Below are 108,859 nucleotides of genomic sequence, written 5' to 3'. Positions count from 1 at the left end.
TGGCCAGACGGCACCCACAGGCCATGCGCCTGCCGGTAGTTGCCGTCCGCCGCTTCCTTTACCATCGGCCCCATCCTCAGACGAGATGCCGCATGTACATCTACCGATTGGTCCTGATCCTGGTGGTGGGGATCTACCTGTTCTCCCCCGCCATCATGGACTGGTGGATCGACGCCAATGGCGCCTGGTACCGCCCCTACCTGCTATGGCTGATCCTCATCGTCGTCACCCTCATCCTGCAGAGCCAGCGCGATGCCGACGAGCTTTGAACTCAGCCAGCTGATCCTGATCAGCGCCGGCTACCTGCTGCTGCTGTTCGGGGTGGCCTGGATCAGCGAGAAGGGCCTGATCCCGCGCCAGGTGATCCGCCACCCGCTGGTCTACACCCTGTCGCTCGGCGTCTACGCCAGCGCCTGGGCCTTCTACGGCACGGTCGGGCTGGCCTACCAGTACGGCTTCGGCTTCCTCGCCAGCTACCTGGGTGTCACCGGCGCCTTCCTCCTGGCGCCGGTGCTGCTCTACCCGATCCTGCGCATCACCCGCACCTACCAGCTGTCGTCGCTGGCCGACCTGTTCGCCTTCCGCTTCCGCAGCACCTGGGCCGGGGTACTGACCACGCTGTTCATGCTGGTCGGCCTGCTGCCGCTGCTGGCGCTGCAGATCCAGGCGGTGGCCGACTCCATCGGCATCCTTACCCGGGAACCGCTGCAGGACCGTTTCGCCCTCGGCTTCTGCGCCCTGATCACCCTGTTCACCATCCTCTTCGGCGCACGCCATATCGCCACCAGGGAAAAACATGAAGGCCTGGTCTTCGCCATCGCCTTCGAATCGGTGATCAAGCTCGGCGCGCTGGGCGGCATCGGCCTCTACGCGCTGTACGGCGTGTTCGGCGGCCCGGGCGAGCTGGAGCAGTGGCTGATGCAGAACCAGTCCGCCCTGAACGACCTGCACACGCCGCTGCAGGAAGGCCCCTGGCGCACCCTGCTGCTGGTGTTCTTCGCCTCGGCCATCGTCATGCCGCACATGTACCACATGACCTTCACCGAGAACCTCAACCCCCGCGCCATCGTCAGCGCCAGCTGGGGCCTGCCGCTGCTCCTGCTGCTGATGAGCCTGTCGGTGCCACTGATCCTCTGGGCCAGCCTGAAGATCGGCGCCACCACCAACCCCGAGTACTTCACCCTGGGCCTGGGCCTGGCCGTGGGCGACCGCAGCCTGGCGCTGCTGGCCTACGTCGGCGGCCTGTCGGCCTCCAGCGGACTGATCATCGTCAGCACCCTGGCGCTGTCCGGCATGGCGCTCAACCACCTGGTGCTGCCGCTGTACCAGCCGCCGGCCGAGGGCAACATCTACCGCTGGCTGAAGTGGACCCGGCGCGGCCTGATCATCGCCATCATCGCCGCCGCCTACGGCTTCTACCTGCTGCTCGGCGCCGAGCAGGACCTGGCCAACCTGGGCATCGTCGCCTTCGTCGCCACCCTGCAGTTCCTCCCCGGCGCCCTGTCGGTGCTGTACTGGCCGACCGCCAACCACCGCGGCTTCATCGCCGGCCTGCTGGCCGGCATCGGCGTGTGGGCGGTGAGCATGCTGATCCCGCTGGTGAGCAACCTGCAGGGGCTGCACCTGCCGTTCGTCGACGTGGTCTACGTGCTCGACGAGAACAGCTGGCACCTCGCCGCCGTCGGCTCGCTGGCGGCCAACGTGCTGGTGTTCACCCTGGTCTCGCTGTTCACCGAGGGCAGCGACGAGGAAAAAAGCGCCGCCGAGGCCTGCACCGTGGACAACGTGCGTCGCCCGCAACGACGCGAACTGCTGGCCGGCTCGCCGCAGGAATTCGCCGCCGAACTGGCCAAGCCGCTCGGCGCGGTGACCGCGCAGAAGGAAGTGGAGCGCGCCCTGCGCGACCTGCACCTGCCCTTCGACGAGCGCCGCCCCTACGCCCTGCGCCGCCTGCGCGACCGGGTCGAGGCCAACCTCTCGGGCCTGATGGGGCCGAGCGTGGCGCAGGACATGGTGGAAACCTTCCTGCCCTACAAGTCCGGCAGCGAGGCCTACGTCAGCGAGGACATCCACTTCATCGAAACCCGCCTGGAGGACTACCAGTCGCGCCTCACCGGCCTGGCCGCCGAGCTGGACGCCCTGCGCCGCTTCCACCGCCAGACCCTGCAGGAGCTGCCCATGGGCGTGTGCTCCCTGGCCAAGGACCAGGAAGTGCTGATGTGGAACCGGGCCATGGAAGAACTCACCGGCATCGCCGCCCAGCGCGTGGTCGGCTCGCGCCTGCTCAGCCTGGAGGAACCCTGGCGCGGCATGCTGCAGGGCTTCATCGAGCAGGACGAGGAACACCAGCACAAGCAGCACCTGGCGCTCGACGGCGAGGTGCGCTGGCTCAACCTGCACAAGGCGGCCATCGACGAGCCGCTGGCACCGGGCAACAGCGGCCTGGTGCTGCTGGTCGAGGACGTCACCGAGACCCGCGTGCTGGAGGACCAACTGGTGCACTCCGAACGCCTGGCCAGCATCGGCCGCCTGGCCGCCGGCGTGGCCCACGAGATCGGCAACCCGGTCACCGGCATCGCCTGCCTGGCGCAGAACCTGCGCGAGGAGCGCGAGGACGACGACGAGGTAGCCGAGCTGAGCACCCAGATCCTCGACCAGACCAAGCGCATCTCGCGCATCGTCCAGTCACTGATGAACTTCGCCCACGCCGGCGCCCAGCAGCACGCCGAGTACCCGGTGAGCCTGGCCGAGGTGGCCCAGGACGCCATCGGCCTGCTGTCGCTGAACCGCCACGGCACCGAGGTGCAGTTCTTCAACCTGTGCGACCCCGACCACCTGGCCAAGGGCGACCCGCAGCGCCTCGCCCAGGTGCTGATCAACCTGCTGTCCAACGCCCGCGACGCCTCGCCGGCGGGCGGCGCGATCCGGGTCTGCAGCGAGGCCAGCGAACAGAGCGTCGAGCTGATCGTCGAGGACGAGGGCACGGGCATTCCGCAGGCGATCATGGACCGCCTGTTCGAACCCTTCTTCACCACCAAGGACCCGGGCAAGGGCACCGGTTTGGGCCTCGCGCTGGTCTATTCGATCGTGGAAGAGCATTATGGACAGATCATCATAGACAGCCCGGCCGACCCCGAGCGCCAGCGCGGAACCCGATTCCGCGTTACCCTGCCGCGCTATGTCGAAGCGACGTCCGTAGCGACCTGAGTAGTGACCTGTGATCGTCGCGCGCCCGTACCACGGGCCTCGCCGATCCGGAGACCGTCGAGAGAACACAATGCCGCACATCCTCATCGTCGAAGACGAAACCATCATCCGCTCCGCCCTTCGCCGCCTGCTGGAACGCAACCAGTACCAGGTCAGCGAGGCCGGCTCGGTGCAGGAAGCCCAGGAGCGCTACAGCATCCCCACCTTCGACCTGGTGGTCAGCGACCTGCGCCTGCCCGGCGCCCCCGGCACCGAGCTGATCAAGCTGGCCGAGGGCACCCCGGTACTGATCATGACCAGCTACGCCAGCCTGCGCTCGGCCGTGGACTCGATGAAGATGGGCGCGGTGGACTACATCGCCAAGCCCTTCGACCACGACGAGATGCTCCAGGCCGTGGCGCGCATCCTGCGCGACAATCAAGAGGCCCGGCGCAACCCGCCCGGCGAGGCGCCGAGCAAGCCCGCCGGCAAGGCCAACGGCGCCGCCGCCGAGGGAGACATCGGCATCATCGGCTCCTGCGCCGCCATGCAGGACCTCTACGGCAAGATCCGCAAGGTCGCGCCCACCGACTCCAATGTACTGGTCCAGGGCGAGTCCGGCACCGGCAAGGAACTGGTCGCCCGCGCCCTGCACAACCTGTCCCGCCGCGCCAAGGCGCCGCTGATCTCGGTGAACTGCGCGGCGATTCCCGAGACCCTGATCGAATCCGAGCTGTTCGGCCACGAGAAAGGTGCCTTCACCGGCGCCAGTGCGGGCCGCGCCGGCCTGGTGGAAGCGGCCGACGGTGGCACCCTGTTCCTCGACGAGATCGGCGAATTGCCACTGGAAGCCCAGGCCCGCCTGCTGCGCGTGCTGCAGGAAGGCGAGATCCGCCGCGTCGGCTCGGTGCAGTCGCAGAAGGTCGACGTGCGCCTGATCGCCGCCACCCACCGCGACCTCAAGACCCTGGCCAAGACCGGCCAGTTCCGCGAGGACCTCTACTACCGCCTGCACGTCATCGCCCTCAAGCTGCCGCCGCTGCGCGAGCGCGGCGCCGACGTGCTGGAAATCGCCCAGGCGTTCCTCGTCCGCCAGTGCGAGCGCATGGGCCGCGAAGGACTGCGCTTCGCCCACGACGCCGAGCAGGCGATCCGCCACTACCCGTGGCCGGGCAACGTGCGCGAGCTGGAGAACGCCATCGAGCGCTCGGTGATTCTCTGCGAGGGCAACGAGATTTCCGCCGAGCTGCTGGGCATCGACATCGAGCTGGACGACCTCAACGACGACGACTTCGCCGAGGCGCCCTCCGCCCAGGCGGCGGCGAGCAACAACCACGAGCCCACCGAGGACCTGTCCCTGGAAGACTACTTCCAGCACTTCGTGCTGGAGCACCAGGACCACATGACCGAGACCGAGCTGGCGCGCAAGCTGGGTATCAGCCGCAAGTGCCTGTGGGAGCGTCGCCAGCGCCTGGGCATTCCGCGTCGCAAGTCGGGCGCGACAGCCGGCTGAGCGCGACAGAACCCCACGCGATTGGTTCCGCAGCTGTTACCCCACATCAACATCGCGTAACAAAAGCCGGGTTCATCGGTAACGATGACTCGGCTTTTTTCGGCCTGCTGTCCGGCCATGAAATCATCAAGTCATTGAAAATAAAGGATTTACAAAAACTGGCACGGCATCTGCTTTATCTCTGGCACAACAACAATAACAACGCTTGAAACCTCAACAATAAAAACAATACAGAACGGCTCCAGCCCAACAAGAACAACAACGCGGAGGCGCAGCTAACTGATTCTTTTGGAGAGGATTTGCCTTTGGGGTTCGCCCCACGACCAGGCTGAGAACAACAAAAACTGCACTAAAGCAGCGCCTGCACTGGTTGGATCACGGAAAGATCATGGCAGCATCAGCATCCAAAGCAATCCGTTTGCTCCTGGTACCCAGCTTGGGATACCTCAAACGGGCTTACAACAAGAACAACAGGCCCGGCATAACAATAAAAACAAAGCACGCACCATTTTGGGGGGGAGCTTCGGCTCCCCCAGTAGCTTCACCCCTCTCATCATCCCCAGCCTGCCTTTTCCATCCTTCTCCTTCCCGATGCTAGAATCCGCGCCAATCGTGCGGTTACCGGCATTTCCGGCCGCTTATCCCTGCAAACAGTGCCTCCCATGCTGAAAAAGCTGTTCAAGTCCCTTCGCTCGCCCCTCGCGCTGAAGCGCCAACCCCGTCCTCGCAGCACGCCGGAGATCCTCGGCCCGCGCCAGCACTCGCTGCAGCGCGGCCAGTTCAGCCGCAACGCGGTGAGCGTGGTCGACCGCCTGCAGAAGTCCGGCTACCAGGCCTACCTGGTCGGCGGCTGCGTGCGCGACCTGCTGATCGGCGTGCAGCCGAAGGACTTCGACGTCGCCACCAGCGCCACGCCGGAGCAGGTCCGCGCCGAGTTCCGCAACGCCCGGGTGATCGGCCGCCGCTTCAAGCTGGCCCACGTGCACTTCGGCCGCGAGATCATCGAGGTCGCCACCTTCCGCAGCAACCACCCGCAGGGCGACGACGAGGAAGACAGCCACCTGTCCGCGCGCAACGAGAGCGGCCGCATCCTGCGCGACAACGTCTACGGCAGCCAGGAGAGCGACGCCCAGCGCCGCGACTTCACCATCAACGCGCTGTACTTCGACGTCACCGGCGAGCGCGTGCTGGACTACGCCCACGGCGTGCACGACATCCGCAACCGCCTGATCCGCCTGATCGGCGATCCCGAGCAGCGCTACCTGGAAGACCCGGTGCGCATGCTGCGCGCCGTGCGCTTCGCCGCCAAGCTCGACTTCGAGATCGAGAAGCACAGCGCCGCGCCGATCCGCCGCCTGGCGCCCATGCTGCGCGACATTCCCGCCGCGCGCCTGTTCGAGGAAGTGCTCAAGCTGTTCCTCGCCGGCCGAGCGGAAAGGACGTTCGAGCTGCTGCTGGACTACGACCTGTTCGCCCCGCTGTTCCCGGCCAGCGCCAAGGCCCTGGAACGCAACCCGGAATACGCCGGCCGGTTGATCCGCCAGGCCCTGGCCAACACCGACGAGCGCATCGCCGTCGGCAAGCCGGTGACCCCCGCCTTCCTGTTCGCCGCCCTGCTGTGGCCGGCGCTGCCGGCGCGCGCCCTGCAACTGCAGGATCGCGGCATGCCGCCGATCCCCGCCATGCAGGAGGCGGCCCACGAGCTGATCCTCGAACAGTGCCGGCGCATCGCCGTGCCCAAGCGCTTCACCATCCCGATCCGCGAGATCTGGGACATGCAGGAACGCCTGCCGCGCCGCCAGGGCAAGCGCGCCGACCTGCTGCTGGAGAACCCGCGCTTCCGCGCCGGCTACGACTTCCTCCTGCTGCGCGAGGACGCCGGCGAGCAGACCGGCGGCCTCGGCGACTGGTGGACCGACTACCAGGACGCCACCGACAGCGAACGTCGCGCCATGATCCGCGCCCTCGGCAACCGCCAGGAAGATGCCGGCGAAGGCCCCGCCGCGCCGGCCGCGCGTAAGCGTCGCCGCGGCGGGCGCAACCGCCGTCGCGGCCCACGCAGCGACGGTCCGGCCGGAGAGTGATGGAACGGGTCTACCTCGGCCTCGGCAGCAACCTGGCCGAGCCGCTCCGGCAACTGCGCGACGCCCTGGCGGCCATCGCCGAACTGCCACACAGCCGGCTGGCCGCCGTCTCCTCCTTCTATGCCAGCGACCCGCTCGGCCCGCCGGACCAGCCGCGCTACGTCAACGCCGTGGCCGCGCTGGACACCGACCTGGCGCCACTGGAGCTGCTCGACGCCCTGCAGCGCATCGAGCGGGAACAAGGCCGCGTGCGCAAGGCCGAGCGCTGGGGTCCGCGCACGCTGGACCTGGACATCCTGCTGTTCGGCGAGCGCCTGCTCGCCGAGGAACGCCTGACCGTGCCCCACTACCACATGCACGCGCGCGCCTTCGTCCTCTACCCTTTGGCCGAGATCGCCCCCGCCGACCTCCAGCTGCCCGACGGCCGCTCCCTGCCGGCGCTGCTCGCCGTCTGCCCCTACGCAGGCCTGGAACGCCTCGCCGAACGCGCCCTGTAACCCGGGGCGCGCCGCCGCCCACGCGGGGCCGAGCGCAGCGGGTAACGCCGTAACAGCGCGGTAACACATGCGATTGACTTCACGCCCCCCCATCGGGACTATAGGCGTCCCGTTGCCCCGAGGCGGTGCATACAACACCGCTCCAAGAAGGCCGAGAAGGCGACACGAGCGCCGTAGTCCGGCCCGCTGATGAGGAAGCCTTGATGCCTGATACAACCGTGAGCACCCTGCTGGGCCTGAAGCAGAAAGGCGAGAAGATCGCGATGCTGACCGCCTATGACGCCACCCTGGCGCGGGCGGCCTGCGAGGCCGGCGTGGAGGTGCTGCTGGTGGGCGACTCCCTGGGCATGGTCCTGCAGGGCCACGACAGCACGCTGCCGGTCTCCCTGAACGACATGGCCTACCACACCGCGTCGGTCAAGCGCGGCAACCAGGGCGCGCTGATCCTCGCCGACCTGCCCTTCATGGCCTACGCCACCCTGGAACAGACCTTCGCCAGCAGCGCCGCGCTGATGCAGGCCGGTGCCCACATGATCAAGCTGGAAGGCGCCAGCTGGCTGGCCGAGCCGATCCGCCAGCTGGCCGAGCGCGGCGTGCCGGTGTGTGTCCACCTGGGCCTCACCCCGCAGGCGGTCAACGTGTTCGGCGGCTACAAGGTGCAGGGCCGCGGCGAAGCCGCCGCCCGCCAGCTGCGCGCCGACGCCATGGCGCTGGAACAGGCCGGCGCCGCCATGCTGCTGCTCGAATGCGTGCCCAGCGAGCTGGCCGCCGAGATCACCCAGGCGGTGAAGATTCCGGTCATCGGTATCGGCGCGGGCTCCGCCACTGACGGCCAGGTGCTGGTGATGCACGACATGCTCGGCCTGTCCCTGAGCGGCCGCGCGCCCAAGTTCGTGAAGAACTTCATGGAAGGCCAGCCGAGCATCCAGGCGGCCTTCTCCGCCTACGTGCGCGCGGTGAAGGACGTCAGCTTCCCCGCCGCGGAGCACGGATTCTCAGCATGAACACCGTCAAGACCGTTGTGGAACTGCGCGCCGCCGTGGCGCGGGCGCGCGGCGACGGCAAGCGCGTCGCCTTCGTGCCGACCATGGGCAACCTGCACGAGGGCCACGTCGCCCTGGTGGAGAAGGCCGGCCAGCGCGCCGACTTCGTAGTCGCCAGCATCTTCGTCAACCCGCTGCAGTTCGGCCCCAGCGAAGACCTGGCCAGGTACCCGCGCACCCTGGCCGCCGACCAGGAAAAACTGGTCGCCGCCGGCTGCCACCTGCTGTTCCACCCCGAGGTGGACGAGATGTACCCCCACGGCCAGGAAGGTCAGACCCGGGTCAGCGTGCCCGGCGTCTCCGAGGGCCTGTGCGGCGCCAGCCGGCCGGGCCACTTCGAGGGCGTCGCCACCGTCGTGACCAAGCTGTTCAACATGGTCCAGCCGGACATCGCCGTGTTCGGCGAGAAGGACTTCCAGCAACTGGCCGTGATCCGCACCCTGGTGCGCGACCTGAACATGCCGGTCCAGATCATCGGCGAACCGACCGTGCGCGCCGAGGACGGCCTGGCCCTGTCGTCACGCAACGGCTACCTGAGCGCCGAACAGCGCGCCCAGGCGCCCGCCCTGCACCGAACCTTGCGCCAATTGGCCGAGGCCATCCGCGGCGGCGAGCGCAACTTCGCCCAGCTGGTGGAGAGCGGTAAGGGCAGCCTGCTGAGCGCCGGCCTGCGCCCCGACTACCTGGAAATCCGCGAGTCCGTCGGCCTGCGTCCGGCCCGCGCCGAAGACACCCGGCTGGTCATCCTGGCGGCCGCCTTCCTCGGCACCACGCGCCTGATCGACAACCTGGCCTTCGAGCTGTAACCCGCATATCGCCTGGCCTTGAACCCCCGCGGGGGTTCGGGCACACTCTGCCGCCGCAGTATTCCGAGGGGGAAGTAGTCATGCACGCCATCATGCTCAAGGCCAAGCTGCACCGCGCCATCGTCACCCACGCGGTGCTCGACTACGAAGGCTCCTGCGCCATCGACGGCGAATGGCTGGACCTGGCCGGCATCCGCGAGTACGAGCAGATCCAGATCTACAACGTGGACAACGGCGAGCGCTTCACCACCTACGCCATCCGCGGCGAGGAAGGCTCGAAGATCATCTCGGTCAACGGCGCCGCCGCGCACAAGGCCGGCGTCGGCCACCGCGTCATCATCTGCGCCTACGCCCACTACAGCGAGGCCGAGCTGGCCAACTTCCAGCCCCGCGTCCTCTACATGGGCGCCGACGGCGAGCTGAGCCACACCAGCAACGCCATCCCCGTGCAGGTCGCCTGAACGAGTCGGCGACCGCTACACTCCAAGCCCGGAACCCTTCCGGGCTTTTTGTTGGTGCACCGCGCCCGCGTGCCGAGGCACGCAACGACAGGCGCGCACCACCCAGAGCCCTGAACCTCCAGATACCGGAACGCCGCACACAAAGGAAATTGCCACCCATGGCGTATTACCAGCACCCGCTCGACGTCACCACCCTGCCGGCCTGGCAGGCCCTGCGCCAGCATCGCCAGGCCATGCAGGACTTCAGCATGCGCGAGGCCTTCGCGGCCGACCCGAAACGCTTCGAGCGCTTCTCCATGAGCACCAGCGGCATCTTCCTCGACTACTCGAAGAACCTGCTCAGCGAGGAGACCCTGGGCCTGCTGGTCGACCTGGCTCGGGAAGCCGGCCTGCAGGACGCCATCGAGGCGCTGTTCAATGGCGAGCGGGTCAACGCCTCCGAGGGCCGCCCCGCCCTGCACACCGCCCTGCGCCGGCCGATCGGCGACTGCGTCAAGGTCGACGGCGTCAACGTGATGCCAGAAGTGCACCGCGTGCTCAACCAGATGACCGACATCGTCAGCCGCATCCACAGCAACCTGTGGCGCGGCTACAGCGAGAAGACCATCACCGACGTGGTCAACATCGGCATCGGCGGCTCGTTCCTCGGCCCGCAGCTGGTGTCCGAGGCGCTGCTGCCGTTCACCCAGCACGGCGTGCGCTGCCACTACCTGGCCAACATCGACGGCAGCGAATTCCACGAACTGTCCGCCAAGCTCAACGCCGAGACCACCCTGTTCATCGTCTCGTCGAAGTCCTTCGGCACCCTGGAGACCCTGAAGAACGCCCAGGCCGCGCGTTCCTGGTACCTGGCCCGCGGCGGCACCGAGGAGAAGCTGTACCGGCACTTCATCGCCGTCACCAGCAACCGGGACGCGGCCATCGACTTCGGCATCCGCGAGAAGAACATCTTCCCCATGTGGGACTGGGTCGGCGGGCGCTATTCGCTGTGGTCGGCCATCGGCCTGCCCATCGCCCTGGCCATCGGCATGTCCAACTTCAAGGAGCTGCTGTCCGGCGCCTACAGCATGGACACGCACTTCCGCAGCACCCCGTTCGAGAAGAACATGCCGGTGCTGCTGGCCCTGCTCGGCGTCTGGTACGGCAACTTCTGGGGCGCCCAGAGCCACGCCATCCTGCCCTACGACCACTACCTGCGGAACATCACCAAGCACCTGCAGCAGCTGGACATGGAGTCCAACGGCAAGAGCGTGCGCCAGGACGGCAGCCCGGTGAGCACCGAGACCGGCCCGGTGATCTGGGGCGGCGTCGGCTGCAACGGCCAGCACGCCTACCACCAGTTGCTGCACCAGGGCACCCCGCTGATCCCGGCGGACTTCATCGTGCCGGTGGTCAGCTACAACCCGGTGGCCGACCACCACCAGTGGCTCTACGCCAACTGCCTGTCGCAGAGCCAGGCGCTGATGCTCGGCAAGAGCCGCGCCGAGGCCGAGACCGAGCTGCGTGCCAAGGGCCTGGGCGAGGACGAGGTGCAGCGCCTGGCCGCGCACAAGGTGATCCCGGGCAACCGCCCGAGCAACACCCTGGTGCTGGAGCGCATCAGCCCCCGCCGCCTGGGCGCGCTGGTGGCGATGTACGAGCACAAGGTGTTCGTGCAGAGCGTCATCTGGGGCATCAACGCCTTCGACCAGTGGGGCGTGGAGCTGGGCAAGGATCTCGGCAAAGGCGTCTACCAGCGCCTCACCGGCTGGGACCAGCCGCCGGCCGAGGACCCCTCGACCCAGGGCCTGATCGACTTCTTCCGCGGCCGTCACCGCGGCTGAAGCGCGCCCGATAGTCGCTGGGCGCGATGCCCAGCGACTGCAGGAAGGCACGCCGCAGGTTGTACTCGCTGGCGAAGCCGGTCTGCTGCGCCACCCGCTTCAGCGAGGGCGCGCCGTTCTCCAACAGGCGACAGGCCCGTTCCAGGCGCAACTGCAACAGCAGGCGCGCCGGGGTCTGGCCCAGTTCGGCCTGGCAATGCCGATGCAGACTGCGCGGCGACAGCGACAGCGCCGCCGCCATCCGCTCGACATCCAGCGCCTCGTGCAGATGCTCGCGCAGCCACGTCACCAGGCCTTCGACCACGCCACCCGGCGCGGCCGCCTGGGCCAGCAGCTCGGCGCTGAACTGGCGCTGACCGCCGCTGCGGCGCAGATGCACCACCAGTCCCTTGGCCACCTGCAGCGCCAGTTCGCGGCCATGATCGGCCTCCAGCAGTGCCAGGCACAGGTCGATGCCGGAACTGACGCCGGCCGAACTGAACAGCCGATCCTCCTCGACGAACAGCGCATCCGCCTCGACCTGCACCCGTGGAAACAGCCGCTGCAGCAGCTCGGCATAGCGCCAGTGGGTGGCGGCGCGGCGCCCGTCGAGCAGCCCGGCCTGGGCCAGCAGGAAGGCGCCGGTGCACACCGAGCCGCAGCGCGCCATGCACGGCGCCACCCGTTTCAGCCATGCCGCCAGCAGGCCACGCCCCATGGCCTGATGCACACCGAGACCACCACTGACCAGCAGGGTGCACCCCTCCAGCATCTCCGCCACCGGCATCGGCTCGGTGTGCATGGCCAGGCCCGAGGACGACGCCACCAGGCCGCCCTCCAGCGAAATCAGGCGCAAGCGGTACAACGGCCGCCCCTGCAGATCGTTGGCCGCGGCGAACACCTCGGCAGGACCACTGACGTCGAGCAACTGGAAGCCGGGAAACACCAGCAACAGCACTTCGTGGGGCGATGACATGGCGCAGCTCTTGGAAGGGGTTGGCAGATTTTCATCCATGGTTGTCATTCACGCCAATATGTGCCGGCGCAGACTGCAACGCCAACGCCTTCCCCGTGGAGCCTCACCATGCGCCCTGCCCTGCTCGCCTTGCTCCTGCTGTTACCGCTGATCGCTCCGGCCGACGAGCGCCTGCCGCCCCACGAGCCTCGCTTCGGTCGCGAGCGCCCGCTGGTGGCGGTGGTCGGTGACAATCGCATGACCGAACTGGCCGACTACCTGGTGCCCTACGGCATTCTCGGTCGCGCCGGCGTAGCCGATCTGGTGGCGCTAGGCCGCGACTCCGGCCCCATCGAGATGATGCCGGCCCTGCGCATCCAGGCGCAGGCCAGCCTCTCCGAGTTCGACCGCGACCACCCCGAGGGCGCGGACTATCTGATAGTGCCCGCCGTGCACCACAGCGACGACCCGCGCCTGACCGCCTGGCTGGCCGAACAGGCGACCAAGGGGGCGACCCTGGTGGCCATCTGCGACGGTGTGTTGCTGCTCGGCCACGCCGGCCTGCTGCAGGGGCGACGCGCCACGGGCCACTGGTACTCGCGCGAGGACCGCGAGAAGGAGTTCCCCGATACCCGCTGGCAGGCCGACCGCCGCTACGTGGTGGACGGCCGCATCGTCAGCAGTGCCGGCATCAGCGCCGCCGTGCCATTGAGCCTGGCCCTGGTCGAGGCCATCGCCGGCACGCCGCGGGCCGAACGGCTGGCACGCGAACTGGGCGTGGACGACTGGTCGCCAGACCATGCCAGTGCGAACTTCGGTTTCACCACTGGCGACTACCTGACGGTGGCCGGCAACTGGCTGGCCTTCTGGCGGCACCAGCGCATCGGCCTGGTCGTCGCCGAAGGCTTCGACGAAGCGGCGCTGGCCCTGCGTGCCGACGCCTACGGCCGCACCTTCCGCAGCGAGGTGCTGGCCGTGGCGCCCGGCCCCGTGCGTGGCCGTGCGGGCCTGCTACTGTTGCCACGGCAGGCGAGCGTCGAACTGCTGCCGCCCGAGCCCGCCCCGCACGCAACGACGATGGCCAGCCTGGAACTGGCCCTGCGCGACATTGCCGAACGTTATGGAGCGGCGACCGAGCGCCTGGTGGTTCAACAGCTCGAGTACCCGCGCATGCCGCACTGAGGCGCCGGCACTTGAACCGGGCAGTTGCCTGGTCCACCCTGCTCGGCATTGCGGCTCAACAATAAGAAGGATTCCCGCCATGTTCGAGATCACTCGCCACCCCGTGCCCGACAGCGTGCGCCAGCGCGCCTTGCTCGACAACGACGCCTACCTGCGCCTGTACCGCCAGTCCATCGAACAGCCGGAAGCCTTCTGGAGCGAGCAGGCGCGGCAGTTCCTGCACTGGTTCGAGCCGTGGGGCCAGCTGCACCACAGCGACCTCACCAAGGGCGAGGCGCAGTGGTTCAAGGGCGGCAAGCTCAACGTCGCCTACAACTGCATCGACCGCCACCTGGCCACCCGCGGCGAAGACATCGCCATCATCTGGGAAGGCGACAATCCGGCCGAGTCCGCCCACATCACCTACAACAAGCTGCACCACAACGTCAGCCGCCTGGCCAACGTGCTGAAGAGCCGCGGCGTGAAGAAGGGCGACCGGGTGTGCATCTACATGCCCATGGTGCCGGAAGCCGCCTACGCCATGCTGGCCTGCGCGCGCATCGGCGCCATCCACTCGGTGGTGTTCGGTGGCTTCTCCCCGGACGCCCTGCGCGACCGCATCCTCGACGCCGACTGCCGCACCGTGATCACCGCCGACGAGGGCGTGCGCGGCGGCAAGTACATCCCTCTGAAGAACAACGTCGACAAGGCCCTACAGAGCTGCCCGGACGTCAGCACCGTGGTGGTGGTCGAGCGCACCCAGGGCGAGATCGACTGGGTGGAAGGCCGAGACCTCTGGTACCACCAGGCGCTGAAGGAGGCCGACGCCGACTGCCCGGCCGAACCGATGGACGCCGAGGACCCGATGTTCATCCTCTACACCTCGGGCAGCACCGGCAAACCCAAGGGCGTGCTGCACACCACCGGCGGCTACCTGCTGGGCGCGGCCATGACCCACAAGTACGTGTTCGACTACCACGACGGCGACATCTACTGGTGCACCGCCGACGTCGGCTGGGTCACCGGCCACAGCTACATCGTCTACGGCCCGCTGGCCAACGGCGCCACCACCCTGATGTTCGAAGGCGTGCCCAACTACCCGGACGCCTCGCGCTTCTGGCAGGTGATCGACAAGCACCAGGTGAACATCTTCTACACCGCGCCGACCGCCCTGCGCGCGCTGATGCGCGAGGGCGAGGCGCCGGTGCAGGCGACCGACCGCTCCAGCCTGCGCCTGCTCGGCACGGTGGGCGAGCCGATCAACCCCGAGGCCTGGGAGTGGTACTACAACGTGGTCGGCGACCGCCGCTGCCCGATCGTCGACACCTGGTGGCAGACCGAGACCGGCTCGATCCTGATCACCCCGCTGCCCGGCGCCACCGACCTCAAGCCCGGCTCGGCCACCCGCCCCTTCTTCGGCGTGCAGCCGGTGCTGCTCGACGAACAGGGCAAGGAGATCGACGGCCCCGGCGCCGGCGTGCTGGCGATCAAGGCCAGCTGGCCGAGCCAGATCCGCAGCGTGTACGGCGACCACCAGCGGATGATCGACACCTACTTCAAGCCCTACCCCGGCTACTACTTCACCGGCGACGGCGCGCGCCGCGACGAGGACGGCTACTGGTGGATCACCGGCCGGGTCGACGACGTGATCAACGTCTCCGGCCACCGCATCGGCACCGCCGAGGTGGAGAGCGCCCTGGTGCTGCACGACGCGGTGGCCGAGGCCGCGGTGGTCGGCTACCCGCACGACGTGAAGGGCCAGGGCATCTACGCCTTCGTCACCACCATGAAGGGGCTGGAACCCTCCGAGGAACTGAAGGCGGAACTGCTCTCGCTGGTCGGCAAGGAGATCGGCAGCTTCGCCAAGCCGGAGCTGATCCAGTGGGCGCCGGGCCTGCCCAAGACCCGTTCGGGCAAGATCATGCGGCGCATCCTGCGCAAGATCGCCTGCAACGAACTGGAAAACATGGGCGACACCTCGACCCTGGCCGACCCCAGCGTGGTCGACAGCCTGATCGAGCAGCGCCTGAACCGCTAGAGCTGCAAGCTGCAAGCTGCAAGCTGCAAGCTGCAAGCTGCAAGCGAGCCAGTATGAGAGCCGGATCGACTCGGTTAGGCTTTCGCTCTTACTTGCCGCTTGCGGCTTGCAACTTGAGGCTGCTCTCGTGGAATTCCTCCGCCGCCGCATCGAAGCCCAGGTCCTCGGCCTCAGCGGCATCGCCCTCGGCCAGATCGACTTCAGCCAGCCCCAGGGCGACCCCGGCCTGTTCGGCCCGGACGCCGTGTGCTGGCGGGTCCACGGCGACTTCACCAGCATGATGGTCGGCGGCATCTGCGCGCTGCTGATGCAGGCCCTGCACCCGCTGGCCCTGGCCGGGGTGTGGGACCACTCGAACTTCCGCGACGACCTGATCGGCCGCCTGCGCCGCACCGGCCAGTTCATCTCCGGCACCACCTTCGCCTCCCGGCACGATGCCGAATGGCTGATCGACAAGGTGCGCACCATCCACCTGCGCGTGGTCGGCACCGCTCCGGACGGCCGCCCCTATGCCGCCAGCGACCCGGCCCTGCTGACCTGGGTGCACGTGGCCGAAGTCTCCAGCTTCCTCGCCGCCCACCTGCGCTACCGCAATCCCGCGCTGAGCGAGGCGGACCAGGATCGCTACTACGCCGAAGTGGCGCTGATCGCCGAACGCCTGGGCGCCGAGGGCGTACCGCGCTCGCGCGCCGAGGTCGCCGCCTACCTCGAGGGCGTGCGCCCGCAACTGCTGTGCGACGAACGCTCGCGGGAAATCCTGCGCATCCTGCGCGGCGCACCGGCGCCCAGCGCGCTGGCCGTGCCGGTGGGCAAGCTGCTGATGCAGGCCGGTGTCGACCTGCTACCGGGCTGGGCCCAGGAGCTGCTCGGCGAACGGGTCGATCCGCTGCGCAGCCGGGCCATCCGCGCGGGCGTGAACGGCCTGGCGCCGACCCTGCGCTGGGCCGTGCGCGGCGGCGCGGTGCATCGGGCCCGCCAGCGCATGGGCCTGCCGCTGCGGGACTGACCAGTCGGTTCGCGCACTGGCCGGGGGCGAATCGGCTATGCCAACATAACGCCCCCGTCGCGCCCACCGCGCGCCCCGACTCCGAGGAACCCATCATGCAAGAAGTCGTCATCGTCGCCGCCACCCGCACCGCCATCGGCAGCTTCCAGGGTTCGCTGGCCGGCGTGCCCGCCGTCGAGCTGGGCGCCGCGGTGATCCGCCGCCTGCTGGAGCAGACCGGCCTGGACGGCGCCCAGGTCGACGAAGTGATCCTCGGCCACGTGCTGACCGCCGGCGCGGGCCAGAACCCCGCCCGCCAGGCCGCGATCCAGGCCGGCCTGCCCCACGCCGTGCCGGCGCTGACCCTGAACAAGGTCTGCGGCTCCGGCCTCAAGGCCCTGCACCTGGGCGCCCAGGCGATCCGCTGCGGCGACGCCGACGTGGTCATCGCCGGCGGCCAGGAGAGCATGAGCCTGGCGCCCTACGTCATGCCCGGCGCGCGCACCGGCCTGCGCATGGGCCACGCCCAGGTGATCGACAGCATGATCACCGACGGCCTGTGGGACGCCTTCAACGACTACCACATGGGCATCACCGCCGAAAACCTGGTGGACAAGTACGGCCTCAGCCGCGAGGAACAGGACGCTTTCTCCGCCGAGTCCCAGCGCAAGGCCCTGGCCGCCATCGAGTCGGGCCGCTTCCGTGACGAGATCACGCCGATCGCCATACCGCAGAAGAAAGGCGAGCCGAAGGTCTTCGACACCGACGAACAGCCGCGCACCGGCACCACCGCCGAGAGCCTGGCCAAGCTGCGCCCGGCCTTCCGCAAGGACGGCTGCGTCACCGCCGGCAACGCCTCCACCCTCAACGACGGCGCCGCCGCCGTGCTGCTGATGAGTGCAGACAAGGCCAAGGCGCTCGGTCTGCCGGTGCTGGCGAAGATCGCCGCCTACGCCAGCGCCGGGGTCGACCCGGCGATCATGGGCATCGGCCCGGTCTCGGCCACCCGCCGCTGCCTGGACAAGGCCGGCTGGCAACTGGCCGACCTCGACCTGATCGAGGCCAACGAGGCCTTCGCCGCCCAGGCCCTGTCGGTGGGCAAGGAACTGGGCTGGGACGCGGCCAAGGTCAACGTCAACGGCGGCGCCATCGCCCTCGGCCACCCCATCGGCGCCTCCGGCTGCCGCGTGCTGGTCACCCTGCTGCACGAGATGATCAAGCGCGACGCCAAGAAGGGCCTGGCCACCCTGTGCATCGGCGGCGGCCAGGGCGTGGCCCTCGCCCTCGAAAGGGCCTGACCGTAGGGCGGGTGAAACCCGCGCGTGCCCCTCGCGGGTTCCCCCGCCCTACCGACTCACCAACACCCAGAACGCGCCGGCCGAGAGCCGGCGTTTTTCTTGGTAGACTGCGCGCCCCTTCCGACCCGAGATGCCGCGCATGTCCTCCCTCGCTCAGGCGCTGCGCGCCGCCCTCGACGCCCGCCAGCCACTGCTGGCCGAGCTGCACCAGCAGCAGACCGACTGCTACCGCCTGTTCCACGGCAGCCAGGAAGGCGTCCCCGGCCTCACCGCCGACCGTTACGGCCCGCAGCTGATGGTGCAGAGCTTCCACCAGCCGCTGGAACGCGATGCGCTGCTCGATCTGCACACCACCATCAACGAACGCCTCGGCGCCGAGCTGCGCCTGGTCTACAACGACCGCTCCGGTGGCAACTCGCGGGTAGACCGCCGCGACCCGGTCTACCAGGCCACGCCCGAGGCGCTGGAAGACCTGATCGGCCGGGAATGGGGTCTCGACTACCGGGTGCGCGGCCGCCACCCCGGCCAGGACCCGCTGCTGTTCCTCGACCTGCGCGAGGCGCGGGGCTGGGTGAAGCGCAACAGTGCCGGCAGGAGCGTGCTCAATCTGTTCGCCTACACCTGCGGCGTCGGCCTCTGTGCCGCCGCCGGCGGTGCGCGCGAGGTCCTCAATCTGGACTTCGCCGAGGGCAACCTGGCGGTGGGCCGGGAGAACCTGGCACTCAATCCGGGGCTGGCGATGGACTTCGTGCAGTCCGACTACTTCCCGGCCATCCGCCAACTGGCCGGTCTCCCGGTGGCCACACGCCGCGGACACAAGCTGCCGAGCTATCCGCGCCTGGAGCAACGCCGCTTCGATCTGGTGCTGCTCGATCCGCCGGCCTGGGCCAAGAGCGCCTTCGGCACCGTCGACCTGCTGCGCGACTACCAGAGCCTGCTCAAGCCGGCGATCCTTGCCACCGCGGACGACGGCGTGCTGATCTGCTGCAACAACCTGGCGAAGGTGCCGATGGACGAATGGCGCCCCCAGGTGCTGCGCTGCGCCGAAAAGCTCGGCCGCCCGGTGCGCGAATGGGAGCAGCTCCGACCAGCCGCAGACTTCCCCTCGCACGATGGCCAGCCGCCGCTGAAGACCCTGGTCCTGCGCTTCTGAATCGACCGAGAGGGCACAGTGCTGGCCCACAAAGCCCGGTGGCCCATGCCATACTCCAGGCGTCTTGGCCCGGAAGATATGCAGCCCCATGCCCAAAGGATTGAAACGCGCCGCCTACGCCCTCGCCATCGCGCTCGGCCTCTACAGCCTGCTGGGCTTCCTCATCCTCCCGGGGATCGCCCTGCGCGTCGCCAACCAGCAACTCGACCAGCTGGCCACCGTGCCGGCGCGCCTGCAGCGCGTCGAACTCAACCCCTTCAGCCTGGAGCTGCAGCTCTGGGGCCTGCACATCGGCGAGGCCGACAAGCCGCAGCTTGCCTTCCAGCGCCTGTACGCCGACCTGCAGCTCGACAGCCTGTGGAGCGGCGCGCTGCACCTGGCCCGAGTGGAACTGGAGCGGGCCCACACCGAGGTGCTGTTCGCCAAGGACGGCACGCTCAACCTGACCCGCCTGTTCGAACTGCCGCCCAGCGAAGCGAAGCCCGAGCAGGAGCCGAGTGATCCCTTCCCCCTGCGCATCGGACGCATCGCGCTGATCGAGAACGGCCTGCACTTCGAGGACCTGCGCCCCAGCGAGCCGGTGGAGTTCGTCTACGACTCGCTCAACCTCGAACTGAAGAACCTCAGCACCCTGCCCGACGACAACGCCGACATGCAGATGGTCGCCACCGGCCCCTACGGCGGGCGCATCGACTGGCAGGGCCAGGTCAGCCTGACGCCGATCGCCTCCCGCGGCAGCCTCAAGGTCACCGACGGCAACATGAAGGGCTTCTGGCCCTACGTGCGCGACGCAGTGCCCCTGGCCCTGGAGAAGGGCACCCTGAGCCTGAGCGGCGACTACGTGCTGAACCTGGCCAAGGGCACCGAGCTGCAGTTGCAGAACGTCGCCATCAGCGTCGCGCCGTTCGCCATCAACGACCCTAGCGGCAAGCCGCTGGCCCGCCTGGAACGCCTGGACGTCAGCGAGGCCAGCCTGGACCTGGCCAAGCAGCAGGTGACGGTCGGCAAGGTGCGCAGCCAGAAGCTGGAAACCTGGGCCGCCCGCGAGGCGGACGGCCAGCTGGACTGGCAGAAGCTGTTCGCCGGCGAGGCCTCCGCCGACCAGGCCCCCGCCACCCCGCCTGCCACGGACAGCGAGGCGACCACCGAACCCGCAGCCGCCGTCGAGCCACAGGCCAACGCCCAGGCACCGGACGAGCCGGCCAAGCCCTGGCAGGTGCTGCTGCGCGACGTGCAGCTGCGCGACTACCAGATCCACCTGGCCGACCGCGCCGTCGGCCCCGACGAGGTCAAGCTCGACCTGGCCCCGCTCAACCTGGACATCCAGGACTTCGACAGCCTGGGCACCTCGCCCTTCGCCCTCAAGCTGGACACCGGGGTGAACAAGCGCGGCCGGATCGGGGCCGAGGGCCAGGTCCAGCTGCAGCCAACCAGCGCCAAGCTGCAGGTGGTCACCCGCGACATCGACCTGCGCCTGGCCCAGGTCTATATCGATCCCTTCGTGCGCCTGGAGCTGCGCAGCGGCTCGCTCGGCAGCGATCTGGCGGTGGAGCTGAAAAGCGTCGAGCCGCTGGCCTTCGGCGTCAGCGGACGGGCCGAGGTCAACCAGCTGCACACCCTGGACACCCTGAAGAACCGCGACTTCCTCAAGTGGCAGCAACTGGTGGTCGAGGGGCTGGACTACCGGCACGGCGAAGGCCTGGTGATCGGCAAGGTCGATCTGCAGCAGCCCTACGCCCGCTTCGTCATCAACGAAGACCTGACCACCAACGTCAACGACCTGATCATCGCCCAGCCCGCCGACCCCGAGGCCAAGCCGGCCGAGCCCGGCAAGCCGCTGCCGATCCGCATCGGCGGAATCGACATCCGCAACGGCTCGGCCAACTTCGCCGACTTCAGCCTGATGCCGAACTTCGCCACCGCCATCCAGCAGCTCGACGGCCGCATCGGCACCCTGGACAACCAGAGCCCGCAGGCGGCGAGCGTCGACGTCAAGGGCAAGGTCGACAAGTACGCACCGGTCAGCATCCAGGGCAAGCTGACCCCGTTCGACCCGATGAACAGCCTGGACATCGCCACCAGCTTCAAGAACGTCGAGCTGACCACCCTCACCCCTTATTCAGGCAAGTTCGCCGGCTACCGCATCCGCAAGGGGCGCCTGAACCTCGACCTGCACTACCGGATCGAGAAGGGCCAGCTCAACGCCGAGAACAAGCTGCTGCTGGAAGACCTGCAGCTGGGCGAGAAGGTCGACAGCAAGGACGCCGTGGACCTGCCGGTGCGCCTGGCGGTGGCCCTGCTCAAGGACACCAAGGGCAACATCGACATCCAGCTGCCGGTGCAGGGCAACCTCAACGACCCGCAGTTCAGCGTCATGCCCATCGTCTGGCAGACCCTGCGCAACCTGGTGCTGCGCGCGGCCCAGGCGCCCTTCAAGTTCATCGCCGGCCTGGTCGGCGGCAGCGACACCGACCTCAGCCAGGTCCAGTTCGCCGCCGGCAGCAGCGAGCTGGACGAGGCGGCGCAGAAGTCCCTGGACACCCTGGCCGCGGCGCTCAAGGAGCGCCCGGTGCTGCGCCTGGAGGTCGAGGGCGTGAGCGCCCAGGCCGGCGACGGACCGCTGCTGGCGGAGAAGCGCCTGGAGCTGGAATACCAGAACACCCAGTACAAGATCCTGCAGCGCGGCGGCGACACGGTGCCCGCCGAGCCCACCCTGCTGGTGGTCGACGAGGACGACAAGCCCGCGCTGCTGGAGGGCATCTACCGCGCCCGCCTGAAACAGCAGCCGCCGGCGGAGTGGCGCGAGTTGCCGGACGAGGAGCGTACGAAGAAAATGCGCGACGCCGTGCTGCAATCCTGGGTCGGCAGCGAGCTGCTGCTGCGCCGGCTGGGCCAGGCGCGGGCGGCCAGCATCAAGGACTATCTCGTGGAACGCGGCGGCCTGGAGGACCAGCGCATCTATCTGCTCGATGTCAGCCTGAACAAGGAAGACACTGGCGACCGCGTGTCCACGACCCTGCACCTGGGAAGCATGTGATGAAAAGGTACTTCTGGCTCACCGCCCTGACCCTGGCCTGCGGCCTCGCGCAAGCGGGCACGCTGCGCTGCGGCAGCAAGCTGGTCAACGAAGGCGACCGCGCCTTCGAGGTCGAGCGCAAGTGCGGCACGCCCGCCCACCGCGACCTGGTGGGCTACACCGGCGGCGTCTACGGCGACCGCGAACTGGTGATCGAGGAATGGGTCTACGGCCCCAACAACGGCATGCTCAGCATCCTCACCTTCCAGGGCAACCGCCTGGTGCGCATCGAAACCAAGCGCGCCGACTGACTCACTCTCAGGTATTCGACATGCTCTCCAGGCACACGCTGCCGATACTCTGCCTGCTCCTGGCCACCCAGGCCGAAGCCGGCTCCACGCTGCGCTGCGGCAGCAAGCTGATCAGCCTGGACGAGACCTCCAGCCAGGTGCAGGCCAAGTGCGGCGAGCCGGTCAGCCGCGACTTCCTCGGCTACCGCGAGGTGGTCGACGAATACGGCTTCGTCAGCGAAGTGGCACTGGAGGAATGGATCTACGGGCCGAAGAACGGCATGTACTACTTCCTGCGCCTGCAGGGCAATCGCCTGGTCAAGATCGAGAGCAGGCGCGGCAACTGATCGTCGCGGAACATCATGCAGCACACCATCACGCCCATCGGCTTCCTGCGCTCCTGCTTCAAGGAGAAGTTCGCCATTCCGCGCCAGCCCCAGCTGGCTCCGGCCGCCCGTGGCGTGCTGGAGCTGGTGCCGCCGTTCGACCGCGCCGAGGCCGTCGAAGGCCTGGAGCAGGTCAGCCACGTGTGGCTGCTGTTCCTCTTCCACCAGGCGCTGGAGGAAAAACCACGGCTGAAGGTGCGCCCGCCACGGCTGGGCGGCAACGCCTCGATGGGCGTGTTCGCCACCCGCGCCACCCACCGGCCCAACGGCATCGGCCAGTCCGTGGTGAAGCTGGAGAAAGTGGAACCCGGCCGCCTGTGGCTGTCCGGCATCGACCTGCTGGACGGCACGCCGGTGCTGGACATCAAGCCCTACGTGCCCTACGCCGACCAGGTGCCCGAGGCCGTCAACCGCATGGCCGACGCCCCGCCGCCCCGGGTAGTGCTGGAGTGGGACGACATGGCGCTGCGCCAGGCCCGCGACAACGCCCTGCGCCTGGGCCAGCCGCTGGTGGAGCTGATCGAGCAGTGCCTGGCCCAGGACCCGCGCCCCGCCTATCAGGTACCGGAACCGGAGCGGCGCTACGGCGTGCGGCTGTGGGACGTGCAGGTGCGCTGGCACTACCCGGAACCGGGTCGCATCCGCGTGCTGGAAGTGGTGCCGGGTTGAGGCCACTGCGAGCACTGAGGGACTGTTCATGCTCTCGCGAGAGCAGCAGGTAGGAGCGGCTTTAGCCGCGAACCGAGATGGCACAGAAAAGCTTCGCGGCTGAAGCCGCTCCCACACATCGGATCGTGAACAGGCTCTGAAACGACAAACCCGCCGGAAGGCGGGTTTGTCTTTGCAGCGATTGGCGCTTACTTCTCGACGAAGGCGCGCTCGATCAGGTAGTCGCCCGGCTCGCGCATGCGCGGGGAGATCTTCAGACCAAAGCTGTCGAGCACTTCGCTGGTCTCGTCGAGCATGCTCGGGCTGCCGCAGATCATGGCGCGGTCGTCCTGCGGGTTGATCGGCGGCAGGCCGATGTCCTGGAACAGCTTGCCGCTACGCATCAGGTCGGTCAGACGGCCCTGGTTCTCGAACGGCTCGCGGGTCACGGTCGGGTAATAGATCAGCTTGTTCTTCAGCGCGTCGCCGAAGAACTCGTTGTTCGGCAGATGCTCGGTGATGAACTCGCGGTAAGCGACTTCGTTCACGTAGCGCACGCCGTGGACCAGGATCACCTTCTCGAAGCGCTCGTAGGTTTCCGGGTCCTGGATCACGCTCATGAACGGCGCCAGGCCGGTGCCGGTGCTGAGCAGGTACAGGTGCTTGCCGGGGTTGAGGTCATCGAGCACCAGCGTGCCGGTGGGCTTCTTGCTGATGATGATCTCGTCGCCTTCCTTCAGGTGCTGCAGCTGCGAGGTCAGTGGGCCGTCCGGTACCTTGATGCTGAAGAACTCCAGGTTCTCTTCCCAGTTCGGGCTGGCGATGGAGTAGGCGCGCATCAGCGGGCGGCCGTTGGGCTGCATCAGGCCGATCATCACGAACTGGCCGTTCTCGAAGCGCAGGCCCGGGTCGCGGGTGCACTTGAAGCTGAACAGGGTGTCGTTCCAGTGATGCACACTGAGTACGCGTTCCGAGTTCATGTTGCTCATGCGGTAGGTCCTCAAAAGTCTCGGTAGTCAGATTGCCGGATAGCGCATCCGACCTGTTGAGTCAGGTCAATGGTTGGCGATTTCGCGGGCAATCCTCTGCCGGGGCCGGCAGCGTTGCGCGCCATTCTAGAGGCAGTCACAATATCTGTTAAGCGAATTATCAAGATAACGATTATTGGTTATATAGATATGCGATTCACTCTCAGACAGCTGGAAGTCTTCGTCGCCGTGGCCAAGCAGGAAAGCGTGTCGCGCGCGGCCGAATCCCTGGCCTTGTCCCAGTCGGCGGCGAGCACGTCGCTCAGCGAACTGGAGCGGCAATCCGACTGCCAGCTGTTCGACCGCGCCGGCAAGCGCCTCTCGCTCAATGCCCTCGGCCGCCAGTTGCTGCCCCAGGCCGTCGCCCTGCTCGACCAGGCCCGGGAAATGGAACTCCTGCTCAGCGGCAAGACCGGCTACGGCCTGCTCGAAGTGGGCGCCACTCTCACCGTCGGCAACTACCTGGCCACCCTGCTGATCGGCAACTTCATGCAGCGCCACCCGGAATGCCGCCTCAAGCTGCACGTGCAGAACACCGCCAACGTGGTGCAGCAGGTCGCCCACTACGAGCTGGACCTGGGCCTGATCGAGGGGGACTGCCAGCACCCGGACATCGAGGTGCAGCCCTGGGTGGAGGACGAACTGGTGGTCTTCTGCGCCCCCCGTCACCCACTGGCCGAGCGCGGCACGGCGACCCTGGAGGAGCTGAGCCGCGAAGCCTGGATTCTGCGCGAACAGGGATCGGGCACGCGGCTGACCTTCGACCAGGCGATGCGCCACCATCCGGCACAGCTCAACATCCGCCTGGAGCTGGAGCATACCGAGGCGATCAAACGCGCCGTGGAGTCGGGACTGGGCATCGGCTGCATCTCGCGCCTGGCGCTGCGCGACGCCTTCCGCCGTGGCAGCCTGGTACCGGTCGATACGCCGGCGCTGGACCTCACCCGCCAGTTCTACTTCATCTGGCACCGGCAGAAGTACCAGACCGCCGCCATGCGCGAGTTCCTCGACCTGTGCCGGGAGATGACGGCGGGCATCCGCCGCAGCGACGAGATCGTCCTGCCGACGATTGCCTGATAGACCTCAGTCAGGCCGACGCGGCCAGCGGGCGAAAGCTGAAGTAGCTGCGCAGCGCGGCGACCATCTCGACGTATTCGAGCGGCGGCGCGGCCAGGGAGAAACCCGAGTCGTAGGTGCCGGGGGTAATGTCCTCGCGGCTCCAGTGGCAGTTGGCAGCGAAGTCGACGTTATGGATGCGTCCGTCGCGGCCAGGAATCTTGAGACGCATGTCGAAGCGGGCGTTGACCAGCATGGGGTACTGGCTGATCAGCATGAGACCGTCCAGCGAGACGTTGCCGATGTAGCCCATGGGTTTGTCGGTGATGCGGTTGAACACCTTGAGGTAGTACGGCAGCTGGTGGCGTTCGATGCGGCGCTGGGTGTGCATGATGGCCAATCGCTATGGAAGGACCCCGAGTATGGCCGCTGAGCCGCCGCTCTACCAGACTCAGTCGCACCGCTCGGCGATGCGAGACGACAAACGGCTGCGCGCCTCGTCGATCTGCTCGGCGCTGGCATAGGTCCGGGTGCCGTCCGGGGCCGTGGAGAAATAGCGCTGGTCGCGCTGGATCCTTTCCAGGCGGCTGCGCAGCTCGGCGCACTCCTGGCGGCGCTCGGCGCGCGCCTCGGCGACCCGGCCATCGGCCACCGACTTCTCCTCGCGGCGGGCGTCGAAATATTTCCTGGAGCGCTCCTCGCGCTCGCGCGTGGCCTCGTCGCGTTCCACCACCTGGGGCTTCACCTCCACCTGCTGCGCGCCCTCGCCGCCTGGCCTCTCGCCGAAATGCACGCGGCCCTGGGCGTCGGTCCAGCGGTAGATTTCCGCGCCGGCGAAGCCGGGCAGAAGCAGGGCGATGAGGATCAGGTGACGCATGGGCTCCCTCCTGCGACGAGCGTGGCGCGGCCCTTCCTTCTGGCGCGACGCCGGCGTCACAGCGACGCGGGCGACGCCTTGGCCGGCGCGGGTGCCTGATGATGCCCGAGCTGTCGCAATGTCTCCAGCCTGGCATGCGCGCGATAGGCGTATTCGCTGGTGGGGTAGCGTCTGACGATGAATTCGTAGGTCTGCGCCGCGTCGACGAACAGGCTCTGCCGTTCCAGGCACTGGCCACGCAGCAGGGAGATTTCCGGCTGCAGGTAGCGCCGCGAGCGGCTGGTGCGCTCGGCCCGGCTCAGGTCGAGCAGCGCCTGCTCGCAATCGCCTTCGTTGTAGTGCCGGTAGGCCTGGTCCATGTGGCGGTCCAGGGAGATCCGGGTGCAGCCGGCCAGGGCGACCAGGGCCAGAATCAGAACAAGGGTTCGCATGATGAAAATCCTCCAGTGAGTAGTGTATCGGCCACCGACGCTTTTTCTGCAGAGCCAGGTAGTACAGGCGAACAATGACTACAGTGACTGGCCGTAGTAGCCTCCCCGCACGCTATGCCAACTGGAGTTACCGCATGACCCTGCGCCGCACCAAAATCGTCGCCACCCTCGGCCCGGCCAGCAGCTCCCCGGAGGTGCTGGAGCAGCTGATAGTCGCCGGCATCGACGTCGCCCGACTGAACTTTTCCCACGGCACGGCCGACGATCACAGGGCCCGCGCCACCCTGGTGCGCGAGCTGGCCGCCAGGCATGGCCGCCATGTGGCGCTGCTCGGCGACCTGCAGGGGCCGAAGATCCGCATCGCCAAGTTCGCCGACAAGCGCATCGAGCTCAAGGAAGGCGACCTGTTCCGCCTGTCGTCCACCCACTCGCGCACCGAAGGCAATCAGGAAGTGGTCGGCATCGACTACCCGGCGCTGATCCAGGATTGCGACGTCGGCGACGAGCTGCTGCTGGACGACGGCCGGGTGGTCATGCGCGTCGAGCTGAAGGGTGCCGAGGAGCTGCACTGTCGCGTCGAGATCGGCGGCCCGCTGTCGGACAACAAGGGCATCAACCGGCGCGGCGGCGGCCTCACCGCCCCGGCCCTGACCGAGAAGGACAAGGTCGACATCAAGCTGGCCGCCGAACTGGAACTGGACTACGTCGCCGTGTCCTTCCCGCGCGACGCCGCCGACATGGACTACGCCCGCAACCTGCTCACCGAGGCCGGCGGCAATGCCTGGCTGGTGGCCAAGATCGAGCGTGCCGAGGCCGTGGCGGACGATGCCACGCTGGACGGCCTGATCCGCGCCAGCGACGCGGTGATGGTGGCCCGCGGCGACCTCGCCGTGGAAATCGGCGACGCCGAACTGGTCGGCATCCAGAAGAAGATCATCGCCCACGCCCGCCGCTACAACAAAGCGGTGATCACCGCGACCCAGATGATGGAGTCGATGATCCACAGCCCGATGCCGACCCGCGCGGAAGTGTCCGACGTGGCCAACGCCGCGCTCGACTACACCGACGCGGTGATGCTATCCGCCGAGAGCGCCGCCGGCGAGTACCCGGTGGAGGCCGTGGAGGCCATGGCCCGGGTCTGCCTGGGCGCCGAGAAGCACCCGACCAGCCAGCGCTCCAGCCACCGCATCGGTCGCACCTTCGAGCGCTGCGACGAGAGCGTGGCCCTGGCCACCATGTACACCGCCAACCACTTCCCCGGGGTCAAGGCCATCATCAGCCTGACCGAGAGCGGCTACAGCCCGCTGATCATGTCGCGCATCCGCTCCTCGATCCCGATCTTCGCCTTCACCCCGCATCGTGAGGCCCAGGCGCGCGTGGCGCTGTTCCGCGGCGTCTACACGGTGCCGTTCGACCCCGCCGCCCTGCCGGCCAGCAAGGTCAGCCAGGCGGCGGTGGACGAGCTGCTCAAGCGTGGCGTGGTCCAGCCCGGCGACTGGGTCATCCTGACCAAGGGCGACAGCTACCACGGCACCGGCGGGACCAACACCATGAAGATCCTGCATGTGGGCGATCCCCTGGTGTGACCGACCAGCCGGCCCACCTTGGCCCGGCGAAAACGAAAAAGGCCGCTCCTCGCTGGAGCGGCCTTTTTCCGTCATGGGCAAATCGCAGGCAAAAAAAGGGGCGGTGTTAGCCGCCCACTCTTTCTTCCCTACTCCCTGAGAATCCTTTCATCATCCTGATGAACTGCGTCCCGCAGTGGTTCCCTGGTCGCCGTCCTGGCCCCCGCGCCTCATCCCTAGGCACGACCTCATAGTAGCGTTTCCTCACTGCCCGACAAGGCCACCGGGTGGAGGAAAACTTCCTCTCGCACTCGACGCATCCTTATAAAAATCAAATATTTTCAATCACTTACTAAAAATCATCAGATAAGAATGGCTCTCAACCAGCGCATTCAGACTGCAATCGCTTACAGCCCGTGTAAGCAATTACCTACACGCCCCTCGGATATGTCCGTGCTCGTAGGGTGCGCCGTGCGCACCGGGAGGTCATGAACTGGCTCGATGGTGCGCACGGCGCACCCTACCTGTTGGCCACGCGACCATGAAAAAGGCTATGTACCCGTTATGTGTTGGTGGTGCGATCCTGCTCTTGTGGGAGCGGCCTTGGCCGCGAAATTCGCGGATAAATCCGCTCCCACAAGGCGTGCAACAACTAACGGGGACATAGCCATGAAAAAGCCCGGCGCTTGGCCGGGCTCGGGGTACATCAGAAAGCGTTCGGACTACTGGAACAAGGCATCGCTGGAAAGGCCGTTCTTCTCGAGGATCTCCCGCAGGCGCTTGAGGGCCTCGACCTGGATCTGCCGCACCCGCTCGCGGGTCAGGCCGATCTCCTGGCCGACTTCCTCCAGCGTACAGCTCTCGTGGCCGCGCAGGCCGAAACGGCGCACCACCACCTCGCGCTGCTTGTCGGTCAGCTCGGACAGCCACTGGTCGATGCTCTCGGAGAGATCGTCGTCCTGCAGCAGTTCGCAGGGGTCGCTGGGCCGGTCATCGGTCAGGGTGTCGAGCAGGGTCTTGTCGGAGTCCGGGCCGAGGGACACGTCCACGGAGGTGACCCGCTCGTTCAGGCCGAGCATGCGCTTGACCTCGTCCACCGGCTTTTCGAGCAGGTTGGCGATCTCTTCCGCGGAAGGCTCGTGATCCAGCTTCTGGGTCAGCTCGCGGGCCGCGCGCAGGTAGACGTTCAGCTCCTTCACCACGTGGATCGGCAGACGTATCGTGCGGGTCTGGTTCATGATCGCCCGCTCGATAGTCTGCCGAATCCACCAGGTCGCATAGGTGGAGAAACGGAAACCACGCTCGGGGTCGAACTTCTCCACGGCGCGGATCAGGCCGAGGTTGCCTTCCTCGATCAGATCCAGCAGCGACAGACCGCGATTGACGTAGCGTCGAGCGATCTTCACCACCAGGCGCAGGTTGCTTTCGATCATGCGTTTGCGACCCGCAGGATCGCCCTTCTGCGCCAGGCGCGCGAAGTGCACTTCTTCCTGAGGAGTCAGCAGGGGGGAGAAACCGATTTCGTTGAGGTACAGCTGGGTCGCGTCGAGCGCCCGGGTGTAGTCGATGTACTTGTGCTGCTTGAGAGTCGTGCTCGAGTTCTTGGATTTGGCGCTGGCGAGGGACAGCTCGGCTTCCTCTGTCATTTCGTCCAGGACGATGCCGGGCTCCATCAGGAGAACCTCATCGTCGACGTCAAACTCCGGCGCTTCTTTACTGAGTGCCATTGTTGTTGTCCTGTGCTGAGTTCGACAACAAGCTCTGGCGGCGCCTGACCCAGTTTCACATCAGAGAGAACCGGCCCCCCAAGTCAGCCTCCTGGCCGACCTGCCGCCGATAACCGCGCACCTGATGAGTAGCTGGAAGACTCCCTGGCAACACCAAAGCCCGCTCCTCCTACGCATGGAGCAGGCTGGTCTGCAGAGTCAACGGCGAGGCAGATATTGCAGGGGGTCCACCGGTTTGCCCTGGCGGCGAATCTCAAAATGGAGCTTCACCCGGTCGGTGCCCGTGGATCCCATTTCGGCGATATGCTGTCCGACTTTGACCTGCTGTCCCTCCCGCACCAGCAGCCTGCGGTTATGTCCGTAGGCGCTTACGTAGGCATCGCTGTGCTTGATGATCACCAGTTCGCCGTAGCCCCGTAAACCACTTCCGGCGTACACGACGGCACCATCAGCCGCAGCCAAAACAGGCTGGCCCAATTCTCCAGCGATATCAATGCCTTTATTCAAACTCCCGTTTGAGGAGAACTTGCCGATCAGCACGCCGCTGGCGGGCCATGCCCAGCCGGTCGCGGAACGGGGCACCGTCTGCACCTTGCCGGGGGTGGCCGGCGTGGTGCTGGCCGTGGGCGGAGGCTGGCTCACCGGTGGCTGGGAAGGGGTTGGCGTCGCCACCGGCGGCGGGGTCTGCGCCGGTGGTTGCGGGGTGGAAGTCCTGGGTGGGGTGGACGGCGTGCTCACCACCGGCGGCTTGCTCGGCTGGGCCGCCACCGGCGCACTGCCCTGCTGGTCGAAGCGGATGCTCTGACCCGGGCGGATGGTGTAGGGGGCGGCGATGCCGTTGCGCGCCGCCAGGGCCTTCCAGTCCCAGCCGAAGCGGAAGGCGATCGAATAGAGGGTGTCGCCCGGCTGCACGATGTACTGGCCAGCGGTTGCCTGCGGCCGCGCCTGGCCGCCATGGGTGCGATCCACCACCTGCACGGGTGTGGAAGGCGAGCTGCCGCAGCCCGACAGTATCACCGCGAAGACCACCGCCCCGAGGCCATACCTCGCCGGGCGCTTGCGCCGCTGTCCGCTCGTGAGACTCAACCCCTGCTCCCTTTGCCGGTGATTCCTGAAATGAATGTGGTGCATTGTGCCGGATTTATCCGGCATCGCCAGCGTCCGGCGCGCGCGCTGTGATGCAGGAACGCCCCGCCGCTCAGGCCAGCGGGCCGTTGAGCAGCGGCACGAAACGCACCAGGTCGAGCACGTGGCGACTGTAGCCGTCCTCCTCGCGCACGATCAGCACCAGCTCCTGGGTCTCCCCGGCACCGACCGGGATGACCAGGCGCCCGCCGATGGCCAGCTGATCCAGCAGCGCCTGCGGCACTTCCGCGGCGGCCGCGGTGACCATGATGCCGTTGTACGGCCCCAGGGCGTTCCAGCCCTCCCAGCCGTCGCCCCAGCGGAACACCACGTTGCGCAGCTTGAGTTCGACCAGGCGCTCCTTGGCCCGGTCCTGCAGCGACTGGATGCGCTCCACCGAGAACACCCGCTCCACCAGTTGCGCCAGCACGGCGGTCTGGTAGCCAGAGCCGGTGCCGATCTCCAGCACCTTGTCCAGCGGGCCGCCTGCCAGCAGCAGCTCGGTCATGCGGCCGACGATATAGGGCTGGGAGATGGTCTGGTTGTGGCCGATGGGCAGCGCCGTGTCCTCGTAGGCACGATGGGCCAGGGCCTCGTCGACGAACAGGTGGCGCGGCGTGCGGCGGATGACTTCCAGCACGCGCGGGTTGGACAGGCCTTCCTCGTACAGCCGCTCGATCAGGCGCTCGCGGGTGCGCTGCGAGGTCATGCCGACGCCCTGGCGCTGCAGATGATCCTGGCCGCGCATCAGACCAGGCCCTCCAGCCAGCCGCCGAGACCGTCGAAGGCTTCGTGCAGGGTGCGGTCGAGCTGCAGCGGCGTGATCGACACGTAGCCCTGCAGCACGGCGTGGAAGTCGGTGCCAGGGCCGCCGTCCTCGGCGTCGCCGGACACGGAGATCCAGTAGCCCTCCTTGCCCCGCGGGTTGACCATCTTCACCGGCGCGGCGGCGCGGGCGCGGTGGCCCAGGCGGGTCAGCTGGATGCCGCGGATGCGGTCCAGAGGCAGGTTGGGCACGTTGACGTTGAGCACGGTGCGCGGCGGCAGGTCAAGCTGCTCATGCGCCTCCACCAGCTTGCGCGCGAAGTAGGCGGCGGTGGCCAGGTTGTCGGTGCGCCGCGAGACCAGCGAGAAGGCGAAGGCCGGCCGGGCCAGGAAACGCCCTTCGAGGGCGGCCGCCACGGTGCCGGAATAGAGCACGTCGTCGCCCAGATTGGCGCCCAGGTTGATGCCCGACACGACCATGTCCGGCACCTGCTCCAGCAGGCCGTTGAGGCCCAGGTGCACGCAATCGGTGGGCGTGCCGTTGAGGCCGATGTAGCCGTTGGGCATGGTCGCCGGATGCAGCGGGCGGTCCAGGGTCAGCGAGCTGCTGGCGCCGCTCTTGTCTTCGGTGGGGGCGACGATGGTGCATTCGGCATAGTCCTGCAGCGCGCCATGCAGCGCGGCGATGCCGGGAGCCATTACCCCATCGTCGTTGGAAATCAGAATTCGCATGGAGAGTCCGTCTGCCCTGCCGGCAGCAGATCGACCAGTTCGCGCACCACGACGGTGGCGAAGCAACCGGCCGGCAGGACGAATTGCAGTTGCACTATCTCAGGCTCGGGATAATGCCACGTCAGGTCGGCGATGGGGAGGCGCAGGATTCGCCGTTCGTGCGCCATGCCCGCCTTCGCCAGCCAGGCGGCCAGCGCCGAGTCGGCCTCGGCGATGCCCTGTTCCAGTGCCTGCGCGACGCCGCCGGCCGGCGACGGGCCTTCGCCCCACAGCGGGCCGGTCGGGTGCAGGTCGAGGATCGCCAGGCGCGGATCGTCGCACTCGCTTTCGCCGGCCATGAAGAAGCTGCGGCTGTCGGTGAAGGCCAGCAGGTCGCCGACCCGGGCCTGGTTCCAGCTGCCCTCCTCCACCCGAGCCGCCAGGGCGCGGTTGAACAGGAAGCTGCGCGCCGCCGAGAGCAGCCGCGAGCGCAGGTTGCGCTGCTCCGGCAGCTCCCCGCGTTCGGCGAAGGCGCGGGCATCGGCCACGTTGCCGCCCTGCCAGCCGAAGCGCTGCAGGCCGTAGTAGTTGGGCACGCCCTGCTCGCGGATGCGCTGCAGGCGCTGTTCCAGCGCCTCGCGGTCGGCCCGCAGGTCGGTCAGACGCAGGGTGAAACCGTTCGCCGCATGGGCGCCGCGCTGAAGTTTGCGCTTGTGCCGCACCTGTTTGAGGATGGCCAGGGTCTCGCCCTCGGCGGCACTTAAATCCGGATCGGCCTTGCCCGGCAGGTGCAGACTGAACCACTGGCGGGTCAGCGCCTGGCGATCCTTCAGCCCGGCATAGCTGATGTTGCGCTGCGACACGCCAGCCGCCCGCGCCAGGCGGCGCGCCGCTTCCTCGGTATTGAGGCCGCGCTTCTCCACCCACAGCCAGAGGTGCTCGCCCTCGCCGGCCAGGGGGATGTCCAGCACCTCGTCGACCTGGAAGTCCTCAGCGGTGGCCTTGAGCACGGCGCGGCCACAGGCCTCGCCATGGGCGTGCGGGCCCAGCAGTTGCAGTTCGGTCATGCCTTGATCAGCAGCGCCACGGCGTGAACCGCGATGCCCTCCTCGCGCCCGGTGAAGCCGAGCTTCTCGGTGGTGGTGGCCTTGACGTTGACCGCGTCCGGCTCCACCTGCAGGTCCTCGGCGATACGCGCGCGCATAGTCTCGATGTGCGGCGCCATCTTCGGCGCCTGAGCGATGATCGTGGCGTCGACGTTGCCAACCGCGTAGCCCTTGGCCCGGATCAGGCCGACCACGTGGCGCAGCAGCGCACGGCTGTCGGCGCCCTTGAAGGTCGGGTCGGTGTCCGGGAAGTGCTTGCCGATGTCGCCCAGGGCCGCCGCGCCGAGCAGCGCGTCGGACAGCGCGTGCAGCAGCACGTCGCCGTCGGAGTGGGCGACCAGCCCGAACCGGTGCGGGATGCGCACCCCGCCGAGGGTGATGAAATCGCCTTCGCCGAAACGATGGACGTCGTAGCCGTGACCGATGCGCATGATGGGAACGCCTTGCTGAAATTCGGCCGGATTCTAGCGCGAATGCGTCGCGACGCGCCGCAGCCGGACTTGTCCCCACCCTCGCGCCGCCCCTAGAATGATAAAAATTCTCATTTGAACCGAGACCCATGACCTCGCCCACTCCCGCCCTCCAGGCCCAGGTCGGCCGCCTCTACCAGGACCACCACCGCTGGCTGCGAGGCTGGCTGCAACCCAGGGTGGACTGCCGCCACCTGGCCGCCGACCTGGTGCAGGACGTGTTCGTGCGAGTGCTCAGCGCCGAGGACGCCTCCAGCAGGCTGAGCGAGGTGCGCGAGCCCAAGGGCTACCTGGCGACCATCGCCCGGCGCCTGATGATCGACCACTTCCGCCGCGTGCGACTCGAAAAGGCCTGGCTGCAGGCGCTGGCCGAGCGCCCCGAGGCGCAGGACATCTCCGAGGAGACCCGGGCCATTCTGCTGGAAACGCTGTGCGAGCTGGACGCCATGCTCGCCGGACTCGGCCCCAGGGTGCGCCAGGCCTTCCTGCTGTCGCAGCTGGAGGGCATGACCTACAAGCACATCGCCGAGCGCCTCGGCGTCTCGCTGATCACCGTCAACCGCTACATGGCCAGGGCCGTACAGCACTGCATGCTCTACCACCTGCAGCTGGACGCCTGACGTGCCGTCCCTCGACCCTCGCCAGCTCATGGCCCTGGAGCAGGCCGCCCAGTGGTACAGCCGCCTGGCCTGCGAGGACGTCACGCCCGAGGACCAGCTGGCCTGGCAGACCTGGCTGGACGCGGAGCCGCTCCACCGCTGGGCCTGGCAGCAGGCCGAACGCCTGCAATCGCGCCTGCGCGACATGCCGGGGCCGTTGGCCCGCCACGCCCTCGGCCTGGCCGACCGCAATCGCCGCGCCGTGCTCAAGACCCTCGCTCTGCTCGCCGGCACCGGCGCCCTGGGCTGGGTCGGCAGCCGCGCGGTCCACGAGCGGGCCTGGCTGGCGGACCGGCGCAGCGGCATCGGCGAGCGCACGGACACGCTGCTCGCCGACGGCTCGCGCCTGCAGCTCAACAGCGACAGCGCGGTGGACATCCGCTACAGCCCTCAACAACGTCTGCTGGTGCTGCGCCGGGGAGAGCTGCTGCTGACCACCCACCCCGACCCGCTGGGCCGCCCGCTCGCGGTACAGACCCCCGCCGGGTTGGTGCAGGCGCTGGGCACCCGTTTCTCGGTGAGGCTGGCCGACGACGGCGTGACGGTGGCGGTGTTCCACAGCCGGGTGCGGATCGTCCCCGAGCAGGGCTCGCCCGTGCTGCTCGAAGCCGGACAGCAGTGCCGCTTCGACGCCCGCGGCGCGGGCCGGGTCGAGCCGTTGGCAGCCGGCCACGACGCCTGGAGCAAGGGCCTGCTGGTGGCCAACGACCAGCGCCTGGACCGCTTCCTGGCCGAACTGTCGCGCCATCGCCCCGGCCTGCTGCGCTGCGATCCCTCGATCGCCGACCTGCGCATCAGCGGCACCTTCGCCCTCGACGACACCGACCAGGCCCTGCGTGCCCTGGCCGACAGCCTGCCGGTGCGGATCGAGCGGCGCACCCGCTACTGGGTCAGCGTGGTGCCGGTGGAAACATGAAAAATCATCTCGAATGATATTTCTTCGCGTTCTCGTACGACTTGGGGAGGTGGGCCCCATGCCCACCCGCCAACCAAACAGAGAACACGACCATGAGCATCCCCTTTCCCCTACACCCGCTGCGCGTCGGGCTGAGCCACGCGCTGCTCTGCTCCGCGCTCCTGCTGAGCGCCCCGCTGGCCGTCCAGGCCCAGGATGCCGACGCCCGCGAATACCACCTCGCCCAGGGCGACCTGGGCCAGGTGCTGACCCGCTTCGCCAGCGAGGCCGGCGTGGTGCTGTCGTTCGACCCGGCGCTGACCCGCGGCCAGTCCAGCGCCGGGCTCGACGGCCACTACGGCGTCGAGGAAGGCCTCGGCCTGCTGCTCTCCGGCAGCGGCCTGCAGGCCGTGCGGACCAGCGATGGCCGCTACCAGCTGATCCCTGCCGGTGACGGCAGCGGCGCGCTGGAGCTGGGCGCCACCAGCATCGTCAGCAACCAGCTCGGCACCATCACCGAGGACAGCGGCTCCTACACGCCGGGCACCATCGCCACGGCCACCCGCCTGGTGCTGACGCCACGCGAGACGCCGCAGTCGATCAGCGTGGTGACCCGCCAGCACATGGACGACTTCGCCCTGAACTCCATCGACCAGGTGATGGCCCACACCCCGGGCATCAGCATCGTCACCTTCGACAGCGAGCGAAATGTCTACTTCGCCCGCGGCTTCAGCATCGACAACTTCCAGTACGATGGCGTCCCGATGACCCGCAACTCGGCCTACTCGGCGGGCAACACGCTCAGCGACATGGCCATCTACGACCGCGTCGAGGTGCTCAAGGGCGCCACCGGCCTGCTCACCGGCAGCGGCGACCCGGGCGCGACCATCAACCTGATCCGCAAGAAACCCACCCACGACTTCCAGGGCCACCTGAGCCTGGGCGCCGGGCGCTGGGACACCTACCGCAGCGAGCTGGACGTTTCCGGCCCGCTGACCGAGACCGGCAACCTGCGCGGCCGGGCGGTGGCCGCCCACCAGAAGAAACACAGCGTGCGGGACAACTACAGCCGCGAAAGCACCATCTATTACGGCATCCTCGAGGCCGACCTCGGCGAGGACACCCTGCTGACCCTCGGTGCGGACTACCAGGACAACCTGCCGCAAGGTTCCACCTGGGGTGGCAACCCCATCTTCGACGCCAACGGCAACTTCAACGACCGTTCCCGCTCGTTCAGCAACGCCGCCGAGTGGAGCACCTGGGAGCAGTACACCCGCACAGTGTTCGCCACCCTCGAACACCATTTCGCCAACGGCTGGCTGGGCAAGCTGCAGCTCAACCACCAGATCAACGGCTACTACGCCACTCTGGGCTCGGCGGCCGCCGGCAATCCGGACCCGACCACCGGCACGGGCGCCAGCATGTGGACCGGCAAGTACACCGGCGAAACCGTCAGCGACGCCGTCGACGCCTACCTGTCCGGCCCCTTCCAGGCTTTCGGCCGGGAGCACGAGCTGGTCGTCGGCGGCAGCCTGGCGCGCCGCGAATGGGACGGCAAGGGCTACTGGGGCTACGCCTACGACGGCGAGGTGAGCGACTACTACGGGTGGAACGGCAAGGTGCCGGAGCCAGAATGGGGTGAACCATCAGGGATCAACGACGAGCTGATCCGCGAACGCGGCGCCTACCTCGCCACTCGCCTGAACCTGGCCGACGACCTGAAGGCGATCCTCGGCGTCCGGGTGTCCGACTACGAAGGCGAGGACATCCGCGAGAGCGGCGTGCCGGTGCCCTATGCCGGCCTGGTCTACGACCTGACCGACAACCTCTCGGCCTACGCCAGCTACACCAGCATCTTCAAGCCGCAGAGCATCCGCGACCTGGACTCCAGAACCCTCGACCCGCTGGAAGGCGACAGCTACGAGGCCGGCTTCAAGGCCGAGTTCTTCGATGGCCGCCTGAACGCCAGCCTGGCCTACTTCGAGATCAAGCAGGACAACTACGGCGAAGCGGTGGGCACGGTGCCCGGCACCGGCGAGGTCGCCTACCAGGCGGTCCAGGGCGTGAGGACCAAGGGCTACGAGGCGGAGATCTCCGGCAGGCTGGCGGAGGGCTGGAACCTGCAGGCCGGCTTCACCCACAAGATCGCCCGCCTCGACAGCGAGAAGATCTCCACCCTGGAGCCGGAAAACCAGTTCAGCGTCCAGACCACCTACCAGCTGCGTGGCGCGCTGTCGCCGGTCACCCTCGGCGGCGGCGCGCGCTGGCAGGACCGCACCTGGGGCTCGGTGTGGAACGCCCCGCTCGACCGTTACCAGGACTTCGGCCAGGACGACTTCTGGCTGCTCAACGTCATGGCCCGCTACCAGGTCAGCGACAACCTCTCGGCCACGCTCACCGTGGACAACCTGCTGGACGAGAAGTACGTGACCCTCATGGACTTCTACAGCACCTACTCCTGGGGCGAGCCGCGCAACGTGATGCTGACCACCCGCTACGACTTCTGAGTCGCCCGTGAGCGAGGGGCGCCAGTGGGGCCAAGCCTGTCAGCCAGGCGTCGGTAGGGTGTCGCGGGGCCGCCTGGTCATGCGCACCAAGAGCGTTCGGTGCGCAGGGCGCACCCTACGGCACCACACCTGACCTGATCGTTGGCGCCCCTCGTGGTTCAGCGGTTCAGCGCCTCGCCGTGATGGCGCAGGTGATCATCGATGAAGCTGGCGATGAAGTAGTAGCTGTGGTCGTAGCCCGGCTGCAGGCGCAGGGTCAGCGGATGATCCGCCGCCTTGGCCGCGGCCTGCAGCGCCTGGGGCTTGAGCTGGCCTTCGAGGAAGTCGTCACGGTCGCCCTGGTCGACCAGAAGCGGCAGCTTTTCCGTCGCCTCGGCAATCAGCGCGCAGGCATCCCACTCGCGCCAGCGCGAACGGTCGTCGCCCAGGTAGTGGGAGAACGCCTTTTCGCCCCAGGGGCAATTGAGCGGGTTGGTGATCGGCGAGAAGGCCGACACCGACCGGTATCGCCCCGGATTCTTCAGCGCGCAGATCAGCGCACCGTGGCCGCCCATGGAGTGGCCGGAGATACCTCGTTTGTCGGTAACCGGGAAATTGGCCTCGATCAGCGCCGGCAGCTCCTGCACCACGTAGTCGTACATGCGGTAGTGGCGCGCCCAGGGCTCCTGGGTGGCGTTGACGTAGAAGCCGGCGCCGAGGCCGAAGTCCCAGGCCTTGTCCGGGTCGTCCGGCACGCCCTCGCCGCGCGGGCTGGTGTCCGGCGCGACGATGATCAGGCCGAGTTCGGCGGCCAGCCGGTGCGCGCCGGCCTTCTGCATGAAGTTCTCGTCGGTGCAGGTCAGGCCGCTCAGCCAGTACAGCACCGGCAGCTTGGCGCCCTGCTCCGCCTGCGGCGGCAGGTACACGGCGAACACCATGTCGCAGTTGAGCGCGGTGGAACGGTGGCGGTAGCGCTTGTGCCAGCCGCCGAAGCTCTTGTTGCTGGAAACGATTTCGAGGGTCATGGCCCCACTCCGTAGGGTGCGCCGCGCGCACCGATGGATTTGTGGTGCGCACGACCTGGGCGGCCCCGCGCACCCTGCGAGCAATCCGCGCGGCCAGCGGGCCGCACGGTATTTCCTCAGTAATGGATGACGGTGCGGATGCTTTTGCCCTCGTGCATCAGGTCGAAGGCTTCGTTGATCTGCTCCAGGCCCATAGTGTGGGTGATGAAGGTGTCCAGCGGGATCTCGCCCTTCTGCGACTTCTCCACGTAGCTCGGCAGCTCGGTGCGGCCCTTCACCCCGCCGAAGGCGCTACCGCGCCAGACGCGGCCGGTCACCAGCTGGAACGGACGGGTGCTGATTTCCTGGCCAGCGCCGGCCACGCCGATGATCACGCTCTCGCCCCAACCCTTGTGGCAGCACTCCAGCGCCGCGCGCATCAGCTGCACGTTGCCGACGCACTCGAAGCTGTAGTCAACGCCGCCGTCGGTGAGTTCGACGATCACGTCCTGGATCGGCTTGTCATGGTCCTTCGGGTTGACGAAATCGGTCGCGCCCAGCTCGCGGGCCACGTCGAACTTGGCCGGGTTGATGTCGACGGCGATGATCCGCGAGGCCTTGGCCATCTTCGCGCCGATGATCGCCGCCAGGCCGATGCCGCCCAGGCCGAAGATGGCGACGGTGGCGCCCTCCTCCACCTTGGCGGTGTTGAGCACCGCGCCGATGCCGGTGGTGACGCCGCAGCCGAGCAGGCAGACCTTTTCCAGCGGCGCGTCCTTGGGGATCACGGCCAGGGAGATTTCCGGCAGCACGGTGTACTCGGAGAAGGTCGAGCAGCCCATGTAGTGGTAGATCGGCTCGCCGTTGTAGCTGAAGCGGCTGGTGCCGTCCGGCATCAGGCCCTTGCCCTGGGTGGCGCGCACCTTCTGGCACAGGTTGGTCTTGCCGGATTTGCAGAACTTGCACTCGCGGCATTCGGCCGTGTACAGCGGGATCACGTGGTCGCCGACCTTCACCGAAGTGACGCCCTCGCCGACGGCCTCGACGATACCGCCACCCTCGTGGCCGAGAATGGACGGGAACACACCCTCGGAGTCGGCGCCGGACAGGGTGTAGGCGTCGGTGTGGCAGACACCGGTGGCGACAATGCGCACCAGCACCTCGCCGGCCTTCGGCGGGGCGACGTCCACTTCGACGATCTGCAACGGCTGGTTGGGGCCGAACGCGACGGCGGCACGGGACTTGATCATGGACGTTCTCCAGCGGATGAAAAGTGCCGGAGAGTGTAGACCTCCGCGATTTACTGGATAATCCCAGGCAACAGCAAAACATTATTGCCAGACAGGGATAATCCATGAGCGGATGGGAAGGGCTGGACGAGTTCGTCGCCGTGGCCGAATGCGGCCGCTTCGCCGCCGCCGCGCAGCGCCTGGGGCTGTCCACCTCCCAGGTCAGCCGCCAGGTGGCGCGCCTCGAGGAGCGCCTGCAGACCCGCCTGTTCTACCGCAGCACGCGCAAGGTGGCGCTGACCGAGGCCGGGCAGACCTTCCTGCAGCACTGCCAGCGCCTGCAGGACGCCCGCGAGGAAGCCCTGCGCGCGGTCGGCGACCTGGCCGGCGAACCCAAGGGCCTGCTGCGCATGACCTGCGCGGTGGCCTACGGCGAGCGCTTCGTGGTGCCACTGGTCAACGACTTCATGGCCCGCCACCCGCAACTGCGGGTGGACATCGAACTGAGCAACCAGACCCTCGACCTGCTCCACGGCGGCCTGGACCTGGCCATCCGCCTCGGCCGCCTGCCCGACTCGCGCCTGGTCGCCACCCGCCTGGCGCCACGGGTCATGCACCTGTGCGCGGCACCCTCCTATCTGGAGCGCTACGGCCGGCCGCACTCGCTGTCCGAACTCGCGCGGCACAACTGCCTGATCGGCAGCAGCGAGCAATGGAGCTTCCAGCAGGACGGCCGCGAACTGAGCGTGCGGGTGCAGGGCAACTGGCGCTGCAACAGCGGCGAAGCGGTGCTCGACGCCGCCCTGCGCGGCTTCGGCCTGTGCCAGCTGCCGGACTACTACGTGCAGCCGCACCTGCGCAGCGGCGCGCTGGTCGACCTGCTGCCGCAGCAGCGCCCGCCACACACCGCCGTGTGGGCGATGTACCCGCAGCAGCGCCACCTCTCGCCCAAGGTGCGCCTGCTGGTGGAACTGTTGAAGGAAGGACTGGCGCAACGCCCCGAATACCGCGAGACCTAGGCTCTGTACGAAAAGTGCCTGCGCTCGGTGATGCCTCGTTAAAAACGGGTTCGGAATGCTCATTTACAGCTCGTAAACTCGCATGCGAGCCCAGTCCGCTTCCTCACCCGTTTTTGTGGGGGCGCCTAGCCCTCGCCTGACCTTCGCTCGACGACTTTTCGTACAGACCCTAGGCCGCACGCACCGGCGGCATCACGCCGGGGTCAGGCAGTCCGGCCCGTCGAAGGCCGGATCGTTGATCAGGGTCGCCAGTGCCCGCTCGCGCAGTGGCGGCTGCGGCGCGGCCAGCAGCGCCTGCAACTGCTCGACCGGGGTCTGCGGGTCGAGCCAGGCGCGGGTGGCGGTCTGGTCCAGCACGATGGGCCGGCGCAGATAGCTGGCCGGCGCGGTGATCATCGCCACGCTGAGGTAGGTCTGCCCCGCCGTCGGGTAAGCCTCCCAGACGCCGGCGAAGTACAGCAGCCCCTCGCTGCTCAACCAGTACGGGCGCTTGCGGTTGGCCTGGCCACGCCATTCATAGAAGCCGTTGGCCGGCAACAGGCAGCGGCGCTGGCGGAACGCCTCGCGAAACATCGGCTGCTCGGCCAGGGTCTCGGCGCGGGCATGGGCGGGCGCCTTCGACAGATCGTCGAGCCAGGCGGGGGTCAGCCCCCAGCGCCCGGCCGCGGCCTGCAGCTCGCCCTCGGGCTGGTGGATGAACAGCACCTGGGCGCCGGGCGCCAGGTTCCAGCGCTGGGGGAAACCCTCGGGAAAACCCGGCAGGCCGGAAATGGCCTGGGGCCAGCGAAACAGGGCGTAGCGTCCACTCATGGGCAGGGCAGTACCGACTGAACTAGCAAAGCAGCACGCCGGGGCAGCCCTCGGGCTCCTCGCCGGGCAACGGGGCGGCGGCATTGTACCCGGCGATCAGCCGCCGCGCGTGCTCGGCGTCCTCGTCCTCAACCACCAGCGCGAGCAGGCCCAGCGCCGGAAGCTCGCCCACCGCGCCGAGCAGATGGCGCCCGGCCAGGTGCGCTTCCACCCCCTCGCTGGCCAGCATGCCCAGCAACAGCTCCGCCTCCAGCAGGTCCTGCGGCTCGTAGATGCGTTGCATCACTCGTTCTCCCCACGCACGTCCAGCGACCACTCCACGCCATCGGTGCGCAGGTCGAACAGGATCGGCCGACAGCACACCGGGCAGTCCTCCACATACTCCTGATCCCCGGCCGACAGGTCGAGTACAGCCTCGGCCGTCTCCCAGCAGTAGGGGCACTGGTACAGCTGTGTTTCCAGCATCGCAGTCTCCATGTGGTTCGTCGTGGCGTCTGACAATCCCTTGTGGAACAGTAGCTTGTCGGAGGGCCGATAGCCCGTTGCCTGCAGGAATCGCTCGCTCATCGTTCTCATGGCGCTGGACGATGCGCTCGTCCCGGTGAATATCTCGTTTTCACTTGCCGCTTCACTGTCTGGGTTTCTCAAACCACTCAAACTATCGGCGTGCACGTGCAAGCCGCGGCAACCGTCGCCCCATCAACCAAACGCCACGCCCAGGGAGGGAGACTCGTCATGATTCAATGTGACAGCCTGAAGCAGCTGATCAACACGACAATCGCCGAGGGCGATGACATGAATTGCTGGATATATGTCAATCGCAAGCAATGGAACAGCGACCCTCACTCGGCCCGGTTCTTCTTCATCGACGAAGATGAGGTCGATGATATGCCGGACGACGAGGTGTACGAATGCAGGCACGGTGGGTATCTGCCCATCGCGCTACGCGACCTCGATCTGTACCCGTGGTTCGAGAGTGGGACTCTGGTCGGCGTTATCGAGAACGCATCCATCCCCAGGGAACCGAATCAGGAGGAGATCGAAAGATTCGTGCTCGCCGCGAACCATTACCGCGAATACGACGACTTCTATGACCACCCTGGAACTTCGGCTTGACCACTCCAACAGTGATACCGAACTCAAGCCATAGGACACACATGCACGACTGTCGCTTCCTGCTGGCGATACTCCTGCTGCTGATCCCATTCGGCAGCATGGCCCACGACTCGCCCGAACGTACCGTCCAGGACTTCTACGCCTGGGCAATTCACACCCCCTCGAACGACCCGGACAAGGAAGCGGCTCGGGTGCAACCGCTGCTGGGGCAGGAGCTGTTCACCGCCCTGGCAGCGCAACGCGCCTATGAAGAATCCTGTGCCCGCCTGGTGCCGGCGGACATGAAGCCCCACATGCTGGACCAGAGCCCCTTTTTCCTCTGGCCGGAAGGAGCCCAGTCCCTCCTGTCCACCCAGGCCAGCGTCGCGGGCGATACGGCCCGTGTCTCCGCCCGGCTCGCCTACGACGACTTTCACTGGACGGACACCGTCGTCCTTCGCCGCGAGAGCGATCGGTGGGTCATTCTCGATATCCGGTGGCAGGAGCGCTCGCTCACCGAGCGGCTCGTCGAGTTCGCGAGCTATCGCTGCGAGCCCTAGCCATTCGATCGAATCCGCCCCGCTTGAGGAGCCAGAAAATGAATGAGGCTGACCGCCCCTTCTCGATGAACGGCCTGCCATGGACATCTGCATCGATCGCAGAGGCTGGGTCACAGATAAGGCAAGGTGGCCACATTGGCTTCACCTTCGGCTTCGAGGCGCTGGAGCACCTCTTCGAACTGGATAGGCAGGTCTTTTCCAGGCGCCCGGACCTGGGGTTGCAGGTATGGACAGTCGCGGACAAAAAGAGCTACAGCGACGAAGAGTTGCAAGCACTGGCTTCGCTGCGCCATGTGCGCAAGCTGGAGATCAGCCTGGCCCAGGCCCGGGTCATCTCGCCTTTGATGCAACTGGACCTGGCGGCCCTGACACTCAAGGGCGGCAAATCCGTCAGCCTGGACTTTCTACCCGCCCTCAAGAACCTGAGCACCCTGGAGCTGTACGGCGACTTCTGCGGGCTGGAAGCCCTGGCCGACTGCCACAGCTTGCAAAGCCTCTATGCCGGTGGTTCGCGCATCGCGGCGGATGAACTGCTCGACTCACTGCCTGACCTGAGCGCACTGACACTGGACGGCTGCACTGCGCCCGGGAACCTCGCGGTCCTGAATCGCCGTGGCCTGAAAGCACTATTTCTGAGTTCTCTCAGGAAACTCGACACATTGGATGCCCTGGCAGATTTTTCAGGCCTTGAAGTCCTGAAAATCCATGGAGCACCGCATCTGCAGCAGCTGCCCAGCCTTGCAAACATGGCCGCCCTGAAGCATCTCGAACTGAAGCGTCTGAAAATCTGGGACAACCCGGAGGTGCTGCAGACCCTGCCCAGCCTGGAAACGCTGGTGCTCGAAGAGATCAATACCCACCTGCAGGCGGAGCGTTTTTCCTTCCTGCCCACGCTCCCTTGCCTGAGCAGGATCGATTTCAGAACCATCGACTGGGGCAAACGCCGCCGCGCCCAGCTGGAGGCGATCTTTCTGGCCGCCGGCAAAACCCACCTCATCGAACCCGATCCCGAGGCTGCGGGTGAGTGAAACAACGCCACCCTCCCATTCGACCTGCGCCCACTGGCGCGTGCCAATCGACTCGTCGCCAGGCACGAGGCATGCGGAACCCTCCGCCCGGAGGCGCGATTGGCCTTATAATCGCCGGCCTATTTGCCAGCCCGCCATGGGCATTCCGAGCAGCCTGACCACGAGAACATGATGGGCGAATTCGACTCGATCCGACCCTACGCCGACCACGAAGTCCCCGCCGTCCTGGCGCGCCTGTTGAGCGACGACACCTTCCTCGGCATCCTCACCCGTTTCCGCTTCCCGCTCCTGGCCGGGCCTTTCGGCTGGCTGCTCAAGCCCCTCATCGCCCATCGCCTGCGCCGCGAGACGGCGGGCATCGAATCGGTGGACGCCCTGCAGGCGCGCATCGAGCCCTACATCGACCGCACCGTGGAGCGCGCCACCGACGGCATCACCTTCGCCGGACTGGAGCAGTTGAAGGCGGGCGCGCCCTACCTGTTCATGGCCAACCACCGCGACATCGTGATGGACCCGGCCTTCGTCAACTACGCGGTGTTCCACGCCGAACTGCCGACTCCGCGCATCGCCATCGGCGACAACCTGCTGCAGCGCCCCTTCGTCAGCGACCTGATGCGCCTGAACAAGAGCTTCATCGTGCATCGCAACGTGGCGGGGCGGCGCGAGAAGCTGGCGGCCTTCCAGCTGCTGTCGGCCTACATCAACCACTCCATCCGCGAGGAAGGCCACTCGATCTGGATCGCCCAGGCCGAGGGCCGGGCCAAGGACGGCGACGACCGCACCGACTCGGCGATCCTCAAGATGTTCCACATGAGCCGCAAGGACGAGCCGTTCGCCGAGGCCCTGGCGGCGCTCAACCTGATCCCGGTGTCGATCAGCTACGAGTACGACCCCTGCGACCTGGCCAAGGCCCGCGAGCTGCAGATCCGCGCCACCACCGGCGGTTACGAGAAGGCCCCGGGCGAGGACGACGCCAGCATCGCGCTCGGCATCACCGGCTACAAGGGCCGCGTCCACGTGCAGTTCGGCGCGCCGGTGCGCGAGGGCTTCGAGGATGCCAAGCAGCTGGCAGCGCTGATGGACCGCCACATCCTCGGCGGCTACCGGTTGTTCCCGGTGCACTACCTGGCCTATGCCGAGTGGGAGGAACGCGACCCCGCGCTGCAGGTACCGACGGCCGAGCAGCAGTTCCCCGCCGCCGAGGTGGCCGCCGCGCGCGCCGAGTGGCAGCGGCGCATGGCCGCCTGCCCCGCCGAACAGCGTCCCTGGCTGATCCGCCAGTACGCCACGCCGGTGCGCAACCAGTACCGGGTCAGGGCCGGCCTGCCGCTCTGAATGGCGCCCACATGCGAAAACGGCAGCCCAGGGCTGCCGTTTTCGTTTGCGCGGGATGAATCAGAAGCCGGTGCTGAACCAGGACAGCGCCAGCGCGCCCGCCAGGGTGGCGCCGCCGAAGGCGTAGAAGAAACGGTTGATGCGCTGGGTGCGCTCGTCCAGCAGGCTGGCGTCGGCGTCCAGTTCGTCCAGCTCGGAGTCGGAGGCCAGACGCACGCCGGCACGCTGTTCGCGCAGCCGGGTGGCGAGCAGCAGCCAGCCGCCGGCCAGGGCGAAGAACAGGGCCAGACCGTTGAGCACTTGGGCGGGGTAAGTCGAAAACAGGTTCCAGAGGTACTGCAGAGACACGCGAATCACCTCAACGACGAAAACGATGCACCATCGACAGGAAAACACCGGCACCAGCAGCGGGCATGAGCGGCCCGGAGGCTCTGGCGCCAACCTTGCAGCCTTTCGTCGGCGCACCAGATCGAGGCGGTGTTTCGCTGGATCGGCGCCAGGGCGCGGCTACGGCGGGCGGCAGTCTACTGGAAGCGTGCGGGTTATAAGTTCCGTTTCCGACGAGCGACAGGGCTAATCGCGAATCTGTCTGAAAAACGTCACCAACCTGGCCTAGGGTTTGTCTCTCCACTTGTGACTCATCGGTCACTGACGTGACAGAGCAATATCCATAACAGCGGAGGACCCGCCATGCTGAACCCGCAACCGGTTGACCACGACTACCTCATCGACTCCCTGGACGAAGTGGAGGCGGTGGTGGACGAACTCTCCATCAACGTGCAGGACCACCACTGGCTGGTCTACTGCGCCCTGGGCGGCCACGAGCACTACGACCTGCCGGACATCGACGAGCGCACCGGCTTCAGCCTACCAGAGCTGTACGCCGAGGCGGCCTGAGCCCTGTAGGGTGCGCCGTGCGCACCGATGTACCGGCAACGAGTCGTGGCCCGGATGAAATCCGGGCGGTCTCTGTCGGTGCTCCGCCGTTCAGACGATGGCCGAGTGGCCTGCTGCTTCTGGCTTCGCCCCACTTGACTCGCTACGGTCGCCCTTCGCGCCAGCCTGCGGCTGTTGCTCCGCTTCGCTTCGTTGCTCTTGTTCGCGGACCACCACTCGGTCGCTCCTACAAAGCAGGATCGGTTACATGTTGGTGGCGCAATCCTGCTTCTGTGGGAGCGGCTGGGCGACATTCCGATTAGCCGCGAAATTCGCGGATAAATCCGCTCCCACAAGGTTGCAACAACCAGCCTGGGCATGGCCATAAAAAGGCAATGTCCCCGTCAGATGTTGTAGTGCCCTGATCCCTTCTGGCCCCCCGCCTGCGCGGGGATGACGAGGTAGGGGGATGGAATTGCTTCCGAAACCGTCATTCCCGCGCAGGCGGGACAGCAGCGAATCGCTGGACAGCGCTTGCGCCGGCCCGAAGGGGAATAATCCAGGGGCAGGCAGCCGCAGTGTTCAGATAGAGGGGCTTGCTCGCGCAACGCGTAGGGTGGGTTACGGCCTGTGGCCCAACAACCCTACGGGGGCTCCAGGCAGGCCGCTTCGTCTGCAACACGCAACGGGGATATAGCTTTTTTCGCTATGTCCTCGTTATGTGTTGGCGACGCAATCGCTTCTGTGGGAGCGGCTTCAGCCGCGAAATTCGCGGATAAATCCGCTCCCACAAGGTGTGCAGCAACCAGCCTGGACATGGCCATAAAAAAGCCCGGCATATGCCGGGCTTTTTTATGGGAGGCGCTTACTGCTGGCCGAGCATCTGGCCGATGGTCGGGTCCTTGAAGGCGCGGGTGAGCGCGTCGCTCAGCACGTCGGACACCAGCTTGGTGTTGGTCTCCTGGTTCGGCGCCATGCCGAAGCGCTGGTTCAGCGAGGCGCCGTAGCGGCCGCTGTAGCGGCGCGCGCTGTTCTGCACGTCGGCGCGGATGCTCGCGCTGATGTCGGCCTCGGTGACGTAGGAGCCTTCCTTCGGCGACTGGTACTTGAGGTCGGCCAGGGTCAGGGTCAGCTGCGGGGCGTTGTAGGCGTTGGGGCTGGGGGTGAAGCCCAGCAGGCGCACCGCCGCCTCGGCCTCGGCCTGCAGGCGCGGCAGGATGTCCTGGGACTGCACGCTGATGTTGCTGGTCTCCGGGTACAGGCCGCCGCGGGTGCCGAGCACCGGCGAGGCGCGACCGTCGACCACGCGCACCACCACCGGCTGGCCCTGGCCGACGGGCACCAGCGCCACCGTGAGCTTGGGCTGCGGACGCAGCTGCTGGGGGCTGTGGGCACAACCGACCAGCGCAACGCCGAGCGCGGCTACCAGACCGAACAGCAGATGTTTCTTCATGACGATCTCCAGAAAGGTGGCGGCGGAAAATGCGCGGCAGTATACCTGCCGCTCCGCTTGCGTCGACAGCTGTGTTTCTGACCTCCGCCGCAGCCGGGCGGTTCCTGTCACGGCCCTGTCACCTCGGCGTGCGATAAGGCTGCTGTCGCCCTGGAGGATTGCCCCATGATGAGTCTGTGGTCGCTGCTCATGCCACGCGCGCCGATGCGCCGCTTCGCCCTGCTGGATGCCTCGGGCACCTGCCGCGCCCTGCGCGAGGCCCGCGAGCTGCCGGGCGAACCGGGCTGGGTGGAGGTGCGCGAGCTGCGCGCCCAGTGGCTGGGCCAGGCGCTGCCGCTGGACGTGCTGGTCACCCCGCGCCGCGTCGGCACGCGCCCGAGCCCGGCGCTGGCCGCCTGAGGCCGGCAACGAAAAGGCTATGTCCCCGTTGCGTGCTGCAAGCAGCTAACCCGCCCTACACATCGCGCGGTCAAGCCCCTCTAGCTGAACGCTGTAGCTGCCTGCCTCTGGATTCCCGCCTGCGCGGGAATGACGAGGTAGAAGGTGGAGTTTCTAATTTCTTCCGAAACCGTCATCCCCGCGCATGCGGGGATCCAGAAGGGCTCAGAGCACTACAACACTAACGGGGGCATCGCCAACGAAAAAGCCGCCCGAGGGCGGCTTTTCATGGGGCAACACGCGGGTTGCACCCGCCCTACGCTCAGGCGAGCTGCAGGGCCTTGGAGCACTGCTCGGCGACCGAGCGATACAGCTCGGCATCGTCTTCCAGCGCCTTCTCGCGCGCCGGGAAGATTTCCGCGAGCCTTGCGGCCCATTCGCCCCTGGCCTTGTCGGCGAAGCAGCGCTCGATCAGGTTGAGCATGATCGACACGGTCACCGAGGCGCCCGGCGAGGCGCCGAGCAGCGCGGCGATGGAGCCGTCCTCGGCCGCCACCAGCTCGGTGCCGAACTGCAGGATGCCGCCCTTCTTGGCGTCCTTCTTGATGATCTGCACGCGCTGGCCGGCGATCTCCAGGCGCCAGTCCTCGGCCTTCACGTTCGGGTAGAACTTGCGCAGGGACTCCAGGCGCTGCTCCGGCGACTGCAGCACTTCCTTGATCAGGTAGCGGGTCAGGGCCATGTTGTCGCGGGCCACGGCCAGCATCGGGCCGATGTTGCTCGGACGCACCGACAGCGGCAGGTCGAGGAACGAGCCGAACTTGAGGAACTTGGTGGTGAAGCCGGCGTAGGGGCCGAACAGCAGCGAGGTCTTGCCGTCCACCACGCGGGTGTCCAGGTGCGGCACGGACATGGGCGGCGCGCCCACCTCGGCCTGGCTGTAGACCTTGGCCTGGTGCTGCTTGACCACCTCGGGGTTGTCGCAGCGCAGCCACTGGCCGCTCACCGGGAAGCCGCCGAAGCCCTTGCCTTCCGGGATGCCGGACATCTGCAGCAGCGGCAGCGCGCCGCCGCCGGCGCCGAGGAAGACGAAGCGCGCGCCGATTTCACGTTGCTCGCCGGTCTTGGTGTTCTTGATCTGGGCGGTCCAGCCCTCGCCGCTGCGCGCCAGGCCGGTGACCTTCTGGCTGTAGCTGAGGGTGGTGCCGCCCTGGACGGAGAGGAACTGCAGCAACTGGTTGGTCAGCGCGCCGAAGTTGACGTCGGTGCCGTTGCCGGCGCGGGTCGCGGCGATGCGTTCGGCCGGGTCGCGGCCTTCCATCATCAGCGGCATCCAGTCGGCCATGACGGCCTGGTCCTCGGTGTACTCCATGTTCTCGAAGGCATGATGCTGGCTGAGCAGTTCATGGCGCTTCTTGAGGAAACCGACATCCTTCTCGCCACGCACGAAGCTCATGTGCGGCACGGAATTGATGAAGCTGCGCGGCGAACCGAAGCCTTCCTTGCCGGCCAGGTGGGACCAGAACTGCCGGGAAACCTCGAACTGTGCGTTGATCTGCACGGCCTTCTTGATATCGATCGAACCGTCCGTCGCCTGCGGCGTGTAGTTCAGCTCGCAGAGGCCGGCGTGACCGGTACCGGCGTTGTTCCACGGGTTGGAACTCTCGATGGCGCCGGAGGAACGCAGCTCGGCGATCTCCAGCTTGAGACTCGGGTCCAGCTCCTTGAGCAGCACCGCCAGGGTGGCGCTCATGATGCCGGCGCCGACCAGCAGCACATCCACAGTTTCGTGATTGACTTGCGTCATTAACGCTTCTCCAAGATCTGCAGTACCAAGCCGCTGGCATCGGCCTTTTGAGCCACGCATCGGCGTCTAATCACTGACAGCCAGACAAGTGTCTGGAGCTTCGGAGGGCTCGTACCATGGCCGATGACTTGGCCTGATCGATGCCGAGCAACCTCGTCCGGCGTGGACTGCCTGTGGGCAGCCCGCGCGTTCAATTCTTCACTTCCCGCCCGCGCGCGACAGACGCGCCAGCCCAGCAGGGGCGCCGGGTCGAGAGTTTTCCGGCGCGCACGATACCACTATTGCCGCTCGCCCAGCCGCAAAAAATGCACGAACCTGGGGCAGACGGTCATTTTTCCTACGAAGGTCAGGCTTTTGCCGCCTTTATCGCGTCGATGTAGGGCTCGGCCAGGCGCTGGTCCTGGATCAGGGCGACGAAGTCGTTGCCCTTGGCATCCCGGGCGTCGAGGTCGTAACCTGCCTCCCTGAAGAAGGTCAGGAAACGCTCGAAGTCGTCGATGCGCAGGCTGCGGTAGGCCTTGACCAGCTTGTGCAGGGACGGCGGCGTGTCGTCGGCCGGCTCGACCGCGAGGAACAGCTTGATCGCGTCGTCGCCGATCTCTTCGCCAATCACCTGTTTCTTGTCTTTGCGCATCACGCTCTCCAGCTGGCGGGCATTACGGGGCCGGCAGTTTACCCCCGCCCGTGGCGCGGCTCAACGCGACTAAAGCAGCGCATCCAGCCGGGCAAGCCGGAGGCCTTCGTCCCTATAATGCGCACAGTCCCCGCTGGAGCCCCGCGATGTCTCTACCTCCGCTGTTCGCCGCCTGGCGCCAGGTCCTGGCCATCGGTTATTCCCGGCACGCCCTGCGCGGCGACCTGATCGCGGGGCTGACGGTCGGCATCATCGCCATCCCGCTGGCCATGGCCCTGGCCATCGCGGTGGGCGTGGCGCCGCAGCACGGCCTGTACACCGTGCTGGTGGCCGCGCCGCTGATCGCCCTGGCCGGCGGCTCGCGCTTCAACATTTCCGGCCCCACGGCGGCCTTCGTGGTGATCCTGCTGCCGATCAGCCAGCAATACGGCCTCGGCGGCCTGCTGCTGTGCACCATGCTCGCCGGGGCGATCCTCATCGCCCTCGGCCTGCTGCGCGCCGGCAAGCTGATCGAGTTCGTCCCCTACCCGGTGACCCTGGGTTTCACCGCCGGCATCGGCATCGTCATCGCCGTGCTGCAGATCAAGGACCTGCTCGGCCTGCAGCTGTCGGCCACGCCGCAGCACTTCCTCGACCAGTTGGAGCTGCTCGCCGAGGCGCTGCCCGACTTCCACCCCGGCGACGGCCTGACCGCCGCCGCCAGCCTGGCCACGCTGCTGATCTGGCCGAAGCTGGTGCCGAAGGTGCCCGGCCACCTGGCGGCGCTGGCGGTGGGCGTGCTGGTCGCCCAGCTGCTGGAGGCCGCCGGCCTGCCGGTGGCGACCCTGGGCGAGCGCTTCAGCTACACCCTGGACGGCGTCAGCCACCCCGGCATCCCGCCGTTCCTGCCCGACTTCGCCTGGCCCTGGCAGTTGCCGGGGCCGGACGGCCAGCCACTGGTGCTGTCCTTCGAGCTGATCCGCCAGTTGCTGGCGCCGGCCTTCGCCATCGCCATGCTCGGCGCCATCGAGTCGCTGCTGTGCGCCGTGGTGGCGGACGGCATGACCGGCAGCAAGCACGACCCCAACGGCGAGCTGCTCGGCCAGGGCCTGGGCAACCTGGTCGCGCCGCTGTTCGGCGGCATCACCGCCACGGCCGCCATCGCCCGTTCTGCCGCCAACGTCCGTGCCGGGGCCGTCTCGCCGCTCTCCGCGATCATCCATGCCGGCGTGGTGCTGCTGGCCATGCTGCTGCTCGCGCCGGTGTTCAGCCTGCTGCCGATGGCCTCGCTGGCCGCCCTGCTGCTGATGGTGGCGTGGAACATGAGCGAGCCGCACCACGTCATCCACACCCTGCGCATCGCGCCGCGCAGCGATGTGCTGGTGCTGCTGACCTGCCTGGTGCTGACCGTGCTGTTCGACATGGTGCTGGCGGTCGGCGTCGGCCTGCTGCTGGCCTGCGGCCTGTTCATCAAGCGCATGAGCGAGCTGACCGACGCCGGGCCGCTGCCGCGCCCGCAGCTGAGCCAGCTGGGAGAACTACCGGACTCGGTGCTGACCTACAGCATCCGCGGCCCGCTGTTCTTCGGCGCGGCGGAGAAGGCCCTGAGCGTGCTGCGCCGGTTCAACCCGGAAGTGAAGGTGGTGATCGTGGAGATGAGCGCGGTGCCGATGCTCGACATGACCGCCCTGGCAGCCCTGGAGAACGTGCTGCGCGACTACCACCGCCAGGGCGTCGGCCTGGTGCTCAGCGGCGCCTCGGCCAACCTGCGCCTGAAGCTGCGCCGGGCCGGCATCCACCGCGAGCCGGGGCGGCTCGCTTTCGCCCGCGACCTGCGCCAGGCGCGGGCCAAGGCGTTGAGCTGGCTGGAACCGGCGGCGGCCGAATAAGCGAACGCGGGTTTCACCCGCCCTACGGTAGGGCGGGTGAAACCCGCGTAGCGATTACAGCCCCTTGACCGCGAAGATGCCCGCCGCGTTGCGCCAGTAGCCCTTGTAGTCCATGCCGTAGCCGAAGATGAAGCGGTCCTCGCAGGACAGACCCACGTAGTCGGCCTTGAGGTCCGGGCGGGCCTTGCGGTCGTGGTCCTTGTCGATCAGCACGGCGGTGTGCACGTCGCTGGCGCCGGCGTGGCGGCAGAACTCGATGATCGCGGCCAGGGTGTGCCCCTCGTCGAGGATGTCGTCGATGATCAGCACTTCGCGGTCGATGAAGGAGATTTCCGGCTTGGCCTTCCAGAACAGCTCGCCGCCGGTGGTCTCGCTGCGGTAGCGGGTGGCGTGCAGGTAGGACAGCTCCAGCGGGAAGTTCAGCTTGGTCAGCAGCTTGCCGGCGAAGATCAGGCCGCCGTTCATCACGCAGAACACCACCGGGTTGCGCTCGGCCAGTTCCTCGCAGATGGCCGCGCCGACGCGCTCGATGGCCGCCTCGACCTCGGCCTCGCTGAAGAGGCAGTCGGCCTCGGCCATGATTTGACGGATGTGGGCGAGATCGGCGGGCATGGTGGCTCCGGGCAGAGAAAGGCAACTGGTTAAGAAATGGACATATCCACGTTAGCTGTCGCACACCTTGGGAGCGGATTTATCCGCGAACTTCGCGGCCAATCGGAATGCCGCCCAGCCGTTCCCACAAAAGCAGGATGCGCCACCAACACGTAACGGGACATAGCCTGAAAAATGGGCGGCAAAGGTACTCAGATGCCCGCCCGAGGGCAAGCCCGCCGGTGATTTTCTGACCGCTCGCCCAGGGGAGGCGGTAAACTGCGCGGCCTTGCACGCCGGAGGCTGCGGTGCGATCCACCGCCGCGACAATCGGTCCCCCGGTTGCGCCCGACTCCGGCACGAGCAGTGCTTTACTCTAGCCAGAAATCCTCGCCCCGGAGACCCCCGCATGCCCATCCGTGAGATCCGCCACCCGCTGATCCGCCACAAGATCGGTCTGATGCGCCGCGCCGACATCAGCACCAAGAACTTCCGCGAACTGGCCCAGGAAGTGGGCGCCCTGCTCACCTACGAGGCGACCAACGACCTGCCGCTGGAGAGCTACGAGATTCCGGGCTGGGCCGGGCCGGTGCAGGTGGAGAAGATCGCCGGCAAGAAGATCACCGTGGTACCGATCCTGCGCGCCGGCATCGGCATGCTCGACGGCGTGCTCAGCCTGATCCCCGGGGCCAAGGTCAGCGCCGTGGGCGTCGCCCGCAACGAGGAGACCCTGCAGGCCCACACCTACCTGGAGAAGCTGGCGCCCGAGATCGACGAACGCCTGGCTCTGATCATCGACCCGATGCTCGCCACCGGCGGCTCCATGGTCGCCACCATCGACCTGCTGAAGAAGGCCGGCTGCAAGGAAATCCGCGCCATGGTGCTGGTCGCCGCGCCGGAGGGCATCAAGGCGGTGGGCGACGCCCACCCGGACGTGACCATCTACACCGCCTCGATCGACCAGCAGCTCAACGAACACGGCTACATCATCCCCGGCCTGGGCGACGCCGGCGACAAGATCTTCGGCACCAAGCAGAAGGACGCTTGAGCATGAGCGAGTACAACGACCCGCTGCCACGGCAGATTCTCTCCGGCGCGCAGATGCTGTTCGTGGCGTTCGGCGCGCTGGTGCTCATGCCCCTGATCACCGGCATGGACCCGAACGTGGCGCTGTTCACCGCCGGCATCGGCACCCTCCTGTTCCAGCTGGCCACCGGGCGCCAGGTGCCGGTGTTCCTCGCCTCCAGCTTCGCCTTCATCGCCCCGATCATCGCCGCCAAGGGCGAGTTCGGCCTGCCGGCGGTGCTCGGCGGCGTGGTCGCCGCCGGCTTCGTCTACACCTTCCTCGGCCTGGCCGTGAAGCTCAAGGGCCCGGGCTTCATCGACCGCATCCTGCCGCCGGTGGTGATCGGCCCGGTGATCATCGCCATCGGCCTGGCCCTGTCGCCGGTGGCGGTGAACATGGCCATGGGCAAGACCGGCGACGGCGCCGCCGAACTGGTGCCCTACCAGACCGCCATGTTCATCTCCATGCCGGCGCTGGTCACCACCCTGCTGGTGGCCGTGCTCGGCCGCGGCCTGTTCCGCCTGGTGCCGATCCTCGCCGGCATCGCCGTGGGCTGCACCCTGGCGGCGATCTTCGGCGTGTTCGACACCGCCGGCATCGCCGCCGCTGCCTGGCTGGCCATGCCCAACTTCGTCGCCCCCGAGTTCCACCTCGGCGCCATCCTGTACATGGTGCCGGTGGCCCTGGCGCCGGCCATCGAGCACATCGGCGGGGTGATCGCCGTCGGCACCGTCACCGGCAAGGACTTCGTGCGCAAGCCGGGCCTGCACCGCACCCTGCTCGGCGACGGCCTGGCCACCTCGGCCGCCGGCCTGTTCGGCGGCCCGCCCAACACCACCTACGCCGAAGTGACCGGCGCGGTGATGCTGACCAAGAGCTTCAACCCCAAGGTGATGACCTGGGCGGCGGTGTTCGCCATCCTGCTGGCCTTCGTCGGCAAGTTCGGCGCCGCGCTGCAGGCCATTCCGGTGCCGGTGATGGGCGGCATCCTCTGCCTGCTGTTCGGCTCCATCGCGGTGGTCGGCCTGAACACCCTGATCCGCCACCAGGTGGACCTGTCCGAGGCGCGCAACCTGATCATCGTGTCGGTGACGCTGGTGTTCGGCATCGGCGGCATGGTGATCGGCGGCAAGGAGTTCGCCCTGTCCGGCATCTCGCTGTGCGCCATCAGCGCCCTGGCGCTGAACCTGCTGCTGCCGGGCGGCAGTGCCTGGCACAAGCATCCGCCGATCGATCCGGAGATCTGAGCGGCCGATGAGCAGCCCCAGCACTCGCGACGCGGGGCTGCTTCGTAGGGTACGCCGTGCGCACCGATGAACCGGTAACAGGTAGCCCGGATGAAATCCGGGGGCGGCGTTGGTCTGGTGCTTGGGTTTCCAGCCGATTTCTGTGTGCTTCGATGCTTCTGGTTTCGCCCACCCGGGCGACTCACTTTTCTTTGTTTGCGGATCGCCGCCCGGCGCAAAGAAAAGTAAGCCAAAGAAAGCACACCCCGACATCCGGCCCCGCCTGCGGCGGGGTTCCCTCCTTCCGGCGCCGCTCCGGTCACGAAGGGACGTCCCCGCCTGGGCGGCCCCGTCCTTCGTGACTCGCTCGGCGTCCTGCCTCGCGTCCCCCAGCCCAACACCTCCACTCGGCCTCCTGACGCGGACTCGAGCTCCGAGCTGCCTGAACGTTTTTATTGAATTGAATGAAAGCAACGCTTTCAGTAGCACGGATGCAATCCGGGATGGGCGGCGCCTTGTCCCGGATTTCATCCGGGCTACGAGGCTGCCGTAGGGTGCGCCATGCGCACCGGGGGCAATGTGCCGGCCTGTCGGTGTGCGCGGCGCACCCTACGGAGCGCGGCGCTCTACGGCGCCATCGGCCTGGCCTCGGGCCGTTCGGCGCGCTATGGTCGTCGGCCTTTTCCCTCGTTCCGGCCTCGTCCCATGCTCGATACCCTTGCCAGCGTCTTCGGCTTTTCCCACCTGCGGCCCGGCCAGGAGCGGGTGGTCGATGCCGTGCTCGCCGGGCGGTCGGCGGCGGCGATCTTTCCCACCGGTTCGGGCAAGTCGCTGTGCTACCAGTTGCCGGCGCTACGCTTGCCGCACCTGACCCTGGTGGTATCGCCGCTGCTGGCGCTGATGCAGGACCAGTTGGCCTTCCTCCACGCCCGTGGCATCAGCGCCGCCAGCATCGACTCGGCGCAGAGCCGCGAACAGGTCGCCGAGACCATGGCCAGGGCCAAGTCCGGCGAGTTGAAGATACTAATGATCTCGGTCGAGCGCCTGAAGAACGAGCGCTTCCGCCATTTCATCAGCCAGGTGCCAATCTCCCTGCTGGTGGTCGACGAGGCGCACTGCATCTCCGAGTGGGGCCACAACTTCCGCCCCGACTACCTCAAGCTGCCCGATTACCAGCGCCAGTTCGCCATCCCCCAGGTACTGCTGCTCACCGCCACGGCCACGCCGCCGGTGATCGCCGACATGCAGCGCAAGTTTGCTATTTCCGCAGATGATGTGGTCACCACCGGCTTCTACCGCGCCAACCTCAACCTGCTGGTGGAGCCGGTGGCCGGGCGCGACAAGCAGGGCCGCCTGGTCGAATGGCTGGGCGCCCGGGCCGGCCAGCCGAGCATCGTCTACGTCACCCAGCAGAAGACCGCCGAGCAGGTGGCCGAGCTGCTTGACCGGGGCGGCCTCGGCGCCTGCGCCTACCACGCCGGCATGCCGCATGAGGCGCGCGAGGCGATCCAGCGCCGCTTCATGGACGGCCAGGTCGACTGCATCGTCGCCACCATCGCCTTCGGCATGGGCATCGACAAGAGCGACATCCGCAACGTGGTGCACTTCGACCTGCCTAAGTCGATCGAGAACTACAGCCAGGAGATCGGCCGCGCCGGGCGCGACGGCCAGCCGTCCGACTGCCTGGTGCTGGCCAACCGCGACGGCCTCAACGTGCTGGAGAACTTCGTCTACGGCGACACGCCCGAGCCGGACGGCATCCGCCGGGTGCTCGACGAGCTGCTGGCCGGCGCGGCGGACGGCCAGTGGGAGCTGATGCTCAACCAGCTCTCCGAGCACAGCAACATCCGCCAGCTGCCGCTCAAGACCCTGCTGGTGCAGCTGGAACTGCGCGGCATCATCGCCCCGCGCTACGCCTACTTCGCCGAATACCGCTTCAAGTACCTGATCGAGCCGGAGGCGCTGCTGGACAAGTTCGAGGGCGAGCGGCGCCAGTTCGTCGAGGCCATCGTCGCCACCTCGGCGCGGGCGCGGACCTGGTGCACGGTGGACTTCGCCGCGCTGTACGACCGGCACCAGGCCGAGCGCGGGCGGGTGGTCAAGGCGCTGGACTTCTTCCAGGAACGCGGCTGGATCGAACTGGAAAGCAAGCAGATGACCGAGGTCTACGCCCTGCTCCGGCCGGACTTCGACCCGCAGCAACTGAGCGGCGAACTGCACGCCTACTTCCAGCAGCAGGAAGCCAGCGAGATCCGCCGCATCCAGGCCATGCTCGACCTGTTCGCCAGCGACCGCTGCCTGAGCCAGCGCCTGGCCGCCTACTTCGGCGATACCAACGCGCCGGCGCGCTGCGGGCACTGCTCGGTGTGCCAGGGCCGGGTCGCCCAATTGCCGCCGGCGCCGCCCCTGCGCCCGCTGGCCGAACTGGACCTGCAAGCCCTGTGCGCCGACTTCAGCCAGCGCCACGTGGAATACAGCGGCGCGGCGCCGAGCGGCGAATGCCTGACGCGCTTTCTCTGCGGCATCAGCGTGCCGCTGTTCACCAAGCTCAAGGCGCGGCAGATCGCCGGCTTCGCCGCGCTGGAGGCCTACCCCTACGCCGAGGTACGCGCGCGGCTCGCCCAGGGCTGACGCGAGGCCCGCCCCGGGTCAGCGCAGGCGCACCCGGTAGGCGCGGTCCGCATCGATCTCGCCGACCCCGCCCGGCGTGCCCAGCAGCAGCTCGTCGCCGTGCTGCACCACGCTGCTGAAGCTGGGCAGGTCGCTGTCGGGCGACGCCTGCAGGCTCTCCAGCACGCGCCCCTCGCCGTCGAAGCGGAACACGTGGGGGTAGCGGCTCGGCCTGGCCAGCAGCGCCGGCGGCAGGCGCGAGGCCACCTTGCGCAGGAACGGCCAGGGTGCCAGCGCGTCGAGCAGCGGCTTGCGCGGCGAGAAGAAGGAACACCAGTAGCTGCCGTCCGGCGCCAGCGACAGGTCGCCGGGGAAGCCCGGCAGGTCGTCCACCAGCACCTCGCGCTGGCCGGCGCGCTGGCCCACGAGCCACAGGCGGGTGACGCGGTAGGCGCCGGTCTCCGCCACCAGCAGGTAGGACTCGTCCGCGCTCAGCACCACGCCGTTGGCGAACTCCAGGCCGTCCAGCACGCGCTCGATGCGGCCGTCCGGGTGGCGCACGAACACGGCGCCGTCGCCGCCATGCTCCAGCAGCGCCCGCTTGTTGTCGGCCAGGCCCCAGCGGCTGGAGGCCTCGGTGAAGAACAGGCGGCCGTCGCGGGCGACGAACACGTCGTTGAGGAAGGTGAAACGCTGGCGCGCGTCGCTCTCCACCAGCACCCGCGCCCGGCCTTCGGGCGTCACCTGCCAGACCTTGGCGTTGGCCTCGTCGGCCGCGTACAGGCTGCCGTCCGGGCCGAAGTTCATGCCCACCGGGCGGCCGTCCAGGGCGACGAAGGTCTGCGCCTCCCGGCCGGCGTGCCAGCGCAGGATGCGGCCGTCGCCGATGCCGCTGTAGCGGCGCCCCTCGCCGTCCACCACCACCGTGTCCGGGCCGTCCAGGCCGGCCTGTTCCAGCACCGCGCCGTCCAGCCGGGCGTTCGGCGCCCACACGCCGGCGGCCGGCGGCAGCGCGCCGGGTTGCCAGGCCACCGGCTGCAACGGGGTGGGCCAGAACAGCAGGTAGCCGAAGCCGGCGAGCGCGATCAGCGACAACAGCTTGCGCATGGCGATGTTCCTTGTTGTTGGAATGCCCGCAGCCTAATCCAGGCCGGCGCGGGGCGAACGCTCCCGCCGCGCCAAAGCACTGTCTTTCCGCGCGCCTGGTTTGGTTACCGGATATTGCCCCGGCACCCACGGGCCGGCATGAGGGTCTATCACTGTCCGGACCGCCACCGACACGGGAGACCCTCGCCATGCCCACTCGCCGTCGCTTCCTCCAGCACACCACCGGCGTCGCCGCCCTGGCCGCCCTCGGCCCGCTGCTGCCCAACCTGTCGTGGGCCGCGGACAGCGGCGGCCTGCTGCGGCGCAGGATTCCCTCCAGCGGCGAGCTGCTGCCGGCGATCGGCCTGGGCACCTCGCGCACCCACGACGTACCGCTCGACGAGGCGCACCTGGCGCCGCTGCGCGAGGTCATGGCCACCCTGATCGGCGGCGGCGCCAGCCTGGTCGACACCGCGCCCAGCTACGGCCGCGCCGAGGCGGTGTGCGGCGCGCTGGCGGCCGGCGCGCGCGACCGGCTGTTCCTCGCCAGCAAGGTGTCCTCCAGCGGACGCGAGGCCGGACTGCGGCAGATCGAGGCCAGCTTCGCGGACCTCGGCACCGAACGGATCGACCTGCTGCAGGTGCACAACCTGCAGGACACCGAGACCCAGCCCAAGCTGCTGCGCGAGCTGAAGGAACAGGGCAAGGTGCGCTACATCGGCGTCACCCACTACCTCGACGCCGCCCACGAGCGCCTGCTGGAGGTGCTGCGCCGCGAGCCGCTGGACTTCGTCCAGTTCAACTACTCCATCGGCGAGCGCAACGCCGAGCGCGAGCTGCTGCCGTTCTGCGCCGACAAGGGCATCGCCGTGCTGATCAATCGGCCGTTCCAGCGCGCCGCCCTGTTCGACAAGGTGCGCGGCAAGGACCTGCCCGAGTGGGCCAGGGCGGAACTGGACGCCGGCTCCTGGGCCCAGCTGATGCTCAAGTACATCCTCGCCAACCCGGCGGTGACGGCGGTGATCCCCGCCACCTCCAAGGCCCGCTACATGGCCGACAACCTGCAGGCCGGCCATGGCCGCCTGCCGGACGAAGGGCAGCGGCGGCGCATCGTCGAGCTGTTCGCCTGAGCATGCGCCGGCGCCTGGCGCGGGCGATCAACGCCGAGGCCGGCGAGCTGGACGCCGCCCTGACCGGCTTCGCCCTGTTCTTCTGCCTGTTCTGCGGCTACTTCATGCTGCGCCCGATCCGCGAGTCGATGGGCATCCAGGCCGGCGTGGAGCACCTGCAGTGGCTGTTCACCGCCACCTTCGTCGCCATGCTGCTGGCGGTGCCGCTGTTCGCCTGGCTCAACTCGCGGGTGCCGCGCCGCCGCTTCGTCGACTGGGTATTCGGCTTCTTCACCCTCAACCTGCTGGCCTTCGCCGCGCTGTTCGCCGCCCTCGGCGACAGCGTGGGGCTGGCGCGCGCGTTCTACGTGTGGATCTCGGTGTACAACCTGTTCGTCGTGTCGCTGGCCTGGAGCCTGATGGCCGACGTGTTCGACAGCGCCCAGGCCCGGCGCCTGTTCGCCTTCATCGCCGCCGGCGCCAGCGTCGGCGGGTTGGCCGGGCCGGCGCTCAGCGCCCTGTTGATCGCCACGCTGGACGCCGCCGGGCTGACCCTGCTGGCTGCCGCGCTGCTGGTGGCGGCCCTGCTGCTCAAGCAGCGGCTGATGGCCTGGCGCGAGGTCGCCGGCGCTGGCCGCCCCGGCGCCGCGCCCAGCGAGAACCCGCGGCGGCCGGTGCCGGGCAACCCGTTCAGCGGCCTCACCCGGGTGCTGCGCTCGCCCTACCTGCTCGGCGTGTCGGCCTTCGTGATCCTGCTGGCGACGGTCAGCACCTTCCTCTATTTCGAGCAGGCGCGGCTGGTGGCCGAACTGTTCCCCGAGCGCGACGCCCAGGTGCGGGTGTTCGGCATCATCGACTTCGTGGTGCAGGCCGGCGCGCTGGCCTCGCAGCTATTCATCACCGGGCGGGTGGCCCAGCGCCTGGGCATCCGCGTGCTGCTGGCCGGGGTGCCGGCGCTGATGGCCCTGGGCTTCCTCGGCCTGGCCCTGGCGCCGACCTTCGCCGTGCTGGCGGCGCTGATGATCGTGCGGCGGATCGGCGAATACGCCTTCGTCCGCCCCGGCCGCGAGATGCTGTTCGCCCCGCTGGACGCGGAGACCAAGTACAAGGCGAAGAACTTCATCGACACCGTGGTCTATCGCGGCGGCGACGCGCTCAGCGGCTGGGCCAAGAGCCTGCTCGACACCCTCGGCCAGGGCGTCGCGCTGGTGGCGCTGGTGGGCGCGGCCTGCGCCGCGCTGTGGGGGCTGCTCGGCTGGTACCTCGGCAGCCGGGCGGACCGCGCCGCCCGCGAGGAGCGGCGCGACGGCCGTTAGGCGATCAGGTCGCGGGTCTGCTGGTAGGTGGTAATGGCCTCGATGGCCGTGCGCGTGGTCACCGTCTGCGCCGGGCCGAAGGTCAGCTGGCCGGCGTCGGCGCGCGGCAGGGCGAGGGCCTGCGGGTTCGACGGATCGCTACGTTCGGCGTTCAGGTCCTGATCGACCTGCCGCGCCTCCAGGAAGCGCTCCACCTGCTGCTGGCGCAGGCGGTCCTGCAGGTTGCTGATGGCCTCCTCGTTGGTCTGGCGCGCCTGCTCCGCGAGTTCCTCGCGCAGCGCCTCGCGGCGCTCTTCGGCCAGCTCCTGCTGGCGGGCGAAACGCTCGGCGGCCCGTTCGCGGGCCAGTTCGAGGCGGTCCTGCAGACGCTCGGATCGGGTGGGATCGAGTTCGCTGTCGGCGCGGTTGCGCACGGCGCCCACCGCGGTGCCGCTGTCGTCGATCGCGCGCAACGGGCGCGTTTGGTAAAGCGTGTCAGTTATCGGGCTGATGGCGATGGCCATAGGCTTCTCCCTGGTTTTCCGGCCTGGGAACCTCAGTCTATGGCGTCGCAGAGCCCTGCTTTAGGCGGATGAGGCATAAGGCGCCGACGCAGATGGTCTAGCACTTTTCCAGGCGTTTACGGTCTCCCATGCCCAAAGCGCGCCGGGCCGCTCGGCGGAATCGCCCGTCCCAGAGGCGTCGACGCCGCAGGCACCGTTGCGCTGGCGAAAGGGCCAATGCAACGGCGCGCCGCTTCGCCTGCGCGGCCGGCGCAGCGCGCAGAATGCGACGAACGGTCAGCCCCGGGCGTCGCCGAGCGAGCCGATCTGCTCGATCAGCCACTGCAGGGCCATGTCCCGGCGGCGCAGGTCGAGGCTGACGATCTCCAGCTGGAACGGCCCCAGCTCGAACGGCAGCGCGTGCAGGCTCAGCGGCAGCAGCCCGGCGAAGTAACGGGCCAGCCGCGTCGGCAGCACCGCCACCAGATCGCCGCTGGCGGCGATGTGCGCCGCCTGCAGGTAGTTGGGCGTGGTGTAGACGATCTCCCGGGTCAGGCCCTGCTCGCCGAGCCACTGCTCGACCATGCCGCGGGTCTGCCCGCCGTGCACCCACAGATGGCGCAGGCGCAGGAAGGTGTTCAGGTCCAGCCCGTCGCGCAGTTGCGGATGGTCGCGGTGGGCCACCAGCTGCAGGGTCTCGCTCATCCAGGGCACACCGCAGAAGCGCGGCGGCAGGGCCTCGAAGCGGCCTAGGGCGAGGTCGATCTCGCCCTTCTCCAGGGCCTCGCTCGGCAACCGAGGCGACAGGTGCTGCACGTCGATGCGGATGCCCGGCGCCTGCCCGGCCAGGTGCGCCAGCAGGCGCGGCATCAGCAGCATCTCGGCGTAGTCGGTGAGGGCGATGGTGAAACGCTGGCGGCTGCGCGCCGGCTCGAAGCGCTCGGCGCCGCTCAGGCTCTCCTCGATCTGGCGCAGCGCCGCGCGGATCGGCGCCTCCAGCTCCAGCGCCCGCGGCGTCGGCTGCATGGCCCGGCCGACGCGCACCAGCAGCGGGTCGTCGAGCAGATCGCGCAGGCGGTTCAGCGCGTTGCTCACCGCCGGCTGGCTCAGTGCCAGGCGCTCGGCGGCGCGCGACACGTTGCGCTCGCGCAGCAGCGCGTCGAGCACCCGCAGCAGGTTGAGATCGAAGGTCGATATATTCACGAGGAGAATTCAACTTATCACAAGTCAAAATTTCCCAAATAGTACCCGCGAACTTACTGTGCGTCAGTTGTGTTTTACGTGACCGAGGGAAGGCTATGAGTAACCAGTACAAGATCGAACAGGCCGCCGTGATCGGCGCGGGCACCATGGGCCGTGGCATCGTCATCAGCCTGGCCAACGCCGGCATCCCGGTGCTGTGGCTGGACAACAACCCGCAGATGGTCGAGGCCGGCCTGCAGATGGCCGAGGACACCTGGGCGCAGAACGTCGCCAAGGGCCGCATCAGCACCGGCGAGGCCAGCCTGCGCCGTTCGCGCATCCAGGCGGTGGCCGACTACGCCGCGCTGGCCGGGGTCGATCTGGTGATCGAGGCGGTGTACGAGAACCTCGAACTCAAGCAGGAGATCTTCCGCACCCTCGACCGCACCGTGAAGCAGGGCGCCATCCTCGCCAGCAACACCTCGGCGCTGAACATCGACGCTATCGCCGCCGTCACCCAGCGCCCGCAGGACGTGCTCGGCCTGCACTTCTTCAGCCCGGCGCACATCATGAAGCTGCTGGAGATCGTGCGCGGCGCCAACACCGCCCCGGCCGTGCTCGACGCCGCCCTGGCCCTCGGCCAGCGCATCGGCAAGGTCAGCGTGGTGGCCGGCAACTGCGACGGCTTCATCGGCAACCGCATGCTCCACACCTACGTGTTCGAGGCGCGCAGCATGCTCCTCGAAGGCGCCTATCCGCACCAGGTGGACACCGCCCTGCAGGGCTTCGGCTTCGCCATGGGCCCGTTCCGCATGTACGACGTGGTCGGCATCGACCTGGAATGGCGCGCCCGCGAACTGGCCGGCCAGGGCCAGGACGTGCCCCAGGTGCAGGTCGACAACCGCCTGTGCGAACTCGGCCGCTTCGGCCAGAAGTCCGGCAAGGGCTACTACACCTACGCGCCGGGCAGCCGCCAGGCCGAGCACGACCCGGAAGTGGACGCCCTGGTGCAGCGCGAGGCCGAGCGCCTCGGCTACGCGCGCCGCGCCATCGGCCCGGAGGAAATCCTCGAGCGCTGCCTGCTGGCCCTGGTCAACGAAGGCGCCAAGATTCTCGAAGAGAACATCGCCACTAACGCCCACGACATCGACCTGGTGTACCTCAACGGCTACGGCTTCCCGGCCGACAAGGGCGGGCCGATGGCCTGGGCCGACGCCCAGGGCGTGGCCGCCATCCGCCAGCGCCTGCTGGACCTGGCCGAGCGCCACGGCACCCACTGGCAGCCGGCCGCGCTGATCGAGCGCCTGGCCGCCGAAGGCAAGCGCTTCGCCGACGTGCAGGAGGGCCGCGCATGAGCTACCAGGCGCCCCTGCGCGACATGCGCTTCGTCCTCCACGAGCTGTTCGACGTGGCCGGCCACTGCGCGCGCCTGGGCAACGGCCTGGACCGCGAGCTGATCGACGGCGTGCTGGAAGAAGCCGCCGCCTTCACCGGCAACGAGATCGCCCCGCTCAACCGCAACAGCGACGAGGAAGGCTGCCAGCTGGTGGACGGCAAGGTCAGCACGCCCAAGGGCTTCCGCGCCGCCTACCAGCAGTACGTGGACAACGGCTGGGCGAGCATGACCGGGCCGGTCGACTTCGGCGGCCAGGGCTTCCCGCAGCTGGTGGCCTTCGCCTTCCACGAGATGCTGATGGGCGCCTCGCTGTCGTTCCGCGTCTACTCCGGCCTCACCGAGGGCGCGGTGCTGGCGCTGGACAAGCACGGCAGCGCCGAACTGAAGCACGCCTACCTGGGCAAGCTGGTCAGCGGCCAGTGGACCGGCACCATGTGCCTGACCGAGCCCCAGGCCGGCACCGACCTGGCCCTGCTGCGCACCCGCGCCGAGCCCCAGGCCGACGGCAGCTACCGGGTCAGCGGCAGCAAGATCTTCATCAGCGGCGGCGAGCAGGACCTGTCCGAGAACATCGTCCACCTGGTGCTGGCGCGCCTGCCGGACGCCCCGGCCGGCGTCAAGGGCATCAGCCTGCTGCTGGTGCCCAAGTTCGTCGCCAACGCCGACGGCACCCCGGGCGCGGCCAACGCCGTGAGCTGCGGCGCCATCGAACACAAGATGGGCATCAAGGGCGCCTCCACCTGCGTGATGAACTTCGACGGCGCCACCGGCTGGCTGGTCGGCGAGGCCAACCAGGGCCTGGCCTGCATGTTCACCATGATGAACGACGCGCGCTTCCAGGTCGGCCTGCAGGGCCTTGGCCTGGGCGAGGCGGCCTTCCAGGGCGCCCTGCGCTACGCCCGCGAGCGCCTGCAGTCGCGCGGCCTGGCCGGCGCTGTGGCGCCCGACAAGGCGGCCGACCCGATCATCGTTCACCCGGACGTACGGCGCATGCTGCTGACCCAGAAGACCCTGGTCGAAGGCTGCCGCATGCTCGCCGCCTACACCGCGCGCCAACTCGACCTGGAGCACGGCGCGGGCGAGCCGGCCGAGCGCAAGGCGGCGGCCAAGCGCGCCGCGCTGCTGATCCCTATCGTCAAGGCGTTCTTCACCGACATGGGCCAGGAATCCGCCAGCCACGGCGTGCAGGTGTACGGCGGCCACGGCTTCATCCGCGAGTGGGGCATGGAGCAACTGATGCGCGACAGCCGCATCACGCAACTCTATGAAGGCACCAACGGCATCCAGGCGCTCGACCTGATCCGCCGCAAGCTGCTCGGCGACGGCGGCGCGGAGCTGAACGCGCTGATCGACGAATTCGCCGCGCTCGCCGACACGGCGGCGGCGCACCCGGCCCTGGCCGAAGCGGCGGGCGTGGTGACGGCGCGCCTGGAGCAGTGGCGCGAACTGGCGACACAGGTGATCGCCAGCAGCCAGCGCGACGCCCAGGAAATCGGCGCCACCTCGGTGGACTTCCTGCAGTACTCGGCCTATGTGTTGCTGGCCGGCTTCTGGCTGCAGGCAGCCGCCACCGCCCAGCGCGCGCTGGACGCGGGCACCGGCGAGGCGGCCTTCTACCAGGCCAAGCTGCACAGCGCGACGTTCTACCTGCGCCGCGTGCTGCCGCGCGCCAGCAGCCACCGCAAGGCCCTGCTGGGCGGCGCGGACTGCCTGATGGCGATGCCGGAGGAGAGTTTCGCGTTCTGACCTGACCTGCCGCTCCCGTAGGGCGGGTGCAACCCGCGCGGGTTTCACCCGCCCTACCGGAGCGGCCCTGACAACCGAGAGACTTGTGGTGAAAAAAACAAAAACAGCCCTCTGCGTCCTCCTGCTGCTCGCCGCCCTGCTCGGCGGGCTGTACGCCTATTTCCTGTACGCCCCCAAGCCCGACGCACCGACGCTGAGCGCCAGCCTGCAACACGGGCAGATCGAGGTCGGCGGCCTGCCGCGCGACTACGCCTTCTATATCCCGGCCGGGCTGCCCGCCGGCGCGCCGCTGCTGTTCGTCCTGCACGGCTCGCTGCAGACCGTCGAGGACATCCGCACCTTCAGCGCCTATGAATTCGAGCGCCTGGCCGACGAGCACGGCTTCATCGTCGTCTACCCGCAAGGCTTCGAGCGCAACTGGAACGACTGCCGCGCCACCGCCGACTACCCGGCGCGCGCGCAGAACGTCGACGACGTAGGCCTCATCGCCGCGCTGATCCGGCGCTTCGCCGAGCAGCAGCGAGTCGACCCGGGCCGCGCCTTCCTCGCCGGCTACTCCAACGGCGGCCACCTGGGCCTGCGCATCGCCCTGGAGCAGCCGCGGCTGCTGGCCGGCGTCGCCGCCGTGGCGGCCAACCTGCCGACGCCGGACAACCTGGCCTGCCAGCCCGTCGACGGCGCCCCCCCGGTGCTGTTCATGAACGGCACCCGCGACCCGATCAACCCCTACAACGGCGGCCGCGTCACCCTGTTCGGCTTCGGCGACCGCGGCACCGTGCGCTCGGCCTTCGAGTCGGCGCGGTACTTCGCCGAGCGCGCCGGCCACGCCGCGAAGGACGTGCGCCGCGAAAGCGCCTGGCGCGACGCCGGCGAGCCCGCCCGCCGCGTCGACCTCGACCGCTGGCAGGCCGAGGGCCGCGCCGAGGTCACCCTGTACGGCGTGATCGGCGGCGGCCACCTGCTGCCCCAGGCCGGCTTCCGCGCCCCGCGCCTGCTCGGCCCCACCCTGTCCGGCTTCGACGGCCCGCGCGCCATCTGGGACTTCTTCGCCCGCCAGCGCCCGGCGCCGGTGCAGCCATGACCCTGTTCGGAGGAATCGCCATGCAACCCTTCAGTTTCGCCACCACCGCGCAGATTCTCTGCGAAGCCGGCGCCAGCGGCCGCCTCGCCGAACTGTGCCGCGAGCGCGGCGCGCGGCGGGTGATGCTGGTCACCGACCCGGGCATCACCCGCTTCGGCCTGCTCGACGGCGTGCTGCCCGGCTTCGCCGCGGCCGGCGTGGCCGTGGAAGTGTTCGACCAGGTCATCGCCGATCCGCCCGAGGCCATCGTGCTCAACGCCGTGGAGCGCGCCCGCGCGCTGGGCGCCGACCTGGTGGTCGGCTTCGGCGGCGGCAGCTCGATGGACGTGGCCAAGCTGGTCGCCCTGCTCGCCCACCCGCACGGCACGCAGTCGCTGCAGGACATCTACGGCGTGGGCAACGCGCGCGGCCAGCGCCTGCCGCTGATCCAGGTGCCGACCACCGCCGGCACCGGCTCGGAGGTGACCCCCATCTCCATCGTCACCACCGGCGAAACCACCAAGATGGGCGTGGTCTCGCCCCTGCTGCTGCCGGACCTGGCCCTGCTCGACGCCGAACTGACCCTCGGCCTGCCGCCGGCGGTGACCGCCGCCACCGGCATCGACGCCATGGTCCACGCCATCGAGGCCTACACCACCAGGCTGAAGAAGAACCCGCTGTCCGACCTGCTGGCCCGCGAGGCCCTGCGCCTGCTCGCCGCCAACCTGGACGAGGCGGTGCACAACGGCGGCAACCGCGAGGCGCGCCAGGCCATGCTGCTCGGCGCCTGCCTGGCCGGCCAGGCCTTCGCCAACGCGCCGGTGGCGGCGGTGCATGCCCTGGCCTACCCGCTGGGCGGGCACTTCCACATTCCCCACGGCCTGTCCAACGCCCTGGTGCTGCCGCACGTGCTGCGCTTCAACGCCCCGGCGGCCACGCTGCTGTACGCCGAGCTGGCGCCGCTGCTGCTCGGCGAGCGCTTCCGCGACGGCAGCAGCGAGCAGCGCTGCGCCGAGTTCATCAACGAACTGGCCGCGCTCAACCCGCGCTGCGGCCTGCCAAGCCGCCTGCGCGACGCCGGCGTGCCGCAGGACATGCTGGCGACCCTGGCCAGCGACGCGATGCTGCAGCAGCGCCTGCTGGTGAACAACCCACGCGAGGTGAGCGAGGCCGACGCCCTGGCCATCTACCAGGCCGCCTACTGACCCCACCGTAGGGCGGGTGCAACCCGCGCGCCGATGCACGACCGTCGCGGGTTTCACCCGCCCTACGCGGCTACCAGACCGCCTGCTGAGTAACTCCCTCTCCCAAAGGGGAGAGAGGTGGCCCCAGCCAATAGTCCGCAATACAGCCCACGAATCAAAGTTTCCCGCGCCGCCCCGAGGGCTTAGGGTTGAGCGCGACACGAGGACCGAGCATGAACCCACCGCAGCACCGCCGCGCCGACTACCTCCACTTCCAGCCGATCACCACCCGCTGGCACGACAACGACGTCTACGGCCACGTCAACAACGTCGTCTACTACGGTTTCTTCGACAGCGCGGTGAACACCTACCTGATCGAGATCGGCGGCCTGGACATCCACGACGGCCAGGTGGTCGGCTTCGTGGTCAGCTCGGCCTGCGACTACTTCGCCTCCATCGCCTTCCCCGAGCGCATCGAGGTCGGCCTGCGGGTCGGCAAGCTGGGCAACAGCTCGGTGCAGTACGAACTGGCCATCTTCAAGGAAGGCGAGGACGAGGCCTGCGCCGCCGGGCGTTTCGTCCACGTCTTCGTCGACCGCGCCAGCAACCGGCCGGTGCCGATTCCCGAAAACCTGCGCCAGGCGCTTGCCCGCCTGTTGCACTCCTGACACGACAACAACAGAGGATTCCGCCATGCAAGACGCCGTCATCGTTTCCACCGCCCGCACGCCGATCGCCAAGGCCTTCCGCGGCGCCTTCAACGACCTCAAGTCGCCGTCCATGGCTGCCGTCGCCCTGCGCGCCGCAGTCGAGCGCGCCGGCATCGAAGCCGCCGAGATCGAGGACGTGGTGATGGGCACCGCCATGCAGGGCGGCACCGCCTCCACCAACCTGGCGCGCCTGTCGCTGCTGGCCGCCGGCCTGCCGCTGTCGGTCAGCGGGCAGACCATCGACCGCCAGTGCGCCTCGGGCCTGATGGCCATCTCCATCGCCGCCAAGCAGATCATGGTCGACGGCATGGCCGTCACCGTCGGCGCCGGCCAGGAACAGATCAGCCTGGTGCAGAACACCCACATGAAGTGGACCGCCACCGACTACGACCCGGCCGTGGTGAAGATGGCCGAGCACGCCTACATGCCGATGCTGCAGACCGCCGAGCTGGTCGCCAAGCGCTACGGCATCAGCCGCGAAGAGCAGGACGCCTACTCCCTGCAATCGCAGCAGCGCACCGCCGCAGCCCAGGCCGCCGGTCTATTCGCCAACGAGATCGTCCCGGTCACCGCGCGCAAGAAGCTGGTCGACAAGGAGACCGGCGCGGTCAGCTACGAAGAGGTCACCCTGAGCCTGGACGAAGGCAACCGCCCGCAGACCGTGCTGGAAGACCTGACCAAGCTCAAGCCGGTGATCGAAGGCGGCTGCATCACCGCCGGCAACGCCAGCCAACTGTCCGACGGCGCCAGCGCCTGCGTGCTGATGAACGGTGCACTGGCCGCCCAGCGCGGCGTCAAGCCGCTGGGCCTGTACCGCGGCATCGCCGTGGCCGGCCTGGCCCCGGAGGAAATGGGCATCGGCCCGGTGTTCGCCGTGCCCAAGCTGCTCAAGCAGCACGGCCTGACCGTCGACGACATCGGCCTGTGGGAACTGAACGAGGCCTTCGCCTGCCAGGTGCTGTACAGCGCGCAGAAGCTCGGCATCGACCCGGCCAAGCTCAACGTCAACGGCGGCGCCATCTCCATCGGCCACCCCTACGGCATGAGCGGCGCGCGGATGGTCGGCCACGCCCTGCTGGAAGGTAAGCGCCGTGGCGTGAAGTATGTGGTGATCACCATGTGCGTCGGCGGCGGCATGGGGGCGGCGGGGCTGTTCGAGGTGCTGTAAGCCTCGGCTCTGTTGCTGAAAACGGAGGCTTCGGCCTCCGTTTTCGTTTTCCTATGGTGGCCTGGACGCCAGCACTTTCCTCGCTTGGGAGGGCGAAACAAAGACATCAACAAAGGCGCGGCAATCAGTTTGGGCACCAAAACAGCCAACACTGCAGCACCACTTGCCAGCCCGGTACCAGAACCGCTCTCCCGGAGACTTCGCGATGAGCCCGAAAAGACCATCCGAAGGTGGCCAGAAATGTACCGAATACTTCAGCGCACGCCCATGTTATGCAGGGCCTGGGGGCTGTAGTCGTAGACACGCTTCTCCTGGTTGTTCATGCCCAGGGCCAGGTAGCGGGATCTGGAAGCGGAGCTGGAGCAACGCCTGCACCAGGCCCAGGGCGCCCTGCTGGAAGGCCTGGCCCTGGGCCGGCGCATGGGCATGGCCGGGATGGAGTGGCACCCTCGGACCCAGGCCTGGCTGGGCGGGCTGCTCCGAATCGCCCTCGACGGTGCAAGCGGTGTTCAGGGCCAAGGAGCTGAGCCTGATCGGCTGACGTCGCGCGCGGGTGGCGGCTGGGCGAGCGGAAGAATATCGTCATGGGCGAACCGCCCTTGACCCGAATAGTCTGAAACCTTCGTCAAACCCCAGGACAATCACCCGCAAGGAGTTCCCATGCCCGCATTCAACCGCTTCGCCGCCCCGCTCGCCCTCGGCCTGAGCGCCGCCTTCGCCAGCCTGCCGGCCATGGCCGACGAGCCGCGCTACAACCAGGTATCCCTGCGCGCCGAGGTGAGCCAGGAAGTGGCCCACGACCGCATGTACGTGACCCTCTACACCGAGGCGCAGAGCGACGACCCGGCGGAGCTGGCCGCCGGCGTGACCAAGACCCTGAACGCCGCCCTCGACAAGGCGCGCAAGGTCCAGGGCGTCAAGGTCAGCCTGGGCAGCCGGCAGAGCTACCCGGTGTACGAGAAGGAAGGCAGCAAGATCAGCGCCTGGCGCGAGCGCGCCGAGCTGCGCCTGGAAAGCGCCGAGTTCGCCCGCCTGTCCCAGCTCTCCGCCGACCTGCTGGGCGAGCTGAAGATGGCCGACATGAGCTTCGCCGTCGCCGAGGACACCCGCAAATCCAGCGAGGACGGCCTGATCAAGAGCGCCGTGGAGGCCTTCAAGGCGCGCGCCCAGCTGGCCACCGAGGCGGTCGGCGGCAAGGGCTACAAGCTGGTCAGCCTGAACCTCAACAGCGGCGGCTTCCAGCCGATCATGCCGATGCGGGCGATGGCGATGGACAGCGGCAGCTTCAGCAAGAGCGAGGCCGCACCGCAGATCGAGGCCGGCACCAGCCGGGTGAGCATGAGCGCCGATGGGGTGATCGAGGTGCAACTGCCCTAGGTTCTGCACGAAAAGTCGTCGAGCGAAGGTCAGGCAAGGCCTGACCCGAGGAATGCTCTGAAACCGTCGTCATTCCCGCGCAGGCGGGAACCCAGAGGCCCGCAGCGCCTGGGCTCCCGCTTGCGCGGGAGTGACAGAGGGAGGCTTTTTCAGAGCTCGCGAGGTCGCAAGCAGTCTTTACAGGACCATCGCCCTGGCCAGCGGGTAAACTCCGTGCAGACGCAAGAGCCCGCTCACCCACAGAAGGATCGCTGATGCGCACTCTCCTGCTGCTCCTGGCCCTGGGCGCCGGCCTGCCGGCGTTCGCCCAGCAGTCCCTGGTGGTCTGCTCCGAGGCCAGCCCGGAAGGCTTCGACATCGTCCAGTACACCGCCGCCACCACCGCCGACGCCTCGGCGGAGACGGTGTACGAGCGCCTCGTCCAGTTCGCCCCCGGCAGCACCCGCATCGTCCCGGCCCTGGCCGAGAGCTGGGAGGTCGGCGAGGACGGCCTGACCTACACCTTCAACCTGCGCCGGGGCGTGAAATTCCACGAAACGCCCTGGTTCAAGCCGAGCCGCGAATTCAACGCCGACGACGTGCTGTGGAGCTTCCAGCGCCAGCGCGACCAGGACCACCCCTGGCACGCCCTGTCGCCACGCGGCTTCCCCTACTTCGAGGCCATGGGCTTCGCCGAGCTGATCGAGCGCATCGAGGCCCTCGACGAGCACCGCGTGCGCTTCACCCTGAAGCACCCGGAGGCGCCCTTCCTGGCCGACCTGGCCATGGGCTTCACCTCCATCTATTCCGCCGAGTACGCCGGGCAGCTGCTGGCAGCGAAGACCCCCGGCAAGCTCAACAGCCATCCGGTGGGCACCGGTCCCTTCGTGTTCGAGCGCTACGCCAAGGACGCCCAGGTGCGCTTCGCCGGCAACCCGCACTACTGGGGCGGCAAGCCGCCGCTGGAACGCCTGCTGCTGGCCATCACGCCCGATCCCAACACGCGCATCCAGCAGCTCAAGGCCGGCGCCTGCCAGGTCGCCGTGTTCCCCCGCCCCAGTGACGTGCCGGCCCTGCGCGAGAACAAGGACCTGCAGGTGCTGGAACTGGATTCGCTGCTGACCGCCTACGTCGCCCTCAACACCCGCCGCCCGCCGCTGGACGACGTGCGCGTGCGCCAGGCCATCAACCTGGCCTTCGACCGCCAGGCCTACCTGCGCGCCCAGTACGGCGAGGGCAACGCCAGCCTGGCGGCGGCGCCCTACCCGGCCACCCTGCTCGGCTATGACGAGCGCCTGCAGCCCTGGCCCAAGGACGTGGAGCGCGCCCGCAAGCTGATGGCCGAGGCCGGCCACGAGCAGGGGCTGAAGCTGTCGATCTGGACTCGCCCCGGCGGCGGGTCGACCAATCCCAACCCGGGCATCGGCGCGCAGATGCTGCAGGCCGACTTGGCCACCATCGGCATCCAGGCCGAGATCCGCGTGTTCGAGTGGGGCGAGCTGATCAAGCGCGCCAAGAACGGCGAGCACGACCTGGTGTTCATGGGCTGGGCCGGCGACAACGGCGACCCGGACAACTTCCTCACCCCGAACCTGTCCTGCGCCGCCGCCGAGAGCGGCGAGAACCAGGCCGGCTGGTGTCACAAGGAATTCGACCTGCTGGTGCGCGAGGCGCGCCGCGTGGCCGACCCCGACCGCCGCGCGGCGCTGTACCGCGAGGCGCTGGCGATCTTCCACGACCAGGCGCCGTGGATCGCCCTCGCCCACCCCAGGCAGTTCGCCGTGCTGCGCAAGGACGTCGAAGGCTTCGTGCTCAGCCCGCTGGGCTCCAACAACTTCGCCCATGTGCGGCGCAAGCAATGACTCTCCCCTCTCCCTTTGGGAGAGGGGCCGGGGGTGAGGGTATTCCAGGCGGCTCCGAACTGCTTATGACCCCCTCACCCCAACCCTTTCCCAAAGGGAGAGGGAGAAAAGCCCGCCCCCCGACCCTTTCGCGGGCCGGGCGCGAAAGCCACCACCTGACGACCCGGAGTACCACCACGCCATGCTGTCCTTCATCGCCCGGCGCCTGGGGCTGCTGATACCGACCTTCTTCGGCGTCACCCTGCTGACCTTCGCGCTGATCCGCCTGATTCCCGGCGACCCGGTGGAGGTGATGATGGGCGAGCGCCGGGTCGATCCCGCGGCGCATGCCGAGGCCATGCAGCGCCTGGGCCTGGACAAGCCGCTGCCGGCCCAGTACCTGGACTACATCGGCCAGCTGGCCCAAGGCGACCTGGGCGAGTCGCTGCGCACCCGCGAGGGCGTGTGGAGCGAATTCCTCACCCTGTTCCCGGCGACCCTGGAACTGGCCCTGGCCGCCCTGCTGTTCGCCGGCACCCTGGGGGTGGCCGCAGGCGTGATCGCCGCGCTCAAGCGCGGCTCGCTGTTCGACCACGGGGTGATGGGCATCTCGCTGACCGGCTACTCCATGCCGATCTTCTGGTGGGGCCTGCTGCTGATCATGTTCTTCTCGGTGTACCTGGGCTGGACGCCGGTGTCCGGGCGCCTCGACCTGCTCTACGACGTCGAGCCGGTCACCGGCTTCATGCTGATCGACAGCCTGCTCTCGGACGAGGAAGGCGCGTTCGGCGATGCCCTGATGCACCTGATCCTGCCCGCAGTGGTGCTGGGCACCATCCCCCTGGCGGTGATCGCCCGCATGACCCGCTCGGCCATGCTCGAAGTGCTGCGCGAGGACTACATCCGCACCGCCAGGGCCACGGGCCTGTCGCCGGCCCGCGTGGTGTTCGTCCACGGCCTGCGCAACGCGCTGATCCCGGTGCTGACCGTGTTCGGCCTGCAGGTCGGCAGCCTGCTGGGCGGCGCCGTGCTGACCGAGACCATCTTCTCCTGGCCGGGCATCGGCAAGTGGCTGATCGAGGCCATCGGCGCCCGCGACTACCCGGTGGTGCAGAACGGCATCCTGCTGATCGCCTGCCTGGTGATCCTGGTGAACTTCGTCGTGGACATCCTCTACGGCCTGGTCAACCCACGCATCCGCCACCAGCGATGAGAAATCCCGGATGAACATGCAGCACCTTTTCTTGTGGGAGCGGCCTTGGCCGCGAACAGAGTCGACACCAAAGCTTCGCGGCCAAGGCCGCTCCTGCATGAAGGCCGTGCGATGACTGCCAGCACCACGCCATCCGCCGCCGACCCAGCACTGCTCTACCCTTCGCCGCTGAAGGAGTTCTGGCAGGCGTTCTCGCGCAACAAGGGCGCCGTGTTCGGCCTCGGCTTCATGCTGCTGATCCTGTTCTGCGCGCTGTTCGCCCCCTGGGTGGCGCCCTTCGCCCCCGGCGAGCAGTTCCGCGACGCCCTGCTCACCCCGCCGGCCTGGCTGGAGGGCGGGCAGGCGCGCTTCCTGCTCGGCACCGACGAACTGGGCCGCGACCTGCTCTCGCGGCTGATCCACGGGGCCCGCCTGTCGCTGCTGATCGGCCTGGCCTCGGTGCTGCTGTCGCTGATTCCCGGCATCCTCCTCGGCCTCACCGCCGGCTTCTTCCCGCGCCTGCTCGGCCCCTCGATCATGCGCCTGATGGACATCATGCTGGCCCTGCCCGCGCTGCTGCTGGCGGTGGCCATCGTCGCCATCCTCGGCCCGGGGCTGGTCAACACGGTGATCGCCATCGCCATCGTCTCGCTGCCGTCCTACGTGCGCCTGACCCGCGCCGCGGTGCTGGGCGAGCTGAACCGCGACTACGTCACCGCCGCCAGGCTGGCCGGCGCCGGGCTGCCGCGCCTGATGTTCGTCACCGTGCTGCCCAACTGCATGGCGCCGCTGATCGTGCAGGCCACCCTGAGCTTCTCGTCGGCCATCCTCGACGCCGCCGCGCTGGGTTTCCTCGGCCTCGGCGTGCAGCCGCCGACGCCCGAGTGGGGCACCATGCTGGCCTCGGCCCGCGACTACATCGAGCGCGCCTGGTGGGTGGTCACCCTGCCGGGGCTGACCATCCTGCTCAGCGTGCTGGCGATCAACCTGATGGGCGACGGGCTGCGCGACGCGCTCGACCCGAAGCTCAAGAATGCCGTCTGAGGAGGCCCGCGTGCACGACGTCGATTCGGTGCGCACGGCGCACCCTACCCCACCCCGTAGGGTGCGCTGTGCGCACCGTCCCCACACGAAGGCCGACTCATGAGCCTGCTGGAAATCCGCAACCTGTCCGTGCGCTTCGGCGGCGCCGACGCCGTGCCGGTGGTGGACGGCCTGGACCTGTCCGTGGAGCGGGGCGAGGTGCTGGCCATCGTCGGCGAGTCCGGCTCCGGCAAGTCGGTGACCATGATGGCGCTGATGGGCCTGGTCGACGCCCCCGGCATCGTCCGCGCCGACCGCCTGCGCTTCGACGGCCACGACATGCTCGCCCTCAAGGGCCGGCAGCGGCGCAAGGTGGTCGGCAAGGACCTGGCCATGGTGTTCCAGGACCCGATGACGGCGCTCAACCCCAGCTACACAATCGGCTTCCAGATCGAGGAGGTGCTGCGCCAGCACCTCGGGCTGCGGGGCAAAGCCGCCCGTGCCCGTGCCCTGCAACTGCTGGAGCGGGTCGAGATTCCCGCCGCCGCCAGCCGGCTCGACGCCTACCCGCACCAGCTCTCCGGCGGCATGAGCCAGCGTGTGGCGATCGCCATGGCCATCGCCGCCGAGCCGCGGCTGCTGATCGCCGACGAACCGACCACGGCGCTGGACGTGACCATCCAGGCGCAGATCATGGCCCTGCTGCTCGACCTGCAGCTCAGCGAGGGCATGGGCCTGGTGCTGATCACCCACGACCTGGCGGTGGTCGCCGAGACCGCCCAGCGCGTCTGCGTGATGTACGCCGGGCAGGCGGTGGAGATCGGCCGGGTGCCGGCGCTGTTCGACGCCCCGACCCACCCCTACACCGAGGCGCTGCTGCAGGCCATTCCCGAGCACAACCTGGGCGCGGAACGCCTGGCCACCCTGCCCGGCATCGTGCCCGGCCGCTACGATCGCCCCGACGGCTGCCTGCTGTCGCCGCGCTGCCCCTACGCCCAGCCGCGCTGCCACGAACAGCGCCCGGCGCTGGAGCCCCACGCCCGCGGCGCGGTGCGCTGCTTCTACCCCCTCAACCTGTCCGCGGAGATGGCCTGATGAGCGTCGTACTCGAGGCCCGCGAGCTGACCCGCCACTACGAGGTGTCGCGCGGGCTGTTCCGGCCCACCGCGCTGGTGCGGGCGCTCAACGGAGTGTCCTTCGCCCTGACCGCCGGCAGGACCCTGGCGGTGGTCGGCGAGTCGGGCTGCGGCAAGTCGACCCTGGCCCGCGCCCTGACCCTGATCGAGGAGCCCAGCGCCGGCAGCCTGCGTATCGCCGGCCAGGAAGTGACCGGCGCCGACAAGGCCCGGCGCCGGCAACTGCGGCGCGACGTGCAGATGGTGTTCCAGAACCCCTACGCCTCGCTCAACCCGCGGCAGAAGATCGGCGACCAGCTGGCCGAGCCGCTGGCGATCAACACCCCGCTGTCCCGCGCCGAGCGCCGCGAGCGGGTACAGGCGATGATGCAGCAGGTCGGCCTGCGCCCTGAGCACTACCAGCGCTACCCGCACATGTTCTCCGGCGGCCAGCGCCAGCGCATCGCCCTGGCCCGGGCGATGATGCTGAACCCCAGGGTACTGGTGGCGGACGAGCCGACCTCGGCCCTGGACGTGTCGATCCAGGCCCAGGTGCTCAACCTGTTCATGGACCTGCAGGACCAGTTCGGCACCGGCTACGTGTTCATCTCCCACAACCTGGCGGTGGTGCGGCACATGGCCGACGACCTGCTGGTGATGTACCTCGGTCGCGCCGTCGAGACAGGCCCGGCCGGGCCTGTCTACGAACGGCCGCTGCACCCCTACACCCGCGCCCTGCTCTCGGCCACCCCGACCCTTCGCCCGAAACCGGACCACCCGCGGATCGCCATCGCCGGCGAACTGCCCAACCCGCTGGACCCGCCGCCCGGCTGTGCCTTCCACAAGCGCTGCCCCCACGCCACCGAGCGCTGCCAGGTGGAAGTGCCGGAGCTGCGCCCGGTCGACGGCCGCCAGGTGGCCTGCCACCACGCCGAGGACATCGCCTCCTGAGAGCCGGTCAGCGACCGAAGAAGCGATAGAAGTCGCGCAGCTCCGCCTGGGCCTCGGCGAGGTCGCCGCGGACGAAGCGCAGCGGGCCGTTGGGCGGGCGCTGGGCCAGGCGCCACAGGTCGCGGGGGTAGAGCCAGCCGAGGACCGGGTAGCCGCCCATGGTCTGGCGGTCGGCCTGCAAGATGATCGGCTGGCCGTCCGGCGGCACCTGGATGGCGCCGCGGCTCACGCCCTGGGACCACTGGCGGAGCGGCGGCGCCAGGGCCTCGCCCAGCAGGCGCGCGCCCATCCGGTCCGAACGCGGCGAGAGGCGCCAGGTGTGGGCGAAGAAGGCTTCCAGCTGCTCGGCGGCGAAGTTCGCCGCGTCGCCGCCGAGCAGCATCACGCGCAAGGGCGCCTCGGCATCCGGTCGGTAGACCCAGGGCACGCTGGCGGCGTGCGAGCGGACAGCGGTGGCGCAGGCCAGCAGGTCACCCTCGCGCAGGGCGTCGCCCCGGCCGTCCAGGCCACCGAGGCCCTCCCGCGCCTGGGTGGCGACGCTGCCCAGCACCGGGTCGGCGGCGAAGCCACCGGCCGCCGCCAGGTACAGGCGCTGGCCGCGGCGGGCGAAACCGATGCGCAGGCGCTGGCCGGGCTGCACGGCGAAGCGCGACCAGGCCGGCAGCGGCGCGCCGTCCAGCTCGGCCGGTGCATCGGCGCCGGTCAGCGCCAGCCAGGTGGCGACGCGGCACTCCAGCTCCACGTCGCCCAGCGCGATTTCCAGCAGCGGTGTGCCCCAGGCATTGTCCAGCAGGCGGTTGGCCCAGGCCGCCGCCTGCCAGTCCACGGGGCCGGCCGGCGACACGCCCAGGTGCTGCCAGCCGAAGCGACCGCCATCCTGCAGCAGGCTCAGCGGCCCCGGCCTGAGCACCCGCAGCCCGCTCACGCCCCGCACGCCCGCCGGTAGGCGGTCTCGTCGATCGGCTCGAAACGCACCCGGTCGCCCGGCGCCAGCGGACAGGGCGGCACCTGGGCGGCGTCGAACAGCGGCGTCGGGCACAGCCCGATCAAGTGCCAGCCGCCCGGGGATGCCTGCGGATACACCGCCGTCTGCCGCTCGGCGATGGCCAGGCTGCCGGCCGGCACCCGGGTACGGGGCGTGGCTAGGCGCGGCAGGGCCAGGCGCGGGTCCAGCCCGCCCAGGTAGGCGAAGCCGGGCGCGAAGCCAATGGCGCCCACCCGGTATTCGGCGCCGGCGTGCAACTCGATCACCCGCTCGACGGAGAGCCCGCAGGCGCGGGCCACCTCGGCCAGGTCCTCGCCCGCATACCAGACCGGCAGACGGTGCAGCCGCCCGCCCTCGGCAGCGGCCGGCTCGGCCAGCCAGGCCTCCAGCAGCGGCGCGACGCGCTCGCTCAGTTGCCGATGGTCGGTGCGCAACAGGTCGTAGTGCAGCAGCAGGTCGGTCCAGCCCGGCACCAGGTCGATCACCAGCCCGCCCAGTTCGCAGCGGATGCGTTCGGCCAGGCGGGCGATGCGCGGAGGCAGGAGCGGGTCAGGCCGCTCGGCCAGCACCAGCAGCAAAGCCTCGGCGCCGACCGGTTCGCAGCGGATCACAGGCCGTCCAGCCGGGCGCGCAGCCTGCGCAGCACGGCCAGCGACTCGGCGTTGTCGCCATGCACGCAGAGGCTGTCGGCGCGCAACCGCAGGGGCGCGCCGTCGATGTCCGGGAACGGCGCGCCGGCTGCGATGGCCAGGGCCTGGTCGAGAATCCGCTGGGGGTCGTGGTGCACCGCGCCGGACAGGCGGCGCGGCGCCAGCTGGCCGTCGGCCAGGTAGGCGCGGTCGGCGAAGGCCTCGAACAGCAGCGGCACCCCGGCAGCATCAGCCATGCGCCGCTCGCGGGCGTTGTCGGCCAGGGCCAGGGTCATCAGCGGCAGGCCGCGCCGGTAGTCGGCGCAGGCCCGCAGCACCGCCGCGAACTGGGCATCGTCGCGCACCAGGTCGTTGTACAGCGCGCCGTGCGGCTTGACGTAGGCGACCTCGGCACCGGCGCCGCGGCAGAAGGCGTCCAGCGCGCCGAGCTGGTACAGCACCAGCGCCGTGACTTCCTCCGGCGAACAGCTCAGGTGGCGGCGGCCGAAGCCCTGCAGGTCGGGGTAGGAAGGATGGGCGCCGATGGCCACGCCGTGCTGCACGGCCAGGGCCACGCTGCGCTGCATGATCAGTGGATCGCCGGCGTGGAAGCCGCAGGCCAGGTTGGCCTGGTCCACCAGCGGCATGGCGTGGGCGTCGTCGCCCATGCGCCAGGCGCCGTAGCTTTCACCCATGTCGCAGTTGAGCAGGATTGGTCGGGTCATGGGCCGAGCTTAAAGCCCCGCCCCCGCGACGGGAAGCGTCGCGGGGGACGGCGGCGTCAGTAGACGTCGCGGCGGTAGCGGCCTTCCTCGACCAGCGCCTGCACCGCGTCGGCGCCGAGCAGATCGTGCAGCACCGCGTCGACGCCGCCGGCCATGCCTTCCAGGCTGCCGCAGACGTACAGCGCGGCGCCGTCGGCCAGCCACTGGCGCAGTGTGTCGCCGTGCTGGCGCAGCAGGTCCTGCACGTAGACCTTCCCGGCCTGGTCGCGGGAGAAGGCCAGGTCGAGGCGCTGCAGCTCGCCACCCGCCAGCGCCGCGTCGAGTTCCGCGCCGCAGTAGTAGTCGTGGGCGCGGTTGCGCTCGCCGAACAGCAGCCAGTTGCGCGTCTGGCCGGCGAGAATGCGTGCGCGCAGCAGCGAGCGCAGGCCGGCCAGCCCGGTGCCGTTGCCGATCAGGATCAGCGGGCGGTCGTCGTCCGGCAGGTGGAAGCCACTGTTGCGGCGCAGCCGCGCCAGCACCTGGCCGCCCTCGGCGACGTATTCGGTGAGCCAGCCGGAGCCCAGCCCCAGGCTGCCGTCGCTGCGCCGCTCCTGGCGCACGATCAGCTCCAGCACGCCGTCGCTGGGCACGGAAGCGATGGAGTATTCCCGCGAGCCGAGCGGCACCAGGGCCTCGACCATCGCCTGGGCGTGCAGGCCGACCAGATGGGCGAAGCTCTCCGGCAACTGCCGGCCGGCCAGCGCCTCGGCCAGGCTCATGGCGAGGCCATCGATCTCGACCGGAACGGCGCCGTCCAGCTGATGGCTCTGCAGCCATTCGGCGACCCTGGCCTGCGGGTGGCGCGGCAGGATTTCCAGGATGTCGCCCGCCTTCCAGTCGCGCTGTGCCGGCGGCGCCAGACCGAGCAGGTAGGTCGGCGCGCCCTGGCTGCCCGGGTTGAGCAGCTCGCGGCGGTCCAGGGCCCAGCCGTCCCAGGGTGTCTCCGTGATCGTCAGCGGCGCCGCGCCGGTCAATTCGCCGAGCTGCTGTTGCCACTGCTGCAGCGCCAGGCTGTCGTTGCCGTCCACTTCGACCGAGTCGAACAGGCGGTGCGCGCCCTGGCGCGAGAGCCAGTCGCCGAGGCGGCGGGCGAAGCCGCAGAACTGCTGGTACTGGCGGTCGCCCAGGGCCAGTACCGCGTAGCTCAGCTGCTCCAGTGCCAGCGAGCCGTCGAGCACCTTGCGCTCGAAGCCGCGGGCGCTGTCCGGCGCCTCGCCGTCGCCAAAGGTGCTGACCACGAACAGCGCGCGCGTCGCCTGGCGCAGGCTGGCTTCATCCAGCTTCGCCAGGGGTTCGACCCGCACCGCCAGGCCGGCGGCCTGCAACTGGCCGGCGGTCTGCCAGGCGAGCTGTTCGGCGAAACCGCTCTGGCTGGCGAAACCGACCAGCCAGCCCTCGCCGCCCGCCGCCCCGCCCAGGGCGCCACGCGCCGCCCTGACCGCGCGCTTCTTGCGCCGGCGGTCGAGGTAGAGCAGCCAGCCGGTGACGAAGAACACCGGCATGGCGGCGCTCGCCAGCATCATCAGGATGCGTCCCGGCAGGCCGAAGTATTCACCGACGTGCAGGGCATAGACGCTGGCCAGCAGCTGGGCCTTGAAGCTCTTGTCGGTGAACAGCTCGTGGCGGGACACCTTGCCGCTGACCGGGTCGAGCTGGATCTGGTTAGACGCGCGCGGGTGCTGGGCGTCGTCCAGCAGGTAGGAGACGCTGATCGGCTGGCCCCCGGCCGGCGGCAGGCGCAGGTTCCAGGCCACCATGCCCGGGCCCGCGGTCTGCCGGACGCTCTGCCACACCGCGTCGTAGTCGACCACCAGCGGCGGCCCGGTGGGCGCCTCGGCGCCGCGTCCGCCCTGGCGCTGGCCACGGCCTTCGCCGCGCTGGCCCTCGCCGCGCTGCTGGCCGGACGGCGCGTCCGACAGCAGGCTGTTGAGGCCCGCGCGATACCAGTCGTAGGACCAGAACAGGCCGGTCAGCGCCGCGCAGAGGTAGAACAGCAGCACCCAGGTGCCGGCCACGGCGTGCAGGTCCCAGTTGAAGGCGCGGCCCTTCTTGGCCCAGTCGAAGGTCAGCCAGGTCCGCCAGCTCAGCGCCTTGCGCGGCCAGCGCAGATAGAGGCCGGACAGGCAGAAGAAGATCAGCGCCAGGGTGCTCGCGCCGGTCAGCTGCTTGCCCGTGTCGCCCATGGCGAGCCAGCGGTGCAGTTGCAGGACGAAGCGGAAGAAGCCCTGGCCGGAGGGCTCGCCGAGCAGTTCGCCGGTGTAGGGATCGAAGAAGCGCATCGGTCCGCGGCGCTCGCCCGGCGGCGGGGTGAAGAACACCCGCGCGGCGCTGCCGCTGTCGTTCTCCACCCACAGCCCGGACACCTTGTCGCCGCTGGCGGCCTCGATCTTCGCCACCAGCTCGCCGGGCGCCAGGGTGCCGCCCTCGCGCACCTCCACCTTCAGGGTGTCGGGGTTGAGGGCGCGCATGATCTCGCCCTCGAAGCTGTAGAGCGCGCCGGTCACCCCCATGATGGCGAGCACCAGACCGGCACTGATGCCGAGGAACCAGTGCAGCTGGAAAAGGACTTTCTTGAACACGATGAATACCTTGGACAACGGGCCGGGGCCCTTGGGTGGCGCAATTCTAGATAGGAAGCATTTCCAACTGGGCCGTGTTTACCCAGTCTTTACCTTGGCGATGTCCCGTTGGCACGCGGCACTTCCGTAGGAGCGAGCTCTGCTCGCGAAGCTTTGCCCACAAATGTTCGCGAGCAGAGCTCGCTCCTACAGGCAGCACATCGAGGGGACATTCCCGCGCGCCCTCCCGGATTGCATCCGGGCTACGGATTCCTCTGAATGCAAGAAGCCCGCGCAGGGCGCGGGCTTCAGCTTGCGGGGCGGGGTCAGAACGCCAGTTCGGTGGTGAACATCGCCGAGCGGGGTTGGCCGTAGCGGACGCGGGAGCCGCCGTTGTTGACGTCGAAGTAGTCCTCGTCGAACAGGTTGTAGACGTTCAGGCGCAGGTTGACGTTCTCGGTCAGCTGGTAGGCGGCCATGGCGTCGGCCACCCAGTACGACGGCACGTAGGCCAGCGAGGTGGTGGCGGCGTTGACGGCCGTGCCCGAGGTGATCAGGCGCTTCTGCTCGTCGATGTAGCGGGCGCCGCCGCCGAGGGTGAGCTTGCCCAGGGTGTAGGTGGTCCACAGGGTGCCGGTCCACTCGGGCGACCAGCGCACGCCGGTGGTCTCGGTGACCACGCCGCTGGTGGCGTTCACGCTCTGCTGGTCGAGCTGCTTGGTCTTCATGTGGGCCACGCCGGCGGTGATCTGCCAGTTGTCGGTGATCTGGCCGACCACGCCCAGTTCCACGCCGTCGACCCGGGTCTTGCCTTCCTGGACGCTCTGCAGGGTGATCTCGTCCTGGGTGACCTGGTTTTCGTTCTCGGTGCGGTAGGCCGCCAGGGTCAGGCTCAGCTGCTCGTCGAGCAGGTCCCATTTGGTGCCCAGCTCGACGTGACGGGTTTCCTGCGGGTCGGCCGAGGGGTTGTTGATGTTGCCGGCCGCGGAGCTGATGGTGAAGCTGTTGCCCGGCGGGGTCTGCGAGTCGGCGTAGGACAGGTAGATGCTGCCGTTGGGCAGCGGCTTGAAGACCACGCCGGCGTTCCAGGTCAGCAGCTGGTCGGAGACTTTCAGCTTGGCCACGGTGCCGTCGACGGCGCGGGTCTTGTAGTCGGTCTCGTAGTCTTCGTAGCGCAGGCCGCCGTTGACCGACCACTGCTCGTTCAGGTGCAGGGTGTCGAACACGTAGAGGGCCGCCGAGGTGGTCTCGCCAGCGTTGCGGGCGCCGGTCTTGAACGGCGAAGCCATCGGGTCGTGGGGGTTGGGGTCGTACAGGTTGGCCGCGGCGCTGGTCAGGCCGGTGACGGCGCCCGAGCGGGTCAGCTGCTCTTCCTTGCTGAACTCGATACCGGCGGACAGCGCGTTGCGCAGGCCGAAGGTGTCGAACTCGGTGGTCAGGTTGGTCTGGTTGGCGAGCACGTCGTTGGCCTGGTCGGCGTACTGGCGCGAGCGGGTGACGGTCCAGGTGCTGCGGTCGGCGGTGGCCGGCGCGGCGATGCTGAAGGCGCCGGTCAGCACGCGCTCGATGCTGGAGCGGCCCCAGCGCGACAGGTTGCGCACGGTAGTGACGTCGTTCAGGTCATGTTCGAGCTTGAGGGTGAACATGTCCGCCTGGGCGTCCTCGTAGTCGCTCGGCGAGCCGTAGAAGTTCTCCCGGTCGACCTTGGGCGCGGCGTCGAGCAGCGGGTTGGCGTTGTAGTAGCCGTCCATGCCGATGGCCGGGATGCCGCCGTCCGGCACGTTCTCCTGGCGCAGATGGTAGGAGTACAGGTAGACGCGGGTGTCGCCGTCGAGGCCGAAGGCGATGGAGGGCGCGATGCCGAAGTTGGTGTTCTCCACGTAGTCGCGCTCGTCGACGCCGCCATCGCGGCGCGCCAGGTTCAGGCGCACGGCGGAGCCGTCGCCGATCCGCTGGTTGATGTCGGCGGTGACGGCCTTCTTGTCGGCGGTGCCGTAGCCGAGGGTGCCGTTGATGCTGTTCTCCAGCGACGGAAGCTTGGACACCATGTTGATGTAGCCGGAGGCCGAGCCACGACCGCTGTCGGTGCCGGACGGGCCCTTGACCACTTCGACCTGCTCGGTGTTGAACACGTCGCGGGTGATCGCGCCCAGGTCGCGCACGCCGTCGACGAAGGTGGAGTTCTGGGTGGAGAAGCCGCGCATCATGAAGGTGTCGCCGAGGGCGGTGTTGCCGTTCTCGCCCATCTGCAGGGTGATGCCGGGGGTGTTGCGCAATGCTTCCACCAGGGTGGTGGCGCCCTGTTCGCGCATCACTTCCTTATTGATGACCTGGATGGTCTTGGGCGTGTCGAGCAGGGGCTCGGTCATCTTGGCGTTGGCGCTCTTGGTGACGCGGTACTGGCCCTCGGCCTTCGAGGTGATGCTGGTGGCCGGCAGGTTGATGTCCTTCACTTCCTCGGCCTGAACGCTCAGGCTCATGGCCGGTACCGCGGCGACTACCAGTGCTGCCAGTTGTCTGTTGTTCCGATGCTTACGGCTGCGAATCGTCATTTCATCCCTCCCCATTTATAAGAAGCCAATCGGGTCCCGGTGGGTCCCGCGGCATGCAAGGCGACGGAATGCTAATTACTTGCATTAAGCACAACAATACATTTACGAAATATTTACAGTCGCGACACAATCTCATTAACACTCGATCGTTCCAGCAGCCGTGAAAGGACTCGCCGGATAGGCGCCAAAGCCGCGTCACGCCTGGGCCGGGGCAAGATTCGCCAGGCAACCGGAAGCCCCGCCCCGAACGGACGGCCTGTGTAAAGGAAAGTGTTAGGAATGCGTGCTGGAAGACGCCCTTGCGGCGCCCGACGCGGAGAAAGGCGGCACCGCGAGCGCCCCGTTCGGGGCGACTCGCGGACTGCCGGGGTCACTCAGAGATAGAAGGCCTTCAGCGGCGGGAAGCCGTTGAATTCCACCGCGCTGTAGCTGGTGGTGTAGGCGCCGGTGGACAGCCAGTACAGGCGGTCGCCGCTGGAGAGGTTGAGCGGCAGGCCGTACTTGTAGTTCTCGTACATGATGTCGGCGCTGTCGCAGGTCGGGCCGGCGATGATCACTTCTTCCATCTCGCCCTTGCGCTCGGTCCAGATCGGGAACTTGATGGCCTCGTCCATGGTTTCGATCAGGCCGCTGAACTTGCCCACGTCGGTGTACACCCAACGCTCGACCGCGGTGCGCGACTTGCGGGCGATCAGCACCACTTCCGAGACCAGGAAGCCGGCGTTGGCGATCAGCGAACGCCCCGGCTCGAGGATGATCTCCGGCAGTTCGTCGCCGAAGTCTTCCTTGAGGAAGCGGGTGATCTCCTCGGCGTAGGTCTCCAGGTCGTTGGTGCGCTGGATGTAGTTGGCCGGGAAGCCGCCGCCCATGTTGATCATCTGCAGGGTGATGCCGTCCTCTTCCTTGAGGCGCTCGAAGATCACCTTGACCTTGGCGATGGCGGCGTCCCACACGTCGATGTCGCGCTGCTGCGAGCCGACGTGGAAGGAGATGCCGTAGGGCACCAGGCCCAGCTGCTTGGCCAGGATCAGCAGGTCCAGGGCCATGTCCGGGTTGCAGCCGAACTTGCGCGACAGCGGCCAGTCGGCCGAGGTGGAACCCTCGGTGAGGATGCGCACGTAGATCTTCGAGCCCGGCGCGGCCTTGGCGATGTTGCGCAGGTCCGCCTCCGAGTCGGTGGCGAACAGGCGCACGCCCTTCTCGAAGAAGTAGCGGATGTCACGGGCCTTCTTGATGGTGTTGCCGTAGCTGATGCGCTCCGGGCCGACGCCGGCGCTCATGACCTTGTCCAGCTCGTAGATCGAGGCGATGTCGAAATTGGAACCCTTGTCGCGCAGCAGCTCGGTGATCTCGATGGCCGGGTTGGCCTTCACCGCGTAGTAGATCTTGGCGAAGGGGAAGCAGGACACCAGCTGATCGTAGGAATTGGCGATGGTCTGCTTGTCGATCACCACGAAGGGGGTTTCCTGGTGATCGGCGAACGCCTTCATGCGCTTGAAGGTTTCGGGTGCGAAATAGTCTTCGACCTTGATCGACATGCTCGGGACTCCAAATGGCAAAACGTTATCGGAAAGAGGGAGTGGCTCTGTTTTTCGAGCCGCGAACGCCTGATCAGTTTCCCCACTTTGGTTCGCCTACTTCCCAAGGCATGTCGCCGAGTCGCCGCAGTCGCAGCACCGGAGGCGCTCGCAGAATCATCATGGCCAGGCGCTTCGCCGCAGGCAGTAGACCGGCTACGGCAAGGCGGAGCAACAACGCCAGGGTGGTTCTGCAAGAGCCTCCGACTCTCTCGTCGTCAGTACTTGAGCCGGATGGATCGTTTCCAGCATGAGCGTTCGGGCGCGAACTTTAGGACCAAGATTCCGTGTTAGCAATCAAAAGTTGCCGCCGTTTTGCACCCGGTTGTCGCGTGTGTGAATGATTGTTTTCGATACGCAACGAAGCGTCAGAAATGCTGCACAAAAAAGCCCGCCGAGCGGGGCTCGGCGGGCCTTTAGCGCTATACACCCACCAAAGGTGGCGGACTGCTTCGTAGGGTGCGCCGTGCGCACCTTCGGCCGGCAACTCCGCGTAGCCCGGATGAAATCCGGGATTGCGCGACACCTCTGCTCGGCCTCCTGACGGGGACTCAGGTTCCGAGCTGCCTGATGGCTTTTCCTAGTGCTACGCGGACCGGGCTCCACTCCTATTAGCGAGTGGCCCGCTTCCTGGATCAGATGCGCCAGGCTACCCCCAGGCGCAGCTCGCGCCCCGGTTCGTTGGAGCCGCGCACGCCCTCGTAGTCGGGGATGTGCTCGAAGTCCTCGTTGCTGGCGTGGTCCAGGTATTCCTTGTCGAACAGGTTCTTCAGGGTCAGCGTCAGAGTCAGGCGGTCGTCGCCCAGGGCCAGCCACTCGGCGTACAGGTCATGCACGCCGTAGCCGGGCTTCTCCACGGTGCCGACGCCGGTGTGCAGCGCGTCGATGGATTCGACGAAGCGGCCCTGCCAGCCGAACGACAGGGTGTCGCTGGCGCGGTAGTCGGCGAAGGCGGTCCAGGTGTCGCCCAGGCTGGTGCCAAGGCCGTTGTACTCGTAGACGTTGAGGCGCTCGCCGTCCACCCGGGCGTCGTTGTGGTGGTAGCTCAGCCCCAGGCTCAGGCGCTGCCAGTGGTAGGCGCCCTGCAGCAGCACGCCCTTGCTCTTCAGGTCGCCGACGTTGACGTACAGGTTGGGCCTGCCCAGCGGGTCGGCGATGGCGTCCTCGATGCGGGTGACGTAGCCCTTGGCGGACAGTTCCAGGCCGCCGTCGCGGTACTCGAAGCCCAGCTCGGAGGTCCGCGCCTTCTCGGCCTTGAGGCGCGGGTCGTTGCCGGACGAATCCAGCTTGAACGCGTCGCGCACCTGCGGGCCGCGCAGGGCGTGGGCGTGGCCGGCGAGCAGGGCCAGTTCCGGGGTCAGCTCGTAGCGCAGGCTGAGGTTGGGGCTGACGCCCTCCTCGTCGAAGCGCTGGCCGTCGCGGTCGTCCAGCTTGTAGCGGTCGTAGCGCAGGCCGGCGCCGAGCAGCAGGCGCTCGGTGACCTGGTAGGCGTCCTGCAGGTAGAAGCCGGTGACACTGCCGTCCTCACCGTCCAGCGAGCGGTCGCCGGCCGGGCCGAGGGTGCCGCGGTCGTCGCGGTAGTCGACGCCGTAGGTCAGGCTGTGGGCGCCGATGTGGCTGGTGTTGCGCAGGTCGAAGCCGTCGCTGCGGGTGCTGCCGTAGTACAGGCCCCAGCGGCCGTCCTGCTGCAGCTCGGTCTCGGTGTGGTAGGCGGTCAGCTCGACGTCCAGCAGCGGATTGTCCTGGGGCCGGAAGCCGTAGTTGAGGGTCCAGGTCTCACGCTCGGTGCGCAGCGGATAGAGCGGGTTGAAGCCGCTGACGATCCACTGCGGACGCTGGGTGCGCTCGCCCTCGTCGTGGCGCTCCTCGTAGCTCAGGCGCAGGGTCTGCGCCTCGCTCAGCTTGCCGACCAGCTTGGCGTAGCCGAGCTTCTGCCGGGCGCCGGTGCCGAGCACGTCGTGGTTGCCGCCGTCCTCGTAGTCGTTCTGGTCCTGATAGCTGGCCAGGGCCAGGGCGGACCAGTCCTCGCTGAAGCGGCCGAACACGCTGGCGCTGGTCTTGTAGCCCTCGCCGTTGCTGAAATAGCCGCCCTTGAGCAGCGCGCCGGCCTGCTCACCCTCGCGCAGCAGGTCGTCCGGGTCCTTGGTCACGAAGCGGATGGCGCCGCCCAGGGCGCCGGGACCGGCGGTGGCGTCGCCGGTGCCGGCCTGCACCTCGGCGCGCTTGAGCAGCTCCGGCTCGATGCCGATGCGGCCGGTGTGGTGGAAGGTCTGCCCGGCCTGCTGGGCGCCGTCGATGCTGATGTTCAGCATCGTGTCCTCGATGCCGCGCAGGTACAGCTTCTGCGCCACGCCGGCGCCGCCACCGACCGAGATTTCGGGGTTGGACTCGAACACGTCCTGCAGGTCGTTGGCCTGGAAGCGCTCCAGCTGCTCGGCCTCGACCGTCTCGGCGCGGTCGGTCTGGCCGGTGACGGCGGTGGCGGCCAGCTCCAGCGCCGGGTCTGTGGCGGCCTGGGCCATGCCGGCGGCGAGCACGGCGCTGGCCAGCAGGGAGAGGCGGAAGGGGCGGTACGGCATGGGGTTACCCTCGGCTTCGATGTGAATATTTCTCAACTGAGAAATGTTCGCCTCAAGCCGAGCGGCGAGGAAAACACTTTTACAACTGTTACGCACGCGGCAGGCGCAGCTCCAGTTGCAACCCGCCGCCGTCCAGGTTGCGCGCCAGGATGCGCCCGCCGGTGGCCTGCACCTGGCGCTCGGCCAGCGCCAGGCCCAGGCCGAAGCCGGCGCGCTCGCCGGAGGCGCGGAAGAACGGCCTGAAGATGCGCTCCAGCCACGGCTCGGGCACGCCCGGCCCCTGGTCGGCGACCGTCAGCCGGTAGGCGTCGCCGGCCTCGGCCAGCGCCACCCTCACCTCGCCGCCCGGCGGCGTGTGGTCCAGGGCGTTGCGCACCACGTTCTCGATGGCCTGGCCGAGGGCGCGGTGGCTGCTGCCGGCCAGCATGGCCTCGCCGGGAAGCTCGGCGACCAGGCGCCGGTCGGGGAACTCGAAGCGCGCGTCGTCGAGGATGCTGTCGACCAGGGCGGTGAGGTCGAGGGTCTCGTCGCGCAGCTCCGGGCGCTCGTTCTCCAGCCAGCCGAGGGTCAGGGCGTCCTCCACCAGGCGGCGCATCTCGCCGCACTCGCCGCGGATGCGTTCCAGCAGGCGACGGTTGCCCGGCTCCTGCTCGGCCAGGCTGACCGCCATCTCGATCCGCGTCAGCGGCGTGCGCAGCTCGTGGGACATGTCCGCGAGGCGCTGGCGCTGGTCGATGATCAACTGGCCGGTGCGCTCGGCCATGGCGTCGAAGGTCCCCGCCAGGCTGGCCAGTTCGTCGTTGCGCGAACCCAGCAGCGAGCGCACGCGCACGCCGTAGCCGCCGTCGGCGAACTGGCGGGTGGCCTGCTCCAGCCGGCCCAGCGGCTGCATCAGGTGGCGATAGAGCAGCCAGCACACGCCGACCAGCGTGGCCAGCGGCACCACGAACTGCAGCAGCAGCCAGACATAATGCCAGTACAGGCCGGGGCGCATGCGCTGCGGCAGGATGATCAGGAAGTGGGTCCTGCCGTCGGCGAACGGCAGGTCCATGATCGGGTTTTCCGGGAAGTACAGGTGAATCTTCCACGCCACGTCGCGGCCCAGGCTGAAGCCCTCGTGGAAGCGCTCGTTGAGCACGCCCGCCAGCGGCCGCACCTCGGACTCGACCACCGCCGCCCAGGTCTGCTCCTGCTGTTGCAGAGTCTCCAGCCAGCGCGCCAGGGCATCGTGGTCGCCGGCCTGGTACAGCGCCTCGGCCTGGGCGCCGTAGTGCTTGAGCGTGCGCTGGTGCTCGGGGTCGATGAAACTCATGCGCTCCTCGGTCTGCCAGGCCAGCCTGGCGATCAGCCAGAACAGCAGCACGCTGCCAAGGGCGATCACGATGCACAGCTTCCAGAACAGTTGGCGCTTCATGCGAAGACGTACCCGCGGCCGTGCAGGGTCTGCAGGCGGTCGGCGGCCAGCCCGGCCTCGGCCAGGCGCCGGCGGATGCGGCTGACGTGCATGTCCAGGCCACGGTCGTAGCTGCTGTATTCGCGCTCCAGCACCACGCGGTAGAGGTAGGGCTTGCTCAGCGCCTCGCCGCGCTGGCTGACCAGCTGCCACAGCAGGCGGAACTGGATCGGCGTCAGCGCCAGCTCGCGCTCGCCGACCCGCGCCTGCAGGGCGTGGCGGTCCAGGTGCAGATCGTCCACCCGCAGGTCGCCGGGCTGCGCGCCTCTGCCCGCCTCGGCCGGGCGGGTACGGCGCAGCACCGCGTCGATGCGCAGCTGCAGTTCGGTGATGTTGAACGGCTTGGGCAGGTAGTCGTCGGCGCCGTGGCGCAGGCCGCGGATGCGCTCCTCCTCCGCGCCGCAGGCGGTGAGCATGATCACCGGCGTCTGCTGCTGCTCGCGCAGGCGGCGCAGCACCACCAGGCCGCTGATGTCCGGCAGCAGCACGTCCAGCAGCACCAGGTCCGGCGGCTCGTCCAGCGCCATGGCCAGCCCGGCCTCGCCCAGGTGGCTGCAGCGGGTGGCGTAGCCCTGGCCGCGCAGCAGCTCGCCGAGCTGGGCGCACAGGGTGGTGTCGTCCTCGATGATGAGGATGCGGGCCAGGTGGCTGGTCATGAGGGAACGTCCGGAATCTAAGGAGAACGATTCTCATGCAGAAGCGGGCAAACTGCAAAGCATCCGGTGCCCGCCGAAAGCATCGCGGCCGAGAAGGCGCTCCCTCCTTCCCGAGCCGCCAGCAGGGAAACCGAGGGGCAGTCCCCGGGCTTTCCTCGATACGACTGGCTTCGGCGCCGTCGCAGCCCTACCTACTGCCGAACACCCTGCGGCGCTCGCCCGAGCGAGATGGCGACCACGGCAGCCACCAATGCCGCGCCTGCGACCAGGGTTGCGGCCGAGCCCCAGCCATACGCCTGTATCGCACTGCCGATGGCGATGGGACCGACGATCTGGCCCAGGTTGTTGCCCTGGATGATCAGGCCGAGCACGACGGGCACGAGGCCCGCCGTGGGTGCCGCGATCGGCGCGGTGGACAGCAGCGCCGCGGGGATCAGCCCGCCCACGGCCGAGAAGACCACACAGAGCATGAAGGTGGCGGTGTCCGGCAGCACCGGCAGGAAGATGCCGAGGCTGGCGAGGCCCATCGTCAGGCTAGCGCCCGCGAGAAGGGTGGACCGCGCCGTGCCGCGCGACAGCAGAACGCCCGCGGCCAGGTTGCCGAGGATATTCGCTGCCGTCGCGAGCGCGCTCAACAGGCCGGCGCTCCTGTGCGTCACCTCCATGCGCTCCATGAGCAGCACGGGCAGAAAGCTGAACAACGCGAAGAACATCAGGCTGTAGAGCGCGAACATGGCCGCGAGCAGCACGGGCTTCCTGGCCCTGAAGACATTAAGAGCAGCCGTGTTCAGGCTTCGCCACGACCAACGCTGCCACGCACCGGTGAGCGGAATCACGAGAGGCACCAGCAGGCAGACCAGCAGGGCCAGCCCGCCGCTGGTCCACCAGATCGCCCGCCAGGTCCCGAACAACGGTCCCGCGAGCATGGCGACCGCCATGCCCACCGGCATGAAGCAGCTCCAGAGGGCGAAGGCGAAATCGCGATGGGAGGGCCCGGTCACCTGGGCCAGGATCGACGGCGCCGCGACCGTGATCAGGAGAAAACCCGCGCCCTCGATCACCCTCGACAGCAGGAGCGTCGGCAGGGACGCGGCCACGGCGCCAAGTGCCGCGCCGAGGATCGCCGTGAGCAGACCCAGGATCAGGATGCGCCGGCCGCCAAAGCTCGCGACCAGGGCACCGGTGGGTATGCCGCCGACCAGTCCGAGCACGGCGAAGATTCCCGTCAGCCAGCCGATGCCCGCCAGACCGATGCCCAGGTCCGCCTGCAGCATGGGCGCCGCGATCACGGCCTTGCCCACCTGCAGCGCCGCCACGACGCCGGCGCCGACGATCAGCGCTACGCTGGCCCAGCGGGTCGACGTGGCTTGCGCTGCGTGCGCCGCGCCGGCCATCACGCCGCCTCTTGCCTGCGCCCGGCGACCAGCGCGCGGGCGATCCCGGCGACATGCCGGCCCTGGAAACGGGCGCCAGCCAGCTCGTTGTCACTCGGCTGGCGATCGCCGCCAGCACCGTCGTCGGCGAGCGTCGAGGCTCCATAGGGGCTGCCGCCGGTGACTTCGTCCATCCGCAGCTGACCCTTGAAGCTGTAGGGCAGGCCGACCACCAGCATGCCGAGGTGCAGGAGCACGGTGTGCGTGGACTGGATAGTGGTCTCCTGACCGCCATGCTGGCTGCCGGTCGAGGTGAAGACGCTGCCCACCTTGCCGACGAACCTGTCTTCGGACCACAGCCTGCCGGTCTGATCGAGGAAGTTCTTCATCTGTGACGCCATGTTCCCGTAGCGGGTCGGCGTGCCGATGATGATCGCGTCGTAGTCGGCAAGCTCGGCGACGGTGGCGACCGGGGCCTTCTGGTCGGCCTTGTAGCCCGCGCGCTTCGCGGCCGCTTCCGGTACGAGTTCGGGAACGCGCTTCATATCCACCGATGCCCCCGCTTGGCGCGCGCCTTCCGCGACCGCGGCAGCCATCGCCTCGATATGGCCATAGGAGGAGTAATAGAGCACCAGGACCTTGGTCATTGGGATTGCCTCGCAAGTTGTGATGGGGTGCGCCAAGAGTGCTTCATCTGGCTGTTCGGCATAAGCGATATAATCTTCATCAAGTCGATCAATTGAGGTGAACATGCTGGATGCACTGACTCTCGACCAGATGCGGACCTTCGTGACCGTCGCCGACGCCGGCAGTTTTCGCGCCGCCGCCAGCAAGCTGTACCGGGTGCAGTCGGGCGTGAGCGTGGCGATCGGCAATCTGGAGGCACAGCTCGGCGTCCTGCTGTTCGACCGCTCCGGGCATCGGCCGGTGTTGACGGCGGAAGGCAGGGTGCTGCTCGGCAATGCCCGCGACATCCTGCTGCGCGTCGATGCGATGCGGGCCAAGGCGCGCGGACTGGGCGACGGCCTGGAGTTGGAACTGCCGCTTGCCGTCGACACGCTGTTTCCGATCCAGCAGGTCGGCGTGGCGATCGCCCGGATGCGGTCCATCTACCCCTCGGTCACGGTCCGGGTCGTGGTCGAGCCCCTCGGCGGCCCGCTGCAGGCGCTCAAGGAAAAGCGCTGCACGCTCTCGATCATGGTGGGCGAGGACTTCCGAGACCCGCGCATCACCTTCGAGGCCCTGTCCTCTGTCTCGCAGGTCGTGGTGGTGGCCGCCGGGCATCCGCTGGCCAGGCAGGAGGCCGGCCAGCCGATCGGGGTCATGGAACTGGCCGATCACCTCCAGATCGTGCTCTCCGATCCCTCCCGCGTCTCCGAGGGCCGCGACTTCGGCGTGATCTCGCCGCAGACCTGCCGGGTGAACACCCAGGATGCCAAGCACGCCCTAATCCTGGCGGGCGTCGGCTGGGGGCGGCTGCCGCTGTGGCTGGTGAGGCGCGATCTGGACGAAGGCCGGCTGCTGCGGCTGAGGACCCACTCGCTGGGACGCGAGGGCGAATCCGTATCGGAGGCTTACCTGGCCCATCGCCTCGACGAACCGATGGGTCCCGCCGCCCGCGCGCTGGCCGAGGCGCTGGTGGCACTCAACGCATAGCGCCCTCGCAACGACACGGCGAACCCTGGCGATCGGGTGCCGGCATGATGGCTTCCGGGGAGCGAGCCGAACGCGTTCGGGTAAAAAGCGGAGGCCAGGGGCGAGCCCCTGCCCCCCGCGAAAATCAACTGCGCACGAACGCGAGCAGATCGTTGTTGATGGTGTCGGCGTTGACCGTCGGCATGCCGTGGGAGAAGCCCGGGTAGATCTTCAGGGTGCTGTTGCCGAGCAGCTTCGCGGACAGAACGCCGGCGTTCTCGTGGGGGACGATCTGGTCGTCGTCGCCGTGCATCACCAGCACGGGGATGGTGATGCGCTTGAGGTCGTCGGTGAAGTCGGTCTGGGAGAAGGCGACGATGCCGTCGTAGTGAGCCTTGGCGCCACCCATCATGCCCTGCCGCCACCAGTTCCAGATGATCCCTTCCGATGGCTTGGCGCCCGGGCGGTTGTAGCCGTAGAACGGCCCCGCCGGAATGTCGTGGTAGAACTGCGCACGGTTGGCGGCGAGCTGGGCCTGGAGGTCGTCGAACACCTGCTTCGGCAGGCCGCCCGGGTTGCTCTCGGTCTTCACCATCAGCGGTGGCACCGCGCTGATGATCACCGCCTTGGGCACGGGGTCCTCCGGGTGGCGCACGATGTAGCGGACCACTTCGCCGCCGCCAGTGGAGTGGCCGACGTGGATGGCCTTCTGTGCGCCCAGGTGCTCGACGACCGCGGCGACATCGTCGGCGTAGTGGTCCATGTCGTGGCCGTCCCAGACCTGGCTGGAGCGCCCGTGGCCGCGGCGATCGTGAGCGATAACCCGGAACCCCTGCGCCAGGAAGAAGAGCATCTGCGCATCCCAGTCGTCGGCGCTGAGCGGCCAGCCGTGGTGGAAGTAGATCGCCTGGGCGTCGCGTGGGCCCCAGTCCTTGTAGAAGATCTCAACCCCGTCCTGCGTTGTGACGTATCCCATAGTCGTTTCTCCTATGTGATGTGGAGACAAACGATCGACAGCGTTCTGCCTGATCGTGTTTCGCTCATGGTCCGAGCGGTCGCTCCTGCGCTGGGTCTGGATGGGAACGCCGCAGAAGGCATCGCTGCCCGCCCCGCCCATCCGCCACGGCCCCGGCGATCCGCTCCGGGCTTCCCGAAGCGCTTTCGTGCTTGGCCGCGTTTCGACTGTAGGTTTAAAGTAAACTTTAATGTCAACGCCTTTCGAGAGTGTGGGATATGAAAATCGGAGAACTGGCGAAGCTCAGCGGCCTGACGGCTTCGCGCATCCGCTTCTACGAGTCGAGCGGCCTGATCAGGTCGGTGGAGCGCAAGGCGAACGGCTACCGCGATTACGGCCCCGAGGCGGTGTGGATTCTGGAGATCATCGCCGGCGCGCAGAACGCCGGCTTCTCGCTGGAGGAGATCCGCAACCTGCTGCCGGTCAGTTCCGATGCCTGGCGGCATGACGAGCTGCTGGAGAGCCTCAAGCGCAAGGTGGGCGAGATCGAAATGCTGCAGAAGCGCCTGGAGCAGAACAAGGCGCAACTGCTGATCGTCATCGAAGGCATCGAGACCAAGCCCGAGGGAATGCGCTGCGCCGACAACACGCAACGGCTGCTGAACCGCTTTCGCGAAGACGGGCAGGAGGAAAAGGCGACGAGCGAAAGCTCGACCCTGGTCTGAAGCGCGATCAGGTCAGGCCATCATGGCCTGACCTGCTTCCTCGAATCCGTGCGGACTCAATCGCGTTCCAGCATGGCCTTCAGGGGCTCCGGAGAATACAGAGCGCTCTGGAATGCCGGCACATACTCGTACTTCATCATTTTCCCCAGATCCAGGGACTCGATGTAGGCGGACAGGCTGCCGTCGTTCAGGGTGAGCTTCACCGCCTCCTCGCTCGAACTCGACGCATGGCTCTGCTGGCGCGAAATCGCATAGCCGTAGGCCAGTTCGCCGTCGTGGCCGATGTTGGTGAAGCTGTTGGTGACCATCTCGATCTCGTCCGAGAGGTCGTCGAGCTTCTCGCCCTCGAAGGTGACGTCGACCTTCCCCGTCTCCTTGTCGATGATCTCGAAGACGACCGACTTGTCGGTCTCGCGGTAGTTGATCTCGGTCAGCCACTTCGGCAGGTTGTAGCCGACCACGCCCCGCACTTCGGCCAGCTCCGTGTTCACCGGCAGCTTGAGCACGTAGCCCCAGAAGTCCTTGGACATGGCCTGGCCGACCAGGGTGACGGGCCCCAGGTTGGAGTTGCCGGGCTTGTTGGTGACGATCGACAGCGCGATCTCGTTGTAGCTGTCGTTGTCGCAGTATTCGTAGGCGTAGGCGGTGAACGCCACCAGGCCCCGGCCCGGCCACACCTGAAGCGGCTGGACCTGCTCCAGGACCTCGGCGGGCATGAGTTCCCTCAGCCTGTCGATGTCCGCCGTGAACACCGCCGTCACCCGGTTGTTCTTGTAGTAGAAGTTGGGCGAATACGACTCGAAGCCCATGTCGACCTTGGTCTTCTTCAGTTCCCGGAACCAGCTCAGGTCGATGTCCGGAGCCTCGGCGGCGATCACCGACAGCGGCGGGTTCGACTCATAGCGGTCGTACAGCCCGCCCGCCACCACACTCACTTCACGGCCGCCGAGGTTGGTCCTGCCGTCGAGCTGGGCGGCCTCGAGGGAGCCTTCCGCCCATGAGGAGGCTGCAAAGGCACTCAGCAGCACGCCCGTGATCACCGCAATATTTCCGAGTTTCATTCTCTGTCTCCGCTTGCGCTATGGCTGATATGCGAGCAGAAACCAGGTTGTCTGCGTCGCCCTGGCACACCCGTGAGAGGCCAGCTGCGCGCACCCTAACGTTGAACTGAACTTCAAGGTCAAGCGTATGCCTGGGGCTTTATTCATTGCGATTCGTGTCAGCGATGAACGACCGGGAACGACACACCCGGAGCGCCCGTGCCGGCTCAGGGGACGCCATTGACATTGAATTTAACTTCAAGGTTACCGTCCGGCACCTACCCGGGCGGGCAGCGGCACGCCCTTGGCCATGCAGGAGCCTCCCATGGAAAAGCAGATGAACTGGATGATCTACGGCGCGTACGGCTACACCGGCGAGCTGATCGCCCGCGAAGCGGTGCGGCGCGGCTACCGGCCGGTGCTGGCCGGCCGCAGTCGCGCCAAGGTCGAGGCGCTGGCCGGCGAACTCGGCCTCGAAGCGCGCCACTTCGACCTCGGCGACGCGGCGCGGCTGGACGCGCAGCTCGCGGGCTGCGAACTGGTGATGCACTGCGCCGGCCCCTTCTCCACCACCGCGGCGCCGATGATGGAGGCCTGCCTGCGCGCCCGCGCCCATTACCTGGACATCACCGGCGAAATCCCGGTGTTCGAGCACGCCCAGACGCTGAACGAGCTTGCGCGCTCCGCCGGCGTGGTGGTCTGCCCGGGCGTGGGATTCGACGTGATCCCCACCGACTGCGTGGCCGCCGCGCTCAAGGCCGCCCTGCCCGATGCGCCCCATCTGGCGCTGGGCTTCGACACCCGCTCCAGCATGTCGCCCGGCACCGCCAAGACTTCCATCGAGGGGCTGGCGCAGGGCGGCAAGGTGCGCCGCGACGGCAGGATCGTCCAGGTGCCGCTGGCCTACCGGGTGCGCCGCATCGACTTCGGCGACGGCGAGAAGCCTGCCATGACCATTCCGTGGGGCGATGTCTCCACCGCCTACCACACCACCGGCATCCCCAACATCGAGGTGTTCGTGCCCGGCTCCCCGGGCATGATCCGCGGCGCCAGGTTCGCCAACCTGATCCGCCCGCTGCTGGGGCTGCCCTGGGTACAGCGGCAGCTGAAGGCCCGCATCGGCAGGAAGGTCACCGGGCCGGACGACGGCAAGCGCGCCGGGTCGGGCACCTGGGTCTGGGGCGAGGCGCGCAATGCCCGTGGCGAGCGCAAGGTGGCCCGGCTGCGCACGGTCAATGTCTACAGCCTGACCGTCACCGGTGCGCTGGCGGTGATCGGCTACCTGATGCAGATGCGGCCGGCCGGCGGCGCCTACACCCCGGCCAGGCTGCTGGGCCCCGACCTGGTGACCAGCCTGCCCGGGTCGGGCGAACTGCGCATCGAGTGAGGCACGCCCCGGCGCGTGGATGCCGCCGTCCGGGCCGCGAAGAAGCCCTTGACATTCAAGTAAACTTTAATCTTAAGGTCGCACCACCATCACACGAGGTAGTGCTTCATGGGCGTTTTCGACGAGTTGACCCTCCCCAACGGCTCGCGCATGCCGAACCGTATCGCCAAGGCCGCCATGGAAGAGAACATGGCCGACGACGACCAGGCGCCATCCGAAAAGCTGATGCGCCTGTACCAGGCCTGGGCCGATGGCGGTGCCGGGCTGATCATCACCGGCAACGTGATGGTCGACGGCCGCGCCATGACCGGCCCCGGCGGCGTGGTGCTGGAAGATGACAGGCAGCTGGAGAAGTTCAAGCGCTGGGCCCGGATCGGCCGCTCCAAAGGCGCGCAGTTCTGGCTGCAGATCAACCACCCCGGCCGCCAGATGCAGGCCAACCTCGGGCAGAAGACCTGGGCGCCCTCGGCCATCCCGCTGGACCTGGGCATGATGTCGAAGCACTTCAACACCCCCTATGCGATGACGCCGGAAGTCATCCATGAGGTGATCCGCCGCTTCGCCCGCACCGCCCGGCTCGGCGAACTGGCCGGCTTCACCGGCGTGGAGATCCACGCGGCCCACGGCTACCTGCTGAGCCAGTTCCTGTCGCCCCTGACCAACCGGCGGACGGACGAGTGGGGCGGAGCCCTGGAGAACCGGGCGCGCCTGCTGCTGGAGATCGTCAAAGCCGTACGGGCCGAGGTTTCCCCCGGGTTCTCGGTGGCCGTCAAGCTCAACTCCGCGGATTTCCAGCGCGGCGGCTTCAGCGCCGAGGACGCCGAGCAGGTGGTACGGCTGCTCAATGGCCAGGGCGTCGATCTGGTCGAGCTGTCGGGCGGCAGCTACGAGGCGCCGGCCATGCAGGGCGAGGCCCGCGACGGCCGCACCCTGGCGCGGGAGGCCTACTTCCTGGAGTTCGCCCGCGATATCCAGAGGGTCGCGACGATGCCGGTGATGGTCACGGGCGGCATCCGCCGCCGGCCGGTGGCCGAACAGGTGATCGACAGCGGCGTCGCCATGGTCGGCATCGGCACGGCCCTGGCCATCGACCCGGACCTGCCGCGCGACTGGCGCCAGGGCAAGGACAGCGCTCCGCAGCTGCCGCCCATCACCTGGAAGAACAAGACCCTGGCCTCCCTGGCCAACATGGCGGTGGTCAAGTTCCAGCTGCGCAAGCTCAGCCTGGACAAGACACCCAATCCCGGGGTGTCGCCGCTGCGCGCGCTGATCATGCAGCAGCTGGCCAACGCCTCGCGTACCCGCCAGTACCGACGCTGGATGGCCCGGCGCACGCGCTGACGGCCGCGGCGCACGCCGGCTCGCCTGCCCCGCCACAGCGGGGCCGGGCAGTGTGAGCCGGCACACAGGCTGGCCGCCGGGCCGGCCGGCACGGGGCGTTTCGGCTTGTCCGATGCGGGTGCGGGAAGCGATGATGCCCGCCCCGTTTTTCAGGAGCCCGCCGATGCTCAACCTCGTCGCCGCCTTCATCAGCCTGACCACCCTGCTCACCTACGTGAACTACCGGTTCATCAGGCTGCCCCCGACCATCGGCGTGATGGCCACCGCGCTGGTCTTCTCGGCCCTGCTGCAGGTGGTCAGCCTGGCCGGCTTCCCGGTGCTGGAGCTGGAGATGCAGCGGCTGATCCGCGACATCGACTTCTCCGAAATCCTCATGACCTGGTTCCTCCCGGCCCTGCTGTTCGCCGGCGCGCTGCACGTCAACCTCAACGACCTGCGCAGCTACAAGTGGCCGATCGGCCTGCTGGCCACCTTCGGCGTGCTGCTGGCGACCGCCATCATCGGCGGCCTGGCCTGGTTCATCTTCGACCTGATGGGCTGGCAGATTCCCCTGCTCTACTGCCTGCTGTTCGGCGCGCTGATCTCGCCGACCGACCCCATCGCGGTGATGGGCATCCTCAAGTCCGCCGGCGCGCCCAAGCCGCTGGCGACCACCATCGTCGGCGAGTCGCTGTTCAACGACGGCACCGCCGTGGTGGTGTTCAGCATCCTCCTGGCGATCCTGCTCAGCGGCCACACGCCGACCTTCGGCGAGGTGAGCTGGATGTTCGCCAAGGAGGCCATCGGCGGCGTGCTGTTCGGCATGGCCATCGGTGGCGCGACCCTGTTGATGATGCGCGGCATCGACCAGTACCAGGTGGAGGTGATGCTGACCATCGCCCTGGTGTTCGGCGGCGCGGCGCTGGCCAGGGCGCTGCACGTGTCCGGCCCGATCGCCATGGTGGTGGCCGGCCTGATCATCGGCAACTACGGCCGCCAGCACATCATGTCCGACGAGACCCGGCGCTACATCGACAAGTTCTGGGAGCTGATCGACGAAATCCTCAACGCCCTGCTGTTCGCCCTGATCGGCCTGGAGCTGCTGCTGTTGCCGTTCTCCTGGCTGCACATCGGCGCGGCCTGCCTGCTCGGCGCCGCCGTGCTCGCCTCGCGCCTGGTCACCGTGGCACCGCCGATCTTCCTGCTGCGCCGGCTCGGCCACCCGGCGCCGCTGGGCACCATCCGCATCCTGGCCTGGGGCGGCCTGCGCGGCGGCGTCTCGGTGGCGCTGGCGCTGTCCCTGCCGCTGGGCCCGGAGCGCGACCTGCTGCTGACCCTGACCTACATCGTGGTGCTGGTGTCGATCCTGCTGCAGGGCCTGTCCATCGGGCCGCTGGTCAAGCACATCTACAAGGGCCATACACCGCCACCGGCACAATCCGAATAGCAGGCTCAGGGGGAGACTTCCTAGAATTTCAGTGCCAACCGCAATCGGCCGAAGGGCAGACCCGGGATACGGGTCTGCCAATCAACAAAAACAAGAAAGAGGCCTCCGATGTCAGCACTGAGAAACCTCCGCATCAGTACCCGGGTGACCCTGCTGGTCAGCGCCATGGCCATGCTTCTGGTGATCCTGAGCCTGTGGTTCAGCAGCGTGCTGCAGCGGAGCCTGTACCAGGAAAAGATGGCGGGCGTGGCGACGGCGCTCAATACCGCCTCCAACATCCTGGAGCACTACGAGCGGCAGGTCCGGCTCGGGCAGATAAGCCTCACCGAGGCCAAGCAGCAGGCTGCCGAGGTGATCGGCACCATCCGTTACCTGGGCGACCACTACCTGTGGGTGACCAACCTCGATCACGTGGTGGTGATGCACCCCACCTCCCCCAACCTGAACGGCAGGGAGGTCTTCGACTTCAAGGACGCCGAAGGCCGGCTGTTCGTCCGCGACATCATCAGCGGCGTCAGGGAACACGGCAGCACCCTCGTCGAATATTCCTTCCCGCGCCCGGGCTCGACCGTGGCCGAGCACAAGGTTTCGGAGGCCCGCCTGTTCGCGCCCTGGGGCTGGGTGCTGGTCAGCGGTCTCCACCCGCAGGACGTCCGGGACATCGTCAACCAGGTGCTGGTCGGCCCGGCCATCGCCGCCGGCCTGGCCCTGGCGGCCATCGGCCTCCTCGCCTGGCTGTTCGCCAGCAGCATCGTGCGGCCATTGGCCGACACCGCGGGCGCGCTGGCCGGCGCCACCCGGGGCGTGACCGACCTGAGCCTGCGCCTGCCGGTCACGGGTGACGACGAGCTGACCCGGATGTCCGAGAGCTTCAACCACCTGATGCAGGCCGCGCACCAGATAACCTGCGGCATGGCCGAGGCCAGCAACCACGTCTCGGCGACCAGCGACAGGCTTGAGGCGATCACGTCCCAGGCCAGGCAGGGCATGGAGAACCAGCAAGGCGAGACGGACAGCCTGGCGACCGCCATGAGCCAGATGGTGGCGACGGTGCAGGAGGTGGCCCAGAACACCTCGACGGCCGCCACCGCCACGCAGACGGCCGAACAGCAGGCCATCCATGGGCACGAAGTCGTGAAGGCGACGATCGGCTCGATCCAGGACCTCACCCGCGCGCTGGCCGGCAGCGCCTCCGTCGTCGAGCAACTGGCGGGGGACTCCGCCAGGGTCGAGAGGGTGCTGGATGTCATCACGTCGATCGCCGAACAGACCAACCTGCTGGCCCTCAACGCCGCCATCGAGGCGGCCAGGGCCGGCGAGCATGGCCGGGGCTTCGCCGTGGTGGCCGACGAGGTGCGCACCCTGGCCATGCGCACCCAGGCATCGACCCTGGAGATCAAGGAAATCATCGAGCGCGTGCAGCATGGCGCGCGCCGGGCGACCGAGCAGCTCTCGGCCAACGTCGACGCCGCGGAACGGCCGGTACAGGACTCGGCCCGCGCCGGCCAGGCGCTGGAGCAGATCATCGATTCGGTGACGACCGTCAACCAGATGACCCTGCAGATCGCCAGCGCGGCGGAGCAGCAGGCGGCCACCGCGGAAGAGATCAACCGCAGCATCACCCGCATCCACGATGCGACCATCGTCGGCGTCGACGCGCTGCAGCAGACCCGCCAATCCTGCACCGAGCTGCTCGAACTCTCCCACCGCCTGCACGGCCAGGTCGACAAGCTGAAGGTCTGAAACGCGGCATCGTCGATGGGCGGCGCCGTGGGGATGGCCCTACCGGTTCAGTCCCGCTCCGCGGGCAGCCCGAGGCAGTTGGCAGACACGGTCAGCAGTTCGTCCCTGAGCTTGTCGTGGAAGAAGTGCGGATCGAACAGGATCGAACGGTGGATCAGCGACTCGACGATGCATTCGACGACATACAGCGCCTGGCGCACATCGGGCCGGGGCACCGCCTGCCCGCACTCATGCAGATGCTCTTCCAGCACGCTGATCAGCGCGCCGGAGACGCGCTCGAAGTGATGCGGCTTGCTGAGCCTGCCCAGGTGCTCGATCAGCACCCGCTGCAGAGGAATGTTCATCGCGTAGCTTTCGTGGATCGAGTCGACGAAAACCGCCAGCGCGGTCATCACCTCGCAATCCTGCGATGCCCGCAGCCGCTGCTCGACATGCTCCAGCATCCGATCGCAGTGGCGCTTGATCAGGCAGGCCAGCAAGGCGTCCTTGTTGGAGAAATACTCGTACAGCGAACCGACGCTGACACCCGCCAGCTCGGCGATCCGGGTGGTGCTGGTCTTCTCGAATCCATCGCGGGCGAACAGGATGGCGGCGGCTTCCAGAATGGCATCGACGGTCATCATCGAACTATGCTGCCGGGGCGTGCGGCGCGACCTGGGGTCAGGCCGGGGACGGCTGAAAGTCATGAAAATACCCGCATGGTTCTTCTTGTTGTTCGGCCGGCGGCAACCGCCATCGCCCTTGCGGCGCCACCTTACCCGGCGGGGAAAAACAGAGATTGTAATTTTTGATGATCCACTCCCAGATGGCGGCAAAACAGCCGCAGATGGCTACTGGCCACCAGCCACGTGGGGTACATTCCAGACACGACCGCTTCCGCCAGGACAGTCAACGCAGATGCATGCCTATCACCGCCACCTCAAAGACGCGCTCATGTATCCCTGGAGCAAGCGCACCCTGTTCCTCGGACCGCTGCCCGCGCTGGTCCAGGTGGCCTACGGTGCCGCCACCCTGGTGGTCAGCCTGGGCGACGCGATCTGCTTCAGCGCCGGCAAGCGCGTCGTGCGCTGCCACAGCTTCGTGATTCCGGCAGGGTTGTGCGTGACGATCGACGCCCGCAGCGAGGTGGTCGCCATCTGCCACCTGGATGTCCTGGGAGAGGACTACCTGCGCATCAGCGGCTGCCTGCGGGACGAGTCCGAGGGTGTCGGTATCGAGCTGCGCGACGAAGCGGACTTCAGGGACCAGTTCAGCTCCCTGTACAACCAGCCGGCCGGCTCCGACGATGCCTATCGGCGCCTGGATCGCCTGCTCGAATACGGCTACGCGAACGGTGATGCCGCCTCGGCCATTGATGGGCGTATCAGCCACGTGGTCGCGCGCATCAGGCAGAGCTTTCAGGAGAACCTGCCCGTGGCGGCGCTGGCCGAGATGACGGAACTGTCGGTGCCCAGGCTGGTGCAGTTGTTCAAGCTGCAGACGGGCGTGCCCATTCGCCGCTTCCGTCTCTGGCACCGGATGTACGAGTCCGTGATCTCGATCGGGCGGGGCGAGAACTTCACGGAGGCGGCGCTGAACGCGGGATTCTCCGACCTGCCCCACTACAGCAACTATTTCTGCTCCATGTGGGGCCTGCCGCCCAGTCGCCTGTTCGGCAAGGGCATGCATGCGAGGATCTTCCTGCCGTCCGGGCACGACGCCGCCTGAGCGCTGTCGCTGAAACGACAAGGCCGGCCCTGTCGCCAGGGCCGGCCTTGTCACGGTGCCTCAGTACGGCTGGTAGCAGACGATCATCCAGGTGGCCAGCAGGCCGCACAGCAGCGAGCCGGTGTAGACATTGCCCGTGCGTCGGTAGCAGTAGGTCGACACCACGCTGGTCACGGCGAACAGCGGCAGGTAGCCGTTGCCCAGGATGACCATCAGGGTGTCGTAGCCCACCTCGCCGATGTAGGGCTGGCCGGTGAGATACAGGGACCCCATCTGCGCGGCGATGACCAGTACCGCCCCCAGGGCATTCACCACGAACAGCGCCAGCGTCCAGAACAGATTGTTGCGCAGGTCGCTGCCGAAATCCTTCAGGCGCAGCCAGCCGAACGCCAGCAGGTTGTTGACGAAGAAGATCGCGGTGAAGGGGATGACATAGACGAGCGCGGTGACCAAGCGATGGGGCTCCATCGGCCTGATCAGCAGCATCCACCAGCGTACGTCCACGTGCCAGAAGCCGTAGACCCAGGCCAGGAGCGCATAGCCGCCCGCCACCGTGATCGCCGCCAGCGCCAGCGCCCTGGCCAGGTAGCGCCAGCTGAACGCCATGGCCGTGGGATGGGTGGACAGCCCGTAGCTCAGCAATGTCTCGCCACGCTTGCGGCCGACCAGGAAGTGCCAGAGGACGAACAGGCCGAGGAACCCCGCCTGGATCGCACCGAAATAGACGATCGAGGTATTGGCGAACATCAGGGGGAAGGTCTCGCTGACGCCCAGGTGATGCATCGCCCACATCTGCAGCGGTACCAGCAGCAGCGCCACCGCCGTGACCACGAGCACCGAGCAGGCGAGGTACACCAGCGGCGACTGCGCCTTCCGGGCGCTGGCCGGCTGGACGATGGCCGCGAACGGCGCCGTCGCCAGCAGCCGGATCAGCAGGCCCAGCATGAACAGGATCAGGCCGACATAGGCCACCAGGCTGGCGGCCTCCTTGTAGGGCCACACCTGGTCCAGCGGGTCCATTGCCAACGGGGCCGGCGAAGACAGCTGGAACATGCGCAGGACGTTGGCGATGGCCGTACCGGACTGGTGTACCCCCGCATGGGTCTCGGCCGACTGGGTGGCGATGCGCCCCGTGCCATTGGCGAAGTCGCCATAGGCCCGGCCCAGCACGACCCGCTCCTCCGTGCCGAACGGTCCCTTCAGCCAGTGGCTGTCGACGAAGTCGGCCGCCCTCTTGCGGTCGAAGTAGTTGATCCCCACGAACTCGTCGTACTTGCCGAACTCGACGCCGAAGTTGAAGCCCGCATCCATCGGGATGGTCGGCGCGCCGAGCATGAACCCGGCCTCGTGGCCCCCCTGGGACGATCCCGCCGCCACCACGGTCCTGGCCATGCCACGGTTTTCCAGGGCTGCGGTGATCACCGACCAGCCGCCCATGGAATGCCCGAGCAGGCCGACGTTGTTGCGGTCGACGAATGGCAGGCCATGGACATAGCGCAGCATATCGCCGACGCCCCTGCTGCCGTCCCCGGGAATGACCTGCGAGCCGCCATGGCCGGACAGGTCGGGAGCCAGCACCACGTAGCCCCGCCTGGCGAACTCGAGGCTGAAATTGGTCATGACCTCCTTCTGGTTCACATAGCCGTGGGCGATCACCACCGCCGGTGCCGGCGCGCGATCACTGACACCCTTGGGAATGAACATCAGCGCGCTGAGGCGGGCGCCGTTCTTGCCGGCGATCACCACATCGACGACCTCTATCGCGCCGTTGCCCGACTGGAGGCGCGAAGCGGCGAAGCTGCCCAGCAGCACGAGCAGCAAGCCCAATACGAGTAGCCTGGAATTCTTCATGATCGGTTTTCACCCAATGACATCGTGACGTTTCTTCACCTGCCGCGGCCGGTGGCCGGGTCAGAAGGCGTGCGTGAACTGGACGCTGAAACGGTTATCGATCTTCGGGCCTTCCTTGACGCGAACGTCCTGCAGGTATTGCACGTGCAGGAACTGGTTGGGGGCCAGGGCGAAACGCGAGGTCAGCTGCACGGACGTGGAGTCGAGGCGGCGATCCCAGGTCGCCCCGGACACCTCGGTCGCGCCGCCACGGAAGTGGAACGCGTCCAGAGACACCAGCAACGACGGGTTCACGTCATAGCTGAAGTGGGTTTCCACGGCGTAAAGCGGTTTGCGCTTCAGGGTGCCGCCGTTCCCGCCGAGGTCATTGTTGCGCGAATAGAACTCCACCGAGGGAATCACCTCGGCGCGGAAATCGCCGAAGCCCTTGACCAGTCCCACCTGGGCCTTGAACGCCCACTGATTGCGCCCCAGGTTGACGATATTGTCCCCGTCGTATTCGCCCAGCGGCGCAGTCACCCAGCCACTGACGCCAAACCAGGTCTTCGAGGCCTCGTCATGGATCGGCCAGAACCCCACCAGGAAACTGGGGTCCGCCAGCCCCGAGCTGCGCTTGTACTGCGCATCGACGGCGGCGACGGCATCGCCACTGGCGCTGGCGCGGCCAAACGGAATGATGGCCTCATAGACGGCCGGCATGCCGAACAGGGTCGAGTAATAGACCGGCAGCAACACGTTGATGTTGCTGCTCAGGTCGAAGTCATCCGACACCTTGTGGCCGCGCGAATACAGCTCGTTGCCGGTACCGTAAGTATGCAGGAACTGTATTGCCGCCGTGCCGTCCGGCAACGGGATGTAGTCCCTGGCCTGAACCGCGTACGCGCCCACCGAGTGGGTCATGGACAATACACATGCCGCCAGACAAGTACCTGTGAGCGAGGACCTGGAAATCGCCATTGTCATATCTGCCTTTCTTGTTATTTAGCGTTGGCTGGGCTGCTTAGCTGAGCGTGACGGAACCCCGAACGCCCCTCGGCGGTGCCTGGCTCAAAATGCTACGGAGGCCACCTGCCACCCGCTATTCGGGTCCGCAGCCGCCCTGCGATGGCGATGAAACGGGGCTTCACGAAGCGTCCGGGATGGTCCGTTCAGATATGGGCTGGCGCCTTGGGGGCGGAGGGGCACCGAGCGAAC

General features: G+C 68.1%; 95 protein-coding genes. 55 read left to right on the top strand and 40 right to left on the bottom strand.

Annotated elements, in window-relative coordinates; translation table 11 throughout:
- Positions 1 to 92: 92 nt before the first annotated feature.
- The 9 genes from N7640_RS15245 (at position 93) to pgi (ending at position 11,413) form a co-directional block, all read left to right on the top strand.
- The gene (locus N7640_RS15245) at positions 93 to 269 is read left to right on the top strand and encodes a hypothetical protein (RefSeq protein ID WP_192318065.1); all 177 of its coding nucleotides are present in this window, start codon (positions 93 to 95) and stop codon (positions 267 to 269) included.
- The gene (locus N7640_RS15240; RefSeq protein ID WP_220812199.1) at positions 253 to 3,207 is read left to right on the top strand and encodes an ATP-binding protein; all 2,955 of its coding nucleotides are present in this window, start codon (positions 253 to 255) and stop codon (positions 3,205 to 3,207) included. Before N7640_RS15245 ends, N7640_RS15240 begins: the two co-directional genes overlap by 17 nt.
- Before the next feature lie 70 nt (positions 3,208 to 3,277).
- Positions 3,278 to 4,699 (top strand): sigma-54 dependent transcriptional regulator, encoded by a 1,422-nt coding sequence (locus N7640_RS15235; protein WP_220812197.1) that lies wholly within the window; start codon positions 3,278 to 3,280, stop codon positions 4,697 to 4,699.
- A 662-nt stretch (positions 4,700 to 5,361) separates the two neighbouring features.
- Entirely contained in the window at positions 5,362 to 6,783 is a 1,422-nt protein-coding gene (locus tag N7640_RS15230) for a polynucleotide adenylyltransferase PcnB (RefSeq protein ID WP_279902659.1), read from the top strand.
- Complete coding sequence (folK, locus tag N7640_RS15225; RefSeq protein WP_279902660.1) at positions 6,783 to 7,280, top strand: 2-amino-4-hydroxy-6-hydroxymethyldihydropteridine diphosphokinase; 498 nt, start codon at positions 6,783 to 6,785, stop codon at positions 7,278 to 7,280. The genes N7640_RS15230 and folK overlap by 1 nt, the downstream gene beginning before the upstream one ends.
- Positions 7,281 to 7,483: 203 nt before the next feature.
- Positions 7,484 to 8,284, top strand: coding sequence for a 3-methyl-2-oxobutanoate hydroxymethyltransferase (gene panB, locus N7640_RS15220; RefSeq protein WP_279902661.1), 801 nt, complete (start codon positions 7,484 to 7,486; stop codon positions 8,282 to 8,284).
- On the top strand, positions 8,281 to 9,129 hold the full coding sequence (panC, locus tag N7640_RS15215; protein WP_279902662.1) for a pantoate--beta-alanine ligase: 849 nt from the start codon (positions 8,281 to 8,283) through the stop codon (positions 9,127 to 9,129). Before panB ends, panC begins: the two co-directional genes overlap by 4 nt.
- Positions 9,130 to 9,209: 80 nt before the next feature.
- Positions 9,210 to 9,590, top strand: a complete 381-nt coding sequence (gene panD / locus N7640_RS15210) for an aspartate 1-decarboxylase (RefSeq protein WP_279902663.1) — start codon at positions 9,210 to 9,212, stop codon at positions 9,588 to 9,590.
- A 158-nt stretch (positions 9,591 to 9,748) separates the two neighbouring features.
- A complete protein-coding gene (gene pgi / locus N7640_RS15205; RefSeq protein ID WP_279902664.1) occupies positions 9,749 to 11,413 on the top strand; it encodes a glucose-6-phosphate isomerase in 1,665 nt (554 codons plus the stop codon).
- Here the strand turns inward: pgi and N7640_RS15200 are convergent.
- Entirely contained in the window at positions 11,331 to 12,368 is a 1,038-nt protein-coding gene (locus tag N7640_RS15200; protein WP_279902665.1) for a helix-turn-helix domain-containing protein, read from the bottom strand. The genes pgi and N7640_RS15200 overlap by 83 nt on opposite strands.
- 108 nt (positions 12,369 to 12,476) lie before the next feature.
- Here N7640_RS15200 and N7640_RS15195 point away from each other — a divergent pair, with 108 nt between their 5' ends.
- The 9 genes from N7640_RS15195 (at position 12,477) to tsaA (ending at position 23,343) form a co-directional block, all read left to right on the top strand.
- Positions 12,477 to 13,529 (top strand): DJ-1/PfpI family protein, encoded by a 1,053-nt coding sequence (locus tag N7640_RS15195; protein ID WP_279902666.1) that lies wholly within the window; start codon positions 12,477 to 12,479, stop codon positions 13,527 to 13,529.
- A 79-nt stretch (positions 13,530 to 13,608) separates the two neighbouring features.
- Complete coding sequence (acs, locus tag N7640_RS15190; RefSeq protein WP_279902667.1) at positions 13,609 to 15,546, top strand: acetate--CoA ligase; 1,938 nt, start codon at positions 13,609 to 13,611, stop codon at positions 15,544 to 15,546.
- A 127-nt stretch (positions 15,547 to 15,673) separates the two neighbouring features.
- A complete protein-coding gene (locus N7640_RS15185) occupies positions 15,674 to 16,552 on the top strand; it encodes an oxygenase MpaB family protein (RefSeq protein WP_279902668.1) in 879 nt (292 codons plus the stop codon).
- 95 nt (positions 16,553 to 16,647) lie between these two features.
- Positions 16,648 to 17,829: an acetyl-CoA C-acetyltransferase gene (locus tag N7640_RS15180; RefSeq protein ID WP_279902669.1), complete on the top strand. Its 1,182-nt coding sequence runs from the start codon at positions 16,648 to 16,650 to the stop codon at positions 17,827 to 17,829.
- A gap of 139 nt (positions 17,830 to 17,968) precedes the next feature.
- Positions 17,969 to 18,982: a class I SAM-dependent methyltransferase gene (locus N7640_RS15175; RefSeq protein WP_279902670.1), complete on the top strand. Its 1,014-nt coding sequence runs from the start codon at positions 17,969 to 17,971 to the stop codon at positions 18,980 to 18,982.
- An 88-nt stretch (positions 18,983 to 19,070) separates the two neighbouring features.
- Positions 19,071 to 22,019 (top strand): DUF748 domain-containing protein, encoded by a 2,949-nt coding sequence (locus N7640_RS15170; RefSeq protein ID WP_279902671.1) that lies wholly within the window; start codon positions 19,071 to 19,073, stop codon positions 22,017 to 22,019.
- Positions 22,019 to 22,309 (top strand): DUF2845 domain-containing protein, encoded by a 291-nt coding sequence (locus tag N7640_RS15165; RefSeq protein ID WP_279902672.1) that lies wholly within the window; start codon positions 22,019 to 22,021, stop codon positions 22,307 to 22,309. The genes N7640_RS15170 and N7640_RS15165 overlap by 1 nt, the downstream gene beginning before the upstream one ends.
- Before the next feature lie 20 nt (positions 22,310 to 22,329).
- Positions 22,330 to 22,635, top strand: a complete 306-nt coding sequence (locus N7640_RS15160; protein WP_279902673.1) for a DUF2845 domain-containing protein — start codon at positions 22,330 to 22,332, stop codon at positions 22,633 to 22,635.
- Between the two features lie 15 nt (positions 22,636 to 22,650).
- Positions 22,651 to 23,343: a tRNA (N6-threonylcarbamoyladenosine(37)-N6)-methyltransferase TrmO gene (gene tsaA, locus N7640_RS15155; protein ID WP_279902674.1), complete on the top strand. Its 693-nt coding sequence runs from the start codon at positions 22,651 to 22,653 to the stop codon at positions 23,341 to 23,343.
- A gap of 188 nt (positions 23,344 to 23,531) precedes the next feature.
- Here tsaA and fpr read toward each other — a convergent pair whose 3' ends face one another.
- Positions 23,532 to 24,311 (bottom strand): ferredoxin-NADP reductase, encoded by a 780-nt coding sequence (gene fpr / locus N7640_RS15150; RefSeq protein ID WP_220812160.1) that lies wholly within the window; start codon positions 24,309 to 24,311, stop codon positions 23,532 to 23,534.
- A 189-nt stretch (positions 24,312 to 24,500) separates the two neighbouring features.
- On the opposite strand from fpr, the gene N7640_RS15145 reads away from it, so the two are divergent.
- Complete coding sequence (locus N7640_RS15145) at positions 24,501 to 25,427, top strand: LysR family transcriptional regulator (RefSeq protein ID WP_220812158.1); 927 nt, start codon at positions 24,501 to 24,503, stop codon at positions 25,425 to 25,427.
- 10 nt (positions 25,428 to 25,437) lie between these two features.
- On the opposite strand, the gene N7640_RS15140 is transcribed toward N7640_RS15145, so the two are convergent.
- From N7640_RS15140 to N7640_RS15130, 3 genes are read right to left on the bottom strand one after another with little or no spacing between them, the layout of a single operon-like run.
- Positions 25,438 to 25,797 (bottom strand): PilZ domain-containing protein, encoded by a 360-nt coding sequence (locus tag N7640_RS15140; protein ID WP_220812156.1) that lies wholly within the window; start codon positions 25,795 to 25,797, stop codon positions 25,438 to 25,440.
- Positions 25,798 to 25,857: 60 nt separating this feature from the next.
- Entirely contained in the window at positions 25,858 to 26,283 is a 426-nt protein-coding gene (locus tag N7640_RS15135; RefSeq protein WP_279902675.1) for a DUF4124 domain-containing protein, read from the bottom strand.
- Positions 26,284 to 26,339: 56 nt separating this feature from the next.
- Positions 26,340 to 26,714 (bottom strand): tetratricopeptide repeat protein, encoded by a 375-nt coding sequence (locus tag N7640_RS15130; RefSeq protein ID WP_279902676.1) that lies wholly within the window; start codon positions 26,712 to 26,714, stop codon positions 26,340 to 26,342.
- A 134-nt stretch (positions 26,715 to 26,848) separates the two neighbouring features.
- On the opposite strand from N7640_RS15130, the gene pyk reads away from it, so the two are divergent.
- Positions 26,849 to 28,300, top strand: coding sequence for a pyruvate kinase (pyk, locus tag N7640_RS15125; RefSeq protein WP_279902677.1), 1,452 nt, complete (start codon positions 26,849 to 26,851; stop codon positions 28,298 to 28,300).
- Positions 28,301 to 29,001: 701 nt separating this feature from the next.
- Here pyk and rpoS read toward each other — a convergent pair.
- The 6 genes from rpoS to ispF all read right to left on the bottom strand — a co-directional run bounded on the left by rpoS (position 29,002) and on the right by ispF (position 34,144).
- Positions 29,002 to 30,006: an RNA polymerase sigma factor RpoS gene (rpoS, locus tag N7640_RS15120; protein ID WP_220812149.1), complete on the bottom strand. Its 1,005-nt coding sequence runs from the start codon at positions 30,004 to 30,006 to the stop codon at positions 29,002 to 29,004.
- A 198-nt stretch (positions 30,007 to 30,204) separates the two neighbouring features.
- Positions 30,205 to 31,158, bottom strand: coding sequence for a peptidoglycan DD-metalloendopeptidase family protein (locus N7640_RS15115; RefSeq protein WP_279902678.1), 954 nt, complete (start codon positions 31,156 to 31,158; stop codon positions 30,205 to 30,207).
- Positions 31,159 to 31,204: 46 nt separating this feature from the next.
- Positions 31,205 to 31,840 carry a protein-L-isoaspartate(D-aspartate) O-methyltransferase gene (locus N7640_RS15110; RefSeq protein ID WP_220812298.1) on the bottom strand — a complete coding sequence of 212 codons (636 nt, stop codon included), beginning with the start codon at positions 31,838 to 31,840 and terminating at the stop codon, positions 31,205 to 31,207.
- Positions 31,841 to 31,878: 38 nt separating this feature from the next.
- On the bottom strand, positions 31,879 to 32,628 hold the full coding sequence (surE, locus tag N7640_RS15105) for a 5'/3'-nucleotidase SurE (protein WP_279902679.1): 750 nt from the start codon (positions 32,626 to 32,628) through the stop codon (positions 31,879 to 31,881).
- Entirely contained in the window at positions 32,616 to 33,674 is a 1,059-nt protein-coding gene (gene truD, locus N7640_RS15100; protein WP_279902680.1) for a tRNA pseudouridine(13) synthase TruD, read from the bottom strand. Before truD ends, surE begins: the two co-directional genes overlap by 13 nt.
- Entirely contained in the window at positions 33,671 to 34,144 is a 474-nt protein-coding gene (gene ispF, locus N7640_RS15095) for a 2-C-methyl-D-erythritol 2,4-cyclodiphosphate synthase (RefSeq protein ID WP_279902681.1), read from the bottom strand. Before ispF ends, truD begins: the two co-directional genes overlap by 4 nt.
- Before the next feature lie 128 nt (positions 34,145 to 34,272).
- Between ispF and N7640_RS15090 the strand changes: the two genes are divergently transcribed.
- The 3 genes from N7640_RS15090 (at position 34,273) to N7640_RS15080 (ending at position 38,244) form a co-directional block, all read left to right on the top strand.
- Positions 34,273 to 34,803 (top strand): sigma-70 family RNA polymerase sigma factor, encoded by a 531-nt coding sequence (locus tag N7640_RS15090; RefSeq protein WP_220812142.1) that lies wholly within the window; start codon positions 34,273 to 34,275, stop codon positions 34,801 to 34,803.
- Position 34,804: 1 nt separating this feature from the next.
- Positions 34,805 to 35,758, top strand: coding sequence for a FecR domain-containing protein (locus tag N7640_RS15085; RefSeq protein ID WP_279902682.1), 954 nt, complete (start codon positions 34,805 to 34,807; stop codon positions 35,756 to 35,758).
- Between the two features lie 92 nt (positions 35,759 to 35,850).
- Positions 35,851 to 38,244: a TonB-dependent siderophore receptor gene (locus N7640_RS15080; RefSeq protein WP_279902683.1), complete on the top strand. Its 2,394-nt coding sequence runs from the start codon at positions 35,851 to 35,853 to the stop codon at positions 38,242 to 38,244.
- A gap of 158 nt (positions 38,245 to 38,402) precedes the next feature.
- On the opposite strand, the gene fghA is transcribed toward N7640_RS15080, so the two are convergent.
- Together fghA and N7640_RS15070 are read right to left on the bottom strand one after the other, a co-directional pair.
- Entirely contained in the window at positions 38,403 to 39,248 is an 846-nt protein-coding gene (gene fghA, locus N7640_RS15075; RefSeq protein WP_279902684.1) for an S-formylglutathione hydrolase, read from the bottom strand.
- Positions 39,249 to 39,364: 116 nt separating this feature from the next.
- Positions 39,365 to 40,477 carry an S-(hydroxymethyl)glutathione dehydrogenase/class III alcohol dehydrogenase gene (locus N7640_RS15070; RefSeq protein WP_279902685.1) on the bottom strand — a complete coding sequence of 371 codons (1,113 nt, stop codon included), beginning with the start codon at positions 40,475 to 40,477 and terminating at the stop codon, positions 39,365 to 39,367.
- A gap of 104 nt (positions 40,478 to 40,581) precedes the next feature.
- Between N7640_RS15070 and N7640_RS15065 the strand changes: the two genes are divergently transcribed.
- On the top strand, positions 40,582 to 41,475 hold the full coding sequence (locus N7640_RS15065) for a LysR family transcriptional regulator (RefSeq protein WP_279902686.1): 894 nt from the start codon (positions 40,582 to 40,584) through the stop codon (positions 41,473 to 41,475).
- A gap of 192 nt (positions 41,476 to 41,667) precedes the next feature.
- On the opposite strand, the gene N7640_RS15060 is transcribed toward N7640_RS15065, so the two are convergent.
- Genes N7640_RS15060 through N7640_RS15050 form a run of 3 tightly spaced genes read right to left on the bottom strand, consistent with a single transcriptional unit; the run spans position 41,668 to position 42,750 of the window.
- Positions 41,668 to 42,285: an SOS response-associated peptidase gene (locus tag N7640_RS15060; RefSeq protein WP_279902687.1), complete on the bottom strand. Its 618-nt coding sequence runs from the start codon at positions 42,283 to 42,285 to the stop codon at positions 41,668 to 41,670.
- A 22-nt stretch (positions 42,286 to 42,307) separates the two neighbouring features.
- Positions 42,308 to 42,568: a DUF2007 domain-containing protein gene (locus N7640_RS15055; protein WP_220812132.1), complete on the bottom strand. Its 261-nt coding sequence runs from the start codon at positions 42,566 to 42,568 to the stop codon at positions 42,308 to 42,310.
- Positions 42,568 to 42,750 (bottom strand): CPXCG motif-containing cysteine-rich protein, encoded by a 183-nt coding sequence (locus tag N7640_RS15050; RefSeq protein WP_220812130.1) that lies wholly within the window; start codon positions 42,748 to 42,750, stop codon positions 42,568 to 42,570. The genes N7640_RS15055 and N7640_RS15050 overlap by 1 nt, the downstream gene beginning before the upstream one ends.
- A gap of 270 nt (positions 42,751 to 43,020) precedes the next feature.
- Here N7640_RS15050 and N7640_RS15045 point away from each other — a divergent pair, with 270 nt between their 5' ends.
- The 4 genes from N7640_RS15045 (at position 43,021) to N7640_RS15030 (ending at position 46,303) form a co-directional block, all read left to right on the top strand.
- Positions 43,021 to 43,401 carry a hypothetical protein gene (locus tag N7640_RS15045; RefSeq protein WP_279902688.1) on the top strand — a complete coding sequence of 127 codons (381 nt, stop codon included), beginning with the start codon at positions 43,021 to 43,023 and terminating at the stop codon, positions 43,399 to 43,401.
- Between the two features lie 41 nt (positions 43,402 to 43,442).
- Positions 43,443 to 43,940, top strand: a complete 498-nt coding sequence (locus N7640_RS15040; RefSeq protein ID WP_279902689.1) for a DUF3828 domain-containing protein — start codon at positions 43,443 to 43,445, stop codon at positions 43,938 to 43,940.
- Positions 43,941 to 43,978: 38 nt separating this feature from the next.
- Positions 43,979 to 44,968: a hypothetical protein gene (locus tag N7640_RS15035; RefSeq protein ID WP_279902690.1), complete on the top strand. Its 990-nt coding sequence runs from the start codon at positions 43,979 to 43,981 to the stop codon at positions 44,966 to 44,968.
- 168 nt (positions 44,969 to 45,136) lie between these two features.
- The gene (locus tag N7640_RS15030; protein ID WP_279902691.1) at positions 45,137 to 46,303 is read left to right on the top strand and encodes a 1-acyl-sn-glycerol-3-phosphate acyltransferase; all 1,167 of its coding nucleotides are present in this window, start codon (positions 45,137 to 45,139) and stop codon (positions 46,301 to 46,303) included.
- 60 nt (positions 46,304 to 46,363) lie between these two features.
- On the opposite strand, the gene N7640_RS15025 is transcribed toward N7640_RS15030, so the two are convergent.
- Positions 46,364 to 46,651: a hypothetical protein gene (locus N7640_RS15025; RefSeq protein ID WP_279902692.1), complete on the bottom strand. Its 288-nt coding sequence runs from the start codon at positions 46,649 to 46,651 to the stop codon at positions 46,364 to 46,366.
- A 342-nt stretch (positions 46,652 to 46,993) separates the two neighbouring features.
- On the opposite strand from N7640_RS15025, the gene N7640_RS15020 reads away from it, so the two are divergent.
- Positions 46,994 to 47,200, top strand: a complete 207-nt coding sequence (locus tag N7640_RS15020; RefSeq protein WP_220812119.1) for a hypothetical protein — start codon at positions 46,994 to 46,996, stop codon at positions 47,198 to 47,200.
- Positions 47,201 to 48,044: 844 nt separating this feature from the next.
- On the opposite strand, the gene N7640_RS15015 is transcribed toward N7640_RS15020, so the two are convergent.
- Positions 48,045 to 48,632 carry a YajG family lipoprotein gene (locus N7640_RS15015; RefSeq protein WP_220812117.1) on the bottom strand — a complete coding sequence of 196 codons (588 nt, stop codon included), beginning with the start codon at positions 48,630 to 48,632 and terminating at the stop codon, positions 48,045 to 48,047.
- A 165-nt stretch (positions 48,633 to 48,797) separates the two neighbouring features.
- Here N7640_RS15015 and N7640_RS15010 point away from each other — a divergent pair, with 165 nt between their 5' ends.
- Positions 48,798 to 49,031, top strand: coding sequence for a hypothetical protein (locus N7640_RS15010; RefSeq protein WP_279902693.1), 234 nt, complete (start codon positions 48,798 to 48,800; stop codon positions 49,029 to 49,031).
- A gap of 301 nt (positions 49,032 to 49,332) precedes the next feature.
- Here the strand turns inward: N7640_RS15010 and mqo are convergent, their stop codons facing one another.
- Positions 49,333 to 50,817, bottom strand: coding sequence for a malate dehydrogenase (quinone) (gene mqo / locus N7640_RS15005; protein WP_279902694.1), 1,485 nt, complete (start codon positions 50,815 to 50,817; stop codon positions 49,333 to 49,335).
- A gap of 346 nt (positions 50,818 to 51,163) precedes the next feature.
- Positions 51,164 to 51,451 (bottom strand): PA4642 family protein, encoded by a 288-nt coding sequence (locus N7640_RS15000; RefSeq protein WP_220812111.1) that lies wholly within the window; start codon positions 51,449 to 51,451, stop codon positions 51,164 to 51,166.
- A gap of 146 nt (positions 51,452 to 51,597) precedes the next feature.
- On the opposite strand from N7640_RS15000, the gene dauA reads away from it, so the two are divergent.
- Positions 51,598 to 53,319: a C4-dicarboxylic acid transporter DauA gene (gene dauA, locus N7640_RS14995; protein ID WP_279902695.1), complete on the top strand. Its 1,722-nt coding sequence runs from the start codon at positions 51,598 to 51,600 to the stop codon at positions 53,317 to 53,319.
- A 54-nt stretch (positions 53,320 to 53,373) separates the two neighbouring features.
- Here dauA and N7640_RS14990 read toward each other — a convergent pair whose 3' ends face one another.
- Positions 53,374 to 53,931 (bottom strand): hypoxanthine-guanine phosphoribosyltransferase, encoded by a 558-nt coding sequence (locus N7640_RS14990; protein ID WP_279902696.1) that lies wholly within the window; start codon positions 53,929 to 53,931, stop codon positions 53,374 to 53,376.
- A 388-nt stretch (positions 53,932 to 54,319) separates the two neighbouring features.
- Here N7640_RS14990 and upp point away from each other — a divergent pair, with 388 nt between their 5' ends.
- The 3 genes from upp (at position 54,320) to N7640_RS14975 (ending at position 58,833) form a co-directional block, all read left to right on the top strand.
- Positions 54,320 to 54,958, top strand: coding sequence for a uracil phosphoribosyltransferase (gene upp, locus N7640_RS14985; protein ID WP_220812106.1), 639 nt, complete (start codon positions 54,320 to 54,322; stop codon positions 54,956 to 54,958).
- Positions 54,959 to 54,960: 2 nt separating this feature from the next.
- Positions 54,961 to 56,223: a uracil-xanthine permease family protein gene (locus N7640_RS14980; protein ID WP_279902697.1), complete on the top strand. Its 1,263-nt coding sequence runs from the start codon at positions 54,961 to 54,963 to the stop codon at positions 56,221 to 56,223.
- 684 nt (positions 56,224 to 56,907) lie between these two features.
- Entirely contained in the window at positions 56,908 to 58,833 is a 1,926-nt protein-coding gene (locus N7640_RS14975) for a RecQ family ATP-dependent DNA helicase (protein ID WP_279902698.1), read from the top strand.
- A gap of 18 nt (positions 58,834 to 58,851) precedes the next feature.
- On the opposite strand, the gene N7640_RS14970 is transcribed toward N7640_RS14975, so the two are convergent.
- Positions 58,852 to 59,919, bottom strand: a complete 1,068-nt coding sequence (locus N7640_RS14970; RefSeq protein WP_279902699.1) for an SMP-30/gluconolactonase/LRE family protein — start codon at positions 59,917 to 59,919, stop codon at positions 58,852 to 58,854.
- Between the two features lie 188 nt (positions 59,920 to 60,107).
- Between N7640_RS14970 and N7640_RS14965 the strand changes: the two genes are divergently transcribed.
- Both N7640_RS14965 and N7640_RS14960 read left to right on the top strand, forming a co-directional pair.
- Positions 60,108 to 61,028, top strand: coding sequence for an aldo/keto reductase (locus N7640_RS14965; protein WP_279902700.1), 921 nt, complete (start codon positions 60,108 to 60,110; stop codon positions 61,026 to 61,028).
- 2 nt (positions 61,029 to 61,030) lie between these two features.
- A complete protein-coding gene (locus N7640_RS14960; RefSeq protein WP_279902701.1) occupies positions 61,031 to 62,323 on the top strand; it encodes an MFS transporter in 1,293 nt (430 codons plus the stop codon).
- On the opposite strand, the gene N7640_RS14955 is transcribed toward N7640_RS14960, so the two are convergent.
- Positions 62,320 to 62,826 carry a hypothetical protein gene (locus tag N7640_RS14955; RefSeq protein ID WP_279902702.1) on the bottom strand — a complete coding sequence of 169 codons (507 nt, stop codon included), beginning with the start codon at positions 62,824 to 62,826 and terminating at the stop codon, positions 62,320 to 62,322. The two genes, N7640_RS14960 and N7640_RS14955, sit on opposite strands and share 4 nt — an antisense overlap.
- Before the next feature lie 276 nt (positions 62,827 to 63,102).
- On the bottom strand, positions 63,103 to 64,008 hold the full coding sequence (locus N7640_RS14950; protein WP_220812087.1) for a LysR family transcriptional regulator: 906 nt from the start codon (positions 64,006 to 64,008) through the stop codon (positions 63,103 to 63,105).
- A 95-nt stretch (positions 64,009 to 64,103) separates the two neighbouring features.
- On the opposite strand from N7640_RS14950, the gene N7640_RS14945 reads away from it, so the two are divergent.
- The 12 genes from N7640_RS14945 (at position 64,104) to N7640_RS14890 (ending at position 78,729) form a co-directional block, all read left to right on the top strand.
- A complete protein-coding gene (locus N7640_RS14945; RefSeq protein ID WP_279902703.1) occupies positions 64,104 to 65,342 on the top strand; it encodes a 3-hydroxyacyl-CoA dehydrogenase in 1,239 nt (412 codons plus the stop codon).
- On the top strand, positions 65,339 to 67,129 hold the full coding sequence (locus N7640_RS14940; protein ID WP_279902704.1) for an acyl-CoA dehydrogenase C-terminal domain-containing protein: 1,791 nt from the start codon (positions 65,339 to 65,341) through the stop codon (positions 67,127 to 67,129). The genes N7640_RS14945 and N7640_RS14940 overlap by 4 nt, the downstream gene beginning before the upstream one ends.
- A gap of 88 nt (positions 67,130 to 67,217) precedes the next feature.
- Entirely contained in the window at positions 67,218 to 68,210 is a 993-nt protein-coding gene (locus N7640_RS14935) for a PHB depolymerase family esterase (RefSeq protein ID WP_279902705.1), read from the top strand.
- Positions 68,211 to 68,230: 20 nt separating this feature from the next.
- Positions 68,231 to 69,394 carry an iron-containing alcohol dehydrogenase gene (locus N7640_RS14930; protein ID WP_279902706.1) on the top strand — a complete coding sequence of 388 codons (1,164 nt, stop codon included), beginning with the start codon at positions 68,231 to 68,233 and terminating at the stop codon, positions 69,392 to 69,394.
- A 212-nt stretch (positions 69,395 to 69,606) separates the two neighbouring features.
- Complete coding sequence (locus N7640_RS14925) at positions 69,607 to 70,041, top strand: thioesterase family protein (RefSeq protein ID WP_279902707.1); 435 nt, start codon at positions 69,607 to 69,609, stop codon at positions 70,039 to 70,041.
- Positions 70,042 to 70,066: 25 nt separating this feature from the next.
- Positions 70,067 to 71,251 (top strand): acetyl-CoA C-acyltransferase, encoded by a 1,185-nt coding sequence (locus N7640_RS14920; RefSeq protein WP_220812075.1) that lies wholly within the window; start codon positions 70,067 to 70,069, stop codon positions 71,249 to 71,251.
- Between the two features lie 660 nt (positions 71,252 to 71,911).
- Positions 71,912 to 72,628, top strand: a complete 717-nt coding sequence (locus N7640_RS14915; RefSeq protein WP_279902708.1) for an SIMPL domain-containing protein — start codon at positions 71,912 to 71,914, stop codon at positions 72,626 to 72,628.
- 254 nt (positions 72,629 to 72,882) lie between these two features.
- Positions 72,883 to 74,469, top strand: a complete 1,587-nt coding sequence (locus N7640_RS14910) for an ABC transporter substrate-binding protein (protein WP_279902709.1) — start codon at positions 72,883 to 72,885, stop codon at positions 74,467 to 74,469.
- Positions 74,470 to 74,650: 181 nt separating this feature from the next.
- The gene (locus tag N7640_RS14905; RefSeq protein ID WP_279902710.1) at positions 74,651 to 75,661 is read left to right on the top strand and encodes an ABC transporter permease subunit; all 1,011 of its coding nucleotides are present in this window, start codon (positions 74,651 to 74,653) and stop codon (positions 75,659 to 75,661) included.
- A gap of 111 nt (positions 75,662 to 75,772) precedes the next feature.
- Positions 75,773 to 76,684, top strand: coding sequence for an ABC transporter permease subunit (locus N7640_RS14900; protein WP_279902711.1), 912 nt, complete (start codon positions 75,773 to 75,775; stop codon positions 76,682 to 76,684).
- A gap of 99 nt (positions 76,685 to 76,783) precedes the next feature.
- Positions 76,784 to 77,758 (top strand): ABC transporter ATP-binding protein, encoded by a 975-nt coding sequence (locus N7640_RS14895; protein WP_279902712.1) that lies wholly within the window; start codon positions 76,784 to 76,786, stop codon positions 77,756 to 77,758.
- Complete coding sequence (locus N7640_RS14890; protein WP_279902713.1) at positions 77,758 to 78,729, top strand: ABC transporter ATP-binding protein; 972 nt, start codon at positions 77,758 to 77,760, stop codon at positions 78,727 to 78,729. The genes N7640_RS14895 and N7640_RS14890 overlap by 1 nt, the downstream gene beginning before the upstream one ends.
- 7 nt (positions 78,730 to 78,736) lie before the next feature.
- On the opposite strand, the gene N7640_RS14885 is transcribed toward N7640_RS14890, so the two are convergent.
- From N7640_RS14885 to wrbA, 11 genes are all read right to left on the bottom strand, one after another.
- Entirely contained in the window at positions 78,737 to 79,654 is a 918-nt protein-coding gene (locus tag N7640_RS14885; protein ID WP_279902714.1) for a biotin-dependent carboxyltransferase family protein, read from the bottom strand.
- A complete protein-coding gene (gene pxpB, locus N7640_RS14880; RefSeq protein ID WP_279902715.1) occupies positions 79,651 to 80,325 on the bottom strand; it encodes a 5-oxoprolinase subunit PxpB in 675 nt (224 codons plus the stop codon). The genes N7640_RS14885 and pxpB overlap by 4 nt, the downstream gene beginning before the upstream one ends.
- On the bottom strand, positions 80,322 to 81,068 hold the full coding sequence (locus tag N7640_RS14875) for a LamB/YcsF family protein (RefSeq protein ID WP_279902716.1): 747 nt from the start codon (positions 81,066 to 81,068) through the stop codon (positions 80,322 to 80,324). Before N7640_RS14875 ends, pxpB begins: the two co-directional genes overlap by 4 nt.
- Before the next feature lie 56 nt (positions 81,069 to 81,124).
- Positions 81,125 to 83,686 carry a sulfite reductase flavoprotein subunit alpha gene (locus N7640_RS14870; RefSeq protein WP_279902717.1) on the bottom strand — a complete coding sequence of 854 codons (2,562 nt, stop codon included), beginning with the start codon at positions 83,684 to 83,686 and terminating at the stop codon, positions 81,125 to 81,127.
- A gap of 305 nt (positions 83,687 to 83,991) precedes the next feature.
- Complete coding sequence (locus N7640_RS14865; RefSeq protein ID WP_279902718.1) at positions 83,992 to 86,217, bottom strand: catecholate siderophore receptor Fiu; 2,226 nt, start codon at positions 86,215 to 86,217, stop codon at positions 83,992 to 83,994.
- A gap of 374 nt (positions 86,218 to 86,591) precedes the next feature.
- Complete coding sequence (locus N7640_RS14860) at positions 86,592 to 87,755, bottom strand: type III PLP-dependent enzyme (RefSeq protein WP_220812045.1); 1,164 nt, start codon at positions 87,753 to 87,755, stop codon at positions 86,592 to 86,594.
- Between the two features lie 674 nt (positions 87,756 to 88,429).
- Positions 88,430 to 90,373, bottom strand: coding sequence for a TonB-dependent receptor (locus N7640_RS14855; RefSeq protein WP_279902719.1), 1,944 nt, complete (start codon positions 90,371 to 90,373; stop codon positions 88,430 to 88,432).
- 88 nt (positions 90,374 to 90,461) lie between these two features.
- Positions 90,462 to 91,787: a sensor histidine kinase gene (locus tag N7640_RS14850; RefSeq protein ID WP_279902720.1), complete on the bottom strand. Its 1,326-nt coding sequence runs from the start codon at positions 91,785 to 91,787 to the stop codon at positions 90,462 to 90,464.
- Positions 91,784 to 92,482, bottom strand: a complete 699-nt coding sequence (locus N7640_RS14845) for a response regulator transcription factor (protein ID WP_279902721.1) — start codon at positions 92,480 to 92,482, stop codon at positions 91,784 to 91,786. The genes N7640_RS14850 and N7640_RS14845 overlap by 4 nt, the downstream gene beginning before the upstream one ends.
- Positions 92,483 to 92,673: 191 nt before the next feature.
- Positions 92,674 to 93,876 (bottom strand): MFS transporter, encoded by a 1,203-nt coding sequence (locus N7640_RS14840; protein WP_279902722.1) that lies wholly within the window; start codon positions 93,874 to 93,876, stop codon positions 92,674 to 92,676.
- Positions 93,876 to 94,502, bottom strand: a complete 627-nt coding sequence (gene wrbA / locus N7640_RS14835) for an NAD(P)H:quinone oxidoreductase (protein ID WP_279902723.1) — start codon at positions 94,500 to 94,502, stop codon at positions 93,876 to 93,878. Before wrbA ends, N7640_RS14840 begins: the two co-directional genes overlap by 1 nt.
- 103 nt (positions 94,503 to 94,605) lie before the next feature.
- Between wrbA and N7640_RS14830 the strand changes: the two genes are divergently transcribed.
- The gene (locus tag N7640_RS14830; protein ID WP_279902724.1) at positions 94,606 to 95,511 is read left to right on the top strand and encodes a LysR family transcriptional regulator; all 906 of its coding nucleotides are present in this window, start codon (positions 94,606 to 94,608) and stop codon (positions 95,509 to 95,511) included.
- Between the two features lie 124 nt (positions 95,512 to 95,635).
- Here the strand turns inward: N7640_RS14830 and N7640_RS14825 are convergent, their stop codons facing one another.
- Positions 95,636 to 96,466, bottom strand: coding sequence for an alpha/beta hydrolase (locus tag N7640_RS14825; protein WP_279902725.1), 831 nt, complete (start codon positions 96,464 to 96,466; stop codon positions 95,636 to 95,638).
- Between the two features lie 257 nt (positions 96,467 to 96,723).
- Between N7640_RS14825 and N7640_RS14820 the strand changes: the two genes are divergently transcribed.
- Entirely contained in the window at positions 96,724 to 97,170 is a 447-nt protein-coding gene (locus N7640_RS14820; protein ID WP_279902726.1) for a MerR family transcriptional regulator, read from the top strand.
- Positions 97,171 to 97,226: 56 nt separating this feature from the next.
- On the opposite strand, the gene N7640_RS14815 is transcribed toward N7640_RS14820, so the two are convergent.
- A complete protein-coding gene (locus N7640_RS14815; protein WP_279902727.1) occupies positions 97,227 to 98,231 on the bottom strand; it encodes an acetoacetate decarboxylase (ADC) in 1,005 nt (334 codons plus the stop codon).
- A gap of 304 nt (positions 98,232 to 98,535) precedes the next feature.
- Between N7640_RS14815 and N7640_RS14810 the strand changes: the two genes are divergently transcribed.
- The 4 genes from N7640_RS14810 (at position 98,536) to N7640_RS14795 (ending at position 104,107) form a co-directional block, all read left to right on the top strand.
- Positions 98,536 to 99,597: a saccharopine dehydrogenase NADP-binding domain-containing protein gene (locus N7640_RS14810; RefSeq protein WP_279902728.1), complete on the top strand. Its 1,062-nt coding sequence runs from the start codon at positions 98,536 to 98,538 to the stop codon at positions 99,595 to 99,597.
- Between the two features lie 108 nt (positions 99,598 to 99,705).
- Entirely contained in the window at positions 99,706 to 100,938 is a 1,233-nt protein-coding gene (locus N7640_RS14805; protein WP_279902729.1) for an NADH:flavin oxidoreductase/NADH oxidase family protein, read from the top strand.
- Positions 100,939 to 101,101: 163 nt separating this feature from the next.
- Positions 101,102 to 102,364 carry a sodium:proton antiporter gene (locus N7640_RS14800; protein ID WP_220812021.1) on the top strand — a complete coding sequence of 421 codons (1,263 nt, stop codon included), beginning with the start codon at positions 101,102 to 101,104 and terminating at the stop codon, positions 102,362 to 102,364.
- Between the two features lie 108 nt (positions 102,365 to 102,472).
- Positions 102,473 to 104,107, top strand: coding sequence for a methyl-accepting chemotaxis protein (locus N7640_RS14795; RefSeq protein ID WP_279902730.1), 1,635 nt, complete (start codon positions 102,473 to 102,475; stop codon positions 104,105 to 104,107).
- A gap of 47 nt (positions 104,108 to 104,154) precedes the next feature.
- Here the strand turns inward: N7640_RS14795 and N7640_RS14790 are convergent, their stop codons facing one another.
- Positions 104,155 to 104,730, bottom strand: coding sequence for a TetR/AcrR family transcriptional regulator (locus N7640_RS14790; RefSeq protein ID WP_279902731.1), 576 nt, complete (start codon positions 104,728 to 104,730; stop codon positions 104,155 to 104,157).
- A gap of 274 nt (positions 104,731 to 105,004) precedes the next feature.
- Here N7640_RS14790 and N7640_RS14785 point away from each other — a divergent pair, with 274 nt between their 5' ends.
- Positions 105,005 to 105,814: an AraC family transcriptional regulator gene (locus N7640_RS14785; RefSeq protein ID WP_279906206.1), complete on the top strand. Its 810-nt coding sequence runs from the start codon at positions 105,005 to 105,007 to the stop codon at positions 105,812 to 105,814.
- Positions 105,815 to 105,874: 60 nt separating this feature from the next.
- Here the strand turns inward: N7640_RS14785 and N7640_RS14780 are convergent, their stop codons facing one another.
- Positions 105,875 to 107,665 carry an alpha/beta fold hydrolase gene (locus N7640_RS14780; RefSeq protein WP_279902733.1) on the bottom strand — a complete coding sequence of 597 codons (1,791 nt, stop codon included), beginning with the start codon at positions 107,663 to 107,665 and terminating at the stop codon, positions 105,875 to 105,877.
- Between the two features lie 60 nt (positions 107,666 to 107,725).
- Positions 107,726 to 108,565 (bottom strand): transporter, encoded by an 840-nt coding sequence (locus N7640_RS14775; RefSeq protein ID WP_279902734.1) that lies wholly within the window; start codon positions 108,563 to 108,565, stop codon positions 107,726 to 107,728.
- Positions 108,566 to 108,859: the final 294 nt, after the last annotated feature.

The organism is Pseudomonas sp. GD04015, assembly GCF_029837675.1.
Lineage (GTDB): Bacteria > Pseudomonadota > Gammaproteobacteria > Pseudomonadales > Pseudomonadaceae > Aquipseudomonas > Aquipseudomonas paralcaligenes.
The sequence above is the reverse complement of the archived record's forward strand: the minus strand, read 5'-3'. Positions and strand labels throughout refer to the sequence as shown.

Bases quoted from the DNA above. Each gene is read 5' to 3' on its own strand.
- N7640_RS15010 (WP_279902693.1), top strand. From the start codon at position 48,798: ATGATGAGTCTGTGGTCGCTGCTCATGCCACGCGCGCCGATGCGCCGC.
- N7640_RS15235 (WP_220812197.1), top strand. From the start codon at position 3,278: ATGCCGCACATCCTCATCGTCGAAGACGAAACCATCATCCGCTCCGCC.
- N7640_RS14905 (WP_279902710.1), top strand. From the start codon at position 74,651: ATGCTGTCCTTCATCGCCCGGCGCCTGGGGCTGCTGATACCGACCTTC.
- N7640_RS14940 (WP_279902704.1), top strand. From the start codon at position 65,339: ATGAGCTACCAGGCGCCCCTGCGCGACATGCGCTTCGTCCTCCACGAG.
- folK (WP_279902660.1), top strand. From the start codon at position 6,783: ATGGAACGGGTCTACCTCGGCCTCGGCAGCAACCTGGCCGAGCCGCTC.
- N7640_RS15065 (WP_279902686.1), top strand. From the start codon at position 40,582: ATGAGCGGATGGGAAGGGCTGGACGAGTTCGTCGCCGTGGCCGAATGC.
- N7640_RS14795 (WP_279902730.1), top strand. From the start codon at position 102,473: ATGTCAGCACTGAGAAACCTCCGCATCAGTACCCGGGTGACCCTGCTG.
- N7640_RS15145 (WP_220812158.1), top strand. From the start codon at position 24,501: ATGCGATTCACTCTCAGACAGCTGGAAGTCTTCGTCGCCGTGGCCAAG.
- N7640_RS15060 (WP_279902687.1), bottom strand. From the start codon at position 42,285: ATGAGTGGACGCTACGCCCTGTTTCGCTGGCCCCAGGCCATTTCCGGC.
- N7640_RS15055 (WP_220812132.1), bottom strand. From the start codon at position 42,568: ATGCAACGCATCTACGAGCCGCAGGACCTGCTGGAGGCGGAGCTGTTG.
- N7640_RS15200 (WP_279902665.1), bottom strand. From the start codon at position 12,368: ATGTCATCGCCCCACGAAGTGCTGTTGCTGGTGTTTCCCGGCTTCCAG.
- N7640_RS15160 (WP_279902673.1), top strand. From the start codon at position 22,330: ATGCTCTCCAGGCACACGCTGCCGATACTCTGCCTGCTCCTGGCCACC.
- N7640_RS14875 (WP_279902716.1), bottom strand. From the start codon at position 81,068: ATGACCCGACCAATCCTGCTCAACTGCGACATGGGTGAAAGCTACGGC.
- upp (WP_220812106.1), top strand. From the start codon at position 54,320: ATGCCCATCCGTGAGATCCGCCACCCGCTGATCCGCCACAAGATCGGT.
- N7640_RS14955 (WP_279902702.1), bottom strand. From the start codon at position 62,826: ATGGCCATCGCCATCAGCCCGATAACTGACACGCTTTACCAAACGCGC.
- N7640_RS15230 (WP_279902659.1), top strand. From the start codon at position 5,362: ATGCTGAAAAAGCTGTTCAAGTCCCTTCGCTCGCCCCTCGCGCTGAAG.
- N7640_RS15030 (WP_279902691.1), top strand. From the start codon at position 45,137: ATGATGGGCGAATTCGACTCGATCCGACCCTACGCCGACCACGAAGTC.
- N7640_RS14970 (WP_279902699.1), bottom strand. From the start codon at position 59,919: ATGCGCAAGCTGTTGTCGCTGATCGCGCTCGCCGGCTTCGGCTACCTG.
- N7640_RS14900 (WP_279902711.1), top strand. From the start codon at position 75,773: ATGACTGCCAGCACCACGCCATCCGCCGCCGACCCAGCACTGCTCTAC.
- wrbA (WP_279902723.1), bottom strand. From the start codon at position 94,502: ATGACCAAGGTCCTGGTGCTCTATTACTCCTCCTATGGCCATATCGAG.
- N7640_RS14785 (WP_279906206.1), top strand. From the start codon at position 105,005: ATGCATGCCTATCACCGCCACCTCAAAGACGCGCTCATGTATCCCTGG.
- panC (WP_279902662.1), top strand. From the start codon at position 8,281: ATGAACACCGTCAAGACCGTTGTGGAACTGCGCGCCGCCGTGGCGCGG.
- N7640_RS14775 (WP_279902734.1), bottom strand. From the start codon at position 108,565: ATGACCCACTCGGTGGGCGCGTACGCGGTTCAGGCCAGGGACTACATC.
- N7640_RS15175 (WP_279902670.1), top strand. From the start codon at position 17,969: ATGTCCTCCCTCGCTCAGGCGCTGCGCGCCGCCCTCGACGCCCGCCAG.
- N7640_RS15020 (WP_220812119.1), top strand. From the start codon at position 46,994: ATGCTGAACCCGCAACCGGTTGACCACGACTACCTCATCGACTCCCTG.
- N7640_RS14910 (WP_279902709.1), top strand. From the start codon at position 72,883: ATGCGCACTCTCCTGCTGCTCCTGGCCCTGGGCGCCGGCCTGCCGGCG.
- N7640_RS14895 (WP_279902712.1), top strand. From the start codon at position 76,784: ATGAGCCTGCTGGAAATCCGCAACCTGTCCGTGCGCTTCGGCGGCGCC.
- N7640_RS14915 (WP_279902708.1), top strand. From the start codon at position 71,912: ATGCCCGCATTCAACCGCTTCGCCGCCCCGCTCGCCCTCGGCCTGAGC.
- panB (WP_279902661.1), top strand. From the start codon at position 7,484: ATGCCTGATACAACCGTGAGCACCCTGCTGGGCCTGAAGCAGAAAGGC.
- pyk (WP_279902677.1), top strand. From the start codon at position 26,849: ATGACCCTGCGCCGCACCAAAATCGTCGCCACCCTCGGCCCGGCCAGC.
- fpr (WP_220812160.1), bottom strand. From the start codon at position 24,311: ATGAGCAACATGAACTCGGAACGCGTACTCAGTGTGCATCACTGGAAC.
- N7640_RS14975 (WP_279902698.1), top strand. From the start codon at position 56,908: ATGCTCGATACCCTTGCCAGCGTCTTCGGCTTTTCCCACCTGCGGCCC.
- ispF (WP_279902681.1), bottom strand. From the start codon at position 34,144: ATGCGCATCGGTCACGGCTACGACGTCCATCGTTTCGGCGAAGGCGAT.
- N7640_RS15240 (WP_220812199.1), top strand. From the start codon at position 253: ATGCCGACGAGCTTTGAACTCAGCCAGCTGATCCTGATCAGCGCCGGC.
- N7640_RS15195 (WP_279902666.1), top strand. From the start codon at position 12,477: ATGCGCCCTGCCCTGCTCGCCTTGCTCCTGCTGTTACCGCTGATCGCT.
- N7640_RS14990 (WP_279902696.1), bottom strand. From the start codon at position 53,931: ATGCCCGCCGATCTCGCCCACATCCGTCAAATCATGGCCGAGGCCGAC.
- N7640_RS14780 (WP_279902733.1), bottom strand. From the start codon at position 107,665: ATGAAGAATTCCAGGCTACTCGTATTGGGCTTGCTGCTCGTGCTGCTG.
- N7640_RS14925 (WP_279902707.1), top strand. From the start codon at position 69,607: ATGAACCCACCGCAGCACCGCCGCGCCGACTACCTCCACTTCCAGCCG.
- tsaA (WP_279902674.1), top strand. From the start codon at position 22,651: ATGCAGCACACCATCACGCCCATCGGCTTCCTGCGCTCCTGCTTCAAG.
- surE (WP_279902679.1), bottom strand. From the start codon at position 32,628: ATGCGAATTCTGATTTCCAACGACGATGGGGTAATGGCTCCCGGCATC.
- N7640_RS14890 (WP_279902713.1), top strand. From the start codon at position 77,758: ATGAGCGTCGTACTCGAGGCCCGCGAGCTGACCCGCCACTACGAGGTG.
- N7640_RS14960 (WP_279902701.1), top strand. From the start codon at position 61,031: ATGCGCCGGCGCCTGGCGCGGGCGATCAACGCCGAGGCCGGCGAGCTG.
- N7640_RS14860 (WP_220812045.1), bottom strand. From the start codon at position 87,755: ATGTCGATCAAGGTCGAAGACTATTTCGCACCCGAAACCTTCAAGCGC.
- N7640_RS15135 (WP_279902675.1), bottom strand. From the start codon at position 26,283: ATGCGTCACCTGATCCTCATCGCCCTGCTTCTGCCCGGCTTCGCCGGC.
- N7640_RS15035 (WP_279902690.1), top strand. From the start codon at position 43,979: ATGAATGAGGCTGACCGCCCCTTCTCGATGAACGGCCTGCCATGGACA.
- rpoS (WP_220812149.1), bottom strand. From the start codon at position 30,006: ATGGCACTCAGTAAAGAAGCGCCGGAGTTTGACGTCGACGATGAGGTT.
- N7640_RS15170 (WP_279902671.1), top strand. From the start codon at position 19,071: ATGCCCAAAGGATTGAAACGCGCCGCCTACGCCCTCGCCATCGCGCTC.
- mqo (WP_279902694.1), bottom strand. From the start codon at position 50,817: ATGACGCAAGTCAATCACGAAACTGTGGATGTGCTGCTGGTCGGCGCC.
- N7640_RS14920 (WP_220812075.1), top strand. From the start codon at position 70,067: ATGCAAGACGCCGTCATCGTTTCCACCGCCCGCACGCCGATCGCCAAG.
- N7640_RS14830 (WP_279902724.1), top strand. From the start codon at position 94,606: ATGCTGGATGCACTGACTCTCGACCAGATGCGGACCTTCGTGACCGTC.
- N7640_RS14800 (WP_220812021.1), top strand. From the start codon at position 101,102: ATGCTCAACCTCGTCGCCGCCTTCATCAGCCTGACCACCCTGCTCACC.
- N7640_RS15115 (WP_279902678.1), bottom strand. From the start codon at position 31,158: ATGCCGGATAAATCCGGCACAATGCACCACATTCATTTCAGGAATCAC.
- N7640_RS15045 (WP_279902688.1), top strand. From the start codon at position 43,021: ATGATTCAATGTGACAGCCTGAAGCAGCTGATCAACACGACAATCGCC.
- N7640_RS14845 (WP_279902721.1), bottom strand. From the start codon at position 92,482: ATGACCAGCCACCTGGCCCGCATCCTCATCATCGAGGACGACACCACC.
- acs (WP_279902667.1), top strand. From the start codon at position 13,609: ATGTTCGAGATCACTCGCCACCCCGTGCCCGACAGCGTGCGCCAGCGC.
- N7640_RS15165 (WP_279902672.1), top strand. From the start codon at position 22,019: ATGAAAAGGTACTTCTGGCTCACCGCCCTGACCCTGGCCTGCGGCCTC.
- N7640_RS14930 (WP_279902706.1), top strand. From the start codon at position 68,231: ATGCAACCCTTCAGTTTCGCCACCACCGCGCAGATTCTCTGCGAAGCC.
- truD (WP_279902680.1), bottom strand. From the start codon at position 33,674: ATGACCGAACTGCAACTGCTGGGCCCGCACGCCCATGGCGAGGCCTGT.
- fghA (WP_279902684.1), bottom strand. From the start codon at position 39,248: ATGACCCTCGAAATCGTTTCCAGCAACAAGAGCTTCGGCGGCTGGCAC.
- N7640_RS15180 (WP_279902669.1), top strand. From the start codon at position 16,648: ATGCAAGAAGTCGTCATCGTCGCCGCCACCCGCACCGCCATCGGCAGC.
- N7640_RS14805 (WP_279902729.1), top strand. From the start codon at position 99,706: ATGGGCGTTTTCGACGAGTTGACCCTCCCCAACGGCTCGCGCATGCCG.
- N7640_RS14810 (WP_279902728.1), top strand. From the start codon at position 98,536: ATGGAAAAGCAGATGAACTGGATGATCTACGGCGCGTACGGCTACACC.
- N7640_RS14840 (WP_279902722.1), bottom strand. From the start codon at position 93,876: ATGGCCGGCGCGGCGCACGCAGCGCAAGCCACGTCGACCCGCTGGGCC.
- panD (WP_279902663.1), top strand. From the start codon at position 9,210: ATGCACGCCATCATGCTCAAGGCCAAGCTGCACCGCGCCATCGTCACC.
- N7640_RS15140 (WP_220812156.1), bottom strand. From the start codon at position 25,797: ATGCACACCCAGCGCCGCATCGAACGCCACCAGCTGCCGTACTACCTC.
- N7640_RS15070 (WP_279902685.1), bottom strand. From the start codon at position 40,477: ATGATCAAGTCCCGTGCCGCCGTCGCGTTCGGCCCCAACCAGCCGTTG.
- N7640_RS14815 (WP_279902727.1), bottom strand. From the start codon at position 98,231: ATGAAACTCGGAAATATTGCGGTGATCACGGGCGTGCTGCTGAGTGCC.
- N7640_RS14855 (WP_279902719.1), bottom strand. From the start codon at position 90,373: ATGCCGTACCGCCCCTTCCGCCTCTCCCTGCTGGCCAGCGCCGTGCTC.
- dauA (WP_279902695.1), top strand. From the start codon at position 51,598: ATGTCTCTACCTCCGCTGTTCGCCGCCTGGCGCCAGGTCCTGGCCATC.
- N7640_RS15040 (WP_279902689.1), top strand. From the start codon at position 43,443: ATGCACGACTGTCGCTTCCTGCTGGCGATACTCCTGCTGCTGATCCCA.
- N7640_RS15245 (WP_192318065.1), top strand. From the start codon at position 93: ATGTACATCTACCGATTGGTCCTGATCCTGGTGGTGGGGATCTACCTG.
- N7640_RS15000 (WP_220812111.1), bottom strand. From the start codon at position 51,451: ATGCGCAAAGACAAGAAACAGGTGATTGGCGAAGAGATCGGCGACGAC.
- N7640_RS14965 (WP_279902700.1), top strand. From the start codon at position 60,108: ATGCCCACTCGCCGTCGCTTCCTCCAGCACACCACCGGCGTCGCCGCC.
- N7640_RS14825 (WP_279902725.1), bottom strand. From the start codon at position 96,466: ATGGGATACGTCACAACGCAGGACGGGGTTGAGATCTTCTACAAGGAC.
- N7640_RS14820 (WP_279902726.1), top strand. From the start codon at position 96,724: ATGAAAATCGGAGAACTGGCGAAGCTCAGCGGCCTGACGGCTTCGCGC.
- N7640_RS15015 (WP_220812117.1), bottom strand. From the start codon at position 48,632: ATGAAGAAACATCTGCTGTTCGGTCTGGTAGCCGCGCTCGGCGTTGCG.
- N7640_RS14945 (WP_279902703.1), top strand. From the start codon at position 64,104: ATGAGTAACCAGTACAAGATCGAACAGGCCGCCGTGATCGGCGCGGGC.
- N7640_RS14790 (WP_279902731.1), bottom strand. From the start codon at position 104,730: ATGATGACCGTCGATGCCATTCTGGAAGCCGCCGCCATCCTGTTCGCC.
- N7640_RS14980 (WP_279902697.1), top strand. From the start codon at position 54,961: ATGAGCGAGTACAACGACCCGCTGCCACGGCAGATTCTCTCCGGCGCG.
- N7640_RS15080 (WP_279902683.1), top strand. From the start codon at position 35,851: ATGAGCATCCCCTTTCCCCTACACCCGCTGCGCGTCGGGCTGAGCCAC.
- N7640_RS15130 (WP_279902676.1), bottom strand. From the start codon at position 26,714: ATGCGAACCCTTGTTCTGATTCTGGCCCTGGTCGCCCTGGCCGGCTGC.
- pgi (WP_279902664.1), top strand. From the start codon at position 9,749: ATGGCGTATTACCAGCACCCGCTCGACGTCACCACCCTGCCGGCCTGG.
- N7640_RS14865 (WP_279902718.1), bottom strand. From the start codon at position 86,217: ATGACGATTCGCAGCCGTAAGCATCGGAACAACAGACAACTGGCAGCA.
- N7640_RS15110 (WP_220812298.1), bottom strand. From the start codon at position 31,840: ATGACCTCGCAGCGCACCCGCGAGCGCCTGATCGAGCGGCTGTACGAG.
- N7640_RS14850 (WP_279902720.1), bottom strand. From the start codon at position 91,787: ATGAAGCGCCAACTGTTCTGGAAGCTGTGCATCGTGATCGCCCTTGGC.
- N7640_RS15050 (WP_220812130.1), bottom strand. From the start codon at position 42,750: ATGCTGGAAACACAGCTGTACCAGTGCCCCTACTGCTGGGAGACGGCC.
- N7640_RS15090 (WP_220812142.1), top strand. From the start codon at position 34,273: ATGACCTCGCCCACTCCCGCCCTCCAGGCCCAGGTCGGCCGCCTCTAC.